This is a genomic window from Vibrio sp. QJM3NY_26, assembly GCF_057786005.1.
In genome coordinates this window covers 403701-519043 of the sequence record NZ_CM173515.1, presented here as the reverse complement: position 1 = coordinate 519043, position 115343 = coordinate 403701, and the positions used below count along the sequence as shown (strand labels likewise).

Genomic DNA, 115343 nt, shown 5'->3' with positions numbered 1-115343 from the left:
CTTGCCAATAAGTCGGTGATACCCATATCCCACCTATATAAACCACTAGTTTGTGGCTAAAAATAAACGGATATCACTAAGGATTGTTTTTCTCGCAATACTTTTCCTGCGAGATACGGAAAGGATTCAAACCGCCAGCATAGGCAGGTTTAGACCCATAAATATAAAAGGACAAGGCTAACTTAATACAAATAAGTTGCGCCTAGATTTAACTGGAAGGATGTATCTATGGTAGATCAAGAGCAGAACTCACAGGGTCTGTATACTCCTGAATTGGAGCATGACGCTTGTGGTATCGGTTTTGTTGCGCATCTAAAGAATCGCAAATCTCATGATGTAGTAACTCAAGCACTCGATATGCTTGCACGTATGGAACACCGTGGCGGCCAAGGCTGCGATCCGTGTTCTGGTGATGGTGCAGGTATCCTGCTACAGAAGCCGCACGAATTCTTACTAGAAGAAGCCGTAAAGCTTGGAATTAAACTGCCATCTTTTGAAAAATATGGTGTTGGTGTTGTACTTTTCCCTAAAGATGAATACAAACGTGCACAGTGTCGTGACATTCTAGAACGCAATGCACAACGCCTTGAGTTAGAAGTTATCGGCTACCGTGAACTTCCAACTGACAATTCAATGATTGGTGCTGACCCATTAAGCACTGAACCTCAATTTGAACACGTATTTATTTCTGGCGGCCCTGGTATCACACCAGAAGAGCTTGAGCGTAAACTGTATGTTCTACGTAACTACACGGTTCGTGTATGCCTAGAAAGCGTTTCAAATATCGGTGATGACTTCTACATCAACTCTATGTCTTACAAGACATTGGTGTACAAAGGTCAGCTAACAACTGAACAAGTTCCTCAGTACTTCCTAGACCTGCAAAACCCAACTATGGTGACAGCTCTAGCACTGGTACACTCTCGCTTCTCTACCAATACATTCCCACGTTGGCGTCTAGCTCAGCCTTTCCGTTACATCGCGCACAATGGCGAGATCAATACGGTTCGCGGCAACCTGAACTGGATGAAAGCACGTGAAGCAATCCTAGAATCGGATCTGTTTACACAAGCTGAAATCGACATGCTGCTTCCTATCTGTCAAGAAGGTAGCTCAGACTCATCAAACTTCGATATGGCGCTTGAGCTACTTGTTCTTTCAGGTCGTACTCTGCCACATGCGTTGATGATGATGATCCCGGAAGCATGGCAAGAAAACAAAAACATGGATCCAACTCGTCGTGCGTTCTACCAGTACCACGCGAACGTAATGGAACCATGGGATGGCCCAGCGTCAGTATGTTTCACCGATGGTGTTCAAGTTGGTGCAACTCTTGACCGTAACGGTCTGCGTCCTTCTCGCTACACAGTAACTAAAGACGACTTCCTAGTGATGGCGTCTGAGTCTGGTGTTGTTGAGATCGCACCTGAAAACGTTGAATATCGTGGTCGTTTGCAACCTGGCCGTATCTTCGTGGCTGACCTTGAGCAAGGTCGCATCATTTCTGATGAAGAAGTGAAAGACGGTATCGCTAAATCCCAACCCTACGAAAAATGGGTTGAAGAGAACCTTCTGAGCTTGAAAAAGCTACCCGATGCGAGCAACGAATTTAACCAACCTTCTCCAGAGAAACTGCTACACAAACAACAATCGTTTGGTGTGAGCTCTGAAGAAGTAAACGAAATCATTCTCCCTCTTGCAAAAACAGGCTACGAGCCACTTTCTGCAATGGGTGCTGACTGGCCGCTAGCGATTCTTTCTCATCAATCGCAGCACCTTTCAAACTACTTTAAGCAGTTGTTTGCACAAGTAACTAACCCGCCAATCGACCCGATTCGTGAGCGTATGGTTATGTCTCTGAACACTTACCTAGGTAAAGATCAGAACCTACTTGCTGAAACACCTGAACACTGTCAAAAAGTGGAACTTGAGTCTCCAGTTCTTTCTAACTCAGAGTTAGAGAAACTGCGTGCAATCGATAATGAGCACCTTCAATCGAAGACGCTGGATATCGTATTCCAAGCGAACGGAGACCAAGGTAAGTTAGAGCGCGCACTTAAGCGTATCTGCCAATATGCGGAAGATGCGGTTATTGATGGTTACTCTATCATTCTACTGACTGACCGTGCGGTTAACTCAAACCATGCCGCTATCCCAGCAATGCTGGCGGTTGGCGCGGTTCACCACCACCTAATCCGTAAAGGGCTACGTGCTAAGTGTGACATCGTGGTTGAAACGGGCGACGCTCGTGAGACACACCACTTTGCAACCTTAATTGGTTACGGTGCAAACGCAGTTAACCCATACCTAGTTATCGAAACGATTGTTGAACTGCAACGTACTAAGAAGCTAGATCCAAACGTTCATCCACGTGAGTTATTCGATAACTACCGTAAGGGTGTTAACGGCGGTCTACTGAAGATCTTCTCGAAGATGGGTATCTCTACGCTGCAGTCTTACCACGGCGCTCAAATCTTTGAAGCACTTGGTGTTAGCAAATCAGTGGTTGAAAAATACTTCACGGGTACTGTTTCTCGTATCCAAGGTCTAACGATCGACGATATCGCACGAGAAGTACTGGTTCGTCACCGTGTTGGTTACCCTGCTCGTGAAATCCCAGCTCAAGTTCTTGATGTTGGCGGTGTTTACCAGTGGAAACAACGTGGTGAGAAGCACTTATTCAACCCAGAAACAATTTCTCTACTTCAAGAATCGACGCGTAACAAAGATTACGGTCAATTCAAGAAGTACGCGAACGCCGTTGATGCTCAAGGCGACAACGCAGCAACACTACGTAGCCAACTTGATTTCATCAAGAACCCAGCAGGCTCTATTCCTCTAGCGGAAGTAGAACCTATTGAGAAAATCCTTAAGCGTTTCGCAACAGGCGCAATGAGCTTCGGTTCAATCTCGCATGAGGCTCACTCAACACTCGCTGTTGCAATGAACCGCATTGGCGCGAAGTCGAACTCAGGTGAAGGTGGTGAAGACCCAGCACGTTTCGAGCGTAAAGAAAATGGCGACTGGGAACGTTCAGCAATCAAACAGGTGGCTTCTGGTCGCTTTGGTGTAACGTCTTACTACCTATCTAACGCTGATGAGCTGCAAATCAAGATGGCTCAAGGTGCGAAACCTGGCGAAGGTGGTCAACTACCTGGTGATAAGGTTGATGACTGGATCGGCGCAACGCGTCACTCGACTCCGGGCGTAGGTCTTATCTCTCCACCGCCACACCACGATATCTACTCAATCGAAGATTTGGCTCAGCTGATCTACGATCTGAAAAACGCGAACCGTAACGGCCGTGTAAACGTGAAACTAGTATCGGAAGCTGGCGTAGGTACGATTGCATCGGGTGTAGCGAAAGCGAAAGCTGACGTGGTACTTATCGCAGGTTTTGATGGTGGTACGGGTGCATCTCCGATGTCTTCTATCCGTCACACCGGTCTGCCTTGGGAATTAGGTCTAGCGGAAACGCACCAAACACTACTGAAAAACGGCCTACGTAACCGTATCGTTGTTCAGTCTGATGGTCAGATGAAAACACCACGTGACCTTGCAGTCGCAACGTTACTTGGCGCTGAAGAATGGGGCGTAGCAACAGCTGCTCTAGTTGTTGAAGGCTGTATCATGATGCGTAAGTGTCACAAGAATACGTGTCCTGTTGGTATCGCAACACAAAACAAAACTCTTCGTGAGCGTTTCGACGGCCGCGTAGAAGACGTAGTAACGTTCTTCCAATACATGGCTGAAGGTCTACGTGAAGTAATGGCTGAACTTGGCTTCCGCTCTATTGATGAGATGGTAGGTCAATCGCACAAACTTAAAGTTCGTGATGACATCGGTCACTGGAAGTACAAGAACCTAGATCTAACACCGGTACTGCACATTGAGCAGGCTCGTGCAGAAGATGGTATCTACAACCAGACAACACAGAATCATAATCTTGAAGACGTTCTAGACCGTAAGTTGATTCAGGCTGCAATCCCAGCGCTTGAGAAAGGTGAAGCGGTTACCGCTCAGTTCCCTATCATCAACACGGACCGTTCAGCAGGCACGATGCTGTCGAACGAAATCTCGAAGGTTTACAAAGACCAAGGTTTACCACAGCCAATGAACGTTAAGTTCCACGGTAGTGCAGGTCAATCTTTCGGTGCGTTCCTTGCGAAAGGCGTTAAGTTCGAAGTAGAAGGCGATGCGAACGATTACTGGGGTAAAGGTCTGTCTGGCGGTACGTTGGTACTGTACCCAGATGCAAGATCTACTATCGTTGCTGAAGATAACATCGTGGTGGGTAACGTATGTTTCTACGGTGCAACCTCTGGTGAATCTTTCATTCGCGGTATGGCTGGCGAACGTTTCTGTGTTCGTAACTCTGGTGCGAAGGTTGTTGTTGAGGGTGTTGGTGACCACGGTTGTGAATACATGACTGGCGGCGCGGCAATTATCCTTGGTTCAACGGGTCGTAACTTTGCTGCAGGTATGAGTGGCGGTGTCGCTTATGTTTGGGATAAAGCAGGTGACTTCGAGACTAAGCTCAACGCAGAACTTGTAGACCTAGATCCAATTGAACAAGAAGATAAAGATCTTCTACTAGATATGCTAACTAAGCATGTTGAATTCACAGGAAGTGAAGTTGCTCAGTCTTTCCTAGACAACTTTGAAGCAAGTGTTGCATCGCTAGTTAAAGTAATGCCACGCGACTACAAAGCGGTTCTTCAAAAGCGTAAAGCTGAAGCACAACAGGCACAAACGGAAGAAGTGGAGGCAGTATAATGGGTAAGCCTACTGGATTTTTAGAACACGGTCGTGAGCTTCCAAAGAAGCTCGACCCGTCAGTTCGAATTGAAGACAACAAAGAGTTCGTACTTAACGAAGAGTTTGGTGAAAAGATCAATACTCAAGCATCTCGTTGTATGGACTGTGGCGTACCTTTCTGTCACAACGGCTGTCCGATTGGTAACATCATCCCAGAATTCAATGACGCTGTTTATCGCGACAGCTGGGAAGAGGCTTGGAACATTCTTAGCTCTACCAATAACTTCCCTGAGTTTACAGGTCGTGTTTGTCCTGCTCCTTGTGAAAGTGCCTGTGTTCTTGGCATCAACCAAGACCCAATCACTATCTGTAATATAGAGAAAACGATTGTAGAAACTGCGTACCGTGAAGGGTACGCAAAGCCTAAAACACCACGCTCTCGCACAGGGAAAACTGTCGCAGTTATCGGTTCAGGCCCAGCAGGCTTAGCCGCAGCTGAACAGCTAAACAGTGCAGGTCACTCGGTAACGGTATTTGAACGTGACGAGAAAGTGGGTGGTCTACTTCGCTTCGGTATCCCAGATTTCAAACTGGGCATGGACGTGATTGATCGTAAGATCAACCTAATGGCTGAAGCTGGCGTTGAGTTTAAAGTGAACCAACACATCGGTGTTGATGTTAATGCTCAACAGCTACGCCAAGAGTTTGATGTGGTATTGCTAACAGGTGGTTCTACGGTTCCACGTGACTTGCCAATCCCAGGTCGTGAGCTGAAAGGCGTTCACTTTGCCATGGAATTCCTTGGTCAAAACAACCGCCGTGCCAACGACTTAGACCTAAAAACAGAAGAGCTTCACGCTAAAGATAAGCACATTGTGGTTATCGGTGGTGGTGATACGGGCTCTGACTGTGTAGGCACATCAAACCGTCATAAAGCAGCAAGCATTACTCAGGTTGAGATCATGCCGATCCCACCAGAGAAACGCCCTGCAAATATGCCTTGGCCTCAATACCCAATGATCATGAAAACCACCACTTCTCACGAAGAAGGTTGTGAACGTCATTGGAACATCTTAACCAAAGAGTTCATTAGCGACGATCAAGGTCAAGTAACGGGTCTACGTATCGCTGACATCGTTTGGCAAGACGCAAAACCAGGCGAACGTCCAGGTTTTGATGAAGTAGCGAACTCTGAACGTGTTATTCCATGTGACATGGCATTCCTTGCAATGGGCTTCTTACACCCAGAGCCAACAGGCGTGCTTGCTCAACTAGACATTAAACTGGACGAGCGCGGTAACGTCGCTTCTGAAGGTTTTGCGACTAACCAGAAAGGCGTTTTCGCTGCTGGTGATATGCGTACTGGCCAATCTCTGGTTGTACGTTGTATTAATGAAGGTCGTGAATGTGCAATTGCCATTGATGACTTCTTAATGGGTAACTCAAACTTAGAAGCGAAAGCAGATTCACTCATGCTTTCCGCATAATATTTCTCGGGCTAGCGTCGATGACGTTAGCCTAGAGGAAAAGCAACACCCTTCCTAACTTTTATGTTTGGCTAGCACTCGATGCTAGCCTTTTTTCTATCTGCCTTACGGCTCCTGGGACATTCCCTTCGTTGCACATGTTAAATCCCATTAACATCTACCTTTTATATCCCTTTGATATCATTCTACTATTTTAGATTATTACGTGGTTAATCGCGTTTACGCATGATAATTAACCATGAACTTGACCTTAAACACAATTAGCTATACGTTGTAAAGCTGGTGAAAATAAAACCAATCGGTTTTGTTAACACAACCAATAACGTTTTAACTAGCTAAAGACAAACTATAAGCTTATAAAAAATAACAAGTATATGAATAGTTAGTCATTTACTGTCTGGATGACAGAGAAGCAAAAGGGAGAATTGCAATGGCTCTATATGATCCTAGTCTTGAAAAAGACAACTGTGGATTTGGTTTAATAGCGCAAATGGAAGGCCAACCGAGTCATAAGTTGGTACGAACTGCTATTTCAGCCCTCGATCGCATGACACACCGTGGTGGTATTGCTGCAGATGGTAAAACAGGAGATGGCTGTGGCTTATTGCTACAGAAGCCAGACTCTTATCTCAGAATTATTGCAGAAGAGAATAACTTCAAGCTCGGCAAGCAATACGCTGTCGGCATGATTTTCTTCAGCCAAGACCCAATCAAAGCGCAATCCGCGCAAGACATCGTCAATAAAGAACTCGCTCAAGAAACGTTAACCGTTGCAGGTTGGCGTGTCGTGCCGACCAACACCGACGTATTAGGTCCAATCGCAAAAGATTCCGTTCCTAATATTCAGCAAGTGTTTATCTCAGCACCTGCGGGGTGGCGTGAACGCGATATTGAACGACGCCTTTACATCGCTCGTCGTCGAATTGAAAAGCAGATCACCGAAGACAAAGATTTCTATATTTGTAGCCTTTCGACACAAGTCATGGTTTACAAAGGTCTGTGTATGCCGGCCGATCTTCCGCGATTTTACCTCGATCTTGCTGACTTACGTATGGAATCGGCGATATGCCTGTTCCACCAGCGCTTCTCTACCAATACTCAGCCGCGTTGGCCACTGGCTCAGCCATTCCGCTATTTGGCGCACAATGGTGAGATCAATACCATCGAAGGTAACCGTCAGTGGGCTAAAGCTCGTGCCTATAAATTCTCTTCACCACTGCTGCCCGATTTACAAACGGCCGCACCCTTTGTGAATGAGACAGGCTCAGATTCATCAAGCCTAGATAACATGCTCGACCTGTTCCTTGCCGGTGGTATGGATGTATTCCGAGCGATGCGTATGCTCGTGCCGCCCGCTTGGCAAAACCACCCAGACATGGATCCCGATCTGCGTGCATTCTACGACTTCAACTCCAAGCACATGGAACCGTGGGATGGCCCTGCAGGTATCGTCCTTTCTGACGGTCGTTACGCTGCGTGTAACCTAGATAGAAACGGCTTACGCCCTGCGCGTTATGTGATTACCAAAGACAATCTGATCACGCTGGCCTCTGAAGTGGGCATCTGGAATTACGCGCCAGACGAAGTGGCAGAGAAAGGGCGTGTCGGCCCGGGTGAACTACTCGTCATAGATACGCGCCGCGGTAAACTGTGGCAATCTAACGAGATCGACAATGACCTTAAAGGTCGCCATCCCTATAAAGAGTGGATGGAAAAGAACGTTCACAAACTCACACCGTTTTCCGATCTGCCCGATGAGCAAGTCGGTAAGCGCAGCTTTGACGATGACACGCTCAAGACCTACCAAAAACAGTTTGCGATGAGCAACGAAGAGTCGGACCAAATACTGCGTGTGCTTGGAGATATGGGACAAGAGGCCGTAGGCTCGATGGGCGATGATACGCCGATGGCTGTGCTCTCTTCGAAAGAACGTCTCGTCACTGACTATTTCCGTCAAATGTTTGCACAAGTCACCAACCCACCGATTGATCCATTGCGTGAAAAGCATGTTATGTCTTTAGCCACCAGTATCGGCCAAGAGATGAACGTGTTCTGCGAAACAGACGGTCACGCCTACCGTGTGACATTTAATTCGCCAGTTCTGGTCTACTCTGACATGCAGCAACTTCTGCAGTTAAATCAAAAACACTATGGCCACGCGATTCTTAGCATGCACTATGATCCTGCTGATAAAGATCTTGAACAAGCCATTAATGACTTGTGTGATCGTGCGGTGCAAGAGGTCCGTGATGGTGCTGTTTTGATTGTACTTTCAGACAAGCACTTAGAGAAAGGCAAGCTCCCGGTTCCAGCAGCTATGGCTGTCGGTGCCGTGCAAACTCGACTCGCAGACAACAACCTACGTTGTGATGCTAACATCGTGGTTGAGACAGCAACCGCACGTGACCCGCACCAATTTGCAGTTCTGCTTGGCTTCGGTGCAACCGCAGTTTATCCCTATCTCGCTTATGAAGCATTGGGCAAAATGTTGGACGATGGTTCTTTAAATAAAGACTATCGCACTGCATTGCAAAATTACCAAAACGGCATCAACAAAGGTCTGTATAAGATCATGTCGAAGATGGGTATCTCGACGATTGCTTCTTATCGCTGCTCGCAATTATTTGAGGCGGTCGGTTTGCATACCGATGTCGTTGACTTGTGTTTCCGAGGCGTAACGACTCGTATCCAAGGCGCTAGCTTTAGCGACTTCCAACAAGATATCTATAATCTATCTCGCAAAGCATGGACTAAGCGTAAACCACTGGAACATGGTGGCTTACTCAAATACGTACATGGCGGCGAATACCACGCCTATAACCCAGACGTAGTCAGCACCTTACAAACCGCCGTAAAGACAGGCGAAACCTCCGATTACCAATCTTTTGCGAAGCAAGTTAATGCCCGTCCTGCTGCTATGCTGCGCGACTTAATGAGCCTCAAAAAAGCCGATCAACCTCTGCCACTAGAACAAGTCGAGCCAAGTAGCGATCTCTTTAAACGCTTCGACTCTGCTGCTATGTCGATTGGTGCCTTAAGCCCTGAAGCTCATGAAGCATTGGCCATGGCGATGAACCGATTAGGAGGCTACTCCAACTCTGGTGAAGGTGGTGAAGATCCACGACGCTTTGGTACTGATCGTAATTCTCGTATCAAGCAGATAGCTTCCGGTCGCTTTGGTGTGACGCCACATTACTTAACCAATGCGGATGTTCTGCAAATCAAAGTCGCACAAGGTGCGAAGCCGGGCGAAGGTGGCCAACTGCCAGGACATAAAGTCACCGCAGAAATCGCCAAACTGAGATACTCAGTTCAAGGGGTAACACTGATCTCCCCTCCTCCGCACCACGATATTTATTCTATCGAGGATCTGGCGCAACTGATTTTCGATCTAAAACAAGTTAACCCGAAAGCCTTGGTTTCAGTGAAGTTAGTATCGGAACCGGGTGTGGGCACCATTGCTACTGGTGTGGCGAAGGCCTATGCCGACTTGATTACGATCTCCGGTTACGACGGTGGTACCGCGGCAAGCCCGCTGACCTCGGTAAAATACGCAGGTTGTCCTTGGGAGCTTGGCTTAGCGGAGACTCAACAAGCACTAGTCGCCAACGGCCTACGCCATAAGATCCGCTTGCAAGTCGATGGTGGTTTAAAAACCGGACTCGATGTTATCAAGGGCGCGATTCTCGGTGCTGAAAGCTTTGGTTTTGGTACTGCACCAATGGTCGCGATGGGTTGTAAGTTCTTACGAATTTGTCACCTAAACAACTGTGCAACGGGCGTTGCGACTCAAGATGAAACACTACGCAGTGAATACTTCAAAGGCCTGCCAGACATGGTAGTGAACTACTTTACCGGCCTAGCCGACGAAGTTCGCCAGTACCTTGCAGAACTTGGAGTCGAAAAGCTCACAGACCTGATTGGTCGCACGGATCTACTTGAAGCCGTTCAAGGCCTGACTGCGAAACAGAGTAAACTCGATCTTTCTTCAATACTCGAAGCTCCGGTATCTCCAGAAGGTCACCCACTGTTTTGGACCGAGCCAAACGCACCATTTGATAAAGCGCAACTCAACCAACAGATCCTTGATGATGCCATTGATGCGATTGAGAAACGTCAATCCACCAGCCTTTACTACAACGTAATCAACACCGATCGCTCGATTGGCGCTCGTATCTCTGGCGAAATAGCCAAACGTTACGGGAACCAAGGTATGGCGGGGTCACCAATTAAGTTGTATCTCGATGGCACAGCAGGCCAATCCTTTGCGGTTTGGAACGCTGGCGGCGTTGAGCTATATCTGACAGGCGATGCCAATGACTATGTCGGCAAAGGCATGGCAGGCGGTAAGGTGGTTATCAAACCTCACCAAGGCACTGCATTTGTTTGTAACGAAGCGACCATCATAGGTAACACTTGTTTGTATGGTGCGACCGGAGGCAAGCTATTTGCAGCTGGTACTGCAGGCGAACGATTTGGCGTGCGTAACTCAGGCACCGTTGCCGTGATTGAAGGTGCAGGCGACAATGCCTGTGAATACATGACCGGTGGTATTGTTGCCATTCTTGGCGCAACCGGAGTGAACTTCGGCGCCGGTATGACCGGTGGGTTTGCTTATGTGATGGACAAGAATGACGACTTCCAAGGCCGAGTGAACAACGAATCGGTCGAAGCACTTTCTCTGTCTGATCTATTTATCCACCAAGAACATCTACGCGGCCTGATTGCGGAGCACTTAGAAGAGACTGGCTCAGTACACGCTGAAGCTATTCTGGCGAACTTTGATGAATGGATTCCAAAGTTCTACCTAGTGAAGCCGAAGACGGCGGATCTCAACACCTTGCTCGGTCACCAAAGCCGCAGCTCTGCTGAACTTCGTGTTCAAGCGCAATAATTGGAAGGAGCCAATCATGAGCCAGAATGTATACCAATTTATTGATGTGAATCGCGTAGACCCAGCGAAGAAACCAATCAAGATACGTAAGATTGAGTTTGTAGAGATCTACGAACCTTTCACGAAGCAACAAGCTAAGGCACAGGCCGACCGCTGTTTAGACTGTGGTAACCCCTACTGTGAATGGAAGTGCCCAGTCCATAACTACATCCCTCAATGGCTCAAACTTGCCAATGAGGGGCGCATTATCGAAGCGGCTGAACTGTCCCACCAAACCAACAGCTTGCCTGAGGTTTGCGGACGAGTTTGTCCTCAAGATCGACTATGTGAAGGCTCTTGTACCCTCAACGACGATTTCGGCGCAGTAACCATCGGCAACATTGAAAAATACATCAATGACAAAGCGTTTGAGATGGGCTGGAAACCAGACATGTCTCACGTTGAATGGACCGACAAAAAGGTCGCGATCATTGGCGCAGGCCCCGCAGGTCTTGCTGCAGCTGATATCTTAGTTCGAAACGGTGTGAAGGCCGTGGTATTTGACCGCTACCCAGAGATCGGAGGCCTACTGACGTTTGGTATCCCATCGTTCAAACTCGAGAAAGGCATCATGGAAAACCGTCGCCGTATCTTTAGTGGGATGGGCGTTGAATTTAAGATGAATACCGAAGTCGGTAAAGACGTTCAACTACAACAACTTGTCGATGACTATGATGCTGTTTTCTTAGGGGTCGGTACTTATAAAAACATGCGCGCTGGGTTAGACAACGAAGAAGCACCGGGCGTTTATGATGCTCTACCCTTCCTTGTTTCCAATACCTACAAGGTCATGGAGCTGGATAATCCAACGCCATTCATCGACATGAAAGGCAAAAAAGTGGTCGTGCTTGGTGGTGGTGATACTGCGATGGACTGTGTTCGAACGTCTATTCGTCAGCACGCTGCGAATGTTGTTTGTGCTTATCGTCGAGATGAAGCGAATATGCCAGGCTCTCGCCGTGAGGTGAAAAATGCGAAAGAAGAAGGCGTGAAATTCATGTTCAATCTTCAACCATTAGCACTAGAAACCGATTCGTCAGGTCATGTGACTGGCGTCAAAGTGGTGAAGACGGCGCTAGGTGAACCCGATGAAGCAGGCCGACGTCGTCCGGAACCCGTTGAAGGCAGTGAACACGTTCTAGAAGCCGATGCTGTGATCATGGCATTTGGTTTCCAACCTCATGCAATGGAGTGGCTAGAACCATTCGGTGTAGAGCTCGACCAATGGGGTCGCATCAAGGCTCCCGGTAAACAAGAATTTCAATACCAAACCACCAACAGTAAGATCTTTGCAGGTGGTGATGCGGTTCGAGGATCTGACTTAGTCGTGACCGCTATCGACGAAGGCCGTAAAGCAGCGGAAGGAATATTGGATTACCTAGAAGTGTGACTAATCTAAGGTTTCCTTTATTACTCAGCTCGTTACTATAAAAAAGGATCCAATGATGGATCCTTTTTTGAATTAGATACGTTTATCACAAGCATATCGAAAATACGTAAACAATCGCAAACAAGCCAATACCTATAACTACAATTAAAACAACGCCATAGGAAACACTATGAAAAAAGCCGCTCTCCTTTCTCTATCTCTTTTGACTTTAACCGCTTGTAGCCAAGGAATCACGGACATGAAAGACAGAACTTCATCACCTTGTGGAGACAAACCAAACTGCGTATCAACTCAAGATGACCGTGAACAGCATACATTGGCCGCGTTTGAGTTATCAGATTCAGCAAACTTAGATGCCATTGAGCAGGTTGCGCTAACCTTACCGGGATCGAAAACCGCGAGTAAAACAGAAGATTACCTGCATGTTGAATGCACTTCTCGCATCATGCGCTTTGTCGATGACTTAGAACTTAAGATCACTGATGGCAAACTGATCGTGCGTTCAGAGTCTCGTACTGGTCACTCTGATTTTGGCGTAAACCGAAAGCGTGCTGAACAACTTCGCGCTAGCTTAAAAAGCGAAGGCCTGATCAAATAGATAAAAGAATACGCAGATAAATCGCTGCAATTCGGATGAGAAGTGCCTCTGGGCAGTCGCTCGACACTTCTTATCCATGCTACAATTTCGCTCTACTGTTTAAATATTATTTATTAAGAGACTACACATGAAAATCGGCATCATTGGCGCAATGGAGCAAGAAGTTGCGATCCTAAAGGCAGCAATTTCAGACATTACTGAAGTTAATAAAGGCGGTTGTACCTTTTTCTCTGGTCAGATAAATGGTGTTGACGTTGTTTTGCTTCAATCAGGCATTGGTAAAGTAGCCGCTGCAGTGGGTACTTCAATCCTACTAAGCGAATACCAGCCAGACGTAGTACTAAACACGGGCTCTGCTGGCGGTTTTGATTCAACACTGAACCTTGGCGATGTGGTTATCTCAACTGAAGTTCGTCACCACGATGCAGATGTTACAGCTTTCGGTTACGAAATCGGCCAAATGGCAGGTCAACCTGCAGCGTTCAAAGCGGACGACAAACTGATGGCTGTTGCTGAACAAGCACTAGCACAAATGGAAGATAAGCACGCCGTTCGCGGTCTTATCTGTACTGGCGACGCATTTGTTTGCACAGCAGAACGCCAAGAGTTCATCCGCAAGCACTTCCCATCGGTCGTTGCTGTAGAGATGGAAGCATCTGCTATCGCTCAAGCTTGTCACCAATTCCAAGTACCATTCGTGGTTGTTCGTGCAATCTCTGACGTTGCAGACAAAGAATCACCAATGAGCTTCGAAGAGTTCCTGCCACTAGCAGCACAAAGCTCTTCAGAAATGGTTATCAAGATGGTTGCCCTACTAAAGTAAGCGACTAGACATGCAAACACTGTTTGATCAGGTATTTGCAAATGGCGTGCTCCTTGTAATGTGGGGAGCACTGCTTTTTCATTTGATTTTACCTATCCCCCATGCCGCACACCCCACGACCTTATGGCATAAGTTTGCTGAGCTTTTAGCAAGCAAGGTTAATAACAACCAAAACTATTCCCAAAGCTTAATCTCGGGCACATTAGCCTGGGGCGTAATGGTACTGCCGACTCTGGTAATTCTATTGGCACTGCAACCATTGGTTTGGCAATCTCAACTGTTTGAATTAGCGCTGTTATTACTGGCGATTGATTGGCGCAATAATGAAAAGTTAGCAAATCAACTGATCAAAGCGCTTGGACGAGAAGATAAAGCTGCCGCTCGTCAGTTACTGGCTCCGGTTGTAAATCGTCAAACCGAATCACTGTCATCACTAGGGCTTGGCAAAGCCGCTGCTGAAACCATCATCATGGGTTACGCTCGCAATGTGGTATGTGTTTTATTCTGGTACGCCATTGGTGGTGGAATTGCGGCTTTAATGTATCGCCTTGTAGTCGAGTTAGCTCGAGCTTGGTCGCCAAGTCGCAAGCGATTTGCTCCGTTCGGCTCAACGGCTATCAAGATAGTCGCTATCCTCGAATTCATACCGATGCGTCTGTTTGCTTTGATGATCGTATGTGGTGACAAAGCGAGTCACACATTCAAGATGATGCTTACCCAGAGCCGTTCTTGGCCACTGCCTGGGCCAGCCTGGTTGATCACGGCCGTTGGCAACAAGCTAGAGTTATCATTGGGTGGCCCTGCTATTTACAACAACAACAAAACCATTCGCGCAAAATTAGGCGGAAGAATCGCCCCATCAGCTCTGCATTTATCTCAGGTTCAGAAGCTGCTGTTTGGTCGTATTGCTATCTGGATATTTTTACAAAGCCTAATCTTACTATTTGTTCACCAAGGGATTTAGAGTGAAACCTTCAGCACTTGTTACAAGCCTTACTCTTTTGTCTTCCAGCTTATGGCTACCTTTATCATTTGCAGAAGAAACATCACTGACTCCAGAAAAAGTACAACCTGCTCAACGGGTGGTCAGCCTTGCTCCTCATGCTACTGAACTCGCGTACAGTGCTGGCTTAGGTGACAGCCTTGTTGCGGTAAGTGAACGGAGTGATTACCCACCACAAGCAGACCAGCTTGAAAAAGTGGCAAACTATCAAGGTATCAAGGTTGAGAAGATCATCGCACTGCAACCTGATTTGATTCTTGCGTGGCCAGCGGGAAACCCGCCCAGAGAACTCGCGAAACTAGAGCAATTTGGGTTTAATATTTACTACTCGAAAACCAAAAGCCTAGACAGCATTGCGACCAATATTGAACAACTCAGCCAGTACTCCAGTGATCCGAGTATTGGGGAAAACAATGCCAAGCAATACAAAGAACAACTCAACGCATTGAGACTAAAATATAAAGATGCCGAACCAGTAAACTACTTTTATCAGCTAAGTGAAAAGCCGATCATCACCGTCGCTCAAGGGCACTGGCCAAGTGAGGTGTTTGAATTTTGTGGCGGCCAGAATATTTTCGAAGACAGCGCTTCCCCTTATCCGCAAGTTGGTATTGAACAAGTTGTATTAAGGAAACCGCAAGTGATCTTCACTTCTCAGCATGCAATTGAGAATGGAACCATGTGGCAAACTTGGGAAGATGAGATCCCGGCAGTCGCTCAAAATCAGATTTGGTCACTCAACTCTGACTGGATTAATCGCCCGACGACAAGAACTTTGAAAGCGATCCAACAAGTATGCGATTTCTTCGATAGAGCTAGGCAAAATCACTAACTATTTGCTGCGTTTTTTCGTACAATTCGCCACCGACCTGTCCCTACAATTTTAACTATAAGAGCACCAGTATCATGGACTCCATGCTGCTTTATATTATCGATTTATTTGGCACTGCCATTTTTGCTGTCTCAGGCGTATTTGTCGCGGGCCGTCTTAAGATGGATCCCTTTGGTGTCGCCGTTTTAGGTAGCGTAACCGCGATTGGCGGCGGTACGATTCGTGACATGGCACTGGGTGCAACTCCCGTGTTTTGGATCACCGATACCACCTACCTTTGGGTCATCATCACCACCTGTTTGCTGACCATGATTATAGTAAGACGTCCAAAGCGTCTGGCTTGGTGGATCCTGCCAGTATGTGATGCGATCGGCTTAGCGGTATTTGTTGGCATTGGTGTTGAAAAAGCGCTGAATTATCAAGACTCTGCATTGGTTGCTATTATCATGGGGGTTATCACAGGCTGCGGTGGCGGCATTATCCGTGACGTACTTGCTCGTGAAGTTCCAATGATCCTAAGAAGTGAAGTCTACGCCACGGCTTGTATCATTGGTGGTGCTTTCCATACCATGGCGATTCTCATGGGGCACGATTCAGAAACCGCATTTTTAGCCGGTGTGTTCACAACACTATTGATTAGGCTTGGCGCTATTCGCTGGCACTTGTCATTGCCAACCTTCGCTATCAAATAGATAGAACGATGACTAACAGGCTCCGCAAAGGGGCCTTTTTTAATTCGCTTTCAAATTACTTATCCCCCTCAATTTCCCCCTTCAAAGATCCCCCTTTTTTCCTGACACTCAATTTAGTTAGCTTGTTAGTTCATAGCTCTTAGCTTATGAATTAGTAATGCTTTTTATTTACTTACCTAGTTAACAGGCTATATTAGTAAACCAATATCTTTATAAATTATTTTATTTACTAATATAGTCTGCCAATAAGGAGTTAAAAATGAGTATCAATAAAGTGGGCATTGTTTTCTTCTCTAAGAATGGAGCGACTAAGCAAGTCGCTGAGACAATCGCAGAAGGCATTAACACTCAACAATCTAACTCAGCACTGCTCATCGAGGTGCTCTCTTCTGAAATAGTCGAAGGAAGATTTGACAATGACGATAAGCTCAGCGCATTAGACAATTGTGATGCGATTATTTTTGGCGCGCCAACCTACATGGGCTCACCAGCGGCTCAATTTAAGAGCTTTATGGATGCAAGCAGTGATACCTACTGTAAAAAAGCATGGCGAAATAAGCTCGCTGCAGGTTTCACCACTGGTGGTAGCCTTAACGGTGAACAACAGCAAACCCTACTGAGCTTTTTCACTCTGGCTTGTCAGCATGGCATGATTTGGGCAGGGCTTGATATCTCAAAGCATATTGATGATTTAGGTTTGAATCGCACAGGTTCAAGTATTGGTTTGGTCGCCAGTGATGATCAGACGGTTGAGAGCACCAATAATCACATCAATAGTAATGATCTTAAAACCGCTTTCTATTTTGGCCAACGCATCGCGAGTCTAGTTAAGGAAACCTAACTAGATAATTGACGAGCTAACGTCAAAACCCCTAGCTTGTCTGATATCTATGAGCTCAGACTAGAGAATGAATGGCGTTTGAGGTAACTTGGTTTAATCATTCCCAACTTTCATGAATATAACCCAATGCTCCTCGAAGGAATCGAAACTCTACTGGTTTTAAGTAAAGCAAAAACCATGAGCCGCACCGGCAGTTTGCTTTATATCAGCCAATCAGCGGTCAGCAAACGGATTGCTAATTTAGAAAAGAAGTTAGGCAAGAAACTCATAGAACCGAGTGGCCGACAGATCAAACTGACGCCAGATGCGATTGCATTAATCGAGAGTATCGGCCCTGCATTCAATGAGCTTCGTGGTCTTATTTATGAGCAGCAAGAGTTGGAAGATACCACCCTCATCACCTTAGATAGCTCTAAGTCGCTGATCGCAGGTTATCTAGGTGAAATGATGGGGAAATTTATCCAGCAAGATAAATACATCACCATTACCACGAACCATACCCCAAGAATCATAGAGCGAGTGCAATCTGGCAAAGCGACCTTAGGGTTGTGTGCTGGCTTACTGCCACCGCATCATGGCTTGATGACATTCCACCTGTTTGATGAGCCTTTTTACATCGTGAGTAAGTCGCCGTTAACGGAGCTTCCTCCAATGGTTATCACTAACGACATGACCAATCCGGCAAACTCGTATCAGTTATCTGTGCTCGAAAAGTTCGGCATCAAACCCTTGATGGAGATGGATGCCTACACCGCAGCAGCCCAGTTAGCACTCGGTGGGACAGGGCCAGCGTTGATCCCGCTATCTATCGTAAAAACACTCAATATTGAGCCTCAATACCTGTTTAGTTTTCCCGAATTGAAGGGATTGATTAGACCGATTCATATCTGTGTAAGGCCGAACAGCTATCAATCTCCACGAGTTAAAATACTGATAGAATCCATTGTTGATGCTGTTCCCAAAGCAGTTTAGATGCCATTAACATCGACATCACGATCACAAGGGGGCGAATCCACTTCTGCCCTTTTGTCACCACTACTTTAGCGCCAAGTTGAGCGCCCATAAAGCCACCAACTGCCATCACTAATCCCAACTCCCAAATTGGCAAGCCAGCCAAAATAAAGAAGATCAATGCGGCTATATTCGAGGTAAAGTTAAGAACCTTAGTACGTGCTGTTGCATCCACTAAAGAGAAATGGCCGATAGCAACAAAACAGACGGTGAAAATAGAACCCGTTCCTGGGCCAAAGAAGCCATCGTAGAAACCAACACCGCCGCCAATGCACAAAGCAAACACGGCTTCAGACATCTTTTGCTTACCTTCAGACGCTCTAGTTTGGGGTGCTAATAGGAAATAGAGAGAGATGGCGATAAGCAGTAAGGGGATCATGCTCGTCAATAAACTCGCATCAATATGCTGCACTAACTCAGCACCAATCGCAGAACCGATAAAGGTACAGAGAATGGCAAGACGCATCTCTTTTATGTTCACGATACCGTTGCGTACGAAATACCAACTGGCGGAGAAACTACCAAAAGAACTTTGAAGTTTGTTGGTGGCCAATGCCTGCGTTGGTGGTACTCCTGCCGCTAGCAATGCAGGTAGAGTCAATAATCCACCGCCGCCAGCCATTGCATCAATAAAGCCTGCCGCCGTTGCAACAACAAACAAGATAGCCAATATTTCTAGAGTGATTTCCATATACCCAACGCCTTAAATTCTCGTGTAGCGACAACTTACCACCGTGAGCAAACAATCAACAACGAAACACAAGATTGTAACCTATTCCAAATTTTCATCATTTAGCCATTACCAGATCTTCACCAGATGACAGGCATAAAAAAGCCCACTCCGAAGAGTGGGCTTTGAGCATTTATATCCGCTTAACAGCGATACACGTTAGTCAATTAAGCTAGAGAAGCTTTAACCTGTGCGTGCAGTTCTTGAACTGAAGTTACTGACGTTTTCGCGTCTGCAGTGTGCGCCATACAAGTCGCAAATGCAGCATTTAGCGTCGTCGTGTAGTTCACTTTCTCAGCCAGTGCGCCACGACGAAGAACTTTAGAATCTTCAATCGCTTGACGGCCAGCCGCAGTGTTCACGATGTACGTGTACTCATTGTTCTTGATACGGTCAAGAATATGAGGACGACCTTCGTGTACCTTGTTTACTAGACGTGGGTTGATACCCGCTTCGCCAAGGATAACTGCAGTACCATGTGTTGCGTCTAGCTGGTAGCCAAGCTTAGATAGCTTAGATGCTAGGTCAACAACACGCTCTTTGTCGCCTTCGCGAACAGAAAGAAGTGCACGGCCGCCTTCTGGGTAGATGTTGCCACAACCCAATTCAGCTTTAGAGTATGCTTCAGCAAACGTTGCACCAACACCCATAACTTCACCAGTAGAGCGCATTTCTGGGCCTAATAGTGGGTCAACACCCGGGAATTTGTTGAACGGAAGAACAACTTCTTTCACTGAGTAGTATGGTGGGATGATTTCTTTCGTAAAGCCTTGAGACTCTAGCGATTGACCCGCCATAACACGAGCTGCAATCTTAGCGACTGCTGCGCCTGTTGCTTTCGATACGAACGGTACTGTACGTGCTGCACGAGGGTTAACCTCGATTAGGTACACTTCATTGTTCTTAACAGCAAACTGCGTATTCATTAGACCACGAACACCCAACTCGAACGCTAGCTTTTCAACTTGCTCACGCATTACGTCTTGGATTTCTTGGCTTAGCGTGTAAGCAGGAAGAGAACATGCTGAGTCACCTGAGTGAACACCCGCTTGTTCGATATGCTCCATGATACCCGCAATAACAACGCGCTCACCGTCACAAATCGCATCAACGTCGACTTCAATTGCATCATCTAGGAAGCTATCAAGTAGTACTGGAGATTCGTTTGAAACACTTACAGCTTCGTTGAAGTAGCGACGTAAATCTTGCTCGTCGTATACGATTTCCATCGCACGACCACCAAGAACATAAGAAGGACGAACAACCAATGGGAAGCCGATTTCGCGAGATTTTTCTACCGCTTGCTCCATTGTTGTTACTGTCGCGTTTTCTGGTTGTAGAAGACCAAGACGGTCAACAGCAACTTGGAAACGCTCACGGTCTTCTGCACGGTCGATTGCGTCAGGGCTAGTACCAATGATTGGTACGCCAGCAGCTTCAAGCTCACGAGCCAGTTTCAGTGGTGTTTGGCCACCGTACTGAACGATAACGCCTTTTGGCTTCTCAACACGAACGATTGCTAGTACGTCTTCCAGAGTTACTGGTTCAAAATACAGACGGTCAGACGTATCGTAGTCAGTCGAAACTGTCTCAGGGTTACAGTTAACCATGATTGTTTCGTAGCCATCTTCACGTAGTGCTAAAGATGCATGTACACAACAGTAATCGAATTCAATACCTTGGCCGATACGGTTTGGACCGCCGCCTAAGATCATGATTTTCTCTTTGTCTGTTGGGTTCGATTCACATTCGTCATCGTAAGATGAGTACATGTAAGCCGTATCAGAAGAGAACTCAGCCGCACACGTATCTACGCGCTTGTAAACTGGGTGAATATCGTATTGGTCACGTAGACGACGAATTTCACTTTCAGCCACACCTAGAATCTTAGACAGGCGAGCATCAGCAAAACCTTTACGCTTAAGCTTCATTAGCTCGTCTTTATTCAGACCAGCAAAGCCTTTCGCTTTAAGTTCTTGCTCTAGTTTTACGATGTCTTCGATTTGAACTAGGAACCAGCGGTCAATTTGCGTTAGGTTGAATACACCATCAACTGACATACCAGCACGGAAAGCGTCTGCGATGTACCAAATACGGTCAGAACCGGCTTCTTTAAGCTCATGGCGAATCGTCGTTAGAGCATCAGGTGCATCTAGGTCGACCATTTCGTCGAAACCAGTTGCGCCAACTTCTAGACCGCGAAGTGCTTTCTGTAGAGATTCTTGTTGGTTACGGCCGATAGCCATAACTTCACCAACCGACTTCATTTGCGTCGTTAGACGGTCGTTAGCACCTGCAAACTTCTCGAAGTTAAAACGAGGAATCTTAGTTACTACGTAGTCGATTGTTGGTTCGAATGATGCTGGAGTTGCGCCGCCAGTGATGTCATTCATTAGCTCGTCTAGCGTAAAGCCAACAGCCAGTTTCGCTGCAATCTTAGCGATTGGGAAACCTGTTGCTTTAGAAGCAAGTGCAGAAGAACGAGATACACGTGGGTTCATCTCGATGATAACCATACGGCCATCTTTCGGATTGATACCAAACTGTACGTTTGAACCACCCGTTTCAACACCAATCTCACGCAGTACCGCTAGAGAAGCGTTACGCATTAGTTGGTATTCTTTGTCTGTTAGCGTTTGAGCCGGAGCCACTGTGATCGAGTCACCAGTGTGAATACCCATTGGGTCAAAGTTTTCAATCGCACATACGATGATGCAGTTGTCGTTCTTGTCGCGAACCACTTCCATCTCGTACTCTTTCCAACCGATAAGTGATTCATCGATAAGAAGTTCGTTGGTTGGAGATAGGTCCAAACCACGACGACAGATTTCTTCAAATTCTTCTTTGTTATAAGCGATACCACCGCCTGTACCACCCATCGTAAACGATGGACGAATGATACAAGGGAAACCAACCATTTCTTGAACTTTGTAAGCTTCTTCCATCGTTTTCGCTGTATCAGCCGTTGGACACTCAAGACCAATCGATTTCATTGCTTTATCAAAACGAGAGCGGTCTTCAGCTTTATCGATAGCGTCAGCAGTTGCGCCAATCATCTCTACGCCGAACTCTTCAAGTACGCCGTATTTTTCTAAATCTAACGCACAGTTAAGTGCAGTTTGGCCGCCCATTGTCGGTAGAACTGCATCTGGCTTCTCTTTAGCGATGATGTTACGAACCACTTCCCATTGGATAGGTTCGATGTAAGTCGCATCAGCCATGTCTGGGTCAGTCATGATTGTCGCTGGGTTCGAGTTTACAAGAATAACTCGGTAACCTTCTTCGCGAAGTGCTTTACAAGCTTGAGCACCAGAGTAATCAAACTCACATGCTTGACCGATAACAATCGGGCCAGCACCTAGAATTAGAACACTTTTAATGTCAGTACGTTTTGGCATTATCTACTACTCCGGATTACGCTTTGTCTTGTTTGTTTGCAACAGACTGGTTAATTAATTCAATGAAGTGGTCGAATAGCGGTGCCGCATCTTCTGGACCTGGGCTTGCTTCTGGGTGACCTTGGAAGCTAAATGCTGGCTTATCTGTACGGTGGATACCTTGTAGAGAACCATCAAATAGAGACTTATGAGTCGCTCGTAATGTCTCTGGAAGCGTATCTTCGTCAGCAGCAAAGCCGTGGTTTTGTGAAGTAATCATCACAACATCACGATCTAAATCTTTAACCGGGTGGTTTGCACCGTGGTGACCAAACTTCATCTTCACTGTCTTAGCGCCTGACGCAAGAGCAAGAATCTGGTGACCTAGACAGATACCAAAGATTGGCAAACCTTTTTCTAGAAACACTTTTGTTGCTTCAATTGCGTAAGTACATGGTTCTGGGTCACCAGGGCCATTTGAAAGGAAAACACCGTCTGGGTTCAGAGCGAGTACTTCTTCTGCTGAAGTTTCAGCAGGAACAACCGTTAGGCGGCAGCCGCGGTCAACAAGCATTCGTAAGATATTTCGTTTTGCACCGAAGTCATAAGCAACAACGTGGTATGGCAATTCAGAGTCTGCTTTCGCTTCAGGAAGTCCACCCGTAAGCGTCCACGAACCTTGTTTCCATTGATACGCTTCTTTTGTTGTAACTTCTTTCGCAAGGTCCATACCTTTCAGGCCAGGGAATTCTTTTGCTTTAGCAAGAGCTAGAGCCTCATCAAGGTTGTTACCCGCTACGATACAACCGTTTTGAGCACCTTTTTCACGAAGAATACGCGTCAGCTTACGAGTATCGATATCAGCGATACCAACAACGTTTTGCGACTTAAGGTAATCAGAAAGGGATTGTTCATTACGGAAGTTAGAAGCGATTAGAGGGAGATCGCGAATCACAAGGCCTTGAGCGTGGATTGAAGAAGATTCTTCATCTTCGGAATTGGTTCCGGTATTGCCAATGTGAGGGTAAGTAAGGGTAACGATTTGTTGAGAATAGGAAGGATCAGTGAGGATTTCTTGGTACCCCGTCATCGAGGTATTAAAAACGACTTCACCAACTGCAGAACCTACAGCGCCAATGGCTTCACCGTGAAATACTGTCCCATCTTCTAGGACGAGTAGTGCTGACTTCTTCAAGACAACCTCCAGAAATAAAAATGCATTAAAATTGATTTAATTTGCAAATCTACCTTCCTGTAACACCAAAAACTGCGTGTTTATGGAAATTAGACAAATTGGCGATATTCTAGTGATCTGCGTGATACGTGTCAACATTTAACGAGAAAGAAATTAAACATTTGTAAGAACTAATTCAATTTCCCCCATCAAAGCTTCAAAAGTTCAACTTTTATACTCTATTAATAGGAATATTACGATTTTCTAATTTTAACCCGTCATTTTAGCTAACCATAGAGTGCCAAAAATATCAGCAACAAAACGCAATCGATAAATACCAAGAGAAAACATGGTAATTTAAAGACCTAAAGCAAAAAACACACCAAAGACCGCATAAATAGCACAAAAATAGAGAAAAAATGGCAATAAAAAGAAAGTAGAAGGAAGATCGTAGAAGAGAGATTATTAAGGAAAAGCCACCAAATAAAGAAAGCGCCGGCAATTGCCAGCGCATAAATATCTATTTACAGGTCATTCAAACCAAGGACATCCGTCATGGTATAAAAGCCTGCTGGCTTGTCATTTAGCCAAACAGCCGCCTTGATCGCACCATTGGCAAAGGTCATTCTATCCGTTGCCTTATGGGTAATTTCAACGCGCTCGCCAATATCAGCAAACATAGCGGTATGCTCACCAATGATGTCACCGGCACGAATGGTCGCAAAACCGATCTCATCTTTTGTACGCTCGCCCGTAATGCCTTCGCGTGACCATACAGCGACATCGTTTAGCTCGTTGCCCATCGCTCCGGCTATCGCTTCGCCCATGCCAATCGCAGTACCAGAAGGTGCATCGACTTTATGACGGTGGTGAGCCTCTACGATTTCAACATCACAGTAATCGCCCATCACTTTAGCGGCCTTTTCTAGCAGCTTAAATACTAGGTTCACACCAACGCTGTAGTTTGGTGCCATTACAATAGACATCTCTTTTGATGCTGTATCGATGACCTGCTTTTCTTCTTCAGAGAAACCAGTAGTGCCGATGATCAGTTTTTTACCGTGACGCTTACAAAGTTCAATATTCGCTAATGTGCTCACAGGTGCGGTAAAGTCGACGATCACATCAAACTCTTCAATCGCTTTCGAAAGGTCATCAACTAAAGCTACATCAAAACGACCTTCACCGCATAACTCGCCAACATCAACACCGACCAAAGATGACTCTGGACGCTCTGAACCAGCGCCAACGCTTGCTTCTGAATTTTGGTGAGCGGCTTTCACCAAGTTACGACCCATACGGCCAGCTGCTCCTGCAATTGCAATTCTTACCACTGCGAATATCTCCATTGTTTTGGTTACCGTCACTGCTCATCTGTCGCAGCAACGTTCATTCGATTAATCTCTTTAAACTAACAACAATCTCAAACTCAGGCTAGCAATTACGAAAACTCTTTTATTACTCGCTCTAAAATGGGCACATTCGCTTCAGGGAATGCGTATTGGCTCAATGATTCAAGATCGACCCATTCACCTTGTTGCCCTTCTTTACCATAAGGCTGTTGCTCGAAATCAGTCACAAGAATGAAATCAAACTTAAGCGACTTGTCACTGTAATCAAATTCAAGGTGCTCAAACAGAGACTGCTCTGTCACCTTGATGCCAATCTCTTCATCAAGTTCACGAGCCATCGCTTGCTCAATGGTTTCGCCCGCTTCTACTTTACCACCAGGGAATTCCCAGAAACCGCCTTTGTGCTTGTCGTCTAGGCGTTTAGTGATAAAGACCTGTGACTTATCTTGGTTGAAGATAATGCCCGCGACAATATGGATTCTTTTCATATGATGATGTTCCTTAATAAACGCTTGGCCTACGTTGCCCCTAAATTCGTCACCCTCCAGAAGGAGTAACGACTGAGGTGGGAAGCTAATACAACAACCTTAAGCCAAACTATCAAACAAGATTCCCGACTGCGCTCGCTCCTCGCTATAGGGAATGACGACTTTCCTTTCGACAAAAAGATAAGTCATGAAATTTACATACAAAAAGAGCCGCCTAAGCGACTCTTTTTATCAAAATTATATTAAGGCAAAGCTGTATTGGTTGAGAACGAGGAGGCGACGCGGAGTTTACAAGTGTAAATGAGCATCGCCGACGAAGTTATCAGCCACTACAGCAAAGCATTAGTCAATTTTACCGTGACACTGTTTGTACTTCTTACCACTTCCACATGGGCATGGTTCGTTACGACCCACTTTACGCTCATCGCGTACTACTGTTTGTGGAGATGCCGCATCCGCTTCATCGTCAGCTAGCTGGTTTTCAGCTGTTGCGTGTTGTGCCTGTGCACGACGCGCCGCTTGTTCAGCTTGAGCTTGACGCTGAGCTTCCATCTTTTCAACTTCTTCTTGTTGCTGAACGCGAACTTTAGAAAGGATGGTCACAACGTCTGTTTTTAGTACATCTAGTAGGCCTTCAAACAGTTCAAACGACTCGCGCTTGTACTCTTGTTTCGGGTTCTTCTGAGCATAACCACGTAAGTGGATACCTTGACGAAGGTGATCCATCGCAGCCAAGTGCTCTTTCCAAAGACCGTCTAACGTTTGTAGCATCACAGACTTCTCGAAGTTACGCAGTACTTGAGCACCAACCACTTCTTCTTTCTGTTTGTACGAATCTACCGCCATACCAAGAATACGCTCACGCAATGCTTCTTCATAAAGCTTGTCGTCTTCGTCCAACCAACCTTGAATATCAAAGTCTAGGTCGAAGTCATTCTTCAGACGATCTTGCAGACCCGCGATATCCCACATGTCTTCAAGAGATTGAGGAGCGATGTATTCATCAATGACTGACGCAAGTACATCTTCACGGTTGTGTTCGATCATCTCGCTGATGTCATCAGAACTCATCAGTTCATCACGTAGCTCATAAACAACCTTACGTTGGTCATTGGCTACATCATCGTACTCAAGAAGCTGCTTACGGATGTCGAAGTTACGACCTTCCACTTTACGTTGAGCTTTTTCAATTGAGCGAGATAACATCTTAGATTCAATCGCTTCGCCTTCGTCCATACCACTTTGGATAAGACCAGCCATACGATCAGACGTAAAGATACGTAGCAGAGAATCTTCCATTGATAGGTAGAAACGAGAAGAACCTGCATCACCTTGACGACCAGAACGACCACGTAGTTGGTTATCGATACGGCGAGATTCATGACGCTCAGTACCAATGATGTGCAGACCACCTGACTCAAGAACTGTATCGTGGATAACTCTCCAGTCAGCTTTGATCTTGTCGATCTGCTCTTTCGTTGGATTATCTAGCTTCTCAATTTGTGCCTGCCAGCTACCACCTAACACGATATCGGTACCACGACCTGCCATGTTAGTTGCGATAGTTACCGCACTCGGCATACCAGCTTGCGCAACGATCTCAGCTTCCATCTCATGGAACTTAGCATTTAGTACGTTGTGCTTAATCTTTGCTTTTTTCAGTGCGTTAGACAGCAGTTCAGATTTCTCGATAGAAACCGTACCAACCAGTGATGGCTGACCAGCCGCAACACGGTCTTTGATGTCTTCAATGATCGCATTGAACTTGTCTTCTTCAGTACGATAAACCACATCTGGCATATCGTTACGAACCATAGGCTTGTTGGTTGGGATAACCACCGTTTCTAGGCCGTAGATAGACTGGAACTCGAAAGCTTCAGTATCAGCAGTACCTGTCATGCCTGACAGTTTTTCGTACAGTCGGAAGAAGTTCTGGAATGTAATCGATGCTAGCGTTTGGTTTTCATTCTGAATCTTCACACCTTCTTTAGCTTCAACAGCTTGGTGTAAACCTTCAGACCAACGACGACCTGGCATAGTACGACCAGTATGTTCATCAACGATAACCACTTCGCCTTCTTCAGTAACGATGTAGTCGACGTTTTTCTCAAACAATACGTGTGCACGAAGCGCAGCATTCACATGGTGCAATAGGCTGATATTGGTTGGAGAGTAAAGTGTGTCACCCTCTTCCATCAAGCCGTTTTTGACCATTAGTTCTTCTACAAATTCTTGACCGTTTTCAGTCAGGTGAACCTGTTTTGATTTTTCGTCCATGGTGTAGTGACCTTCACCACGGTACTCTTCTGAATCTTCTTTATCTTGACGCTCTAGAGAAGGAATTAGAGTGTTAATGCGCGTATAAAGGTCAGAACTATCTTCAGCTGGGCCAGAGATAATTAACGGAGTACGAGCTTCATCAATTAAGATTGAGTCAACCTCATCTACTACAGCAAAGAAGCGCTCACGTTGAACTCGGTCTTCAGCACGGAAAGCCATGTTGTCACGAAGGTAATCAAAACCAAACTCGTTGTTTGTTCCGTATAGGATATCCGCTTGGTACGCTTCTTTTTTCTCTGGCGGAGCCATGTTTGCCACATTCACGCCAACAGTCATGCCAAGGAATTCAAATAATGGACGGTTTGTTTCCGCATCACGCTTCGCTAGGTAATCGTTCACCGTTATTACGTGAACACCTTTGCTTGGTAGCGCGTTTAGATAAGCTGGTAGGGTTGCGGTAAGTGTCTTACCTTCACCAGTACGCATCTCTGCAATTTGGCCAGCATTAAGAACCATGCCACCAATCATTTGCACGTCAAAGTGACGCATGCCGTAAACACGCTTAGACGCTTCACGTACCGTAGCGAAAGCTTCAGGTAGAAGTTGATCTAACGATTCACCTTTATCTAAGCGCTCACGAAACTCAACCGTTTTTGCTTTTAGCTCTTCATCAGAAAGTGCTTCAAACGTTGGTTCGTAGTTATTAATTTCTTTTACAATTTTTCTAAGGCGGCGCAGTGTTCTGTCATTGCGACTGCCAATTACCTTTGTCAGCAGCTTAGTAATCATGTGCTTGGAATCTCTTCGTTCTCAGATCGTCCGCGATCTATTTTAAATGCCGTCAGTCTCTACTAGCTATGAACTAGTCTTCAGTTACTAACCAAGGATACTGAGATAAATCTAGTATCTTTGATATTGTACTTGAGAGTAGAGTTTTCAAGGCTTGAGTTAAAATTAATGCCCTTTAGTGTAAGTAATTTTCACACTAACGACCATTTAGAACACCATTTGTTTGATGTGCTTGGAACTTTTCTTTCTAATTGCTGATGGATTAAGCAGACAGCAGCCCATTAGCCAGCAATTTCCGGAGGTTAACGACACTGTATCTGGAAAATAGATACAAAAAAACCAGGCCGATGGCCTGGTTTTTGAAATCTTATATTGTTGTAAACAACAATTACGCTAGAACCATACCCGGTTCTGCGAAAGCAACTGGAGAACCAGCTTCTTCTTCGAATGTTGCCCATTCCCAAGCTTCGGCGTCAGCAAGAACTGCGCGTAAAAGTTGGTTATTTAGGCCGTGACCTGATTTGTATGCACGGAACTCACCAATAATAGCGTGTCCACACATGTAAAGGTCACCAATCGCATCCAATACTTTGTGAGTTACAAACTCATTGTCGAAACGAAGGCCTTCTTCATTAAGAATTCGGTATTCGTCCAGTACGATAGCATTATCAAAGCTACCGCCAAGTACTAGGTTTTGAGACTGAAGGTACTCAATATCGCGCATGAAACCGAAAGTACGAGCGCGAGAAATCTGCTTCACAAAACCTTGTGATGAGAAATCAAACAACAAACGTTGCTCATCCGATTCAATCGCAGGGTGGTTAAAGTCGATCTCAAAGTCCATACGGAAGCCGTTAAATGGAACAAACTCTGCCCACTTATCGCCATCTTCAAAACGGATAGGCTTTTTGATTCGAATAAAACGCTTCGCTGCATTCAGTGTTTCAACACCCGCTTGCTGTAGCAAGTATACAAATGGGCTTGCGCTACCATCCATAATTGGAATTTCTGGAGCATCGACTTCAACAATAATGTTGTCGATACCCATTCCAGCTAGAGCTGCGTTAAGGTGCTCCACTGTAGAGATACGTATGCCTTCGTCATTAACAAGAGCAGTACATAGCATAGTGTCACGAACTGATGCTGGATCAGCTGGGAAATCTACAGGTGGATTTACATCTGTACGACGATAAACAATACCTGTATTTGCAGCTGCCGGGCGAAGAGTAAGTGTGACTTTACGACCAGAGTGGAGACCCACACCAGTTGTTTTCACAATTTCTTTCAGAGTACGTTGTCTGATCATCTGCTTGCCTCGTTATCAGTGCTACAAATCACGGTCAGTATTTACCAACCGCGAATTTTACCATTAATTCGACGATAGTCAAATTTTGGGTATTTGTTAATCAGCCTGACGTCGTAAAAATGCTGGAATATCTAAATATCCGCTCTCTTTCTCAGCTTTAGGTGCTGCACTCTGGCTAGCGCCTGTACCCGAAGAAACAGGTGACGTTGTTGGCTGTGGTTTAACTTGAGGTTTTACCTCAGTTTTTTCCTGCAATGGTTGTGCCACTTTCTCTTCCACTTTTGCTGCCGTTTGAACAGCAACTTGAGGTTGAGGCGTTGGCGCTACTTTTGCCTTACCACCAGCAACTAGAGTAATGTCTGGTTTTTTCTCTGTGCCGATACCTGTTGCAACAACAGTTACACGGATTTCATCCGTCATATCAGGGTCTAGAGAGGTACCAATAACAACCGTTGCGTTATCAGAAGCGAATGCCTTAACTGTATTGCCCACAGTCTCGAATTCATCTAAACGCATATCTAGGCCTGCAGTGATGTTCACAAGAACGCCACGCGCGCCAGCTAGGTCGATGTCTTCTAGTAATGGGCTAGAAATTGCCGTTTCAGCAGCTTCTTCAGCACGGTCTTCACCTTTTGCGATACCGCTACCCATCATTGCATGACCCATTTCCGACATCACAGTGCGAACATCCGCGAAATCGACGTTAATCATACCAGGGCGAGTAATTAGCTCAGCGATGCCTTGTACAGCGTTTTTAAGTACATCATTTGCACTTGCGAAAGCTTCTAGCAGTGTTACGCCACGGCCAAGTACTTTAAGTAGCTTTTCATTTGGAATCGTAATTAAAGAATCCACATGTTTAGAAAGCTCTTCGATACCTTGCTCAGCAAACGCTAAACGCTTTTTGCCTTCAAAGCTAAATGGCTTAGTTACAACAGCAACCGTTAGCACACCCAACTCTTTCGCAACTTCAGCAATAACTGGAGCAGCACCTGTACCTGTACCACCGCCCATACCAGCTGCGATAAATACCATATCGGCGCCAGTTAGAACTTCTTTAATTCTTTCTCGATCTTCGAGAGCTGCATCACGGCCTACTTGTGGATTTGCACCAGCGCCCAAACCTTTAGTGATATCACCACCAATTTGGATCACGCTGCTCACGCTCGTTTTACGAAGGGCTTGAGCATCAGTATTAACACTGATGAACTCTACGCCTTCGATCGATTCACGTACCATGTGCTCAACAGCATTACCGCCACCGCCACCAACTCCAACGACTTTAATTACTGCATCGTCAGACATTTCCATCATCGGTTCAAACATGTGTTATCTCCGTTTTTTCCTGCAACTCAGGTTAAAACTCTTTTTGTATCCAATTACGCAATTTACCAAACAAGCCTGACATAGAAGGTGCTGAACGCTTAGGTTCGCTGTAATCACCCTCATCACTTATCTGACAATCTCTTGCGTAATGAAGTAAACCAACCGCCGTAGAATGATACGGCTCTTTAACATAGTCAGTTAAGCCACTAACTTCTAACGGCTTACCAACTCGAACTTGATTGCGGAAAACACGTTCCGCACACTCTACCAATCCGTCAATTTGTGCCGCTCCACCAGTGAGAACGACGCCAGCTGCAAGGTGGTGTTTAATACCTTCATCTCGTAGCTGTAATTGAACCGTATCAATAGTTTGGTTAACGAGACCCATAAGTTCAGTGTAACGTGGTTCAATCACTTCCGACAAAGTTTGTCTTTGCAAACTTCTCGATGGACGGCCACCTACACTAGGGACGTTAACAGAATCATCCTTGCTTACGAGTTCACTCAGAGCGCAACCGTGGTTTACTTTTATCTCTTCAGCATCGCTCACTGGCGTGCCGAAAGCGAAGGCAATATCACTGGTTACTGCATTTCCTGCGTAGGAAAAGACTTCTGTGTGTCGCAATGCGCCGCCAGTCCAAATGGAAATATCCATCGTACCAGCACCAATATCAACAACACATACTCCAAGCTCTCTCTCGTCGTCAGTAATTACCGCATTGCTTGAGGCAAGTCCTGAAAACACGATTTGTTCTACAGTGAGACCACATCGTTCAACAGCTTTAATAATGTTTCTCGCCATGTCGCTGTGGCAAGAAATTAGATGAACACTGACTTCCATTCGAACACCAGATAAACCAAGTGGATTCTTGATCCCTTCTTGATAATCGATGGTAAATTCTTGTGGAATCACGTGCAGAATTCTCTGCTCATCACCTATTTTAATCGATTTAGCGGTATGGATCGCTCGATCCATATCGTCTTGAGACACTTCTTCATCTGAAATAGTGCCCATACCTTTTTCAATTCGGCTTGCGATATGCTTACCGGACAGCGATATAAATACATTGCTGATTTGGCATTCCGCCATCAACTCTGCTTGATCAATGGCTCGCTGAACTGACTTCACTACCGACTCTAGGTCGTTTACACCACCTTTATCCATACCTCTGGATGGGCTTTGCCCTGAACCAATGATATTGATTTGACCATCAGGCAATATTTCACCAACTAGAGCTGATATGGTCGCAGTGCCTATATCAAGACCAACGATTATGTTGTCATCTGCGGTCTTAGTCATCTGTGCTCTCTTCTAACTCTTGCTCTGGAAACCAGCCTACAGCGGCTCCCGTATCATACCTGAGGTCGATGTAGCTCACTTGATTCGCTTTACTACCAAGTTCGTTGTAAAGCGAAATGAAGCGTTCAACACGCTCATCTAAAGAATCTTTACCTAGTTCTAAACGGATACCGTTATCTAGGATTATTTGCCAAGCGCGACGCTCATTGAGAACGAGCGAAGTAACGGTTAACCCTAGATTGTTAATCAAAGGAGTTATTTGTCGCCACTTTTCTATCACTTTTTGGCTGGTGCCGTCTGGGCCGTAAAGCTTGACTCTATCGCCCTTCAAAAGACCGATATCACCATTAAACACCTGACCATTATCATTCAACAGCATATTACCGTTCCAGATTGCTGCTGCATGATACTCAGTCAAAAATACTTTTATTGTGTCTGGCCACTGCTTACGAATGGACACCACTGAAACCCAAGGTAACGCTTCTAAACTGTCTTGCAACACACCAATGTCTTGCGACATGAACGTTCCAATATGCTCTAGCTCACCAAAGGCATGTTGAACATCACCAGCCGTTACGTAAGTTAAGTCGCCTTGAAGTACTATTTTGGAGAGAGGCAATCGCTGATCGTCCCACATCCAAGTCAGTGTGGTATAGAAAAGAAATCCAATGAATAGCAGTACCATGACAAAAAAAGACCCGCCTACAGCGTGTTTCTTTAGCGATGGTAAACTGAATAGGTGGCGGTTTTCGCTAAAAGTACTTTCTACCAAAGCCCGCATTCCCTGTCGTTGGTTCGCAATTCTATTCCCTATCTTCGTAATAGAGGTAAAAGCACTTACTTTAACCTATGAATTATACTGAGCAAAATCAAACTATCAAACGTTGATAATAAGATTTTTGGTCAATTTTAGGTCAATCGCAAGAAGTGAGCGATCAACCACAGTCTGTATACAGTATTCTGTTACGCGTTTTGCATCTTATTAATGTCTAATTGTAGCGATTCAAGTTGCTTCGCTACACGACCAACATCACCAGCACCCTGTGTTAAAACAAGGTCTCCGCCTTGAATAACGTTGGCTAAAACCGACGGCAGCGTGTTGATATCAGCAACAAAGATGGGATCAATCTTACCACGCCCACGAATAGTTCGACTTAACGAGCGTCCGTCAGCCCCTGCAATAGGTTTCTCACCTGCAGAATAAACATCTAACAGAATAAGCACATCAACCTGCTCAAGAACGTTCGCGAAGTCATCATACAGATCGCGAGTGCGGCTATAACGGTGCGGTTGGAAGATCATCACAAGACGTTTATCAGTCCAACCACTTCGTGCAGCTTGAATGGTGACGTCAACTTCGGTTGGGTGATGGCCGTAATCATCGACCAGCATTGCAACACCCTTACCCGTTTCATATTCACCAAGGTGATCGAAACGACGGCCAGTGCCTTCCGTTCCAGCCATCGCTTTTAGAATCGCTTCATCGCTGATGTCATCTTCCGTCGCAACCGCAATCGCCGCTGATGCGTTCAGTGCGTTATGACGACCGGGAATGTTCAACGTAATATCGAGATTGGCTTTACCTTTGCGAACAACCGTAAACTTGCCTTGCTGACCTTGTTGTACATAGTTTTCAATGCGGATATCAGCGTCTTCTGAGAAGCCGTAGGTAATCACTTGACGACTAACCTGAGGGATAAGCTCACGTACCACTGGATCATCCACACACATCACAGCCTGACCGTAGAATGGCAGATTGTGTAAGAAATCAATAAACGTCTGCTTTAGCGTTTCGAAATCGCCGCCATAGGTATCCATATGATCCGCTTCAATGTTAGTCACAATACTAACCATTGGTTGCAGATGTAAAAATGACGCATCACTTTCATCGGCTTCAGCAATAAGAATACGACTCGAACCTAGGCGAGCATTCGTGCCCACACTCTTGACCAAACCACCGTTTACGAAAGTTGGATCTAAGCCAGCTTCCGAGTAAATCTGTGTCACTAGCGCAGTTGTAGTGGTTTTACCGTGCGTACCTGCCACAGCAATGCCATGACGAAAACGCATCAACTCAGCCAGCATTTCAGCACGACGAACGATAGGTGTGCGCGCTTCACGAGCGGCAATAATCTCTGGATTTTCTTCGTTGATAGCGGTTGAAACCACTACCACACTAGCGTCGGCAACGTTGCTTGCTTGGTGGCCGATGTAAACGGTCGCACCCTTGCTAACTAAACGATCAGTCACTGGGTTTTGAGCAATGTCAGAACCAGTAATCTGGTAGCCTTCATTAAGCAAGACTTCAGCAATCCCGCTCATTCCTGCGCCACCAATACCAATGAAGTGGATAGATTTAACACGGCGCATCTCTGGCACCATTGCACGGATTTGCGCTAAGTCTTGGGTATGTTCAATCGTCATCAATTCAATCTCATTATTTTGCTAAAGCTTGAATCGCTTCAGCGACAGTCACATCAGCATCAAGCTTGGCGGCTTGACGAGCTTTTGTTGCCATCATTTTTAATTCATTTCTATCAAGCTGAGCAATAGTGTTCGCTAGCTTATCAGCCGTCAATTGAGGCTGTTCAATCATCAACGCTGCGCCACATTCAACTAGGTGATCGGCATTCAACGCTTGCTGTCTGTCTTTATGCATAAACGGAACGAAGATAGAACCCACACCGGCTGCAGACACTTCAGATACGGTTAATGCACCTGAGCGACACACTAATAGATCTGCCCACTCATAAGCTTGCGCCACATCATCAATAAATTCAGTCACTTGAACATTATCTACAGAATGTGATTTGTATTGTTCAATCACTTGCTGCTGATTGTTTTTACCAGCTTGGTGCATCACAGTAAAACCAGCACCTAACTGAGCCAATGTCACAGGCAGAGTATCGTTAAGAATTTTAGCTCCTTGGCTGCCACCCATAACTAGGATACGAATATCGCCGTCACGCTCTGCCATGCGTTGCTCGGGTTCAGCTAAGGCAACAACATCTTCTCGTACTGGGTTCCCCACAACTTCTGCGGCAGGGAAAGCACCAGGAAAGGCTTGGAATACCTTTTTCGCAATTTTTGAGAGCCATTGGTTAGTTAAACCCGCCACGGCATTTTGTTCATGAAGAACCACGGGAATACCGGATAGCCATGCCGCAATGCCACCGGGGCCACTCACGTAACCACCCATTCCAAGCACCACATCTGGCTGCCATGCTTTGATGTGCTGTCTTGCTTGAAGTATGGCATTAATAATCTGGAATGGCGCTTTAATCAACTTGCTAATGCCTTGACCACGCAGGCCTTTCACCTTAATGAAGTCGATCTCAATACCATGCTTTGGCACTAAATCCGCTTCCATTCTGTCTGCGGTTCCTAACCAGCGAATTTCCCAACCTTGTTGCTGAAGCTTTTTCGCCACCGCTAACCCTGGGAAAACGTGACCGCCAGTTCCACCAGCCATCACTAAAAGTTTTTTGTTTTGTTTCATAACGTTAGATTCTTATTCTACTAATTCGTTTTGATTGTCGGCTTGTTCTTTTTGTTGCATTCGGCATTCGTGATCGATACGCAGTAGCATAGAAACCGCTACTGACATCACGATAAGGCTTGAACCACCATAACTGATAAGCGGCAGGGTTAGACCTTTGGTCGGAACAATACCCGATGCAGCACCTACGTTAACAAGCGTCTGAAAAGCAAACCAAATACCAATACCAAAGGCAAGGTAACCACTGAATAACTGGTCGTTCTCGAAGGCTTTTTTGCCAATTAAAATCGCTTTAAGCACCAAACTAAAAATAAGGATCAGCACTAAGGTCACGCCAACAAAACCCAACTCTTCAGCCAATACCGCAAACACAAAATCGGTATGTGCTTCTGGTAAATATTCTAACTTCTGAACCGAGTTACCAAGGCCTTGCCCCATCCAATCACCACGACCAAATGCCATTAGTGATTGAGTTAACTGGTAGCCACTGCCAAACGGATCATTCCACGGTTCCCAAAATGAGGTAACACGTCGAACACGATAAGGTTCTATCACAATCAAGCCAACGACCGCAGCAATACCCGCCACCATCAAGGCAATAAACTGTGAAAGCTTGGCTCCTGCGATAAATAACATTCCAAACAAGGTAACCAGCATTACAACTACCGTACCTAAATCGGGCTGGCCAAGTAGTAACACAGCAAAAGCACCGAATACCATGATCGGTTTACCAAAGCCACCGAAGAAGGTTTTTCTCACTTCGTCTTGTTTACGAACTAAATAACCCGCCATAAAGATAAACAGCGACAACTTAGCGACTTCAGCGGGTTGTAAGTTAAATAATCCAAGAGGGATCCAGCGCGATGCACCGTTAACCGACTTACCGACAGCCAATACCACGACCAGCAAAAAGAAGGATAAACCCAATAAGTACATACTGTATTGAAACCAACGTTTCATTGGAATTTGCAATATGACGCTGGATACGATTAACGCCAACACAAGGAAAATGGCATGGCGGAACATAAAGTGAAACGGCTGATCAGTTAAACGAGCACTGATTGGGAACGAAGCAGACGTTACCATCACCAATCCGGTCAGCATCAGTCCAAGAGCAATCCATACCAATTGACGATCGTAGAGCGCCTCTGGTGTGGCACGGTTTAGCCATTGCCAAATGGATTGATTAATCTCTTTCACTCTTTGCACTGAATGTTAGTCCTTCAACACGTTAGGCATACTCATGGGCAAGGTCAGTGAACGCATCACCTCTTGCCATGAAGTTATTAAATTGATCGAAGCTCGCACACGCTGGAGACAACATCACCATATCACCGGCAACTAACAGCTTCGAGACACTCTCGATAATGTCACGCATGGTATCAAACGTCTTAGCCGATGGATGCAATGGCATAAATTGCGCGGCATCTTCACCGAAGCAACACAGTTGAACACGCTCTAGCTGTGACAACACAGGTTCAAGCTCACTAAAATCAGCGCCCTTACCTACACCACCAACCAGAAGATACAAGGTGCCTTGATATTCTAAGCCCGACAGAGCCGCTAATGTACTGGCTACGTTGGTTGCTTTCGAGTCGTTAACCCACTTAATAGAACGCTTATCAGCCACCACTTGGCAACGATGTGTTAAACCGTTGTAGGCCTTCAGAGCTTCAAGGCTTTTGCTGTAATCAATACCGACTTGTTTAAGCAGTGCTAGCGAGACTAGCGCATTTGCCACATTGTGACGTCCAACCAATGTTAAATCTTGAGTAGGAAGTACTGGCTTGTTGTTATCCACCACCCATTCAGTACCATCAATCATCGCCACACCAAACTCTTGGTCGTCGAGTCCGAATGTCACTAATGGCATACTGTGGTCAGGATAAGTCTCTTTGTCTTCGCGGTTTACAATCGCGTACTGAGCGTTGTTAAAAATTCTTAATTTGGCGTCACGGTAATCGGCCATGCCTTGATAGCGATCCATATGATCTTCTGACAAGTTCAAAAAGGCCGCCGCTGCAAGGTTTAGACTGGATGTTGTCTCTAGCTGAAAGCTTGAAAGCTCAAGGACATATAAATCAGCATCAAGCTCAAGAAGGTCTAAGGCAGGAATACCGATGTTGCCACCAACACCAACGTTAAGACCAGCAGCCTTTGCAAGTACACCCGTTAGATCGGTCACTGTGCTCTTGCCATTGGAACCTGTGATAGCCACAACAGGTTTGTCTACCGCCCAGCCAAACAGTTCAATATCGCCAACAACCGGAGTTCCCGCTTGAATAACATCTTGTATTTCAGGCGTCGCTAAGGCGATACCTGGGTTAGCAACGACTAAATCCGCTCCCGCTAACCATTGGCTATTCCAACTTCCAGAATGCAGGTCCACCGATTCAGGCAAAGATTCTCTGCCCGGTGGTAGCTCGCGAGTATCAATCACCTTCACATGTGTGTGAGGTTGATATTTTACGAGATGTTTAACGACAGAGAGCCCGGTAATACCGAGCCCCACAACCACTACATTTTGAATATTTTGCCAACGTTCCATTTAAACAAGATGCTCTTAATAGTTTTAAAGAGCCTCTAATCAGAGGCTCACATAAGATTAACGAACTTTCAGTGTCGCTAGGCCAACCAGCACTAATACCATTGAGATGATCCAAAAGCGCACGATTACGCGCGGCTCTGGCCAACCTTTCAGTTCATAGTGGTGGTGAATCGGAGCCATGCGGAAAATACGCTGACCACGCAATTTGTAAGAGCCCACCTGCAGAATAACTGACAAGGTCTCCATTACAAACACACCGCCCATGATAACCAGTACCAACTCTTGGCGAACTAACACCGCGATCACACCCAGTGCACCACCAAGCGCTAGTGAGCCAACATCGCCCATGAATACTTGCGCTGGGTAAGTGTTGAACCATAGGAAGCCAAGTCCGGCACCGACGATAGCAGTACATACAACCACAAGCTCAGAAGTGTATGGGATGTATGGAATGTGTAGATATGCTGCAAAGTTAACATTACCTGTTGCCCATGCAATTACAGCAAAACCAGCAGCAACCATCACCGTTGGCATAATTGCCAAACCATCTAGGCCGTCTGTTAGGTTTACCGCGTTACTGGTACCCACAATAACAAAATAAGTCAGTACGATGTACAATAAACCAAGCTGTGGCATCACATCTTTAAAGAAAGGAACCACTAATTGAGTTGCTGCAGTATCGTGCCCGTGAGCATACAGAGCAAATGCCACAACCAATGCAATCGCAGATTGCCAGAAGTACTTCCAGCGAGCAATCAAGCCATCGGTGTTTTTACGAACCACTTTACGGTAGTCATCAACAAAACCGACCGCGCCATAACCAGCAAGTACCACTAATACCGCCCAAACGTAAGGGTTAGAAAGATCAGACCACATTAATACTGTAATAATAATGGCAGCTAGGATCATCACGCCACCCATGGTTGGTGTACCACGTTTGCTAAAGTGAGATTCAGGGCCGTCATTACGAACAACTTGGCCAATTTGTAGCATTTGCAGACGCTCAATTAAACGAGGTCCCATCCACAGCGACAGACATAGCGCCGTCAAAATACTCGCGATTGCACGAAACGATAGGTATTCGAACAAACGGAAAAAAGAAAGGTGTGGCTGTAGTAGCTCTGCAAGCCAAATTATCATGAAAAGTTCTCCTTTAAAGCAGCGGCTATGTTACTCATTCCTGCACTATTCGCGCCTTTTACCAACAAGGTATGTGACGCGTTTTCTGGCAAGCGTAAGTGCTGCTCTATGTGCGCGATCATCGCTTGATGCGTTGCAAAGTGGGTACCGTTACAGACCTCACTAATCACCTTGGTATCATCACCGTAAGTGAGTACATGCTCAAAAGCGAATGGGGCAGCATATTCACCGACTTGACGGTGAAGTGCAAGACTTTCGTCGCCTAATTCAGCCATATTACCTAAAATCAACCAACGTTGACCTTTGAAGCTCGACAGCAGTTTGGCTGCCGCCTTCATCGCGGGTACGCTGGCATTATAACTGTCATCTATCAGCTTGATATTCTGACTTAATTGTTGAACCTCAACTCGCCCTTTAACCGAGATAAGATTCGCTAAACCACTTTTTATTTCATCAAGCGTTGCACCAAATTGAATGCTCAACGCTGCAGCTGCCAACGCGTTCGCCACGTTATGCTGACCAATAATACCAAGTTCAACAGCTGTAACACCTAGTGGCATTTGCATATCAAAGCAAGCTTCGCCTTGGTCGTTGATTTCGATATTTTCAGCAAAATAATCAGCTTCATGGTTACTTTCAGAAAATGTCAGCACCGCTTTATCCGCGAGTACTTCATTCCAAAAATCACCACCGTTGCTCTCTAAATTAACAATAGCAGTATCACCAGCAGCAAGCCCCTGAAAAATTTCACCTTTCGCTTGTTTCACACCATCAATCGAACCAAAGCCTTCTAAATGAGCCGCGGCTACATTATTGACTAAGGCAACTTGTGGTTTCACTAGCTGAGTGGTGTAGGCAATTTCACCAATATGGTTAGCGCCTAATTCGATCACTGCATAGTCATCATTGGGTTCACTGCGTAACAAGGTCAAAGGCACACCAATATCATTATTGAAGTTACCCGCCGTAAACAGCACCTTGCCACGCTGCTGTAAAATGCTCGCCACCATCTCTTTAACGGTCGTTTTGCCACAACTGCCTGTAATCGCCATCGTTGGCACGTCACATTGTTTGTGAATCCAAGCACTTAGTTCACCTAAAGCAAGTTTAGTGTCTTCGACAACAACTTGAGTAATATTTAGGTCAAGTTTTCGTTCGACTAACAACGCGCTCGCGTTTGCTTCAACGGCTTGATGGCAAAAGTCATGCGCGTCGAAACGATCTCCAACGATAGCGACAAACAAGGCGCCTTCTTCAACGGTACGAGTATCCGTTGAAACTGCATTGATTACGTTATTGTTCGAGTTGCCCGCTTCAATCAGCTCACCACTGACCACGGAGCAGATTTGCTCAAGTGATACATCAATCATTATGAAATACCTAAAAGTTGAAGCGCAGACTCTCGGTCTGAGTAATGTACCGTTTTATCTTTCAATACTTGGTAATCCTCATGGCCTTTACCAGCCAGAAGAATAATGTCATCGCTGCCTGCCTGCTCAAGCGCAAACTTAACCGCTTGGTAGCGATCGTGTTCGACAAACGCAGCTTCAGGTTTGCTTAAGCCAGCTAGCATGTCTTTGACAATCAGTGCCGGTTCTTCGCTACGAGGGTTATCATCTGAAATAATAATTTTATCGGCGAACTGCTCTGCGGTCGCAGCCATCATTGGGCGCTTACCAGTGTCTCGATCTCCACCACAACCAAAGATTGCCCACAGTTTTCCTGAGCAATGCACGCGCAGTGCTGCCAATGCTTTCTCTAGCGCATCGGGCGTATGAGCATAATCGACAACTACTTTTGCTTTGTTGGGAACTTGGAAAAGCTCCATTCGGCCAATCACAGGTTGAAGCTGAGGCGCAGTGTCGACCAAGGTTTGCTTTTCGATACCCAAAGAAAGCAAAGTAGCAAAAGCAACCAGTACGTTTGATGCGTTGAACTGACCAATCAGTGGAGCAGAAAGCTTCCCTTGTCCCCAACTACCATCGAAAGAGAGCTTAATACCGGTTTCTGCATAACCGACATCAGATGCCCACACCGACTGTTGATAGCCCGTTAGCGGTAACAGTGAGACTGCAATGGCATTGGATAAGTCCGGCATCCAAGCTTTACCCACTTCGTCATCCACATTGATCACTGCGTGCTTGCATTTGTGTTGAGTAAACAGGCTCTTCTTAGCCAATGCGTACTCTTCCATCGTGCCGTGGTAATCAAGATGATCACGACTCAAGTTAGTAAATACACCTACCTCAAAGTCCAAAGCCTTTACTCGACCTTGTACCAAACCGTGAGAAGAGATTTCCATTGCCGTGTAGATAGCTTTTTCTGCAGCTAACTCACTCAGTGTGCGCTGTATTTCGATGGCACTGCCTGTGGTGTTCGCTGCGGTTTTTAGATTGTCTAAGAAACCATTACCTGTCGTGCCCATTACCGCTGAGCGTTGGCCGACGAGATCAAGCCATTGAGCAATCAACTGGGTGATGGTGGTTTTGCCATTGGTGCCGGTAACACCAATCAACTTAGTCGCTTGACACGAGTAAACACGACCAGCTAACTCAGATAGCACCAAGTTAAGGTTGTTAATGTAAATAACAGGGACAGTATCCAACCATTCAATCAGACCATGAGGCTTTTCAGCATCGGCCTGTGCAATAACAGCATGAGTTCCCAGTGCGACCGCTTTGTCGATAAAACGACGGCCATCAACAGCATGTCCGACTACGGCAACAAAAATATCACCTTCCTTGATGGCTCGGCTATCTAGCTCCAATTGCTCAACAGCAATCGATTCCAGTTCAGGTGAACTAAAGTCTCCCCAAGGAGAAAGTAAAGATGACAGCGTGAGGCTATTACTCATATTGAATCCTGATTAACTCTATTCTTGAAACTTGTTTTCATCAGCAGGGACGTTCATTATTTGTAGTGCGCCCTTCATGATTTCAGAAAAGACGGGGGCTGCGACTGAACCACCATAGTAAAGGTCGCCTTGAGGCTCATTGACCACAACAACCAATGCCACTCTTGGATCACTAACTGGAGCAAAGCCTGCGGTAACCGCGATGTATTCATCACTGTAGCCGCCAGCTTCAGCCTTACGAGAGGTACCCGTTTTGGCTGCAACGCGGTAACCCGGAACGGCAGCTCTTGTCGCCGTACCACCTTTTTGAGTCACCCCTTCTAGCATATTCAAAACCAGTTCAGCGTTCTCGCGCTTGATGATTTGCTTAGAAAAATCTTGGTCGTTACTCTTAATAATATGAATCGGCTCATACAAACCTTTATTAGCTAACGTCGCATAGGCATGTGCCAACTGCATCGGCGTAACAGACAAGCCATAACCGAACGCTAAGGTCGCAATTTCAAACTTTGACCAACGACGGCGATTCGGGAAAATACCGCTCGTTTCACCAACCAAATTCAGCCCAGACATCTCGCCTAGACCAACTGAACTGTACATACCAAGCAAAGCTTCAAGTGGCATGTTAAGCGCCAATTTAGCAACACCGATGTTACTCGACTTCTTGAGGATCAGCGCTAAGTCAGCCTTACCAACTTTAGAAGAATCTCGTACGCGACTACCACCGATCTGCATAATGCCATTGCCAGTATCAATCACGATATCTGGGTCCGCAGTGCCGTTCTCCAGCGCCGCCAAAACCACAAAAGGTTTCACGGTCGAGCCAGGTTCCATTGCATCGGTGAGCACGCGGTTACGCATTTTGAAGCTTTGTAAGTCAGCGCGGTTATTCGGATTATAAGAAGGGGCATTAACCATGGCTAACACGGCACCCGTTTTCACATCGAGTAATACCGCAGAGCCTGAAGTCGCCTTGTGATCGGCCACGGCCTGCTTAATCGCTCGATAAGCAATGGCTTGTAATCGTTGATCGATCGTTAATTCGAGTGGTTTGCCTTCTTCACGCTCTTCTAAAGCAATGTTTTCAACAACGCGTCCATAGCGATCTTTACGAATCGTCCGCTTACCTGCTTCACCCGTGAGCCATTTGTCATAGCTGCGTTCAACACCTTCTAAACCGTGCCCGTCAATTCCGGTAACACCGATAAGGTGTGCACTGACTTCGCCTGCGGGGTAGTAACGTCGAGATTCCGCTTTCAGGCCAACACCCACCAGCTTTAGTTCACGAATATACTTAGCCATCGCTGGGCTAACTTGTCTTTGTAGGTAAACAAATCGGCGGGATTTGTTGCTAGAGATCTTGTCGATCATCGATTGTCGTTCTAAGCCAAGTACATCAGCTAACGCATACCAACGATCAATCTGGGCCATGCCATTTTTATCGAAAATCGTTTTCGGGTCGGCCCATACCGCCTCAACTGGAACACTCACAGCAAGCGGTTCGCCATTGCGGTCTGAGATAATGCCGCGGGCGGAAGGAATAGCCTTAACACGTACCGAGCGAAGATCGCCCTGACGGATTAAGTTATCTGGTTCAATAATTTGGATGTAAGCCACACGACCAACGAGTGCAGCAAAGGCAAGAAACACGAAAGCAATAACGACGTTGAAACGCCATTTAATAAGAATTGGATCCGAATCCTTTTCGCTCTTCACTCGCTCTTTCGTTGATTTCTTAACGGGTTTAGCGGGTGCTTTTTCCTTTTTACCGGTCATTTCAGTGTGATCACAACTTCTTTGTCAGAGTCTGGACGTTTCATGTCTAGCTCTCGTTTTGCCGATGCTTGAACGCGGCTATGTTCAGCCAAAGCCGTCTCTTCAAGCATTAAATTTCGCCACTCATCATCAAGCTGTTCTCGTTCCACTAATGCCATGTCTTTTTTCGTGATCGCCTGACGTGAATTATGTGTCGTAAGAACGACCCCCATCGCACTCGCAAAGATACAGATAAGAAGTACCAATGGAACCTTGCCCACGGAGATCAAATCAAAAAATATTATCTTGGCTAAGTTAGGCTTGGAGGTCTTCATTGACTATAGCTTTTCTGCGATTCGTAGTACTGAGCTACGCGAACGAGTATTCTCATCCACTTCATCTTTAGAAGGCTTGATCGCTTTACCAATTGGTTTTAGATCGGCACTGCCTAAAGCTTTAATTTGATCTTCTGTTAGCGGTAAACCGTGAGGAACTTGTGGCCCTTGGCTCTCTTTACGGATGAAGCGCTTAACCATACGGTCTTCAAGAGAGTGAAAACTGATAACAGAAATACGACCTTGAGGAGCAAGAATGCTTGCTGCACCTTTCAGTGCGGTATCGATCTCTTCAAGTTCGCTGTTGATGTAGATACGGAATGCTTGGAAAGCACGTGTCGCTGGGTGCTTTTTCTCTTTGAAGCTCTTTGGAGCGACGTCAGAGATAAGCTTAGCCAGTTGACCAGTACGCGTTAGCGGTTCGTTCTCTTCATTCTCTTGATAAGCGATGATGCCTTTCGCGATACGACGAGCGTGTTTGTCTTCACCGAACTCACGAATAACCCATGTAATGTCATCAAGATCCGCATCAACTAGCCACTGAGAAACCGGAATACCCGTTGTTGGATCCATACGCATGTCTAGCGGCCCATCTTTCATGAAGCTAAAGCCACGCTCAGCATCATCTAGCTGTGGTGAAGAAACACCTAAATCCAGTAAAACACCATCCACTTGACCGACTAAGTCATAACGCTCTGCATATTCAGCCATACCTGAGAATGGGCCGTGAATAATCGTAAAACGAGGGTCATCAATCTTCTGAGCTTCTGCAATCGCTTGTGGATCGCGGTCGATACTAAAGAGTCGTCCATTCTCGCCCAGTTTAGACAGGATTGTACGGCTGTGACCACCACGGCCAAAAGTACCATCGATGTAGGTACCGTCAGGTTTGATCGCAAGTCCGTCAATAGATTCGTTAAGCAATACTGAAATATGTTTGAATGCTTCTGTCATAGTCTTCTCAATGAGTGGATTGAGCCGTTAGTTAGGCAATAATTTGTTCTATTAACGTTTTAGTGTACTGATTTCACGCCGTATCTCCACCATATTGTGTATAGGCTTTGGGAATTTTTGACCCAAGCTTATATCAGGGTGAAGGATTCTAAGGAAATCTAAATAATTTACGTCAATATAAAGCAAAAAACCCATCACTACTGTTAAGTAATGATGGGTTCTTTATATAGGTGGAGTTGACACATACGCCGGGTTCTGTTCCGCTTGCGCGGCGGTAACCATTCGTCTAGGCCTGCAATCGCTCACAGGCTCAAGCAATCTACCCGCCCCCATACGCGAGCAGCGCAATGCGAGGGCCTATTTGATCTTGCTCCGGGTGGAGTTTACCTTGCTACGAACTGTTGCCAGCCGCACGGTGCGCTCTTACCGCACCCTTTCAGCCTTACCTGTGCCTCTTCCGAAGAAATGAGGCCATCGGCGGTCTTCTCTCTGCTGCACTTGTCGTGGGCTCGCGCCCCCCAGACGTTATCTGGCACCCTGCTCTATGGAGCCCGGACGTTCCTCCCCTCTACCAGTCTCCCGAAGGACTTCAACGTCAGTTTCCCGAAGGACCTCAACGTCAGTCTCCCGAAGGACATCAGCAAAGCAGCGATTACCCGTTCAACTCCGAGGGCGGATTGTATAGAGATTAGTGAGCAGTGTCTAGCGAGATCACAAATATGCTGCAAACCTCTAATCGAATGCATGATTTTTACACAATCTAGACAAAAAAAGAGGAATAACGGTAATACCATCATTCCTCAGAAGCTTTTTCAATAAAGGTTATCTACTCTATAAATAGGTATATCAACAAAGAGGTATCTAGTTGTCTAGATGCTCTAAGCCCCATTTGTATAAAGCGTTCTTTTTCAGATTGTAGATTTCTGCTGTCATCGCCGCCGCTTTTTTAAGGGGTAACTCTTTGGTTAGAATACCAAGGGTGCGAGTTGCTTCGTCTGGCAGATCGGTGCTCGCCTCTTCACGGTGACCATGGATCAGCAACACCATCTCACCACGTTTGCGGTTCGAGTCTTCTTCTATCCATTCAATCAACTCACCTAATGGTAAACCTTGAATGGTTTCAAATGTCTTGGTTAGCTCACGAGCCAACACGACCTCACGGTCTGGTCCTAAGATCTCTAGCATGTCCTGCAGAGAATCCGTAATACGGTGCGGTGATTCGTAGAAAATACATGTGCGCTCTGCTTTTGCAATCTCTAAGAACTTATCTTTGCGCCCCTTACTCTTTGGTGGCAAGAAGCCTTCAAAGCTGAAACGATCCGACGGTAAACCTGACGCACTTAGTGCGGTAATCACAGCACAAGCACCAGGAAGTGGCACAACTCTCACACCCGCTTGACGACATTGTGAGACAAGATGGTAACCTGGATCACTGATTAAAGGAGTACCCGCATCAGAGACTAATGCGATAGACTGACCTTCTAATAACCTTTCGACTAGAACTTGTGCTTTAGTTTGTTCATTATGATCATGTAAAGCGAACGTTCTGGTTGATATATTGAAGTGAGCAAGCAGCTTACCCGTGTGGCGTGTGTCTTCGGCTGCAATAACATCGACACTTGATAAAATTTCAATTGCTCTTTGAGTGATATCTCCCAAATTTCCGATTGGGGTTGGCACAATGTAGAGAGTTGGGCTCTCTGTGAGCAAGGTTTTGTTATCTGTCATTTGTTTACCATCACTTCAACGATTAATATAGATACAAATTTATACGGAATTTAAAGAACTCATGGCAACGATGAACCATAAGAGACTCAGTGTACCACGCTTACTAACTCCAATTGCATTAGCAATTACATTGGCGGCTTGTTCTTCAGGTCCTCAAGCACCAACGCGTGTTGATATTACACTAGATCCAGCGCAATCAACTGAAAGTTACATGATGCAGGCGGATAGTAGCAAAGGAAGTCTACAAAACGACTGGTTAATCATGGCACTTAAGGCTTCTGTGCAAGCTGGAAAAACCGATCAAGCGACTCTGCTTATCAAGCGCTTAGCCAAACAAGAGCTGAGTGAAATTCAACAAGCAGAATGGCAATTAGCTCGCGCTCAACTGCTGGTGAATAACTCGCAACCACAGCAAGCGTACAGCCAGCTGAACTTTCAGCCTTGGTGGAAGCTTCCGAACGAGCAGTGGAAAGATTATCACGAGCTACGCGCTAACATTTCTGAAATGCAAAACGAGTATTTCGAAGCAAGCCGTGAGTTAGTCCTTTATTCAGAATACGTAGACGCTGATGACGAAAGCCAACAGATAACTGCCGACCGTATTTGGCAGAACCTGAATAGCTACTCTCAATATGAGATTCTAGAACTTAAGACTTCTCCGACAGAAGACGTTCTAGCAGGTTGGTTACAACTGGCTATTTATATGAAGACGCTGAACTCTAACCTTCCAGACCTACAGAAAACCCTGTCTGATTGGCTGGCTGAGAACCCTCGTCATCCTGCAGCAACCTACACACCTCAGGCGATCACTGACATATTGGCGCTAGAGATCAGCAAACCAACCAGCACTGCGCTATTACTGCCGCTCACGGGTAAGTACGGCAAGCAAGCACAGCTTGTGCGTGATGGTTTCATCTTTGCGATGATGAATGACAAAGAGCGCGAAGAAAACGCAACGCTAACGGTTATGGACACCAACGTACAAAGTGCTGCTGAAATTAAAGCGACACTGGAAGAGAACAAGGTAGATTTCATCGTTGGCCCGCTGATTAAGAGCAATATTACCAAGCTTCAGCAAGCGCAGAAAAACCACGAAAATTCGATTCCAGCTTTAGCTCTAAATATTCCGACGCAGCTAGAACCTGATACCAATATTTGCTATCTCGCTCTATCGCCAGAGCAAGAAGTCGCTCAGGCAGCGAAACACCTTTTTGCTCAAGGCTACAAGTACCCGCTTATTCTTGCGCCAAAAGGGCGTTTAGGTGACCGCGTTAAGCAAGCGTTTGAGAAAGAGTGGAAAAAATACAGCAACAACGAAGTCGCGATTACCTTATTCTCTGACAAGCGCCAACTTCAGCGCAATGTGAATCAGGTATTCGGCTTACAAGAGAGCCAACAACGTATCGCTCAAATGGACGGGCTACTTAACCTAGACCTAGAAACTGAACCGCGCAGCCGTCGTGATATCGACTCTGTTTACATTGTGGCGAAGAACTCAGAGCTTACGTTGATTAAGCCTTTCATTGAAGTCGCGATTAATCCAGATGCTGACCAACCAGCCTTGTTCTCAAACTCACGCAGCAACAGCGGTGACAAGCAGTACGAAGATCTAACGGGTGTGTTCTACAGTGACATCCCACTATTAGTTGAGAGCAAGAACGAACTTAACAAAGAGCTAAACGACCTATGGCCTGCACATTCAAACGGCCAAAAACGTCTGCAAGCACTGGGGATGGATGCCTACTACCTTATGGATGCATTGCCACAGATGAAAGCCGTACAGGGTTACCGCATTCCAGGTGAAACCGGCGTGTTAACCATCGACAACAACTGTGTTGTTCAACGTGAAATCAGCTGGGCAGAGCATGGGGCTTTTTAGCCGAAAGTTCCTGTCCAAACCAACAATCACCCACAAACAAGTGGGTGATAAATACGAGACCGTGGCTAAAAATTTTTTAGTTGGCCACGGATTATCGTTAATTCAAGAAAACTTCATAGCTAAATGTGGCGAGATTGATCTTATAATGCGCCATAACAACACGGTTGTGTTTGCTGAGGTAAAATACCGCAAGCAAACCCGCTACGGACATGCCGCCGAAATGGTGACAGCAAAGAAGTCACAGAAGCTGCTCAAAACAGCCAATGTTTGGCTTATGCAGCAAGGCTTGTCGGTGCACTCTACAGATTTCAGGTTTGATATCGTTGCCATAGAAGGGCCGAATGACAATATCGACTGGATTCAAAACGCGATTACCCAAGGATAAACATGCTAGACAGCATTAAAGAAAGTTTTACAGAAAGTATTCAGATCCAAATTGCGGCTGCAGAAGCACTGCCAGACGCAATCACGCATGCCGCTCAAGCCATGGTTGCGACCTTGCTTAACGGAAACAAAATTCTTTGTTGTGGCAATGGTGGTTCGGCGTCGAATGCTCAGCAATTTGTATCGTGCCTACTTAATCGCTTTGAAACAGAGCGCCCTAGCCTCCCAGCAATGGCTCTCACAGCAGACAACACCACGCTAACGGCAGTAGCCAACGACTATCACTACGAAGAGATCTTCTCTAAGCAGGTACGTGCGTTTGGTCAAACTGGCGATATTTTACTGGCTATCTCTACTAGCGGTAACAGCAAAAACATCATCAAAGCGATGGAAGCAGCGGTAACACGTGACATGACGATCATCGCCTTTACGGGTAAAGATGGTGGTGAGATGGCAGGCTTACTTGGCGAACACGATGTAGAAATTCGTATCCCTTCACACCGTACAGCACGCATTCATGAAGTACACATGGTGACACTGCATTGCCTATGTGACCTAATCGATCAAGTACTCTTCCCTGCTCACGAAGAGTGATATACGGAGCATCACAATGAAATCATTAACCTCTATGAGGCTGTTTAAGCTGATTAGTGTTTCGCTACTTACACTGTCCCTGTCTGGTTGTGCTGGCATTTTCATTGCTGGTGCTGCAACCACAGCGAACTTAGTCACTGACACACGAACCACCAAACAAATCTGGAACGATAACAATATCGAATTTGAAGTCGCAGCCATCACCAACAAGCAGCCATATCGTGGCAACGTTCGTATCACAGCGAGCTCTTACCGAGGTTCGGTTGTATTGATGGGGCAAGCAACCACTGACTCAGAGCGTCGCGCGTTTGAAAACCAAGCCAAAGAAGTGGCAGGTGTAGAAAGCATCCATAATCAGGTGCGAGTAAAAGAGCCATTGACCATCAGTGCCATTAGTAATGACAGCTGGATTACTACCAAGGTGAAGTCAGCCCTTCTAGCAAACGCTGATCTCAACGGTATCAAGGTTAAAGTCATCACTGAAGATTCAGAGGTGTTTTTACTTGGGTTAGTCTCTCGAGAGCATGCTGATATCGCGACAGAAGTTGCGCGTAATGTTTCAGGCGTAAAGCAGGTGATTCGAGCGTTTGAATATGGCGAAGAAGAGACGGCCGTTAACTAGCCTTAAGCCAACCAATTAAATGCTATTTAGCAGAAAAGAAAAAGCAGCGACGAGTCGCTGCTTTTTTATTTGAGTCGTTATTTAGCTAACGTTATTTGATAACACGAAGGCTTGGGCGACCTTTTGCTGGACGAGGAGGCTCAGGATCTGAGTCAGGCTCTTCAGCATCTACGTCTGCCGTTGCTACGCTCAAAGATGGGCCTTTCTCTTGTTCTTCAAAAGGACTTTCTTCAATCCCTTCTTCAAAAGATTCCATGTAAGCCTCTTCAGGTTCAAACATGGTACCAGCACCATTCTCACGAGCATAAATCGCTTGTACTGCGTAAAGCGGCACGATCACAGAGTGTGGACGACCACTAAAGCGAGCACTAAACGTCACAGCTTCGTTACCCAGTTCAAGTTGTCCAACCGCACGAGGCGCGATGTTCAGAATGATCTGACCATCTTGAACAAACTCTTCTGGAACTCTTACACCCGGTAATGTTGCTTCAACAACAAGGTGTGGAGTTAATTCGTTATCAACCAGCCATTCATAAAATGCACGAAGCATATATGGTCGGCGTGGAGTCATATTTGAAATATCCATAAACGCTTAGCGAACGAGTCGCATCTCACGCTCAGCTTCAGTTAGAGAAGCTAGGAATGAATCACGTTCGAATACGCGGTTCATGTAAATCTTAAGCTCTTTAGAACCAGGGCCAATTAATTCGATACCAAGCTCAGGTAAACGCCATAGTAGCGGAGCTAGGTAACAATCAATTAGGCTAAATTCTTCGCTCATGAAGTATTCATACTCAGCGAAGATAGGAGCAAGAGTCAGTAGGTCGTTGCGCAGTTTAACGCGAGCTGCTTCAGATTCTTCAGCGTTGCCTTTAACGATCTTCTCTGCAACTGAATACCAGTTACGCTCAATGCGGTACATCATTAGACGACTATTACCACGAGCAACCGGGTATACAGGCATCAACGGTGGATGAGGGAAACGCTCATCTAAGTACTCCATAATGATCTTTGAGTCATATAAAGCAAGCTCACGATCAATAAGAGTAGGTACTGATTTGTACGGGTTCAGTTCAACAAGCTCTGCTGGTAGATTTTTTTCATCAACCAACTCAACTTCAACACTTACGCCTTTTTCAGCAAGAACAATGCGCACCTGATGGCTATACATATCAGAAGCACTTGAGAAAAGAGTCATTACAGAACGTTTATTGGCAGCTACAGCCATGGAGCCCTCCAGTACACTTTAAATAAAAACAATGGAGGCCTAAAGCCTCCATTGAACATTAACATAATTTGGGAATTAGCACGGTATTATAGCATAATTAGTGCACATCACGCCAATACTCTTTCTTCAGCAAAATCACGATGATAGTGAAGATTACTAAGAAGGCCATTACCCACCAACCCATTGCATGACGCTCAAGTTGAACTGGGTCGCCCGAGTAAACCAAAAAGTTAACAAGGTCACGAACTGCTTCGTCGTATTCACCAGCACTTAATTCACCAGAACCGTCAGTTTCAGTGCCAACAACAGTTGTCACTTCCTCGCCATCTACCATATGAGTATCGTAGATTGGTGTTGGAATACCTTGCAGCTCTTCAAGAACGTGCGGCATACCAACACTTGGGAAAACAATGTTGTTCACGCCAAACGGACGAGATGGGTCTTCATAGAAGGTACGAAGGTACGTGTATAGCCAATCTGCGCCACGAACACGAGCAACCAAAGTTAGATCTGGAGGCGGAGCACCAAACCAACTTGCCGCTTGATCAGAGGGCATAGCATTAACCATCAAGCTACCGATTTTCGCTTCAGGGTCGAAAATCAGGTTTTCCTTCATTAGATCTACAGGGATCTCTAAATCATTCGCAACACGTTCATAACGCTGGTACTGCGTTGAGTGACAAGCAAAACAGTAGTTCATGAACATCTTAGCGCCATTTTGCAATGAGGCTTTATCTGTTAAATCATTGTTTGCTTTATCTAATGGTACGCTTGCACCCGCTGCCATCGCCAGTGACGGCAACATAGCAAATAAAATTACAATCCACTTTTTCATTTGAATGTCACCCTTTCTGGTAATGGTTTCGTCGCTTCATTTTTACTGTAGAACCACAGTAGAACGAAGAACATGAAATAACCTAAGCTAAAGATCTGAGCCAGTAGCGTATACGTTGGCGTTGCTGGAAGCGCACCAAGTACACCAAGCGCAATAAAGCTTATTGTGAATTGGATGATGTTAATCAAATGCAGTTTGCTACGGTAACGGTAAGAACGCACTTTACAACGGTCGAACCATGGCAGTAGGAATAGCACAACAATAGATGCACCCATTGCAACTACACCTATCAGCTTATCAGGAACAGCACGAAGTACAGCGTAGAACGGCGTGAAGTACCAAACTGGAGCAATATGCTCAGGTGTTTTCAGTGGGTTAGCAGCTTCGAAGTTAGGCGGCTCAAGGAAGTATCCACCCATCTCTGGGTTAAAGAACAGCACGTAACAGAACAAGAATAGGAAACCAGCAACACCGACCATATCTTTCACCGTCCCGTATGGGTGGAAAGGAACAGAGTCAATGATGTCGTATTTCTTAGTGTAATCCTTGTGGAATGGGAACTGAGTTTTGTAGTCGTCGCCCATTGTGCCTTTAGGAAGCTTAGTCTCGATACCGTCTGGGTTATTCGAACCCACTTCGTGCAGTGCTAGTACGTGAAGTACGATAAGCAGCAGAAGTACAATTGGTAGAGCGATAACGTGCAGTGCGAAGAAACGGTTCAGCGTTGCACCTGAGATGATGTAATCACCACGGATCCAAAGTGTTAGGTCATCACCAATAACAGGAATCGCCCCAAACAGAGAAATGATTACCTGAGCACCCCAGTAAGACATTTGACCCCATGGTAGTAAGTAACCCATGAAAGCCTCAGCCATAAGCACTAAGAAGATCAACATACCGAAGAGCCAAAGTAGCTCACGAGGCTTTTGGTAAGAACCGTAGATTAGACCACGGAACATATGCAGGTAGATAACCACGAAGAATGCCGAAGCACCTGTCGAGTGCATGTAACGCAGTAACCAGCCGTATTCCACATCACGCATGATGTATTCAACAGATGCAAATGCGCCATCACCAGACGGAACGTAGTTCATTGTTAGCCAAATACCTGTAAGGATTTGGTTAACCAGTACCAACATTGCCAAAGAACCGAAAAGGTACCAAAAGTTAAAGTTCTTAGGCATTGGGTATTCAGATAAATGCTTTTTATAAGCATTCATTGCGGGTAGACGTTTTTCTACCCAATCAAGCAATCCTTGCATTATGCGTCTCCCTCGTCCACACCGATCATGATCTTAGTGTCACTCAAATACATATGCTTTGGCACTACAAGGTTCAATGGGGCTGGTACGCCTTGGAATACTCGACCTGCCATATCAAACTTTGAACCATGACAAGGACAGAAGAAACCAGACTTAACGCCCTGAACTTGTTCTGCAAAAGAATCTGGCAGGTAAGTTGGAGAACAACCTAAGTGCGTACAGAAACCAACAGCAATGAAGAACTCCGGCTTAATAGAACGAAACTCGTTCTGTGCGTAGTCTGGTTGTTGTTCAGTTTCAGATTGAGGGTCACGAAGTTGACCACCGATCGCTTTTAGGTTCTCTAGTACCGACTCAGCACGGCGTACAACCCATACAGGTTTACCTTGCCACTCGACACGAACCATTTGTCCCGGTTCTAACTTACTGACTTCCACTTCCACCGGCGCGCCCGCAGCTTTCGCTTTGGCACTCGGGTTCCATGATTTAATAAAAGGCACGGCTACAGCAGCTGCTCCCAAACCACCAACAACGGCTGTTGTTGCGGTTAAGAAACGCCTGCGACCGTTATTTAAAGGCGCGTTGCTCATCCAAACATTCTCCCATTTGCTCCTTATGGATTGAAATAATTCCGATTAAAGAGCATGGCTAACAAAATATGTATTTAGTTCTATTTATTGACGGCAAATGATAAATAAAACCCTACTTTTTGACAAGATAAAGCTACCTTTTTGTAACAATCATGAGGCAAAGCGCACATTGGGTTACAAAAGCTTTCAAAATATAAGAATTTAGGAATAAAACGAGGAGGGGGAAGCGTTTAGCGGGAGCCAGAAAGACAAAAAGCCCGGCATATAGCCGAGCTTTGAACCACAATTCCAGTAATAAAACTGGTCGCGTGTATTTTTCGGTAAGGAAAAATTAACGCTTAGAGAATTGAGGTTTACGACGTGCTTTACGTAGACCAACTTTCTTACGTTCAACGCAACGAGCGTCACGCGTAACATAGCCAGCTGCACGTAGAGCAGGACGTAGAGTTTCATCGTATTCCATAAGAGCACGAGTGATACCGTGGCGGATTGCGCCAGCTTGACCTGAAATACCACCACCAGAAACAGTGATGTAAAGGTCAAGTTTCTCAGTTAGTTCAACTAGCTCAAGAGGTTGTTTAACAACCATACGAGAAGTTGGACGACCGAAGTAAACATCAAGGCTACGCTTGTTGATTACGATCTCACCAGAGCCTGGTTTGATGAAAACACGAGCTGCTGAGCTTTTGCGACGACCAGTGCCGTAGTATTGATTCTCTGCCATTGTCTTAATCCCCAATTAGATGTCTAGTACTTGTGGTTGTTGAGCAACATGGTTGTGCTCAGTACCAGCGTATACTTTAAGCTTACGGTACATCGCGCGGCCTAGAGGACCACGTGGAAGCATACCTTTAACTGCTAGTTCAAGAACCATTTCTGGTTTCTTAGCAATTAGCTTTTCAAAAGTGATAGTCTTAAGACCACCTGGGAACTCAGAGTGACGGTAGTAAACCTTACCCTTAGCTTTGTTACCAGTCACAGCTACTTTCTCAGCGTTAACAACGATGATGTAATCACCAGTGTCTACGTGAGGAGTGTATTCTGCTTTGTGCTTGCCGCGTAGGCGAGAAGCGATTTCACTTGCTAGACGGCCAAGAGTTTTGCCTTCAGCGTCTACAACATACCAGTCGCGTTTTACAGTTTCTGGTTTAGCAACGAAAGTTTTCATGCTAATAATTACCTATTTAAAAAATTTACACTTAAGGAATACTCGCGTATTCCCACTGTCTAAGAGTTACCATCATCACCCCTTCGAGTGTTGGAAAACTCTTGGCATAACGTGATTTTACTCATCGCTAGAGGCCCGCAGTAACGGTAGGTCGCAGGATTATAGAGAAGAGCGAAGAAAAAATCACCTCTTTTTGAACAAAATCACGATTTTTTTAATTCTCTTTCTTATTCGACATAATCAAAGCTAACTTAAGTGTTCTTTTGCCAAATATTCATGGCTCTGCATTTCGATTAAACGCGACTGACAACGTTTAAACTCAAATTCTAACTGACCATGGGTATATAGCTTTTCTAGCTCCACTTCCGCTGAAATAATCAATTTCACGTTACGCTCATAGAACTCATCAACTAACGCAATAAAGCGTCTTGCTGCGTCATCTGAAGTCGCGCCCATTTGCAACACATCAGCCAGCAGAACCGTGTGATAAACCCTAGACAGTTCAATATAGTCATTCTGGCTGCGAGCCGACTGACAAAGCTGAGCAAACGTACCATGTAGCACACCATCGCTCGCTTCGACTACATCCAGTTGACGGTAATTGACCTCAATCTGTTTGAGTTTCTCTTTATCTTCACCAACGAGCTGCGCGTAATATGTTTCGAGGTTGATGTTCGCTTGGCTATCTAGCGGGTAATGATAGATCTCAGCCTGTTCTAACGTACGAAGACGATAATCGATTCCGCTATCGACATTAAGAATATGGCAATTGCCTTGAATAAGCTTAATAGCGGGTAAGAAGCGAGCTCGCTGCAACCCGTTACGATACAAATCCGCAGGTGGAATATTAGAGGTCGCGACTAAGATAACCTTGCGAGCGAATAACTCTTGGAACAAAGTGCCTAAGATCATGGCATCCGTGATGTCTGAAACAAAGAATTCATCAAAACAGATAATATCCGCTTCTTCTTTCAACTTATCTGCGACTAAAGGCAACGGGTCGCTAACATTACCTAGCGCCCTTAGCTCATCATGGACTCGATACATAAAGCGGTGAAAGTGAACACGCATTTTTTTTGTGGTCGGTAAGGCATCGTAGAACGTATCCATTAAGTACGTTTTACCGCGCCCGACACCACCCCAAAAATAGAGGCCTTTTGGTGGCTCTGGCAGCTCTGGCTTTTTGCCCATTAATTTCTGGAATCGAGTCAGTTGAGGAATAGGCGTATTCATGTAATCTTGGAATTGATGAAAGAGTTCATCTAAAGATTTAACGGCTTGCTCTTGCGCTGGATCTCTTTGAAATCCATGTTCTTTTATATCTTGTTCGTATTTTTTAATGGGATTCATGACGACATTTCCACAATGAAAGCAATATCAGACAGCAAATAAAAATGAGCCCAAACAGTACGAGATATGTCGCTATGCGGTGAATAATGCAGCATCAAACTGCTAACTAGCGCACACGCATTTCTCTTTATACTGCGGCTTTCTCATAGTACCATGGAGCCGTATCACGTGTAACTAAGCAGTAACAAACATGTTAAAAAACAATAATAAGGAGCTGTTATGCCTTGGATGTATGCCGTTGCCGGTTTACTAGTCGGAGTTATTTTAGGGGTCGCTATTTCTCGTCTCATGACACCTGAATACAAAAAACAAAAGAACGTACAGAAAGAATTAGATAGCGCGAAGTTTGCCCTTGAACAGCAGCGACAAGAGCTAGCTGACCACTTTGCGAAATCAGCAGAAATGTTGGACACCTTAGGTAAGGACTACACAAAACTGTACCAACACATGGAAAAAACAAGCTCAGAGCTGATCCCTAACCTGCCAGAGCAAGATAATCCATTTGTGAAAACAGCCGCAGCCCATTCGGACAAATCACAAGACAAGCCTTCAGTTAAAGAGGCGACACTTGAAGAACAACCGAAAGATTACGCTAATGGCGCAACGGGTTTATTTACAGAGCAGAAGAAAGAAATCATGGATGCTCCCGATGTTGTAACAGCAAAAGCATCGTAAACATTTAACACTTCTGTGAACTTTACAAAGGTTTTTGAGTCATAACTTTCACTCAGGTCATTTGAAACTTCTCATACTTATTAAACGTATAAGAGGGTTAAGACCTAAACTAGAGAGGAGTTTATGATGAAAAAACCTTTGCTTGCTTTATCGGTACTGACTTTAAGCTTAAGTTCAATCATCACCCCCATTCAAGCAACGGCCGCACTGCCATTAAGTGTGGGTAATGAACAATTACCAAGCCTTGCACCTATGCTTGAACAAGTGACCCCCGCTGTGGTTAGTATTGCCGTAGAAGGCAAACAGGTACAACGTCAGCAAATCCCTGAACAATTTCAATTCTTTTTTGGTCCAGAACAAACACGAGAACGCCCATTCCGCGGGCTAGGTTCTGGTGTGATCATTGATGCCAAGAAAGGCCATATTGTTACCAATTACCATGTCATCAATGGTGCCGACGATATCAAAGTAAAACTTCATGATGGTCGAGAGTACGATGCCGAGCTCATCGGCGGCGACCAGATGTCGGATATCGCGCTATTAAAACTTGAAACAGCCAAGAACCTTACCCAGATAAAAGTCGCAGACTCCGACCAATTACGAGTTGGTGACTTTAGTGTGGCTATCGGCAACCCATTTGGACTCGGTCAAACCGTGACATCCGGTATCGTTTCGGCATTGGGTCGTAGCGGCCTAAACCTAGAAAATTTTGAAAACTTCATTCAAACCGATGCAGCCATAAATAGTGGCAACTCTGGCGGTGCGTTAGTGAATCTCAACGGTGAGCTGATTGGTATCAACACGGCTATCCTTGGCCCTAACGGAGGCAATGTCGGTATCGGCTTTGCAATCCCATCCAATATGATGAAAAACCTGACAGAACAAATTCTCGATTTCGGTGAAGTAAAACGCGGTATGCTAGGTGTTCAAGGTGGAGAGGTCACCTCTGAATTGGCCGAAGCGCTTGGTTATGAGTCCAGCAAAGGTGCCTTTGTCAGCCAAATTGTACCCGACAGTGCTGCAGACAAAGCCGGACTGAAAGCGGGCGATGTCATTGTCTCTATTAATGGTAAGCGCATTGATACTTTTAGCGAGTTAAGAGCCAAAGTCGCAACTCTCGGCGCAGGTAAACAGATCGAACTTGGTGTCGTTCGTGACGGAAAGAATAAGACCTTTGATGTGACTCTGGGTGAATCAACCAATAGTAAGACACAAGCTGAAAAGCTCCATGAAGGACTTGCCGGTGCAGAGCTCACCAACACAACCGACAGCGACTCAACGACAGGCGTCAAGGTATCAAGTGTCGCTCAAGGTTCGCCAGCAGAAGCCTATCAACTCCTTAAAGATGACATCATCATCGGGGTAAACCGCCAATCCGTTAAGAACCTTGCTGAATTTAGAAAGATTCTTGAAAAACAACCTGGCGTGTTGGCACTTAATATCCAAAGAGGCGACAGGACTATCTATTTAGTTATTCGATAGTCATACGTCAGCGCAATTACAGGGAGGCTCAGTAAGTTTGCTTTAAACTTACTCAGTCTCCCTTTTCTTTAGATCAATCAAAATGCTATGCTTCACTCGTAATCAAGTCAGTCATCCATTGACGGATGCTTCATACCTAACTTGTTGAAGAGGGAAACATGCTGTCCTTTCTATTTCGTTCTATTTCCCTTGGACTCGTTTCAGCGGCACTTATTCTTCTCGCATTTCCGAGCTTAAGGCCAGCTATAGTTTCAGATGTCACTAGTCCTCAAGTCGATAATATTGGCTCTCTTCAGATCTCATTTAACCAAGCGGTGCGACGTGCTGCACCCGCTGTGGTCAATATTTATAGCCGTAAATACGCAGAAAGCGATCGCAATAAGCTACTGACTCAAGGTTTGGGTTCAGGGGTCATTGTTAGCGAAAAAGGCTACATCATTACCAACTTTCACGTTGTTGCTCAAGCCGACCAAATAGTTGTGGCACTTCAAGACGGACGAGTAGCCGCCGCACAGCTTGTCGGTTCAGACAAGCGCACCGACATCGCGATACTCAGAGTCAGCGGTGACAACTTACCAGTGATTCCACTGAACCAAGATTACACTGCAAATGTCGGAGATGTGGTTCTCGCTATCGGTAACCCGTATAACCTAGGCCAAACCACAACCTTTGGTATTATCTCGGCAACCGGTCGCTCTTCAATCAGTGCCGATGGTCATCAAGCCTTTATCCAGACCGATGCGGCAATCAATGAAGGTAACTCCGGTGGTGCACTTGTCAATTCACAAGGTGAGTTAGTCGGTATCAATACCGCGTCTTTCCAACAAGCAACCGACATGGAAACTTACGGGATTTCATTTGCTATCCCCTACCCACTTGCGAATAAAATCATGCAAAAAATCATCGCTGATGGTCGTGTGATTCGTGGTTATATTGGCATAGACGGACAAGACATCAACTCGGTGACGTCACGCTTACTCGGCAATAAGAATATCGGCGGTATTGTGGTACTAGGGATAGACCCGAATGGTCCTGCGGCTGATGCAGGCTTTGAAGCACAAGATATTATTATCAGCATAAATAACACCCAGATTAGTGGACGACAGAGCGTAATGGACATTGTTACTGATCTGCGCCCAGGAACTGTCATTGATGTTGGTGTATTGCGCAAAGGTGAAAACAAGACCCTCAAGGTGACTATCGCTGAAGATACACGCCTGTAGCCTATATACGTATGTTGATTGCTAACATGAAGTTAGCGACCCCACACTGTTAAACTTCCAGACACAAAAAACCCAGCTCTTAAGCTGGGTTTTCTTTTATCAATCAAGCCAATTATAAACTCAATGAAAACTAGTTATATAACTAAGCGTCATAGCTAAGTGTCATAACTAAGCGTCGCTAGGTTCATCGATATCAATGCGCGTCACTCGTTGTAGTCCTCTTGGTAGTAAACCACCACGACGACCACGTTCACCACGGAAGTTTTCAAGATCCGCAGGTTTCAAGCCAAGCTTGCGTTTACCCGCGTAGATAGTCAGCGTTGCATTCTCAGGGATAGCCATTAGATGCGAGACAAACTCTTCACGCTCTTTTGCTTTCGCAGAAGGGATATTAATGATCTTGTTACCCTTACCTTTGCTCAATTGAGGTAGGTCTTTAATCGGGAACAACAACATACGACCTTGGTTAGTAATCGCCAGAATCTGGTTAGTGTCCAAGTCAGCAATCGGGCTTGGCAACATCACTTCTGAAGCTTGAGGCAAGTTAACCAGCGCTTTACCGCTCTTGTTCTTAGACAACAGATCGCTACCTTTACAAACAAAACCATAACCCGCATCAGAACCGACTAACCACAGCTGTTCATTCTCTCCCATCACCACTTGGCGAATAGAAGTACCAGGGCTGACATTCAAGCGGCCTGTAATTGGCTCACCTTGGCTTCGTGCCGATGGCAGTGAGTGAGATTCAAGGGAGTAGCTTCGGCCATCACTGCCGAGGAACACCGCTTGTTGGTTACTCTTACCCTTAGTGCTTGCTAAGAATTTATCACCTGATTTGTAGTTCAAGCCTTCAGCGTCAACTTCATGCCCTTTAGCATGACGAATCCAACCTTTTTCAGACAACACAACCGTAATTGGTTCGCTTGGTACTAAATCACGTTCTGTTAGCGCTTTCGCTTCAGCACGCTCAATCAACGGTGAGCGACGATCATCGCCGTATTTATCTGCATCTGCTTGGATTTCTTTTTTGATCAGCGTATTCAAGCGACGCTCTGAACCTAATAGCTTTTCAAGCTTTTCACGTTCAGCTTCAAGCTCTTCTTGCTCAGCTCGAATTTTAAATTCTTCTAACTTAGCTAAGTTACGAAGTTTAATATCGAGAATTGCATTGGCTTGAACTTCAGAAATGTTGAAACGGTTCATCAAAACAGGACATGGTTCGTCTTCTGTTCTAATGATTTCAATCACTTCATCAATATTTAGATAAGCGGCAAGTAAGCCTTCTAAGATGTGCAAACGTGCCAGTACTTTATCTAAACGGTACTGCAAACGACGGCGAACCGTTGTACGACGGAACTCAATCCACTCTTTCAGGATTTGAACTAAGCCTTTAACTTGAGGACGGTTATCTAAACCAATCATATTCAAGTTAACGCGGAAATTTTTCTCTAAATCCGTCGACGCGAATAAGTGACTCATCAGCTGGTCACAGTCGATACGGTTTGAACGAGGAACCACGACGATACGCGTTGGATTCTCGTGATCTGATTCATCACGCAAGTCGTCAACCATAGGCAGCTTCTTAGCTCGCATCTGGTTCGCAATTTGCTCAAGTAACTTCGCACCTGACACTTGATGAGGTAAAGACGTGATAACAATATCAGAGCCTTCCTTGTGCCATACCGCGCGCATCTTGATGCTGCCACGGCCTGTACGGTAGATCTTTTCGATGTCCGACTTCGGCGAAATAATTTCAGCTTCTGTCGGGTAATCTGGGCCTTGAATGAAACCCATCACATCTGGAAGTTCAGCTTTCGGCGTATCAATCAAATGAATCGCCGCGTTCGCCACTTCACGTACATTGTGAGGCGGGATGTCGGTCGCCATACCAACCGCAATACCTGTGATGCCGTTAAGCAAGATATGAGGAAGACGTGCTGGCAACATCTGAGGCTCTTTCATCGTGCCATCAAAGTTGGGTTGCCAATCAACGGTGCCCTGACCTAATTCACCAAGCAGAACTTCAGCAAACTTCGACAGTTTTGCCTCGGTATAACGCATAGCAGCGAACGATTTCGGGTCATCCGGTGCACCCCAGTTACCTTGACCATCCACCAATGGGTAGCGGTAAGAGAAGGGTTGCGCCATCAGTACCATCGCTTCGTAACAAGCAGAGTCACCGTGTGGGTGGTACTTACCTAGAACGTCACCAACGGTACGAGCTGATTTTTTATATTTCGATGCAGCGGATAGGCCTAGCTCAGACATCGCATAGATAATACGACGCTGTACTGGCTTCAAGCCATCACCGATATAAGGCAATGCACGATCCATGATCACGTACATTGAGTAATTTAAATAGGCATCTTCGGTGAACTTGCGCATTGGCAACTGTTCAACGCCATCATATGTAATTTCGTTAGACATCCATTATACCTCGGCCATATCACCGTTAGTCTGTAGCCATGTACGGCGATCATCTGCACGTTTCTTACCAAGCAGCATGTCCATCATCTCGTTGGTCGCGTCGTTGTCATCAATCGTTAATTGGACAAGACGACGAGTATTTGGATCCATAGTGGTTTCACGTAACTGAAGTGGGTTCATTTCACCCAGACCTTTAAATCGTTGCACGTTGATTTTGGCTTTCTTCTGCGATAGTCGCTCAAGCACACCATCTTTCTCTGAGTCATCGAGTGCGTAGAACACTTCTTTACCGCAATCGATACGATACAGAGGAGGCATTGCCACATAGATATGACCCGCTTCAACCAAAGCATGGAAATGACGAGTAAATAGTGCACATAGCAGTGTCGCGATATGAAGACCATCCGAGTCCGCATCGGCAAGGATACAGATCTTACCGTAACGCAGGCCTGACAAATCATCGTTATCCGGGTCGATACCCAGAGCAACTGAAATATCATGTACTTCTTGTGAAGCCAATACTTGGTCTGCTGACACTTCCCACGTATTTAGGATCTTACCGCGAAGTGGCATAACCGCTTGGAACTCACGATCACGTGCTTGTTTAGCAGAACCACCCGCCGAGTCCCCTTCCACGAAGAAGATTTCGGTACGGCTTAAATCTTGAACCGAACAGTCGGTTAGCTTACCCGGCAGTGCTGGACCAGAAGCAATCTTTTTACGTACAACCTTTTTGCTTGCGCGCATACGACGATGTGCGTTAGCAATACAAGCTTCTGCAAGTAATTCTGCTAGTTGAGGCTTTTCATTCAGCCACAAGCTGAAAGCATCCTTCACCACACCAGAAACAAACGCAGCAGTTTGACGAGAAGATAAGCGCTCTTTTGTTTGACCTGCAAATTGTGGATCTTGCATCTTCACCGATAGAACGTAAGAACAACGGTCAAAGATGTCATCACCCGTCAACTTAACGCCACGAGGGAGAAGATTACGGAATTCACAGAACTCACGCATTGCATCAAGCAGACCTTGTCGAAGACCGTTTACGTGTGTACCACCTTGCTTAGTTGGTACTAAGTTCACGTAACTTTCGGTGATCATATCACCGCCTTCTGGCTGCCAAATGATCGCCCAGTTCGCCATTTCAGTTTCAGCAACGAATTCGCCAACATAAGGTTCTTCAGGCAATAAGGTATAACCTTTCACACCTTCAGCAAGGTAGTCTTTTAGACCGTCTTCATAGAACCATTTATGTTCTTCACCGCCAACCTTGTCGATAAAGGTGATTTCTAAACCTGGGCAAAGTACGGCTTTAGCTCGCAGGTTATTAATAAGGCGTAAAACAGAGAACTTAGAGCTATCGAAGTATTTTGGATCTGGCCAGAAATGCACGGTAGTACCGGTATTGCGGTGACCACAAGTGCCCGTAACCGTAAGGTCAGTTACGGCATGACCACCCTCAAGGGCGATTTCATGTACCTGACCGTCACGGCGAACCGTTACTTCAACACGTTTTGACAGCGCGTTTACCACCGAGATACCTACCCCGTGCAAACCACCTGAAAACTTATAGTTGTTGTTTGAGAATTTACCGCCTGAGTGGAGCTTAGTTAAAATCAGCTCAACACCCGAGATGCCTTTTTCAGGGTGGATATCAACCGGCATACCACGGCCATCATCGGTAACTTCTAACGATTGGTCAGCATGAAGCACAACTTTAATTTTCTTAGCATGTCCCGCTAGTGCTTCATCGACCGAGTTATCAATGACTTCTTGGGCAAGGTGGTTTGGTCTTTCTGTCTCTGTATACATTCCCGGGCGGTGTCGCACGGGATCGAGACCTTCAAGTACCTCGAGGTCTTTTGCATTATATTGTTCAGTCATAATACGGAGTTTACTCAAAAAGTTTGCGTCTGTTCGCTGGCTCTAGTTTCACTAAAGCAGAATCATTACTATGAACCTTCATAGTAGAGCGAACGAGCGAAGTATTGGGGAATATAGTCTGGAAGCTGAGTAATGATGTCAAGCTAGTTCAAAAACTAAGACATCAAACTATGATATTTCACCATTGATAGATGAAATAACAGGCAAACAAGAGAAAATCACTCTGTTGATGAAACAGATTAGAGGTTTAGAAAAGTGACGATTTGTTGTGGATAACGTTCAAAATCAACAAAGCTATGATCCCCGCCCTCTTCTACTGTCTGTGTCGCACCTTGGTACTTCTCTACCGCTTGTCGGTAATCCAGAACTTCGTCTTCCGTTTGCTGAAGTAACCAGAAGTCACTCGGCTTAGCGATAGCCGGAACCTCTAACGCCTTCAGTTCATCTATATGCTTTGTTTCCAGCACATATCGTTCATCTGTGTATGGGTTTACTTGCTCACCTAAATAATCAGCAAGAAGCTCATACGGCTTCACGGCTGGATTTACAACCACCGCCTTGAAACCATAATGACTATTTAGCCATGTTGAAAGATAGCCACCCAACGAGCTACCGACTAACGCGATTTGATATTGATCTTTATACTGCTCCACCAGCTGCTGTAAATGCAGAGCTGCTTGCTGAGGGAAGCTCGGTAGTTGAGGCGTCACAACTTTAATATCAGCGCGATGCTTCGCACAGTAACCAGCCATTACGTTCGCTTTGTGAGAACGTGATGAACTGTTAAAACCGTGAATATAGAGAAGCAACGATGGCTTAGCGGCTTGCTGATTAAAGTCCGGCATATTAGTAACCACCGGCATCAAAGTCTGGCGAGAACTGCCCATTAGGCAAGCGGCGAACCTGCGTAGTTACCGTTCCATCTTGGTGTAATTCAATCTCTCGCCAGCCGGGAGATAAAGTATCAACCGCAAAGTCGTTCGAGTTTGGTTTGAATTGAACACAAGTCGATGGGGTTGCCATGACTTGTACACCATGATGATTGCGATTCATGTCTTGATGAACGTGACCACAAAGTACCGCTTTCACATTGGAGTGCTGTTGAACCACATCCCAAAACTGCTCAGCATCTTTCAGGTTATGTTGATCAAGCCACGCACTACCGACCAGTAAAGGGTGGTGGTGCAGCAAAACCAAGGTGTTACGCTCAGGGAATTCAGTCAGCTTTTGTTCTAGTAGATCAAGCTGTTGATCACTAAGGCGCCCGTGAGGTACACCCACCACTTGCGAGTCCAGCATAACCATCTGCCAGTTATCGCCTAGCAAGACATGCTCAACACACTGTATTTGTGGTGATGGTAAAACACTGCCCATATTAGGCTTGAAGTCATGGTTCCCGGGTAGCCAGTAACATGGCTTTTCCAAAGGCTTTATCCCTGACTCAAATTTCTGGTACGACTCAGCACTGTGATCTTGAGAGATATCACCAGTTGCTAGAACCGCTTGATAGTCAAAGCCCTGACTAACAATGCCATCGACTACAGCACGAAAGCTATCTTGAGTGTTGATGCTTAATAAGCTGCCATTGCTCGGCGCAAATAAATGCGTGTCCGTTAGCTGCACAAGCTTAATAGTGCTCTCATCAAATTTTGAAGTGTGTGATAATTCCAAAATAACAAATCCAGATACGTTACTGTTTAGACTTTAAAAGTGTTGTTTAAGTAGGTTCAATTAAAAGGCAATTGGGGTTCGGCTGATACCCGTTTTTAAACAAAACGTTAACCATTCCCCAAGAAATTTATTCAATTGAAATTTCTCGTCCTTTTGCAAAAGCTTAGTGTTGGGGTAGTCATATTTCGCTTTGACTCGCGAAAAATCCCCGCTAGCGCACACTTCTGCAACTCGAGCGTCGTGATATAGCCTGACAGACATTTTTGGCAAAGGAAACACTGGCATCGCGTCACTCTGACATATATCTATTAAAGTGGTGTATTTTGTGACCTCATTCACTGTCAATTGATACACCATATTAACGGCTTGGTAACAGCGAACGTCACCAACCTCATGCCCAACCGGTAACAGAGCGTTAAGTTTGGCATAGTTAGTCTCGTAAACTCGCATCAATTCAGCAAGATCAACATGATACGGTTTTTTGACTGCTATATTTGGCATGACGTTAATCTATCCACTCTGACTGTAATTCTTGGTAGTTCAATTGTAGCCACTGTAGTGCAATGATCGTGGCGCCATTTTCAAACACACCGTCTTTTACCAACTGATAAGCCGCTTCGCGACTCATCACTTGCACACGAATGTCCTCACCTTCGTAGTCCAATCCGTGTACCCCTTTGGCTGTCGTTGCATCAACACAGCCAACAAATACGTCGAGCTTTTCTGAACAACCGCCAGATGAAGGGTAATACGAAGTGATAGGCAATACAGATCCGACTTCAACGCCCGCTTCTTCCATCGCTTCACGTCGGGCGACATCTTGTGGTGATTCATCGGTATCAATAATCCCAGCAACAATTTCGTATTGCCATGGGTTCTCATGCTCTAGAGCACCAACACGGATCTGTTCAACGATCACCACTTCATCACGAATAGGATCATAAGGTAACAAAGCGGCAGCATGTCCACGTTCAAACATCTCGCGCTCTATTGGTTGGCTCCAGCCCCCCTCAAACAGCTTATGTTTAAATGTGTATTTAACCATTTTGAAAAAACCACGAAACAGCGTCTCTTTTGAGACTATTTCCACATCTTGAGGAGTAAACTCATGTCGTTGATTGTCATACTGTTGCATTTGGTACCTCACTAAGTGATCTTTATAGTTTACTCATTGTCCGAGTTAACTACCAAGGATAAGGTTCAACTTTTTATATAAAATTTATAATTAAAGTTAAGTTTTAAAAAATAAATATTGCACAAGTGGATAGTTAAATGTAAAAAAGTGCAAAGTTTCGAGTAAATTACCACCAAACTGGGTTAAACTCTTTTGAAGAAAATTCCATTAAAGGCAGGAATAGGAAAATGAAAAAACTGCTTCCACTATTTATCAGTGCAGCAATCGGCAGCCTGAGTTCATCAGCTTTTGCTGATACGCTAGCTGAAGTTTACGACCAAGCAAAACAGAACGATCCACAACTTCTTCGTTCCGCAGCGCAGCGCGATGCCGCTTTTGAAGCAGTAACGTCAAGCCGTAGTGATTTGCTACCACAAATTGATTTAAGAGCTAACTACGATATCAACCGTGGTGATTTAAGCGATAAAAACAATGACAATAACCAATGGGGAGCTGGGATTTACTTTTCTCAAGAGCTCTACCAACGCTCTTCATGGATCACGCTAGATACGGCAGAGAAAACTGCTCGCCAATCTGATTCAGCGTACGCGGCAGAGCAACAAGCTTTGATCCTACGTGTAGCAACGGCATACTTTGAAGTACTTCGAGCTCAAGATAACCTAGAATTTGTTCGTGCAGAGAAAGCCGCTGTTGCTCGTCAGCTAGAACAAACAAAGCAGCGCTTTGAAGTAGGTCTTTCAGCAATCACCGATGTACATGATGCACAAGCTCAGTACGATGGCGTTTTAGCTGATGAAGTTTTAGCAGAGAACACTCTGATTAATAACTACGAAGGTCTACGTGAGATTACAGGTCAGGAACACTCTAACCTAAGCATCCTAGACACTGATCGTTTCTCAGCAAGCAAATCTTCTGAATCTGCAGCAGCACTTGTTGAACAAGCAGAGCAAAAGAACCTGAGCCTTTTAGCATCTCGTATTTCTCAAGATGTAGCGAAAGATAACATCACACTAGCAAGTTCTGGTCACCTACCAAGCTTGACGTTAGATGGTAGTTACTCTCTTGCGGATCAATCAAATAGCTCAAATAATTACGACCAAGATAACCTAAACCTAGGTTTGAACTTAGTTGTACCTCTATATACAGGTGGTAATACAACTTCTTTGACTAAACAGGCTGAATACAACTACGTTGCAGCAAGTGAAGATCTAGAAGCCACTTATCGTAGCGTTGTAAAAGACGTTCGTGCATTCAATAACAACATAACAGCTTCGATCGGCGCTCTACGCGCTTACGAACAGTCTGTTGTCTCTGCTCAGTCTGCTCTAGAAGCAACAGAAGCAGGTTTTGATGTAGGTACTCGTACTATCGTTGACGTACTAGATTCGACTCGTCGTCTATACGATGCCAACAAAAACCTTTCAGATGCTCGTTACAACTACATCCTAAGTGTGCTTCAGCTTCGTCAAGCCGTCGGTACGCTAAGCGAACAAGACATTGTTGATGTAAACGCAGGTCTAAAAGTAGCAAGTAAGTAATTCTTAATTACTCAGTTACCGTTACAAAAATGCCGCTCATTGAGCGGCATTTTTATTATCTATTGAAAGCTAGATTTACTACCTAACTAAAGACTTAAGGCTAGCAAACCAGAAGGCTAAGAACTAACCTCGACCGCCTTTAATCGCTTTAATGATTTCAGTCGTAGAGCAACCATCTTCAAAGTTAAGTACTTTCACTTCACCACCAGCCGCAATCACTTCTTCACCACCAGCAATCTCTTCAGGTTTGTAATCACCACCTTTCACTAGAATGCTTGGTAGAACCTCAGAGATCAAACGTTGAGGTGTATCTTCGGAAAACGGAACCACCCAATCAACAGCGCCTAAGCCAGCCAATACCGCCATACGACGATCAGTTGGGTTCACAGGGCGACCTGGACCTTTCAAACGTTTGACTGATTCATCGGTATTCACTGCAACGATCAAACGATCACCCAGCTCAGCCGCGTGGTTCATGTAAGAAACATGGCCGGCATGCAGAATATCAAAGCAGCCATTGGTCATAACCACTGTCTCGCCTTTCGCACGAGCACGCTTCACCGCTTCAACTAGTGCGGCTTCAGAGATCACGCCGTAGTCAGTGTCTTGGCTACCATGAATCGCTTCTGCTAATTCAATCGTAGACAACGTCGATGTACCAAGTTTGCCAACTACCACACCAGCCGCAGCGTTCGCTAATGCACACGCTTCATCCAATGGCTTACCAGCAGCCACAGAAGCCGCGAGTACCGAGATCACCGTATCACCCGCACCTGTCACGTCATACACTTCTTTCGCTTGAGTCGGCAAGTGGAATGGCTCTAAACCTTTGCGAAGCAAAGTCATACCATGTTCGCTGCGCGTTACCAACAAAGCCTCGAAATCAAACTCTTCGATTAACGCGAGTCCTTTTTCGATCATTTCATCTTCAGATTTTACTTTGCCCGCAACCAACTCGAACTCAGCCATATTTGGCGTAAGCAAAGTCGCACCACGGTAACGTTCAAAGTCTGCGCCTTTCGGGTCAATGAATACCGGAACCTTTGCCGCACGTGCTTTTTGAATGAAGCTCTGCACATGCTCCAAGGCACCTTTTGCGTAATCAGATAGGATTACCGAACGTACATTAGGAAGCGCTTGCTCCATGCGAGACAAAACAAGCTCGGGATCCGTGTTCTCAAATTTGTCTTCAAAATCAAGGCGGATTAGCTGTTGTCCTCGGCTCATCACTCGCAATTTAGTGATGGTTGGATAATCCTCTAACTCAACGAAATCACATTTAACTTTTAGTGCACCTAGGGTGTTTTTTAACACCTCAGCAGGCTCATCTTTTCCAGTCAAACCAACGATATGAGCATGCCCACCAAGAGAGGCAATATTCATTGCTACGTTGGCAGCACCACCAGGACGCTCTTCGTTATTTTCTACTTTCACAACGGGTACAGGTGCTTCTGGTGAAATACGGCCAGTTGGGCCATACCAGTAACGGTCAAGCATTACGTCACCGACAACAAGAACGCCTGATTGGCTGTAGTCAGGTAGAATTGGTTTCATTATGGATCTCCAAAAATCGAATCTGGCTAGAGTCTAGCACACTGATTACAGTGGCTAAACCATATAAAAATGAGTAAAAGCCTATCAAGATAGACACATCAGTCACTACGCTATGACTTGGTTATGCTTCCATCCATTGCTTCCATGCTTGAACAACATGTTCCCTTTCCATCTCAAACTTCTCAATCGCCACATCCGCATCAAGGTTGAGTAGATTGCGGTGATGGATTTCATCTCTTAACGTCGTATAGACGTTGGTTAATGCGATGCCTTGCTGCTCGTCCATAATCCCCTGTGACAACAGGCTTTCAAAGATTCGTACATTGTCACACCAACGGGTGAGCTTAGGTTTTTCGTTGCTGTATCTCAGCACTAAGTATTGCGCCAAGAACTCAATATCAGTAATACCGCCCGCATCTTGTTTCAACATGAATCGATCGGCTTTTTTACCGCCTAAATGACCGCGCATTTTTTCACGCATATCCACAACGGACTTTTTGAGCGTTGCCTCATCACGAGCCAAGCACAGAACCTCATGCCGAGTTTTGTTAAATGCAGAAGCCAATAAGTCATCACCGTAGATCATGCGAGCGCGAGTTAGAGCTTGGTGCTCCCAAGTCCACGCATCATTGTGCTGATACTCGTCAAAGGCATCCGTTGGACTAACCAATAGACCAGAGGCACCAGAAGGGCGTAGACGAGTATCGACCTCATACAAAATACCGGAAGCGGTTCTCGTTGAGAAAATATGAATAATTCGCTGTGCCAATCTTAAATAGAACTGGCGTCCATCAATCTCTTTCTTACCGTCAGTATAGATGTGTACCGGGCAATCGTGCATGAACACGATATCGAGATCTGAGTTGTAGCCCAGCTCCCAGCCGCCAACTTTGCCATAACCAACAACCGCGAAGCCGCGGCCTTCACGATCTTTTACATGAGTCGGTTCACCAAACTTGGCCGATACTTGTAACCAAGCTTGGTTAATACCCGCCTCAACAATCGCTTCGGCTAAATAGGTCAGGTGATCACTCACCTTCATGACTGGCAGAGCACCTGCAATATCCGCGGCTGCAATCCTCAAGATACAAGTCTGCTTAAACTGACGCAGACCTTCCATCTGTTGCTCCATATCATCTTCAGGAATTCGAGCTAGGTAATCTCTCAGTTCAGTCTTGTAAGACTCTAAAGGTACTGGATTATAGAGTTGTTGAGGGTCAATAAGTTCATCTAATAGAATTGGATAACGGCCAAGCTGCTCCGAAATCATCGGGCTCGCAGTACATAAACGAACTAACTGAGTTAACGCGGCTGGGTGTTCATCCAATAGCTCAAGGTAAGTGGTACGCGTGACTATTTTATGGAGAAGGTGCAACACTCGAGACAAGCCAAACTCTGCATCCTTGGCGGTGTACAACGCTTGGAACACTTTAGGCATCAAGCGATTTAAAACCTCCCGCCCACGTGGGCCAAGGGTTTTCTTCGCTAAATCCGCTTTAAATTGGATAATGGTTTTCGCCGCTTCCAGCGGGTTAGCAATCGCGATGTCATGCTCAAGAACCTGCTCAATCACGTCTTGCTTATGGGCCATATCCCACAGTTCACTAAAGTGACTCGCGATTGGATTGGCGTCATCTTCATCGACACCAATCAGATTTTCGAACACAGTATGTACATTCGCCATATGAACACGAATTGCCGTAATCAAACTATCCCAATCAGAAAATTGCATTGCGACAGCGAGCTGAAGTTGCTCGATCTCACCATCTGGTAAGGTTTGAGTTTGCTTGTCAGACATCGCTTGCAATAAGTTTTCAAGGCGACGTAAAAACAGGTAGGCCTCACGTAAATGACCGACTTCTTTGGTCTCTAATAAATTGAGAGACTCAATAGCACTTAACGTCTCTAGTAACCCTCGACCACGAAGGCTAGGCTCACGCCCGCCACGAATCAATTGGAAAACTTGCGCAATAAATTCAACTTCACGAATACCACCAGAACCAAGCTTGATGTTATTGGAGAGGCCACGACGGCGAACTTCACTGCTGATCATCGACTTCATTCGACGCAGAGATTGGATCGCACTGAAATCGATATAACGACGAAACACAAACGGGCGCAACATCTGGCGAAGCTCTTGATATTCAGGGTACATTTCACTACCCATCACTCGCGCCTTAACCATCGCGTAGCGTTCCCAATCTCGGCCTTGTTCTTGATAGTAATCTTCTAGCGCAGCGTAACTCATGACCAGTGGACCACTCTCACCGAATGGACGCAGACGCATGTCTACTCGATAACAGAATCCATCAAAGGTTTGCTGATCAAGCGCCTTGATAATCCGTTGCCCTAAACGCGTGAAAAATTGGGCGTTGGCGATACTTCGTCGTGCCCCTTGGGTTTCACCATTTTCAGGGTAAGTAAAAATCAGATCGATATCAGAAGAGAAATTAAGCTCACCGCCACCGAGCTTGCCCATACCGATGATCAACATCGGCTGCGCTTCACCCTGATCATTACAAGGTGTGCCCCACTCTTTACAGCAAATATCGTACTGCCACTGATAGGTCTCGAAGATCATCGCCTCTGCCAACATCGATAGATGGCTCAAGCTCTGCTCTAGCTCCCACTCGCCCAAAAAATCACGCCAAGCAATGTAGGTCATTTCTCGATTACGGAATTGACGCAGCACACGCTGGCCACTCATTTCATCGGCACAACCTGAAAGTAACTCGGCTAATCGCTGACGATACCCTTCAGCACGCTCTTCACATGCCAGCATATCAGGTAGAGAGTTGGATAAAACCGTATCACGCTGTAAGCAATCAGCAACAAAACAACTTAAACCGAGTACACGTTTAAGATCTTCAATCATTGGCTCTGGCCAAGCATTGATGGCTTCACTTTGATGCTCTAATAATTGCTCAAAAGCAGACTGGGAATGCGTGGTGAGTTGAGAAGGCAATGGCATGTTTCTTCCTTGTGTAAGCTGCGCGCCGAACAATTGGTTCTGTTCTTTAGTAAATAGTTTTAACAGGCAAGTTTAACAACGAGCTTTGAGAACCTGTTTTAATATCTAAGGATAAGTTATACCAAAGTTACGCCAATAAAAAACGCCCACATTAGCAATGTGGGCGTTTTATCGGTTAACTTATCGAATCGGGTCTTTCCTAGCTATCGAATACTAGAAGTACCTCTGAGGAATAAAAGCCAAGATCCCATGATTAAACCTTAAATTGTTTAATCTTACCGTCCAGTTCTTGCGCGTTGGTTTCCATGAGCTGAGAAGTCTCTAACAGTTCACCAACGACCACTACAGAGGCTTCAACAAGCTCACGAACATTCGTTAGGTTTACACTCATCTCTTCAGCAACACTGCTCTGTTGGCCTGCAGCGGTCGCGATCTGGAAGTTCATATCATTGATTTGGTTGACTTGGCTTACGATGCCATCAAGCTCAGAACCAGCATTGGTTACCAGGTCAACGCCTTCAGCCGCTTCTACAACACTCTTCTCCATCAGCTCTACGGCAGAGTTAGCGCTGCTTTGTAGGTGACTGATCATATCTTGAATTTCTACTGTCGCTTGTTGAGTACGCTGCGCAAGGTTACGAACCTCATCGGCAACAACCGCAAAACCGCGACCAGCTTCACCTGCACGCGCTGCTTCAATTGCTGCGTTCAGTGCCAATAGGTTAGTTTGTTCAGAGATACCTTGGATAGTGCCAACAACACTACCAATCGAATCAACACGCTCTTCAACTTGGTTTACCGCCGCTGCAGAGGCTGCGATATCTGAAGACAGTTCGCTCATCTTAGAAACAGAGCCTTGTACGAACTTCTGACCCGTAAGAGCTTGCCCTGAAGCTTGCTCAGTTAGTGAAGAGGCGCTTTGCGCGTGCTCAGCTACGGTTTGCACCGTAGAAGTCATCTCACTCATTGCTGTCGCAAGTTGATCGATCTCATTGAATTCTTCTTGAGCCGAATCTTTAGTTTCAGACATGCTGATGGTCATCACTTCGGTCAAAGCGAATAACTCGTCTGAAGAGGACACCTGAGTTTTGATCATGTCGTTCAATTGGACACGCGTTTTTTCTAGTTCACGAGCCACATCGCCGTATTCATCTTTACAATCCATTTGAATAGGCACCGATAAGTTTTTATCGGCCATGGTTTTAATCGCATCGTTAAGATATTGAGTTTGACGCAACATCACACGAGCTGCTGCCAATAAGAGAACCACAAACACAACGATCATTAAGGCTGTTTGCCAGGCCACTTGAACTAGGTAAGTCTCGTAATGCTGCTGTGCAACTTGAGCATTGTTCGTTACTGCAAGTAATGAATCGTAAAACGTGCTCGCGTCCCATAGTTGCTTCGAAATGATCAGAATCGTGCTGAATATCATCAACATGATCATTTTTGGAACGAGACGAACGTCAGAGATTACCCTTTCCCACGGCTTGAATGACAGTTTAGTCATTGTCAGTTCTCCATTAACTCTTATATATTGATGGCTTCTATATCCGCGAGATGGCTATGTCAGTCAAAGTTCGCGATTTATTTTGAGCCTCGTATGAATGTTAAATAGTATCAAAGACACAACCAAGCCGATGAGCTTATTATCACTGATTCTCTCTTTCTTAGCGCTATTTGTGATCTCAGGCTTATTGTTTGCACCGATTGATAAAGAATCGAAACAAGTCCTTATCGGCCTCGATTTTATAATCTGTAGTGTTTTTCTTTTTCAGCTCACGATTGATCTATTCAGATCACAAAACAAGAAAGAATACCTAAAAGTACACTGGATCGATTTCTTAGCAAGCATCCCGATGGTCGAGCCGCTCCGTTTCGCTCGCATTTTTCAGATCCTGCGCGTGATTCTGGTTTTGCGCTCGGGTAAACGTGTTTTCAGAGAGCTATTTCGCAATCGAAAAGAGACCACTCTCGCCTCGATCATTCTGCTTCTGGTCATTCTCTTAACCATAGGGGCAGGAACAATACTTCTGTTAGAGCACAAAGACCCTAATGCCAACATTACCACTGGCCAAGATGCTTTATGGTGGGCTTTCGTTACCATCAGTACTGTGGGCTATGGCGACCACTACCCAGTGACAAGCTCAGGGAAACTGGTGGCGTCTTTGGTTATTATTTGCGGCGTGGGTGTGTTTGGTATGATTTCAGGCTTGATTACTTCTTTGATCACCTCTCCCACTCATCATGAGAATCAACGGGCTGAAAACAAAGAGAAACATCTTGAAAAAATCATAGAGCAGCAACAGAAAATCCTCGAACGATTAGAGAAGCTCGAGCAACAAACAAAAAAATAGGGCCGAGGCCCTATTTAGAAATTCATACTTATATTGATACAGGCAGTGAGCTTAATCTTGCCAGTATGGCTCAACTTCGACACTGATTTGACGCGTCTGCTCCATCGCATGCAGGATAGACACCTCTTGACGAGCCAACCAACGCTCTAGCTGAACCTTCTCATCGCCTTCTAACTTTTCAGTCAAAGGCTCTAATGTTTTCAGTGCTAGTAGGTCATCAATGCCTTGCACCATATCGGCCCATGGCAAGCGGAAGCTGTTTCGCTCAACATCATCATACAAACTCGCGAAACCAACGCCAGAATACAGATTACGCATCAAACGGTATTGCTGTTCAATATACGCTTGGCTGGTCATCACTCGCTCTGGCGGGAAAGCTTCCATCAAGTCTGCCCATGTGCGATCGAGTTGCTGCACAGAAAACCATTCGATACCACGCCCCATTTGCTCACGCGCTTTCTCATCTAAGAAAGGTTGCCAACCACGAGACAAGATCCAGCGGCTCAGATCTAACAATAAACCGGTATAACGAGCAGAGCTAAGCAAAGTCAGCAATTCTTCGCGATCTGGCAGTTGCTCTTGCATCTCTTTGAGTTCAGCGACTAAGAACTTACGAGCATCGAGCTTACGCAGCACGTGGCCTTTATCTTCGAGCAAATCTTCAAAGTGGTCATAGCTTTTCAGCCAATCGAGCTCTTGCTCAAGCCACTTCAACTCTTGACGTAAAATAGCACTCGCGCGCCTTGGCACGATGCCACCATAAATAGTGAAGGTTTGACGGATAAAACTCAGCGAGTGACTGATCTCATGCAGCGCTTCAATTGATTGGCGCTCGGTGAAAATCTGTTCGTGATAATGCCAATGAGCGAGAGCATGCTCTAAAGATTGAATGAAACACGATTCAACCGTATCACTTTTGTCAGTATCAACTAATGTCAAAGGAGTGACTTCATCTCCTTGATAACCTTGAGCAAGACGATAACCCTTAGCCGCTTTGCTAAGATTGCCTAAACGCATGCCGCCTTGCTCGCAGAATTGACGAGACAATGTAAACAGAGCATCGGTTTGACCTGATTTAAGTTCTAATTCAACTTCGCAAATGGGTTCTTGTAAGCCACCAGACTCAACAAAACCTTGGTCAAATGCCACTTCAACTTGACTACCATCAGGCATACCCACTAGCCATTGCTCACGAGTAAAGTTGGTAGAGAACAAAGGCGTCAGCTCTGCTTGCAAGGTTTCAATATCCTTACCTGCTGGCCAAATATCCTCAGGATGTAAGGATAACTTAGGCTCGTTGCTGTCGTGTTCTGCGTTGTATTCTGGTCTTTGATGCAGGCCAGCAACCACACGACCTGCGGTCTTAACGGTTTGTACAAACACGTCATCAAAACGTCGAATGCGCAAGCCTGTATCGTGCTTGCGTAGCCAGTTGTCAGGGGTGTCAAAGTAGATGTTACCTAGCTCGCGACAACTGTGCTGAAGTACTTTAGTTTCAGCAATTTTATTGCGTAAAGTCTCTGAAAAATCAGGAGAAACAAAAAACTTCAGTTCTATCTCGGTTTCCATAGTTATACCTTTCTGTGAAGATAGGGACAGGATATTGCCAATTTGAAAACTCAGCAAGTCAGAAATATCGCCCTTATGATGATCTAAAACAGTTTTAATGAGACATTGATTAGGTTAACATGCGCGACTTTGTAGCCATCGCTTAACATTTCACCATGAATATGGTGTATGTTGTTTTAAGGTTATTATTTATTAGGTTGGATGACCATGCCAGTAAATACAATTATGGGGTTATTTGCAAAGTCCCCAATTAAACCTTTGCAGCGTCACGTAGTATGCGTGAACGAATGTTGTTCTCACCTAGTTAATTTCTTTGAAGTTTCTTCAAAGGGTGACTGGGAGAAAGCATCGGAAATTCGAGCTCAAATTTCTCACCTTGAGAAAGAAGCTGACGTACTAAAACGTGAAATTCGCCTTAAACTTCCTCGTGGTTTGTTTATGCCAGTTGATCGCACCGATATGTTGGAGCTATTAACTCAACAAGACAAACTCGCAAACCTAGCGAAAGACATTGCTGGCCGTGTATATGGTCGTCAACTTGTCATTCCTGCTCCAATGCAAGAAAACTTCATCGCTTACGTTAAACGTTGTCTAGATGCAGCGAACCAAGCACAAAACGTAATCAATGAATTAGACGAATTACTTGAGACTGGCTTTAAGGGCCGTGAAGTAACACTCGTTGCTGAAATGATTCATCAGTTAGATGTAATTGAAGATGACACGGACGCGATGCAGATCGAATTACGCCAACAATTAATGGCGATTGAAGACGATATGAATCCAGTTGACATCATGTTCTTATACAAAATTCTTGAATGGGTTGGTGGTATTGCAGATCAAGCACAGCGTGTAGGCGCTCGTCTTGAAGTAATGCTTTCTCGATCTTAAATCATACGCTAACTATATAACGAAGAGCATTTTTTAACCAAACCACTTATGCGCTGAGTATTCCTCTCGCTGAGCGGTTTTTTGCGTCTAAATTTGTTCCGCTTGTTATCAAACAACTAGGTATTACGATGGATATCCTTGCTAACTACGGCACTGTCCTGATTATTGTTGCAGCAGCTTTCGGTTTCTTGATGGCTATTGGTATTGGTGCAAATGACGTTGCGAATGCAATGGGCACTTCAGTAGGCTCTAAAGCTCTAACCGTAAAACAAGCGATCATTATCGCAATGATCTTTGAATTCGCAGGTGCTTATCTTGCGGGCGGCGAAGTAACAGACACGATCCGTAAAGGTGTTATCGAAACGTCTCTATTCGCTCATCAACCTGACGTACTTGTGTACGGCATGATGTCGGCGCTACTAGCTGCTGGTACATGGTTGCTTCTAGCATCATACATGGGCTGGCCAGTATCAACGACTCACTCAATCATCGGTGCAATCATCGGTTTCGCTTGTGTGTCTGTAGGTACAGAAGCTGTAGACTGGAACAGCGTTCAAGGTATTGTGGGTAGTTGGATTGTCACACCGTTGATTTCCGGCATCTTCGCCTATCTTATTTTTGTCAGTGCCCAACGACTGATATTCGATACAGAAAATCCGTTGTTTAACGCTAAGCGTTTTGTGCCTGTGTACATGTTCATTACTACCATGGTCATTGCACTTGTAACAATCAAGAAAGGTCTTAAGCACGTTGGCCTTCACCTAACCGGTACTGAAGCCTGGTTATGGGCAGCTGGTGTTTCTGCTCTAGTCATGGTTGGCGGTTACTTATACATTCAAAAGAAATTTGCTAATCGCGAAGAAGACCATGGCTTTGCTGGCGTTGAAGGTATCTTCAGCGTACTAATGGTTATCACAGCTTGTGCGATGGCATTCGCACACGGTTCAAATGACGTTGCGAATGCGATTGGTCCACTGTCTGCTGTTGTTTCAACGGTTGAGCACATGGGTGAAATCTCAGGTAAGAGCACTATCGCATGGTGGATTCTTCCACTAGGTGGTATTGGTATCGTTGTTGGTCTTGCTACCATGGGTCATAAAGTAATGGCAACCGTGGGTACTGGTATTACAGAACTAACACCTAGCCGTGGCTTTGCCGCTCAACTAGCAACGGCATGTACGGTTGTACTGGCTTCAGGTACTGGCCTTCCGATTTCAACCACGCAAACATTGGTTGGTGCGGTTTTAGGTGTCGGTTTTGCTCGTGGTATCGCAGCACTCAACCTAGGCGTTGTGCGTAACATCGTTGCTTCGTGGATTGTAACGCTACCTGCAGGTGCTCTACTTGCTGTTGTGTTCTTCTACGCAATTCAGGCTATGTTTACTATGTAATAGCCCTGGCGTTAGTAAATATTAGCGTCAGAAAACGGTGAGCTTCGGTAATGATATGTAAATACCATGTCATTATTGACTCAAACGCACAGAAAGGGAGGCTTTGCCTCCCTTCTTTGTTGCACCGCATAAAGAAACTAAATATTATTTGCTCATTGAGGCTGACTCATACGCCTACCCAATTTGAATCGTTAAGGGATTTACTGTGAAAAAACTGATTAGCTTAGTTTTGCTCGCAATGCTTGCGGCTCCAGCTGCCTTTGCACAAGACCGTTATATTGCTGACAAACTATTTACTTATATGCATTCTGGCCCAAACAACACATTCCGTATCATCGGTAGTGTTGATGCTGGTGAAAAGATTACTTACCTACAAACTAACAAGAGCACGGGTTACACCCAGGTTCAAGACAGCCGCGGCCGTAAAGGCTGGGTAGAAAGTAAGTTTGTAAGCACTCAAGAAAGCATGGCTCTGCGTATGCCTAAGCTAGAGAAAGAGCTGACTGAAGTTAAAGGCAAGCTAGCGAATGCACGTCAAAGTGCTGACAGCGAAAAAGCTGGCCTAGCGAGCTCTCTAGACTCTCGTAACAAGCAAATTTCTGAACTTGAGCAAAACTACAGCGAGATTAGCCAACAACTTACGAGCTCTCAAACAGAGAACCGTGAGCTACGCGCTAAGCTAGACACTCAAAAAGATGATCTACTACTGAAATACTTTATGTATGGTGGTGGTGTTGCTGGTATTGGTCTACTTCTTGGCCTTGTCCTGCCACACATTATACCTCGTCGCAGAAAGTCACCAAACGGCTGGTCGTAAGCTGATCACTTTACCTGTTTGGCTTATCTTGCGCTAAACAGAGTAAATTCAGTATCGAATATCAAAAAGGAGCACCTCGGTGCTCCTTTTTATTTGTCTGTTCTCTAGGCCTTTGGGGCTATCTAACTTTTAGCCTTTCCACTCGTACAGAGCGGGGATTTCTATTTTCTGTTGATTGAACTCGATAATCACTGATTGTGGCTTAATCTCCAGTAATTGAATGTCTTGTCCAATCCAATCTCCTTGCGCCACTTCTTGGCCATTCACTTTTACCCAACGCTTGGTTTCACTACTCGAATACATGTGAGTTTGCAGGTCTAGCTTAGGTAATACCCCAGATAAACTATTGCTGTGAGACTCTAACTCTATGACCTGAGACCCTACCTGCCCTGCTGGACGTGAGTCCATTGGCTCAGGTGCGCTTTGTTGCTCACCCATCATTGATTCAAGCTTTAAGGCCAAATCAGGTGGTAACTCACTGAGATCTAGCCCTTGCAGTAAATCACTGTCCGATTGCAGAGCCGTATTCTCATTGCTTACACCTGGCTGAATCTCTTGCTGAGCTAGTGATAACTCTGACTCTTCTGATGTTCGCGCACTACTCTCTGAACTAGCCACAGGCACAATAGCTCCACCAGCGACATTCGTACTTTCAGAGCCAATCTGCGCATACACCTCTTGGCGTGGCAGTGCTTTCAAAGGTTGGCTTACTGGTGCTGGGCGAACTGCGAATAATACTTCATCTTCTGCATCCACTGACACAGCATCCACATTGGCTATATCAGCATCAGCGATTTGAGGCTCAAGGTCTGATTGAGATTTTGATTCAGGCAGAGCGACATAGGTAGCTTGGCTAGCCGAATTTTTTTGTTGGTTATACGATTGATAAGCCAGAACACCACCCACCAACAAAGAAGGCACCAAGATAAGGAGTAGCCCCATGGCTAACGATGAGCCTCGTTTATTGCTAATCCCTTTAACAGAACTTGGCACATGATGATTTTGGTAGCCTTTGAAGCTGGGGCTATTAAAAGATGATTGTTTAAGAGACGCTTGGTTAAGAGGCGGCTGCTTAGCAGACGACTGATTAAGCTCATGCATAATGCGTGACATTAACTTGCGCCTCCATCGAGTGACATCAACTTAGGCGAGTCGAGTTGAGCCAATCTTTGTAATCTTGCCAGCGTGCGTTTTCCTGCAATGCCATCGACTGACATGCCTTGCCACATTTGAAACGCTTCAATTTTCATTTTTAACTCATAGTCAAATACATCACTGCCCGATACGTCTTCACCCAAAACTTCAGACAATAGCAGATCAAGTAGTGCAATCGCCTCACCTTGATAACCCTCTTTGAGCGTCTCTCTGAGTGGCTGTTTCCAAATCGCGACATAATCACCTTGCCAGATTTTCTTTAAGGTACGCTTAGGCATCACCAAAAGCTTTTCGTTAACGAGGAGCTCGACAGACTCCTCAGACGCACCATAAAGCACAGCAAACACTGGCTCTTGAACGATATCCAGATTAAGGACCACGGGTACGCCAAGATCTAACAATGTATCCAAATTTGACTGTTGTTGCTCGCACACAAATACACTTTGCGGCTCACTTAAGCACAAGCCATCACGCAGTGAAGACTGATATCCCCAGAGCGTATACAAGTCCTTAATAGCGAGAGAACGATTGGTTCCCTGCATCAAGTGCTGTTGAATATCTTGTGGTAAAGCAAACTTGGAAGGTTTTGGCTCAGCAACCAACTGAGGTTCATTCGCCACCAAAGAGCGCTGAGTCTGTGCAGACACTTCTGTTTTCATTTCACTTGAAGTCTCAGCCGACTGCCATGAATTGATATAGCTTGGAGCAAAATTAAAGGTCGCCATTGCGAGGCCGACACTTAATGTAGCAATCCCAGCGTATTGGAATAACTTGGGTACTACGTGAGAAGCTCGAGGCTTTTCGACATGATACACATCGGCCTGAAACGACATAACTTGCTGACACGCTCGGTTAACCGTTTCATTGTTCGGTAATGGCTCACCATCATGAAAAGCCAATTGCAGGGCTTTGTCACACACCAAGTTAATGAGCCTTGGAATACCATGAGTATATTGGGCGATCAACTTGATTGAACGATTCGAAAACAGCATCTGCTCGCCACCCGCCGTTTCTAAACGAAACGCGATGTACTTGCCTGTCTCTTCAGTATTAAGAGGCAGTAAGTGATAGCGACCTGTAATACGCTGTGCTAGCTGACGTAATTGAGTGGTTTGTAAGTGCTGTTGTAATTCCGGCTGGCCGACCAACAGTACTTTTAACAGCTTGCGACTGTCGGTTTCTAAATTGGTCAGAAGGCGCAGCTGCTCCAGCACATCAGCTGCGAGATGTTGGGCTTCATCAATCACCAATAAGGTTTGAATGCCTTCAGCATGACTATCGAGCAGGAAGTGATGAATGGCCTGACTCAGCTGTTTCAACGATGCTTGTTCAGGGTACTCAACCTCAAACTCATCACAGATAGCTTCCAGTAAATCCGTATTCGAAAACGTAGGGTTAAGTATAAGGCCAGCTTGAGTCTGATTATCGAGTGATGACAACATCGCTTTGGCGACCGTTGTTTTTCCTGTACCGACTTCACCAGTAAGCATCGCAAAGCCCCCACCTTCGCCTAAACCGGCTTGTAGGTTCTGCATAGCTTCTTGATGGCGCTGACTTAAAAACAAGTAGCGAGAATTTGGTACAATCGAAAATGGCATCTCAACGAAGCCAAAATATTCCTTATACATGTGCTGCCCTATAATTACGATTAATGGAAAGTACCATTGCTTGCAGTAAAGTCCAGCAGTGATAAAACATTTCGAGGTGATAAGTTGCAAATATACGATAGCCTACCAAAAGAGAATGGGCTACAACGCTACCTAGTCGGTGGAGCAGTGCGCGATAAGCTGCTCAACATTGATAGCTATGATAGAGATTGGGTCGTGGTAGGGAGTACCCCTCAAGAGATGGAAAACCTTGGCTTTACTGCAGTGGGCAAAGACTTCCCCGTATTTTTACACCCAAAAACCAAAGAAGAGCACGCACTGGCTCGCACCGAAAGAAAGTCAGGTTCGGGTTACACAGGTTTCGAATGTTACTTTGCTCCAGACGTGAGTTTGGAAGAAGATCTCATGCGTCGAGATTTGACCATCAACGCCATTGCTCAAGACGATAAAGGCCAGCTTTACGATCCTTACCATGGCCAGAAAGATCTCTCTGATCGTGTTCTAAGACACGTCTCGGATGCTTTTGTTGAAGATCCTCTGCGTGTGCTGCGTGTGGCTCGCTTCGCCGCCAAACTCCATCATCTCAACTTTACGGTTGCACCAGAAACCATGGTGATGATGAGTGAGATAGTTCAATCCGGTGAACTGGCACATCTTACGGCAGAGCGAGTTTGGCAAGAGTGGCATAAATCCCTTAGCACTCCGCATCCTGAAGTGTTCCTTTCTGTACTGAAAGAGTGTGGCGCATTGGCTGTTGTGTTGCCTGAAATTGACGCGCTGTTTGGTGTGCCTCAACCTGAAAAATGGCACCCTGAGATCGACACGGGCATCCACACTCTGATGGTTGCTCAACAAGCTGCGCGATTAAGCTCATCATTACCCGTGCGTTTTGCCGCTCAAGTACATGATTTAGGTAAAGGCGTCACGCCAGAAAGTGAGTGGCCAAGCCACAAAATGCATTGCCATACAGGCTTAAAAATCATTAAGAAGCTGTGTGAAAGAGTCAGAGTGCCCAATGAATTCAGAGATCTCGCACTGTTAGTTTGCGAGCAACATTCTAATATCCACCGTGCAGGCGAGCTCAAGCCAACCACCTTTCTCAAGGTTCTGAACAAGTTTGATGTTTGGCGTAAACCAGACAGGCTCAACGACATACTGCTTTGCTGCCAAGCCGATCATGCTGGTCGTAAAGGGTTAGAAGATCAGCCTTACCCTCAGAAAGCGCGTTTTGAAGTGGCTTACCAAGCAGCGCTTCAAGTCGAAGTCAAAGTGATCATTGCCGATGGTTTTAAAGGTAAAGATATTCGAGAAGAACAAGAGAAACGTAGAGCCATCGCAATTGAAAATGCCCTATCAGAAATCGCTGATAATTAATCGCCATAGCGCTGCTTACCATGCATTAAAAAACCCGCGACTAAGCGGGTTTTTCGTTTCAATCTGTAGAGCGGAACATTTGTCTACGTAAGGCGAATGCTACTGCATCATCAAGAAAGCAAATAGACCAAACCCTAGAATCAGGCGGTAGATAACAAACGGTGTCATACCCATACGTGAGATAAGCTTCAAGAAGAAGTGAATACAGATATAAGCACTGATGAAAGAAACCACGATACCCGTTAGCAAGGTGCCAACATGGATAGGGTCACCACTGGTCACTAACTTCAGACCTAAATAACCACCCGCCAGAGTGATGATTGGGATAGACATTAGGAAAGAGAATCGAGCCGCGGCTTCACGTGTGAAACCAAGGTAAAGTGCTGCGGTAATCGTTGCGCCAGAGCGAGACGTACCTGGGATGATCGCCATTGCTTGAGCAAGACCAATAAACAGCGCCTTTTTCCAACCCGCTTGGTATTCGTCATCACGCAGGCTTGAGTTCTTATCCACCCACCATAGCAACAGACCAAAAATAATCGTGGTCGTCGCAATCACCCACGCACTGCGCAAATAAAGCTCAACAATATCTTTCATCAACAAACCAAAGATACACGCGGGAATCGTCGCGAGAATGATCATCCACGCGAGCTTCGCTTCTTTACTACGATCACCTTTAAACACGGAACCAAAGAATGCGCTCAAAAGAGAGACCACTTCTTTGCGGAAATAGATAACTACTGCGGCCAAAGTACCAACGTGGACAGCCACATCGAAAGCCAAGCCTTGATCTTCCCAACCTAATACAGCAGAAGGAAGGATTAAGTGTGCAGAACTGGAAATAGGTAAAAACTCAGTAAAGCCTTGCACCAACGCCAACATAAACGCTTCAAAATAACTCATTACTTACCTTAAAAATTATAGTTTTATATCTACGACAGAGAGCGAATCTAATTGCTGCATCTTCTGCCATATTTCACTGACGGTTCTTCCATCTTGCGGGATCACTCTCGCAGGACAGAGATCATAAAGTGGTTGTGTTACAAAAGGATATTTATAGATATCACTACGTGGTAATTCTGGTTCGCTTTCAGAAACCACGTCTCCAAACAGCACAATATCAAGATCGAGCTTTCGATCTTGAAGTTTATGAGCATCTTGAGAGCGACCCCATTTAAACTCAATTTTACGTAGCTGCTGTGAAAATTCAGTCAATGAGAGTGACGTGTCGAGCTCTATCACAAAGTTATAAAACGAATGGCTTTCAAACCCTACAGGCTCACAATGATAGATCTTAGAGCATTTAAGGTTAGTCCCTAACGATTGAAGCTCTGTCCATGCCACCCTTGCATGCTTGTCGCGGTCTATGTTCGTGCCAACACCAACATAGGCTATTGTCATGCTTGACCTCGTTCGATGATCACACCGACTGCTTTTGCTTGTGGCACTGCGCCAGGCTTCGCTAAACGGATTTTAATCCAAGGCACTGAGAACTGAGTCATGATTAATTCAGCGACTTCTTCTGCCACACGCTCAACCAATAGGAATCGGCCATTCGCAATATGGTCAAGTACGGCAGTGCTGACTGTCGAGTAATCCAAAGCATCGACAACATCATCACTCTTACCTGCAGGGCGGTTGTCATGAGCCATTTCAATATCAAGCACAAGTTTTTGTTTGATCTCTTGTTCCCAATCGTAAACACCGATCGTTGTAATTACTTCTAGCTGTTCAATGAAAACTTTATCCAGTGCCATGACTTGTCCTTTTAGAGGTCGGATACCCATATGGGGGAAAAAAACGTATTATTCGTGTAATTCCAGATATGATATCAATTACTCTTGGATTGAGCATTATTTTCCCATCGTTAGACTTATAACCGTTTAAGGAAAAACATGACCCCTTTGGCACTTATCATGATCATTGCAGCCTATTTGCTAGGTTCAATTTCGAGTGCGGTCTTGATATGCCGAGTCTTAAGACTTCCTGATCCAAGAACGGTAGGCTCCAACAATCCAGGGGCCACCAATGTACTGCGTGTGGGCGGCAAAGGCGCCGCTGCAGCCGTGCTACTTTGTGACATGCTTAAAGGCACCATTCCAGTCTGGCTTGGCTACTACCTCAACATCGACTCGATCATTTTAGGCGTCGTGGCGATTGCTGCATGCCTTGGTCATATGTACCCTATATTCTTCCACTTTAAAGGTGGTAAAGGCGTCGCAACAGCACTCGGAGCCATCGCCCCAATTGGATTCGATCTAACGGGCATGATCATGGCGACTTGGTTGGTTGTGGCATTTTTGTTTCGTTATTCTTCTTTAGCAGCACTGGTTACTGTGTTGCTCGCTCCTTTCTACGCTTGGTTAGTCAAACCTCAATACACACTGCCTGTGGCCATGTTGTGTTGTTTGATCGTCCTACGTCATCATCAGAATATTCGTCGCCTACTCGATGGCAGTGAACCCAAACTCGGGCAAAAAAAATCGGCTTAAACTGTTATGTCTAAGCCGAATCATTTTTAAACTGGGATAAATTTAAACCGACACAAGTCTCTGTCGATCAAGACTATTCAGCCTTAAAGAGCTTACAGCAGATGTTTATCTAAAAACGTCTTCAGCATTGTGTTCACAAACTCGGGTTGCTCTAGCGAGCTAATATGACCAGCACCAGGAATCACCACTAACTCACTGCCCGTAATGCAATCGTGCATTAGGTATGACTCAAGTGCCGGACGTGGCTTATCTTCTTGTCCAACGGCAATCAAAACTGGCAGTGCAAAGTTCTCTACCGCTTCAATCATATCGCGACGCCCAAACACCATTCGACCGATTCGTGCGACTTCTTCAGCTTGCTCACCCTTAAGTACCGAGAGCTGCTTAGTAAAGCCTTCCACTAAAGCTGGTGAGTTAGTTTGAGCATCATTGGCGAAGAACAGTGGAACAACCGCTTCTACAATCGGCTGAGGAACCATTTTGGTTTGAGTAATGGTGTCTAACATGCTGAAGTATTTAGCATGAGCAACTTCTGGCTCTAAACCAACAAAGGTATCCATAAGTACCAGAGACTTGATTCGTGCGGGAGCTAACTCCGCCAACTCTGTTCCCCACATACCGCCAACCGATAAGCCAACCACAGAGAATTCTTCGATCTCTAAATGATCAAGCAGAGCCAAAACGTGCTGAGCGTAATCTTTCAAGTTACGCATCGAAACTGGTGCAGCTTGTGACTCACCATGAGACCAAAGCTCTGGAACAATACAGCGATACTGAGTTTTTAATGCATCGATCTGCGGCTTCCACATTGCACTATCCCAAAGGTAGCTGTGACCTAACACAACAACAGGGCCTTGACCTTCATCCAGGTACGCCATCGACTGATTGTCTACTGTAAACTTGTTCATTGTTCTTCCCTAATCTCTATTAGCAATTATTTATCGACATATAGCCGGTAAGCTAGGATATAAAAACGGCCGCACAAGGCGACCGTTTATCGAAACACACTGGTTTATTCTGCGCTTAGCTTTTGTTGATCGACGGTTTCTCGTTGAACGATTGCTACTGGTTAAGCAATTGGCTCTAGTTGGTCAATTGGCCAACGCGGCGTGGCATGAACAGACAAATCAGCCGTTTCACCATTTTTAAGGCGTTGCATACCCGCGTAAGCAATCATCGCACCATTATCAGTACAGAACTCAGTGCGTGGGTAGTAAACCTCACCACCGATTTTCTTGGCCAGCGCTTCAAGCTCAATACGTAGCTGTTTGTTGGCACTAACACCGCCAGCAATCACGATACGTTTCATGCCCGTCTCTACCAAGGCACGCTTACATTTTATTACCAAGGTCGCACAAACGGCTTCTTGGAACGCGTAAGCAATATCAGCACGCGTTTGGTCATCATTGTCATTAGCGCGAATGGTATTTGCCGCGAACGTTTTCAAACCAGAAAAGCTCATATCTAGCCCTGGGCGATCGGTCATTGGACGTGGGAACTTAAAACGCCCCGGAGTCCCTTTTTCTGCTAGTCGAGATAACAACGGGCCACCCGGGTAATCTAAGCCCATCAGCTTCGCGGTTTTATCAAACGCTTCACCCGCCGCATCATCAATCGATTCACCAAGGATTCGGTATTCACCAATGCCTTTTACTTCGACCATCATGGTATGACCGCCAGAAACCAGCAGAGCAACAAATGGGAATGGTGGAGGATTGTCTTCTAGCATTGGCGCAAGAAGGTGACCTTCCATATGGTGCACTGGCACAGCAGGCACGCCCCACGCATAAGCAATACTGCGACCAATCGTTGCACCCACAAGCAATGCACCAACCAAACCGGGACCAGCTGTGTAAGCCACGCCATCAATGTCTTTCGACGTTAGGTTCGCTTCTGCCAATGCCGCTTTAATCAGTGGAATGGTTTTTTTTACGTGGTCACGCGACGCTAGCTCAGGTACCACACCACCGTAATCGGCGTGCAGTTTTACTTGGCTGTATAACTGATGAGAAAGCAGCCCTTGCTCATCATCATAAATTGCGATTCCTGTTTCATCACAAGAGGTTTCAATACCAATAATGCGCATAATTTTCTCGGCACGCTTTCGTCTAAAATGGGAAATTAGCGCAATATTACCCTGCCTAAGCTCTTCAAACAAATATTGTACAGACTATAATCGACAAAGTGCTTTACAAAGCCACTGTGATCGGATTAAAATTCCGCACCATTTTTGATCAAGCTGGTTAATGGCCAAACGCGAATAGAGAGTTAGCTCGATGGGTAACTTCTCTGATTTGGTACTGAGTAACCAGCGATAATGAATAACCCCTGAGGTGAAAGGCATATGCCAATAGTTAAAGTACGTGAAAACGAACCGTTCGACGTTGCACTACGTCGTTTCAAGCGCTCTTGTGAAAAAGCAGGTATCCTTTCTGAAGTGCGTCGTCGTGAGCATTACGAAAAGCCAACTACAGTTCGCAAACGCGCTAAAGCAGCAGCTCAAAAGCGTCACGCTAAAAAGCTAGCTCGCGAAAACGCACGTCGCGTTCGTCTGTACTAATAACTTAATCCATAAGGACTGAGTTATGGCTCTTATTGAACAACTCAAAGAAGAGCAAAAATTAGCGATGAAAGCCAAGGACAAACCGCGCCTTGGCACTATCCGCTTAGCTCTTTCAGCAATTAAGCAACGTGAAGTTGACGAACGGATCACTCTGAACGACGACGACATTATTGCTATATTAGTTAAAATGGTTAAGCAACGTCGCGATTCTGTTGCTCAATATGAATCGGCAAATCGTCAAGATCTTGCTGACGTGGAAAAAGCAGAAATTACGGTACTTGAAGGCTTTATGCCTCAACCGCTAACTGAAGAAGAAGTTATTGCACTACTTGATAGCGCAATTGCAGAAGCTCAACCTGCGGGCATGCAAGACATGGGTAAAGTAATGGCTATCTTGAAACCACAAATTCAAGGGCGTGCAGATATGGGTAAAGTTAGTGGTTTAGTTCGTTCTAAACTCGCTTAATCCCAAATCAAATTGCAACAAGCCGTGCAATCCTTCGGAACGCACGGCTTGTTTGTATCTGTAACCTATTCAAACTATTATTATCCACACTCTCAGTTAGTGCATTTTTCTAAGGTTTTATGGCAGGACACATCCCGCGTAGTTTCATCGATGATCTCCTAGCGCGTCTCGACATTGTCGATATTGTGGACGCACGCGTGAAACTTAAGAAAAAAGGCAAAAACTATGGTGCTTGTTGCCCATTTCACAACGAAAAGACCCCTTCTTTCAGCGTAAGCCAAGAAAAACAGTTTTATCACTGCTTTGGTTGTGGCGTACATGGCAATGCTATCGACTTCATTATGGAGTTCGAACGTCTCGATTTTGTTGAAGCGATTGAAGAGCTGGCCTCATTTTTAGGACTTGATGTTCCTAGAGAACAGCGCAGCGGTGAAATATCCACGGCGCCAAGAGCCAACAGCGAACAAAAACGTAACCTCTACGATTTGATGGGCGGCATCAGTAATTTTTACCGCTCTCAGCTGAAAATTTCAGCGAACAAACCTGCGATTGATTACCTAAAAAATCGCGGCCTTTCTGGTGAAATCGTACAGAAGTTTGGCATTGGCTACGTCGCTGATGAATGGGACTTGGTTCGTAAGAACTTTGGCCAACAAAAAGAAGCCCAAGACATGCTCGTTACTGGCGGCATGTTGATAGAAAACGATAAAGGCAACCGATACGATCGATTCCGTGGACGCGTGATGTTCCCGATTCGTGACCGTCGAGGCCGAGTGATCGGGTTTGGTGGCCGTGTCTTAGAAGACGGCACACCAAAGTATCTAAATTCGCCAGAAACGCCGATCTTCCATAAAGGTAAAGAGCTTTACGGCCTTTATGAAGTGTTACAAGCATACCGTGAACCGCCTCAAGTACTTGTGGTTGAAGGTTATATGGATGTTGTCGCACTAGCGCAATACGGTGTCGATTACTCAGTGGCATCACTGGGTACCTCAACAACCGGTGACCACGTTCAGATGTTGTTCCGCCAGACCAATACTGTGGTTTGTTGTTACGATGGTGATAGAGCAGGTAAAGAGGCCGCGTGGCGCGCACTAGAAAATGCGCTTGAATACCTGAAAACAGGTAACACACTCAAGTTTCTGTTCTTGCCAGACGGTGAAGACCCAGACAGCTATATTAGAGAACACGGTCAGGCTGCTTTCGAACAGCTCGTCCACAATGCGACGCCGCTTTCGACCTATTTGTTCGATAACCTGATTGAAATACACAAGCTGAATTTAGGAACAACAGAAGGAAAATCGGCACTGCGTGCACACGCCAGCGCCTTGATTAGTAAAATTCCTGACAGTTACTTCCAAGAACTGCTCGAAAAATTGCTCGATGAGCGAACTGGATTTGATAACCAATTGAGGCGTGCTCGCGTTCACACAAAGAACCCGACACCTCAACCGCATAAAGAGCTCAAGCGCACTCCAATGCGTGAAGTTATCGCTTTGCTTATCCAAAATCCGAGCTATGCTGATATGGTACCGGATTTATCAAGTGTCAAAGGCTTACAGCTGCCTGGACTAAGTTTATTCGTCGAAGTACTTGATATCTGCCGAGTGAACCCCCATATCAGCACAGGCCAATTATTAGAACATTGGCGAGAGAACAAACATGAGGCACTTCTGTCTCGTCTCGCGAGCTGGGAAATCCCCCTCGACGAAGACAATCAAGAAGACATATTTTTAGACTCATTGGACAATATCCTTGCCCAGTGCGTTGAAAAACAAATTGAAAACCTGCAGGCCAAAGCAAGAAGTGTCGGTTTATCAGCCGAAGAAAAAAGGGAGCTACTAGCTTTAATGCTAGATCTAAAAGCGTAACCCTGTTTGATTAGTCAGCATTTAATAAATTTGTTAACATAATTGGTTTGCATTTGAGAATGCAACGTCCTTCACCAGACCTGAAGTTGGATATCATCTATGGATCAAAATCCGCAGTCACAGCTAAAATTACTTGTTATTAAAGGCAAGGAACAAGGCTATCTGACCTACGCCGAAGTAAACGACCACCTACCTGCAGAAATCGTGGATTCTGAACAGGTAGAAGACATCATTCAAATGATCAATGACATGGGTATCAAGGTAGTAGAAACTGCACCTGACGCTGATGATCTAGCTCTTAATGATGACGATGCCAATATAGATGAAGATGCAGCTGAAGCTGCTGCTGCTGCGCTTTCAAGCGTAGAAAGCGAGATTGGCCGTACAACTGACCCAGTTCGTATGTACATGCGTGAAATGGGTACAGTTGAACTACTGACTCGTGAAGGCGAAATCGACATTGCGAAGCGTATTGAAGATGGTATCAATACCGTTCAATTATCTGTTGCTGAGTACCCAGGCACGATTCCATACATCTTGGAACAGTTTGACCGCGTACTCGCTGAAGAGATTCGCTTAACAGATCTAATCAACGGCTTTGTTGACCCAGACGACGATGGCACAGCTGCGCCAACGGCGACTCACATCGGTTCAGAGCTCGCTAAAACTGATCTAGAAGACGAAGACAAAGAAGAAGCAGAAGACGACGAGGAAGAAGAAGAGGAAGATACAGGTATTGATCCTGAGCTTGCTCTTGAGAAATTCACAGCGCTTCGCACTAGCTACCAAAACCGTCAACTAGCAATCAATGAATACGGCCACGAAAGCCCGAAAGCAACGCTTGCAACAACAATGATGCAAGACGTATTCAAAGAATTCCGTCTGACGCCAAAACAGTTTGATTACCTAGTAAACGAACTGCGTACTTCGATGGATCGCGTACGTACTCAAGAACGCCTAATCATGCGTCAAACGGTTGAGTACGGCAAAATGCCGAAGAAATCTTTCATTGCTCTATTTACTGGCAATGAATCTAGCGAAGCATGGTTGGACGAAGTTCTTGCTTCAGACAAGCCATACGCAGAAAAGATCAAACGTAACGAACACGACATCCGTCGCTCTATCCAAAAGCTGGATATCATCGAACGTGAAACGTCTCTTACTGTTCAAAGCATCAAAGATATCAGCCGTCGTATGTCTATCGGTGAAGCGAAAGCTCGTCGTGCGAAGAAAGAGATGGTTGAAGCGAACTTACGTCTAGTAATCTCGATTGCTAAGAAGTACACAAACCGTGGTCTACAATTCCTGGATCTGATCCAAGAAGGTAACATCGGTCTGATGAAAGCGGTAGATAAGTTTGAATACCGTCGTGGTTACAAGTTCTCTACTTATGCTACGTGGTGGATCCGTCAAGCAATCACTCGTTCGATTGCCGACCAAGCTCGTACTATCCGTATTCCGGTTCACATGATCGAAACGATCAACAAACTAAACCGTATCTCTCGTCAAATGCTACAAGAGATGGGTCGTGAACCGCTTCCGGAAGAGTTGGCTGAGCGTATGCAAATGCCTGAAGACAAGATCCGTAAAGTACTGAAAATCGCTAAAGAGCCTATCTCAATGGAGACACCAATCGGTGACGACGAAGATTCGCATCTAGGTGATTTCATCGAGGATACAACGCTAGAACTGCCTTTAGACTCTGCAACGGCAACAAGCCTGCGCGGTGCAACTAAAGACGTTCTTGCAGGCCTAACGCCTCGTGAAGCGAAAGTACTGCGTATGCGTTTCGGTATCGACATGAACACTGACCACACTCTTGAAGAGGTTGGTAAGCAGTTCGACGTAACTCGTGAACGTATCCGTCAGATCGAAGCAAAAGCACTGCGTAAACTTCGTCACCCAAGCCGCTCAGAAACTCTGCGTAGCTTCCTAGACGAGTAATTACACGCTTTAGTGTGGTTAGCTTTTAAGCATAAAATAAAAAAGGTGAGCGTTGGCTCACCTTTTTTGTGCCTACGTGATTTAAGTGGCTAAGATGTAAGCGGAATTGCCCCTCATAGTGTCTAGACACCATTGATTGGTTCCCCTATAATCTATGCCCTACGGCCCCTTAGCTCAGTGGTTAGAGCGCACGACTCATAATCGTTCGGTCCCCAGTTCAAATCTGGGAGGGGCCACCAAATTAGAAAAGCCAGAACAGTTCACGCTGCTCTGGCTTTTTGCTTTTCTAGTCCTTTATCTTCTAGCTCAACGCTCTGTCCCATTCGTCCAATTTCTTCTATGTGACTAAACATACTTTTCTTTTATAAAAAAATCGGCAATATGAGAGTACACAAATCATTCAATAGTTCAGGGAAGACTCATGAAAGACGAAACGCTCTCGATTCACTTCGGCTACGACACTGATCCAACAACCAAATCGGTTGCGACTCCTATTTACCAAACCGTTGCTTACGAATTCGATGACGCACAACACGGCGCCGACCTGTTTAACCTTGCGGTACCAGGTAATATCTACACTCGTATAATGAACCCAACCAATGATGTACTAGAAAAGCGCATGGCAGCCTTAGAAGGTGGTATTGCAGGCTTAGTGGTGAGTGCAGGCAGCGCGGCGATCAACTACGCGATTCAAACGTTGGCACAAATCGGTGACAACATCGTTTCAACACCTCAGCTTTACGGCGGTACTTACACCCTATTTGCTCATATGCTACCAAACCAAGGGATCGAAGTTCGCTTTGCTAAAGACGATAAACCAGAAAGCTTAGCGGCACTGATCGATGAAAAAACCAAGGCGGTTTATTGTGAAAGTATCGGTAACCCGGCAGGGAATATTATCGACTTAGAACGTGTTGCTGAGCTTGCTCACGCACAAGGTGTACCTGTGATTGTTGATAACACGGTGGCGACGCCTGTGCTATGCAAACCTATCGATTTTGGCGCTGATATCGTGGTTCACTCGCTAACCAAATACGTTGGTGGTCACGGAACAACGCTGGGGGGCGTTATTGTCGACTCAGGCAAATTCCCATGGGCAGAGCACAAAGATCGCTTCCCCGTGTTTAACCAACCAGAGCCTTCATATCATGGTGTTGTTTATACTGAAGCTTTTGGTGATGCTGCATTCATTGGTCGCGCTCGAACCGTTCCACTTCGTAATACAGGGGCGGCACTATCGCCAATGAATGCCTTCATGTTAATGCAAGGCTTAGAGACGTTGTCGCTACGTATGGAGCGACACACAGAGAACGCATTAAAAGTAGCTGAGTACCTTCAGCAACATGAAAAAGTGAGTTGGGTGAGCTACGCGGGTCTACCAACGTCTGAGTTCTATCCGTTGGCTGAGAAATACATGCAAGGTAAGCCGTCTGCCATTTTATCTTTTGGCTTGAAAGATGGTTATGAAGCCGGTGTTCGTTTCTATGATGCGCTGCAAATCTTCAAACGCTTGGTGAACATTGGCGATGCAAAATCTCTCGCTTGTCATCCTGCTTCTACAACACACCGTCAATTAAGCGAAGCGGAACAAAAGCAAGCAGGTGTATCACCAGAGATGATTCGCCTCTCAGTAGGTATTGAGCACATTGACGATATCTTAGCTGACCTAGAGCAAGCACTTAGTGCTTAATGACGCTACCGCTAGCTCTAGCACTGCTCATTAACTAACAGACACAAAAAAGCCCATCACAGGATGGGCTTCTTATTATCTAATTTTCTTAGACAAGCTAACGATTATTCAACCGTAACCGCTTTCGCTAGGTTACGAGGTTGGTCAACATCGGTACCTTTGATTAGTGCTACGTGGTAAGACAACAGCTGCATCGGTACTGTGTAGTAGATAGGTGCTGTTACTTCACTTACGTGAGGCATCTTGATGATCTTCATGTTCTCATCGCTTTCAAAGCCCGCATCTTCATCAGCGAATACGTACAGTAGACCGCCACGAGCACGTACTTCTTCAACGTTTGATTTTAGCTTCTCTAGTAAGTCGTTGCTTGGTGCAATAACGACTACTGGCATATCTGCATCAATAAGCGCTAGAGGACCGTGCTTAAGCTCACCAGCCGCGTATGCTTCTGCGTGGATGTAAGAGATCTCTTTCAGTTTAAGAGACGCTTCCATTGCGATTGGGTAGAACTCACCACGACCCAAGAACAGTGTGTGGTGCTTATCTGCAAAATCAGGTGCTAGCGCTTCGATCTCTTTATCAAACGCTAATGCTTTCTCGATATCAGCAGGCAGTTGATGCAGTGCTTGAACGATCTCTGCTTCTTTCTCTTCATTGATACGACCTTGTAGACGACCAATTGACGTTACCATCATCAGCATTGCCGCTAGCTGTGTTGTGAAGGCTTTAGTTGAAGCTACGCCGATCTCTGTTCCTGCGCGAGTCATAAAGGCAAAATCAGATTCACGAACTAGCGAAGAACCTGCAACGTTACAGATAGTCATTGCTGACATGTAACCCTTCTCTTTTGCAAGACGAAGTGCAGCAAGCGTATCCGCCGTTTCACCAGACTGAGACAGAGTCACCAATAAGCTGTTCGGACGAACAACGAAATCACGGTAACGGAATTCAGAAGCAATCTCTACGTCACAGCTTACGCCTGCTAGAGACTCAAACCAGTAACGAGCTGCCATACCTGAGTTGTAAGATGTACCACATGCGATGATCTGCACGTGCTCTACCTTGCTTAGGATCTCTTCAGCCTTAACACCAATTGCGTTAGTGATAACAGCCGTTTCAGAAATACGACCTTCCATTGTATTGATTAACGCAGATGGCTGCTCAAAGATCTCTTTTTGCATGAAGTGACGGTATTGACCTTTGTCACCTGCATCGTGCTCTGCGTTTGATTCAACGATTTCACGCTCAACACGCTCGCCCGCCACATCAAATACTGTTACATCACGGCGAGTCACCTCAGCAACATCACCTTCTTCTAAGTACATGAAACGACGAGTTACGCTTAACAGTGCAAGTTGGTCAGAAGCTAGGAAATTCTCGCCCACACCAAAACCGATAACGATAGGGCTACCAGAACGAGCAACAACGATACGGCTAGGATCTTTACGATCAACGGCAACAGTACCGTAAGCACCATCCAGTTGTTTCGCTGTCTTTTGAAGCGCTTCAACCAATGAGTTAGAAGTACGAAGTTCCCATTCAACTAGGTGAGCGATAACTTCAGTATCCGTTTGTGAAGTAAACACATAACCACGCTCTTGAAGAAGAGCACGCAGTGTTTCGTGGTTTTCGATAATGCCATTGTGTACAACGGCAATATCGCCCGACATGTGTGGGTGCGCGTTTGCTTCAGAAGGCTCACCGTGTGTCGCCCAACGTGTATGAGCGATACCAGTACCGCCAATAACATGTTGCTGATCGACGGCGTCTGCTAGCTCTTGTACTTTACCAAGGCGGCGTACACGAGTTAGGTTAGATTCGCTATCAACTACAGCGACACCCGCTGAATCGTAGCCTCGGTATTCTAGGCGGCGAAGGCCTTCTACTAAAATTTCGGCTACATCACGCTGTGCTACTGCACCAACAATTCCACACATAGTTTCACTCCATCAATTTCGTTTTATTCCTATTGGCAGCAAGCAAAGGCCAGATCTTTATCAAGATCAATTATAGGAAGGTAAATGCATAATACTTAAATTTGTTTTTACGCTGGATCGGTCAGGATCACTCGAACATCATGTGATTCGATACTTACTTTGGATTCTTCGCCTAAATCTGTATCGGTAATTAAGATGTCAATGTGTTCCCATGCCAGCTCTAAGTTCGGGATCTTTCGTCCCACCTTTTCCGACTCAACCATCACGATCACTTCTCGTGACACTTCAGCCATTACTTTACTTAGGCCAACCAATTCATTGAACGTAGTTGTGCCTCTATCAAGGTCGATACCATCAGCCCCGATAAATAGTTGATCAAAATCGTAAGCTCGAAGTACTGATTCTGCGACTTTGCCTTGAAAAGAATCCGAATGGGTATCCCAAGTGCCGCCGGTCATTAGCAGTGTTGGTTCGCTTTCCAACTCATTAAGTGCATTAGCAACATGCAACGAGTTGGTCATTACAACCAAACCACGTTTGCTATTGAGCTGCTGAATTAGCGCTCCTGTCGTGCTACCGCTATCGATCACAATGCGATTATGGTCGCGAATTAGATCTGCAGCGGCTTTCGCTAATGAAATCTTTCGAGTCGAAACTTGTGGACCCAGTTCTTCGTTCACAACCTCTTTCGGTAATGAAATCGCACCACCATAACGGCGCAAAAGCTGACCGTTTTTCTCTAAAGACGCTAAGTCCTTTCTAATCGTGACCTCTGAGGTTTCGAATTTAGCGGATAGTTCATCAACACTAACCTCCCCCTTTTCATTAACGAGGTTAGAAATAGCATGTCTTCTGAGCTGGGTGTTTCGTTTCGACATTTAAAAAAGGCCATTAAGTTTCGATTTGAAACATATTATAGTTACAACGAAACTATTTAGTCCATTTATTTTGATCCAAAAAATTAATAAATAGCGATAAAACCTTGTCCTAAGACAATTGTTAAGCAGTGATATTGAACTGATTAGGTGGTAGAATCCGCACCCGAAAAGAAAAAAAATTACAAAACTGACTGTTATTTTTTTGCAACTTACCTCTTATATAGTGGGGTAAGTCACATAAAACCGATATTGAATCAAAATCTTTTGGTCATAAAATGACTAAAATTGATGAAAGACTTACAACTCTGAAGGACATATTGGAAGTACCGCGCTTTTACACAACAGGCACAAAATGTTGATGTAGCGGACCAATCTTCAGACCTTAAATAAATTTCAAATTGTAACAATACTTACCGGAGAGTACCTTCCATGAAAAAGACCAAAATCGTATGTACGATTGGCCCTAAAACTGAATCTGTAGAGAAGCTAACTGAACTAGTAGATGCTGGCATGAACGTTATGCGCCTTAACTTCTCTCACGGTGACTTCGCAGAACACGGCACTCGTATCGCGAACTTCCGTACAGTAATGGAAAAAAAAGGTGAGCAACTTGCTATCCTTCTAGATACTAAAGGTCCAGAAATCCGTACTATCAAACTTGAAGATGGTAACGACGTAGATCTAGTAGCTGGTCAAGAGTTCACTTTCACAACTGACGCAACAGTTGTTGGTAACAAAGACGTAGTAGCAGTAACTTACCTAGGTTTCGCTAAAGACCTAACTGCTGGTAACACTATCCTTGTTGATGACGGCCTAATCGAAATGGAAGTTATCGCAACAACAGAAACTGAAGTTAAGTGTAAAGTTCTTAACAACGGTGCTCTAGGCGAAAACAAAGGTGTTAACCTTCCTGGCGTTTCTGTTCAACTTCCAGCTCTTTCTGAGAAAGACAAAGCTGACCTTAAGTTTGGTTGTGAGCAAGGCGTTGATTTCGTAGCTGCTTCTTTCATCCGTAAAGAAGACGACGTTAAAGAAATCCGTGAGCTTCTAAACGCTAACGGCGGCGAGAACATCCACATCATTTCTAAGATTGAAAACCAAGAAGGTGTAGATAACTTCGATTCAATCCTTGAAGCTTCTGACGGCATCATGGTTGCTCGTGGTGACCTAGGTGTTGAAATCCCAGCTGAAGAAGTAATCTTCGCTCAGAAGATGATGATCGAGAAGTGTAACCGCGCACGTAAGATGGTTATCACTGCAACTCAAATGCTTGACTCTATGATCAGCAACCCACGTCCAACTCGTGCTGAAGCGGGTGACGTTGCGAACGCAATCATGGATGGTACTGATGCAGTAATGCTTTCTGGTGAAACTGCTAAAGGTAAGTACCCAGTTGAAGCTGTAACTATCATGGCTCAAATCGCGAACCGCACTGATTCAGCTCTTAAAGCTGAGCTAGGTTCTCGTCTAGACAGCCCACGTCTACGCATTACTGAAGCAGTATGTAAAGGTGCGGTAGACACAGCAGAGAAGCTAGCGGCTCCTCTAATCGTTGTTGCAACTGAAGGCGGTAAGTCTGCACGTTCAGTACGTAAGTACTTCCCAACTGCAAACATCCTTGCTCTAACAACTAACGAAAAGACAGCTGCACAGCTAGTTCTTACTAAAGGTGTTAAACCAGTTCTTGTTGACTCTATCGAGAACACAGACACGTTCTACATCAACGGTAAAGAAATCGCTCTACAATCTGGCCTAGGTAACAAAGGCGATATCGTAGTAATGGTTTCTGGCGCTCTAGTAGCTTCTGGTACTACAAACACGGCATCTGTTCACGTTCTATAAGAATGAACCGATTCGCATAAAAATATAAAAGAGGGCTTCGGCCCTCTTTTTTTTATGAAACAAATCTTGCCTAACTTTTCAGTACGCTGTATTATCAATCACAGTAGAATCACGTACTGTTAACTTCCATGGGCTCTTTCTAAGAGACGGATTAGCAGACTAGAATCAAATATGCATGAGGTTTGTAATGTCTAGTCCTACGCTCACAGACAAAGTATCAAAGATGATTCGCCAAGATATTCTCAATGGTGAGTTAACCCCTGGCCAAAAACTCGTTGTTGCTGATCTAAAAGCACGATACAACGTAGGCGCATCTCCAATTCGTGAAGCCTTAGTGCAGTTATCTTGGAGTAAATACGTAAAGCTAGAGCCACAGAAAGGCTGCTGGGTATCTCCGGTATCAAAGAAAGAACTCAATGACCTATACGAAAGCCTTCGACTGGTCTCTTCCGTTCTGCTTAAAAAAGCGATCTCAGCTGGTGATGAAAGCTGGGAATTAGAAGTGTTGACCTCTTACCACAAACTATCACGCCTTCAGAACGTAGAAGAAGAATTTGATTCTGTTGAATGGGAAGAACGCCACCAACAATTCCATGTCGCGTTGCTTGAAGGTGCTGATTCAGAGAACATGTTTAAGTTCTTTGATGAACTTATTAACCAAGTTAAACGTTACCGCTTCTTAGCAATGTCAGCTGAAACAGCATCTGATGATCTGTTCAATATTGATGAGCACGAAATGATCATGAAGCTAGTACTCTCTAAGAATGCAGAACAAGCAACAGAGTTACTTGATCAACATTTACTAGGTTCAATGAAACGAATTGAAGAAGTTATCGAAGCGGCATAACGCTCAAGTAATTTCTTACCAAATAAAAACGGAGCCCAACGGCTCCGTTTTTTGTTTCCAGTATCACGACTGAACTACCACCCAAAAAACTCTTTGTGATGAGTATTGAGCAGTACAACCATAGGTAAAAAATACAGTGCACTCAGTTGAAAGCCAAGAATGACCAATGTGCCTATGGTTAACCTCACTAAAAAATCGACAAACATACCACGCCTCTTTTAACCAGACAGTATGATCCCCAAACTCTTGCTACAGCTAACCTAATTCTACTGCTATCTCTCAAGCCATTGATAAGGCGAGCTAACCAGCTGAATTAAGTTAACGGTGTCATCCCTTTTATATCGGGTAAACACTCTGTTTATTGGTTCGCTTAACACGACGCAACCTGAAGCAAGGTAGTTTACTTATTGTTTATTTTAGCTCAAATTTTCATCAGCATTAGACTTTAGTCTAACTACATAAGACTTGTGACATAGGTCGCCTCAAAAGTGAGATTCCTATTATAGATGTTGAAAGGAACTGCTGAAGGCTAGCTTTAAAAGATACGAAGCGAGAAAGATGGCTTGATAGGAAAGTGGTTAGTCACTTAAAACGTAAATCTTTTTAAGGGCTAAGTCTATTGAAAGCCAAGTGAAACAGTGAAAGCCAAGTGAAATATTAAAAACTAATCGAGTAATGAAAGATTAAGCGACATCAGCATGACTAGGGCACATAGAGACGGTATTGCGCCCAGACGATTTAGATTCGTAGAGCCCAACATCGGCACATTTGTATGAGCGAGTGCTGTTGCTTGTCAAATCAGTGAAACCGACACTCACCGTCACTTTAGTCCCTGAGGATAGCTCTATTTCTATTCGTAATCGATCCAACACACGTTTCGCTTCCGGCAGTGAGGTGTGTGGCATCAGTAATGCAAACTCCTCTCCCCCAACGCGAGCAACAAAATCAGTACTGCGTAGACTGTCTTGTAGAAGCCTTGCAACACTTGCAATCACTCGGTCGCCTTCATCGTGGCCCAGTTCGTCATTGATTCGTTTGAAGTTATCAATATCGACTAAAGCTAAGCAAGTGGTCGCTTCATTAGGGTAACGCTCGACCAAGCGAGAATAATACGCGAGCTGTTCTTCGAACTTGCGGCGGTTCCAAAGGTTACTCAAAGAATCTCGTTCACTTAAGATCCTCAAACGCACCTCAAGCTCCTTCCTAACAGAAATATCGACTAAGGAAGTAATATAATAGCTGACCTTTCCAGAGTTATTTTTAACCGCCTGGACTCTCATGATCGCGGTGAAAGGAATACGCAGTTTGTTCTTACACTCTACTTCACCTTCCCAGACTTCTTCTTGCTCTAAATGACTCCAGATATCAGAACTTGAGAGCTCTTGGTCGGTATTCTCAAGCAATAGCTGCAATGCGTTCTTTCCGATAACTTGAGTTTTGCTGTACCCCGTCATGTTCTCAAACTCGTTGTTGATCATCATAGTACGATGCTGCTTATCAGAGATCATGACGGCCGACATGCCGCTCAATGCGGCGCGTGCCAACTTACTTTCTAGACTTCGACGTCGGTAATGAGTCACTAAATAAGCAAACGGAAACGCAAAGACCAGTACCGTTAGCAATACGAAAACTTCTTCTTGAGAGAGATCATTTAGACTCTGTTCAGCCCTATCCATCAACTGCTTCTGATTGAGTTGAATCAGCAAGTGAGCTTTTTGATTATTCGCGAGCATAACGGTGTTAAACGCAAACAAGTTACCATCTTCAAAAACGTGTCCAACCTGATCGTTGTTAATCGCTTCCCACGTTTTTGGTGCGATGTTTTTCAGGTTATACCCTTTTCTTTCAGGGATAGAATCACCAAACAGCTTACTGCTGTTATTACTCGCAATGTAATAACCGGATTCATTAATGATTTCCGCTCTTAGGTCATTATCAGGTGAAAAGCTAAGACGTGACGATAAGCCCCACACATCCAAATTGATAACAAGGTAACCAACGCGTTTTTCTGGTGTTTCAACAGGAGTAAATACACGGATTACAGGTACATAAGGGAAGGTTAGCTCACCATGCTCCGTTTCAAGTTCAATCCCCCAGCCACCAATTTGCTCGGCTTCAAGATTTTGTGCATGTTGAAAATAGCTAGAATCAGACTTGTCTTGTAGCTCTTGAGGGACCGCCACACTCCCGGTATCAGCCGAGTAATTAACGCGCACCAGCTCTTTGCCCGTAATGTCCAACAGATGAATCTTCGTGTACCACTTCTGGTTCACTAAGACAGACTGCCAAACCTCTTCAAGTAGATCTTTGGTTTGGTCAGAGGGAGAAGAGGCAAAGTTAACCAAGCTTTGGCTGTGGCTCAACAGGCCCATTACGGAAACTAATTGAGTCTTAAGAAGATCGTAGTCTCTCTTGGCGTACACCAATTGATGGACGGCTTGCTTGGCCGAGTAGTCAAAACTCTGCTGCTTCACTTCTTTATATCGCTGCAAGTAATATAGAGCGACAGCTGAACAGAGTGTGATTGAGATGATTAGTAATGTAATTATTGATTTTTTATTTCGCATTACTAGCTCAGGAAGAAAAAGAGAGCGCAAGATTATAGCACTCTAGGAAATTAACAAAATAAAAGCCGCTTAAAAAAGCGGCTTTTAAACTATTTTTTAAATACTTCTTGTTTAGGCTTTCAACGCTCGTTCACCACGTGCGATGCCAACAACCCCACTTCGAGCCACTTCAAGTACTTCCGTTACTTCAGACAATGCCTGAATGAAAGCATCCAGCTTCTCGCTAGTGCCAGCCATTTGAACCGTATATTGCGAAGCCGTCACATCAACGATTTGGCCACGAAAGATATCCGCTGTGCGTTTCACTTCAGCACGAGCAAAGCCGCTAGCGCGTACTTTTACCATCAAAAGTTCACGCTCGATATGCTCAAGCTCAGACACTTCTTGTACCTTAAGTACGTCGATTAACTTGTGTAGCTGTTTTTGGATCTGCTCAAGCTGCATTTCGCTCGAGTTAGTGGTGACGTTCAGACGAGAAAGCGTTGGATCATCCGTAGGAGATACATTCAAAGACTCGATGTTGTAGCCACGCTGAGAAAACAAGCCAACCACTCGAGAAAGTGCACCTGGTTGGTTTTCCATTAATAGTGAAAGGATGTGTCTCATATTATGTTCTCTCCGTTTTGCTTAGCCACATGTTATCCATACCCTCGCCTTTGATCTGCATTGGGTATACGTGCTCGGTGTCATCCACACTGATATCGACAAATACCAAACGGTCTTTCATCGCCAGTGCTTTTTCCAAACCTGATTCCAGTTCATCCGGAGATGAAATACGCATGCCAACGTGGCCATAAGCCTCGGCAATCGCAGCAAAATCAGGAACAGAGTCCATATATGAATTAGAGTAACGACCTTGATAAACAATGTCTTGCCACTGTTTTACCATGCCTAAGAAACGGTTGTTAAGGTTAATAATCTTAACGGGAATATTGTATTGCAGCGCAGTCGACAGCTCTTGGATATTCATTTGAATACTGCCGTCACCAGTAACAATCACAACTTCTTCATCAGGTTTCGCAAACTTAACGCCCATACCAGCAGGTAGGCCAAAGCCCATCGTGCCTAGACCACCAGAGTTAATCCAACGGCGTGGCTTGTCAAACGGGTAGTACAAAGCAGCAAACATTTGGTGTTGACCTACATCAGAAGCAACATAGGCATCGCCATTGGTTACTTTATGAAGTGTTTCAATAACTTGTTGCGGTTTAATACGACCAGACGTTTTGTCATACGCTAAGCAGTCACGCTCTTGCCACTGTTTAATTTCACTCCACCAGCTTTCCATCGCTTCTGCATCGTTAGTTCCACCTTGCTCAATAAGCAGGTTAACCATGCTCTCTAGTACTTTTTCCGCGGAACCTACAATCGGTAGATCCACTTTAACGTTCTTAGAGATAGAAGATGGATCGATATCAATGTGCATGATCTTCGCATCAGGGCAGTACTTATCTAGGTTATTGGTGGTTCGATCATCGAAACGTACGCCAATACCAAAGATCAAGTCCGCATTGTGCATCGCCATATTGGCTTCATACAAACCATGCATGCCCAACATACCCAAAGAGTTTTTATGGGTACCAGGGAAAGCGCCAAGCCCCATTAGGGTGCTTACCACGGGTAAATTCAGTGCCTCTGCTAATTTTAACAGCGGCTTATCTGCCTCAGAAATAACCGCACCACCACCGACATAAAGTACCGGCTTCTTCGCTTCAAGAAGGGCTTTTAGCGCCTTTTTGATCTGACCTTTATGACCCGTAACCGTTGGGTTATATGAACGCATTTTGATCGTTTCTGGGTATTCATAAGGAAGCTTGATTTGTGGGTTTAAGATGTCTTTTGGCAGATCAATAACGACAGGACCAGGACGTCCTGTCGTTGAAATATAGAATGCTTTTTTAACGACTTCAGGGATATCTTCCGCTTTCTTAACGAGGAAGCTGTGTTTAACGATCGGACGGGATACACCCACGATGTCACACTCTTGGAAGGCGTCATTACCAATTAAGCTATTTGGTACGTTACCAGAAATAACTATCATTGGGATTGAGTCCATGTAGGCTGTGGCAATACCAGTAACGGTATTGGTCGCACCTGGACCAGAACACACAAGTACTACGCCCGGCTTACCGGTAGAACGAGTATAGCCATCTGCCATATGGGTAGCGGCTTGTTCGTGTCGTACTAATACGTGTTTAATTTCAGCAGTTTTAGCATGCAGCGCATCATAGATATCAAGTACAGAACCACCTGGGTAACCAAAGATTTGTTCTACACCCTCTTCAATTAGAGACTGCACCACCATCTCAGCGCCGGATAACATTTCAGCGCCGGATGACATGGCTGTTTCAGGTTTTGTTGTCATATTGCTCTCCTCACCAGTTTCCAACCATATTTGGTGAACATGTTGGGCTGGTTTTTCATAGTCTAGGGCTTATTCGTAGCCTAATTCGAAATACTTCCACTTTTTCGGCTATGGCTGTCTGTCGTGATAACAACAAACAGTAATACGAAACAACTTTAACGCTTTATTATCATCTGGTCTAACACCTGTTATCCGATAATTACGTCAAAAAACCAACTATTAGCTGAAAGCATTAAATAAAACCCAAACCAAACCCAATAGTTAGATTTAAAAACCAATTAACACCTAAAAAAAAGAGCTTAATATTCAAATGAATCACGGTTTATCGATTAATGATGCCCTTATTGGTGTGCGCTTTCGCACATTGTGCTGTGTCAGCAGGCATAAAAAATCCCCCTAAAAATGCAATCACATTCGTAGGGGGATTTTTAAACAACTGAAAATTTATCTAAGCAGAAAACTACTTATCTTTAGGCTTTTCATTGTACATTTCTTCGATTTCGTCTTGATACTTATCGTTGATAACTTTACGACGCAATTTTTGAGTAGGTGTCAGTTCGCCATCATCCATAGAAAATGCTTTTGGCAGCAACTTGAATTTCTTCACTTGCTCAAACTTAGCCAACTCTTTCTGTAAGTCATTCACGCGCTTCTCTAGCATCTCAACAATCTGGTGATGTTTAACAAGCTCAACACGGTCGTGATACTTGATATTCAGCTCTTTGGCATACTCTTCTAGCGAGTCATAACAAGGAACGATCAGCGCAGAAACGAATTTGCGCGTATCAGCGATAACGGCAATCTGTTCGATAAAGTGATCTTTACCAATCGCGCCTTCAACCACTTGCGGTGCAATGTACTTACCGCCAGAGGTCTTCATCAATTCTTTAATACGATCAGTAATGAACAGGTTACCATTTTCATCAAAATGTCCCGCATCACCAGTCTTTAGGAAACCGTGCTCGTCAAATGTCTTAGCGGTCTCTTCGGGCATCTTGTAGTAGCCACGCATCACCATTGGACCACGAACAAGAATCTCGTCCTTCGCACCAATTTTTACTTCAGCGCCCGGCATCGACATACCAATCGAATCAGGGTTAAAACAGCGGTCATCCCAGCACGATACTGTTGCCGTGGTTTCTGTCATGCCGTAGCCAAGTTTTACGTTGATACCAATCGCGTGGAAGAAGCGACCAATGGTTTCATCAAGCTTCGCACCACCACATGGCATAAAGTTAATGTTTCCGCCTAACAGAGCTCGCAGTTTAGATAACACAAGCTTATCGGCAAGCGCATGGCTCTTCTTCAGCATGAATGATGGAGTACGACCTTCTTGGTGACAAACAGAAAGCTTCGCTCCCATATTTACCGCCCAAGTAAACAGCACTTTACGGATAAACGGTGCTTTAGATACCTTCTCGTGAATCGCTGAGAAAATCTTCTCGTAGAAACGGGGAACTGCACACATTACTGTCGGTTTCACCTCGCTTAGAGCATCACGTACTTGCATCGTGTCTTGCAGGTAACAGTTGGTTGCACCTTTATAAAGGGCATAGAAAGTCCAAGCGCGCTCAAATACGTGTGACAAAGGTAAGAAACACAGTGATACGTCATCTTTAGTTAAGCTAAGACGTTCATCGTGACCTTTCAATTGATAGCCAATATTAGTGTAATCAAGCATCACACCTTTTGGTTGGCCTGTGGTACCAGAGGTATAGATAAGGGTCAGTAAGTCATCCATGTTTGCATCAGCTAAGCGAACGTCAAGTTCCGCTTGTTGAGCTTCAACACCACGAGTCATGAAGTCCTGCCATGAAACAGCAAAACTATGTTCTTGAGTGTCGATATCAGCAGACATCGCCACAACAACTTCTAGCTGTTCACACTCTTCAAAAAGGCTAACCGCCGCATCAAATTGAGCTTGCTCGCCAACGAATAAGATCTTCACATCTGCATTTTGGATAATGTAAGAAGACTGCGCCGCTGTGTTGGTTGGGTAGATTGGTACCGTTACAAGACGCGCTTGTAAAGATGCAAAATCTGCCACAGTCCACTGAGGCATATTGTTCGAAAAGATGCCTATCTTATCCTGAACTCTCAGTCCGTGAGCCAACAGTGCTAACGAAAGCGTATCGATCTGTTGTCCAAACTGTTCCCAGCTAATACCTTGCCATACATTGTCGACTTTATGCTTCAAAGCTGTACGGTTGCCACCTTGGGCAGTTTGGTCACGAAGTCTTTTTACGATATGAAAATCTAAATTGGCCATCTCTTTACCTTTGGCTTACACCTGTAAGCTTTTTTGAGCGCACAAGTGTACCTCTGATCATGGAAAAGGCAACTGATGAAGCTCAAAGTTATAAGTAATAGTACGTCTCACGCTAAGTTTTCTATCAACAAAAATAGCAGGTACAAAAAAGCCCTAAGCCAGACTCCCAGCTTAGGGCTTATAAATCATAGGGATTAGTGCTTAGTTAAGCGCCACTACTTCGCCACAGATCATCATTAACTGATCTCGTAACCAAATGTGTCCTTTGTCCTTTTCACTTGATTCGTGCCAGCTTAGGAAGCCAGAAATTGCCGCATTATCGAATGGGAAATCTAGAATCTGAAGCTGATCTTTGTTCGCGGCATGCTCAACCATCCAACGAGGTGCAATAGTCACAAGCTCAGATTGACCAACAACGTAAAGTACGTTGCTTAAGCTCGTACCTTCGTAGAAAGGCGTGCAATCTAGGTCACGGTAAGCTTGCTCTGAGAAGCTGCGTTGACCATGGATGCGAGACAGTTTTGCGTGCTTTTCGTTAAGCAGCTCTGCCGCTGAAACTTCACCGTTGATACGTGGGTGAGAAGCAGAAGCAACAACAACTAATTCGTCTTGGAAGATCTCTGTGCTTGAAAAGCCCTGCTCATCAAAACGAGCGTAATCAATAACGAAGTCGATTTCTTGGTAGCGCATACGCTCAGAAAGTTGACGATCGAATTCTGCATCCATGTGCAGTTTAACGCTAGGTGCTTGGTCGTTGATTGTCGACATAATCTTAGGTGCAAAACGCATGTCACAAGGGCTACAAATCGCAAGTTTGAACAGACGAGAAGACGACTCTGGAGAGAACACAGAACTTGGCAGTTCATTGCGTACTAACTGTAGTGCTTGGCGGATTGGACCAAACAACTGACGAGCACGTTGAGTCGGCTGAATACCACGACCTTGACGCATGAATAGTTCGTCGTTAAACATCACTTTTAGACGAGCAACAGCGTTACTTACAGCAGGCTGAGACATACCCAGATTATGAGCTGCACGTGTAATGTTTTGCTCTTGCATAACTGCATCAAATACAGTCAAAAGATTTAAGTCGACTCCACGAAGTGTGCTTTCCATTCTGTAGCTTGCAATAGCACTCATTGCGTCTTTTTTCTCTAACATTCAAGTTGCCTCTTGTCGGTTCGACAGCGTTAAATTGGTAATGGTATAGGAATAGATAACCACTAATTCTTATATTTATCAGACCGATGTTTTTCGGATTACCATTACTATTAACCAATAAATCTCGAGCTACCAACAAGATTGATAAAGAATAATTTTATTTTACCTTAATGATTAAATAACATCTAAAAATCAATTATTTATAGAGTTATAAAAAAACATAAAATGCACCACTTATGAGTTTCATTTCGACTTATTTAGCTGTTCTATCGTTTGGTTACATTTGTTACAATTTATTGAACTCATGAATTGTTTGACTGGTTAATTCAGAAATAACACTTATGAGTTAAGTGAGCGATGCATAACTAGGAAAATCTACCTTGTCCCAAAGTTGCTTTCTTAAGTCATCTTGGTTGGACCAATTGCCCGCTAACACCCACTCAACAAGTGCACTTGCCACGTCGGGATAAGTAACCACTTCGGCCTGCTTTTCACCGAGCCAACCACGCAAGGTAGCCGCGTCTAAAAAGCTCATGGTTTGAGCCAACCCGAGCGCTTCAAGCGTCGCAACATTACTCTGTTGTTCGAACTGCCCCTCAAGTGGTTTGAGAAGCAATTTCTTACCCAAGGTTAGGGCTTCCGATGGCAATTCAAAACCGCCATTAGCCACTACACCAGAGCATTGATTGAGGTCGAATTGGAAGCCGGTATGACTCAGTGATTTGAACTCAATATTTTCGACTCGACGGTGCTCAATGACATTCGGGTGATAACAGACAAAGTTGTGCGAAATAAACTTCATCAACAGATCCGAGATCGACTCAAGATCCTCAAACGGCAAATAGACCAACGTAAAGTCTTGTGCTGTTTTGGTTTGTTGATCACCAGCCAGCGTGTGAACGATAGGCGGCAGTATTGGTTGTTCAAAGTGATACCAATGCAAACCAATAGAATGCTCAGTTGGGGCGAAATGTTGAATCACCGAATGTTCAATCCAGTTGCCCCCTTCTTTGGGTACATCGTAGCGGAACGCATTCTGGTGGCTTATGCCAATGCATGGCACACCTTGCCTCTTAGCTGCCCATGCAGTCACAGGTTCAAAGTCATTCAACACTAAGTCATAAGGCGTCAAATCGATCTGATTAATCTCACTGAGAAATCGCCAGATGTTGTTCTTGATGAATGTCTTGCCGTATTTAACCTGTCCCTGCTCACTGTAAAAGGTTAAGCCGCTGCGGGTCTGATAATTACCAAACGCTTCCATCGAGAAGTACTTGCTCTCGTCTCGCCCAGAGAACAGAAAGTCGACATCGATATTTTGCTGACGAAAAGCCACCGCCATTGCTCTCGCGCGCGCAATATGACCATTTCCTGTGCCTTGGACGCCATATAAGATTTTCATGCATGTTCCTTTATGTTTGCCACTTAAGCTCGGCAGTGGTTGTTGCCAAAAAAATGATTACAGGATGAAACTGATAGCAAGGCTAGTACAAGCGATGCCCAAGGCTGCGCCAATCAGTACGTCCGTTAAAAAGTGCACACCAAGTAGGATTCGAGAGCCAGCAATCGCTGCCGCCCAAATCAGGCTAAAGAGATATAAGCTCGGATAGAAATGTCCGATTAGAGTCGCCATAACAAAAGCCGCAGCGGAATGCCCAGAAGGGAGGCTGTATTTATCAGATGGCACAATATGGGAATAAAGCAATGAAGAGAACTCAGCGGGTCTGCGACGCTTGAGGGTATTTTTGGCAAACCAGTAAATAGGTAACTCGATTGCAAAGGCAGTTAAGCCCACCAAGAGAAAGTCTCGGCCAGTGTTACTGTCAGCCAGTAGTGCAACCAAAGCAATCAAAACGTAAAGGTGTCCATCTCCAGTATGAGACACCGCCTTACTGAGTGTCGCCTGTTGTCCGCTATAACGGTTCTTTAAACAAAAAACAGAAAATGCCACATCCCAGCGGACAATAGGTTCGATAGTACGCATACAATCTCCTTAACAATCCTTATTCAGTTAAGGCTCAAGTTATGCCCCTGAAATGACAGTTAAGTGACGTTTTGAATGAACTAAAATGAATTTTGAGGCGAATTGACCGCTTTCGCTAAGCAAGCTGATGAGGCCTAGAAACTGCCGATAAAAATAAAGCGACCCAAGGCCGCTTTATTCTTCTATATTTTTACTTCTGTATATAAGCAAGCAAACGCTACTTCTATCATGTTAATGGTTATAGCGTTCGCTAATGATAATAGTGCTCGCTAATGATAATAGTGCTCGCTAATGATAATAGCGCTAAAGGTTATAGCGCTAATGGCTCATGCTTTTTCACCAAACCAAAGTCCGCCAGTATCGCGTAGGCCGCAGGGATCATAAACAACACCAGTAAGGTCGAGGCAAATATGCCAAACACAATCGAAATGACCAATGGCTGGATAACCTGAGCCTGCAAGCTGGTTTCCGTCAACAGCGGGAGCAAACCAGCTGCGGTCGTCATTGAGGTCAAAAATACCGCTCGGAAACGCTCGCGACTGGCTTTCACCACCGAGTCATGCACGCTATCTCCCTCATCGACATGGTGACGAATGTACTGGACTAACAAGATGGAATCATTAACCACAATCCCGGCAAGCGACACAAAGCCCATCATGCTTGGCATACTCAAAGAGTGCCCAAGTATCCAGTGCCCAACGACCACCCCAATAAAGGCGAGTGGAATGGCTAACATCACGACCACAGGCTCTAAATAGCTTCGGAACTGATAGCTAAGAATCGCAAACACGCCGAATAAGCCGAGCAAGAAGCCTTTGCCCATCGAGGCTCCAGTCTTAGCCGCATCTTTAGCTTCCCCTTCGAAATCAAAGCGCAAGCCTGGGTACTTCTGAATAAGCTTGGCTGCTTCATCTTTTTGGAACTGAGCCAAAATCGCCGACGAGCTCGCCTTCTTATTATCAATATCACCAAAGATGCTGATGGTTCTCAGCCCATCAATACGCTGAATTCGCACGTAGTTACGTTGGAAATCTAATGTCGCCAACGTTGCTAACGGGATCTGACTGCCGTCGGCGGTAATGATCGGGAAGTTAGCCAGCTGCTGTATGTCGCCCGCTTGTTCCTTATCAAGACGCACCTCAATCGAGATGTTCTCAACACCGATTTGAATCTCATCCGCCGTTTGCCCGAAGAATGCAGCACGCAACTGAGAAGCAATCATCTGCCCATTCACATTGTAGGTTTCGGCTCCAGGGCGCAGCTTGACTAAGATCTCTTCTTTACCCATGCGCATGTCATCAAGCACACCATGCACCCCGTCAAACTGATTGAGGTATTCCTGAATCTCCAGAGAAGCAGACTTCAATTCAGCCAGATCATCATGCTTGGCACGGATCTCGATAGCACGACCACCCGGCCCCATGGTTGGCTGCTTGAACACTAATGAAATAGGATCCGCCAGCTCACCGATATCTTCGCGCCATGCATTGATGAAATCATCGATAACCGTGTTACGGCTCTCTGCACCGCGTAAGTCTAAACGCACAGTGGCTAAATGTGGGCCTGACTCACTGGCATCAGCATTAGCATTGAATTGGCTCGTGATGTGTTCCACCAACTCATTGCCCTCTTCGACCTCTTCACTCCACTGCACGTTCAAACGTTCAGCAGACGCGACTATTTTATCGACGACTCTCTCGGTTTGAGACAATGACGCACCCGGCGGAAGAATGATACGCGCTTCAGCGATGTCTCCATCCAATTCGGGGAAGGGTTGGAACTTAACAGCACCACCCGCAATCAAGGCAATAGAAAGTAACAACAGTGTCAGCACTCCGCCCATAAAGGCATAGCGGAACGTCACGACCTTCTCGACCATGTTCATCAAAGTTGTATTGCGGAAGTTCTCAAATTTTTCAAGCAACACCACTTTGAAGCGCAGCGCTGGCTTGTCATTCTTTTCTTTGTGTAATGAATGAGACAAGTGATTAGGTAGAATCAGGAAGGCTTCAATCAAGCTCAACGAGAGCACTAATATCAATACTTGAGGAACAGCCTTAAGCACCGCGCCCATCTCTCCATCGAGGAACAACAAGCTACCGAAAATACAGACCGTGGTTAAGAATGAAGACAACACCCCGGGGAGTACTTTCTTAACGCCGTTGTACACGGCATCATCAACACTCTGCCCCCTGTCTAAATGTGAGGCTATCGATTCGGCAATCACGATGGCATCATCCATCATAATACCTATCGCCATTAGTAAGCCTACAAGCGACATAATGTTGATCGATAAGCCAAGGTTGGCCATTAAGAATAAGCCACCAAGGAAGGCAACGGGTAAACCTGCAGCGACCCAAAATGAGTAACGTAAACTAAAGAACAACCACATGGTGGCAAAAACCAACACAATACCTTGCCAACCATTACGCACCATCATGGTTAGACGATCCCAAAGCACAGAAGAGAGATCGTTGGTCATTTGTAGCGTCACACCATCAGGGGCAATCGCACTCTGATCTTCAACAAATCGTGTCACGTTTTCTTTAATTCGAAGCGCATCGTCTTCTTTGTTTTTGCTGATCTTCAACAAAGCAGAAGGCTTGCCATCGAACAGGACTTTCTGTTCATCAAGTTCAAAACGATCGGTGATCTTCGCGATATCTCTTAAACGGATCACAGAACCATTTGGTGCCGATCCAACAACAATACTCTCAAGCTCAACAGGCGTGACCCGTCTCTCGTCAAAACGAATCAGGAAATTTTTATCTGGTGTTTCAATGTTACCACTCGGCAATTTTACATTCTGACGACCAATTTGATCGGCAATATCACCAACACTCAAACCCAACTGACGAATGGCTTGGGTATCCAACTCAACACGATATTGATGATCGGAAAAACCGCTCACCTCAACCAAAGAAACATCATAATCGAGCTTCATGGTCCGTTTAAGATCTTCAGCGTATGCCTTGAGTTCCGGCCATGAGGTTTCTGCTGTAATCGCGATATCAACAACCGGTTCATTCCAATCCAGCTCTTGAACAACAGGAGATTCAATCTCGGATGGGAAATCGTTGATCGAGTTAATTTGAGTTTGAACATCCACCAGCATTCGGCCAATATCTGCTTTTTCATTTAACTTGAGAATGAGCCTAGCACTACCTTCAACGGCTTCACATTGAGTTTCTTCAATGTTAGCTAGGCCATCGACGGCATCTTCCATTCGCACACAAAGGCTCTCTTCCACTTCTTGCGGAGAAGCGCCCGGGTAAACAATCGCCGCCATAATATACAGAGGATCATAAGCCGGGAAGGTTTCACGTTTAATGGTTGATAATGAGCTTAAACCCATTATCAACAGCCCAAGCATCAACAAGTTTGCTGCTGTTGGGTGCCTAGAGAAGAACTTGATCATGACGCACTCTCCTCGACACCGGGTACAAGCTCAACCTTTTGAGAATTTGACTCTTTAAGTAACATACCTTCAATTGCTGGCAGCAAATCATTAAGAATCAGTTTATCGCCCGTTTG

At 45.2% G+C, this 115343-nt stretch carries 89 protein-coding genes, 1 tRNA gene and 1 other RNA gene (1 of these 91 only partly in view); 33 read left to right on the top strand and 58 right to left on the bottom strand.

Translation table 11 applies throughout. The annotated features are described in order from the left end of the window. Positions 1–228: 228 nt before the first annotated feature. The 11 genes from gltB (AC3CH4_RS02265) to AC3CH4_RS02215 all read left to right on the top strand — a co-directional run bounded on the left by gltB (AC3CH4_RS02265) (position 229) and on the right by AC3CH4_RS02215 (position 18329). Entirely contained in the window at positions 229–4776 is a 4548-nt protein-coding gene (gene gltB, locus AC3CH4_RS02265) for a glutamate synthase large subunit (protein WP_004734986.1), read from the top strand. Further along, positions 4776–6245: a glutamate synthase subunit beta gene (locus AC3CH4_RS02260; protein WP_004734985.1), complete on the top strand. Its 1470-nt coding sequence runs from the start codon at positions 4776–4778 to the stop codon at positions 6243–6245. Before gltB (AC3CH4_RS02265) ends, AC3CH4_RS02260 begins: the two co-directional genes overlap by 1 nt. 430 nt (positions 6246–6675) lie before the next feature. Continuing rightward, the gene (gltB, locus tag AC3CH4_RS02255; protein WP_488543240.1) at positions 6676–11139 is read left to right on the top strand and encodes a glutamate synthase large subunit; all 4464 of its coding nucleotides are present in this window, start codon (positions 6676–6678) and stop codon (positions 11137–11139) included. 16 nt (positions 11140–11155) lie between these two features. Continuing rightward, a complete protein-coding gene (locus AC3CH4_RS02250) occupies positions 11156–12568 on the top strand; it encodes an FAD-dependent oxidoreductase (RefSeq protein WP_009848402.1) in 1413 nt (470 codons plus the stop codon). A gap of 169 nt (positions 12569–12737) precedes the next feature. Further along, positions 12738–13166: a DUF1499 domain-containing protein gene (locus AC3CH4_RS02245; protein ID WP_488543239.1), complete on the top strand. Its 429-nt coding sequence runs from the start codon at positions 12738–12740 to the stop codon at positions 13164–13166. Between the two features lie 127 nt (positions 13167–13293). Continuing rightward, a complete protein-coding gene (gene mtnN, locus AC3CH4_RS02240; protein ID WP_017090520.1) occupies positions 13294–13989 on the top strand; it encodes a 5'-methylthioadenosine/S-adenosylhomocysteine nucleosidase in 696 nt (231 codons plus the stop codon). Positions 13990–13999: 10 nt separating this feature from the next. Next, complete coding sequence (locus AC3CH4_RS02235; protein WP_488543238.1) at positions 14000–14953, top strand: cobalamin biosynthesis family protein; 954 nt, start codon at positions 14000–14002, stop codon at positions 14951–14953. Position 14954: 1 nt separating this feature from the next. Beyond that, positions 14955–15824: a vitamin B12 ABC transporter substrate-binding protein BtuF gene (gene btuF / locus AC3CH4_RS02230; protein WP_488543237.1), complete on the top strand. Its 870-nt coding sequence runs from the start codon at positions 14955–14957 to the stop codon at positions 15822–15824. A 74-nt stretch (positions 15825–15898) separates the two neighbouring features. Further along, positions 15899–16516 carry a TRIC cation channel family protein gene (locus AC3CH4_RS02225; RefSeq protein ID WP_004734978.1) on the top strand — a complete coding sequence of 206 codons (618 nt, stop codon included), beginning with the start codon at positions 15899–15901 and terminating at the stop codon, positions 16514–16516. 259 nt (positions 16517–16775) lie between these two features. Next, entirely contained in the window at positions 16776–17357 is a 582-nt protein-coding gene (locus tag AC3CH4_RS02220; RefSeq protein WP_488543236.1) for a flavodoxin family protein, read from the top strand. Between the two features lie 126 nt (positions 17358–17483). Then, on the top strand, positions 17484–18329 hold the full coding sequence (locus AC3CH4_RS02215; protein ID WP_488543235.1) for a LysR family transcriptional regulator: 846 nt from the start codon (positions 17484–17486) through the stop codon (positions 18327–18329). On the opposite strand, the gene AC3CH4_RS02210 is transcribed toward AC3CH4_RS02215, so the two are convergent. From AC3CH4_RS02210 to rsmI, 22 genes are all read right to left on the bottom strand, one after another. Next, positions 18280–19059, bottom strand: a complete 780-nt coding sequence (locus AC3CH4_RS02210; RefSeq protein WP_017080245.1) for a TSUP family transporter — start codon at positions 19057–19059, stop codon at positions 18280–18282. The two genes, AC3CH4_RS02215 and AC3CH4_RS02210, sit on opposite strands and share 50 nt — an antisense overlap. A gap of 206 nt (positions 19060–19265) precedes the next feature. Beyond that, on the bottom strand, positions 19266–22496 hold the full coding sequence (gene carB, locus AC3CH4_RS02205) for a carbamoyl-phosphate synthase large subunit (protein ID WP_017077692.1): 3231 nt from the start codon (positions 22494–22496) through the stop codon (positions 19266–19268). A gap of 16 nt (positions 22497–22512) precedes the next feature. Continuing rightward, the gene (gene carA / locus AC3CH4_RS02200; protein ID WP_017072829.1) at positions 22513–23670 is read right to left on the bottom strand and encodes a glutamine-hydrolyzing carbamoyl-phosphate synthase small subunit; all 1158 of its coding nucleotides are present in this window, start codon (positions 23668–23670) and stop codon (positions 22513–22515) included. A gap of 503 nt (positions 23671–24173) precedes the next feature. Beyond that, positions 24174–24998, bottom strand: a complete 825-nt coding sequence (gene dapB, locus AC3CH4_RS02195) for a 4-hydroxy-tetrahydrodipicolinate reductase (RefSeq protein WP_488543610.1) — start codon at positions 24996–24998, stop codon at positions 24174–24176. Positions 24999–25090: 92 nt separating this feature from the next. Continuing rightward, positions 25091–25489: an 8-oxo-dGTP diphosphatase MutT gene (mutT, locus tag AC3CH4_RS02190; protein ID WP_488543234.1), complete on the bottom strand. Its 399-nt coding sequence runs from the start codon at positions 25487–25489 to the stop codon at positions 25091–25093. Between the two features lie 342 nt (positions 25490–25831). After that, positions 25832–28558, bottom strand: a complete 2727-nt coding sequence (secA, locus tag AC3CH4_RS02185) for a preprotein translocase subunit SecA (protein ID WP_479272846.1) — start codon at positions 28556–28558, stop codon at positions 25832–25834. 388 nt (positions 28559–28946) lie between these two features. Beyond that, positions 28947–29864, bottom strand: a complete 918-nt coding sequence (gene lpxC, locus AC3CH4_RS02180) for a UDP-3-O-acyl-N-acetylglucosamine deacetylase (RefSeq protein ID WP_017080243.1) — start codon at positions 29862–29864, stop codon at positions 28947–28949. A 96-nt stretch (positions 29865–29960) separates the two neighbouring features. Then, a complete protein-coding gene (ftsZ, locus tag AC3CH4_RS02175) occupies positions 29961–31190 on the bottom strand; it encodes a cell division protein FtsZ (RefSeq protein ID WP_017084771.1) in 1230 nt (409 codons plus the stop codon). 31 nt (positions 31191–31221) lie between these two features. Further along, the gene (gene ftsA, locus AC3CH4_RS02170) at positions 31222–32490 is read right to left on the bottom strand and encodes a cell division protein FtsA (protein ID WP_004729844.1); all 1269 of its coding nucleotides are present in this window, start codon (positions 32488–32490) and stop codon (positions 31222–31224) included. Further along, positions 32483–33175: a cell division protein FtsQ/DivIB gene (locus AC3CH4_RS02165; RefSeq protein ID WP_004729846.1), complete on the bottom strand. Its 693-nt coding sequence runs from the start codon at positions 33173–33175 to the stop codon at positions 32483–32485. Before AC3CH4_RS02165 ends, ftsA begins: the two co-directional genes overlap by 8 nt. A gap of 278 nt (positions 33176–33453) precedes the next feature. After that, on the bottom strand, positions 33454–34914 hold the full coding sequence (gene murC, locus AC3CH4_RS02160; RefSeq protein WP_017084769.1) for a UDP-N-acetylmuramate--L-alanine ligase: 1461 nt from the start codon (positions 34912–34914) through the stop codon (positions 33454–33456). 13 nt (positions 34915–34927) lie between these two features. Next, positions 34928–35989, bottom strand: coding sequence for an undecaprenyldiphospho-muramoylpentapeptide beta-N-acetylglucosaminyltransferase (murG, locus tag AC3CH4_RS02155; RefSeq protein WP_488543233.1), 1062 nt, complete (start codon positions 35987–35989; stop codon positions 34928–34930). Positions 35990–36001: 12 nt separating this feature from the next. Continuing rightward, on the bottom strand, positions 36002–37198 hold the full coding sequence (gene ftsW / locus AC3CH4_RS02150; protein ID WP_017087507.1) for a cell division protein FtsW: 1197 nt from the start codon (positions 37196–37198) through the stop codon (positions 36002–36004). 22 nt (positions 37199–37220) lie between these two features. Next, positions 37221–38537, bottom strand: a complete 1317-nt coding sequence (gene murD, locus AC3CH4_RS02145) for a UDP-N-acetylmuramoyl-L-alanine--D-glutamate ligase (RefSeq protein ID WP_488543232.1) — start codon at positions 38535–38537, stop codon at positions 37221–37223. 57 nt (positions 38538–38594) lie between these two features. Further along, positions 38595–39677, bottom strand: a complete 1083-nt coding sequence (mraY, locus tag AC3CH4_RS02140; protein WP_054547819.1) for a phospho-N-acetylmuramoyl-pentapeptide-transferase — start codon at positions 39675–39677, stop codon at positions 38595–38597. Then, entirely contained in the window at positions 39674–41047 is a 1374-nt protein-coding gene (locus tag AC3CH4_RS02135) for a UDP-N-acetylmuramoyl-tripeptide--D-alanyl-D-alanine ligase (protein WP_488543231.1), read from the bottom strand. The genes mraY and AC3CH4_RS02135 overlap by 4 nt, the downstream gene beginning before the upstream one ends. After that, positions 41047–42531, bottom strand: a complete 1485-nt coding sequence (gene murE / locus AC3CH4_RS02130) for a UDP-N-acetylmuramoyl-L-alanyl-D-glutamate--2,6-diaminopimelate ligase (protein WP_488543230.1) — start codon at positions 42529–42531, stop codon at positions 41047–41049. The genes AC3CH4_RS02135 and murE overlap by 1 nt, the downstream gene beginning before the upstream one ends. Before the next feature lie 18 nt (positions 42532–42549). Continuing rightward, positions 42550–44307, bottom strand: a complete 1758-nt coding sequence (locus AC3CH4_RS02125) for a peptidoglycan glycosyltransferase FtsI (protein WP_017077679.1) — start codon at positions 44305–44307, stop codon at positions 42550–42552. Then, entirely contained in the window at positions 44304–44621 is a 318-nt protein-coding gene (ftsL, locus tag AC3CH4_RS02120) for a cell division protein FtsL (RefSeq protein WP_004735995.1), read from the bottom strand. The genes AC3CH4_RS02125 and ftsL overlap by 4 nt, the downstream gene beginning before the upstream one ends. 3 nt (positions 44622–44624) lie before the next feature. Further along, positions 44625–45575: a 16S rRNA (cytosine(1402)-N(4))-methyltransferase RsmH gene (rsmH, locus tag AC3CH4_RS02115; protein ID WP_054547822.1), complete on the bottom strand. Its 951-nt coding sequence runs from the start codon at positions 45573–45575 to the stop codon at positions 44625–44627. Positions 45576–45803: 228 nt separating this feature from the next. Further along, positions 45804–46243, bottom strand: an RNA gene (gene rnpB / locus AC3CH4_RS02110) — RNase P RNA component class A. Between the two features lie 193 nt (positions 46244–46436). Beyond that, on the bottom strand, positions 46437–47303 hold the full coding sequence (gene rsmI / locus AC3CH4_RS02105; protein ID WP_004735998.1) for a 16S rRNA (cytidine(1402)-2'-O)-methyltransferase: 867 nt from the start codon (positions 47301–47303) through the stop codon (positions 46437–46439). Positions 47304–47364: 61 nt separating this feature from the next. Between rsmI and AC3CH4_RS02100 the strand changes: the two genes are divergently transcribed. Genes AC3CH4_RS02100 through AC3CH4_RS02085 form a run of 4 tightly spaced genes read left to right on the top strand, consistent with a single transcriptional unit; the run spans position 47365 to position 50782 of the window. Continuing rightward, positions 47365–49182, top strand: coding sequence for a penicillin-binding protein activator (locus AC3CH4_RS02100; RefSeq protein ID WP_488543229.1), 1818 nt, complete (start codon positions 47365–47367; stop codon positions 49180–49182). Next, entirely contained in the window at positions 49169–49567 is a 399-nt protein-coding gene (locus AC3CH4_RS02095; RefSeq protein WP_065207225.1) for a YraN family protein, read from the top strand. The genes AC3CH4_RS02100 and AC3CH4_RS02095 overlap by 14 nt, the downstream gene beginning before the upstream one ends. 2 nt (positions 49568–49569) lie before the next feature. Then, positions 49570–50160: a phosphoheptose isomerase gene (locus tag AC3CH4_RS02090; RefSeq protein WP_004729817.1), complete on the top strand. Its 591-nt coding sequence runs from the start codon at positions 49570–49572 to the stop codon at positions 50158–50160. A gap of 16 nt (positions 50161–50176) precedes the next feature. Continuing rightward, entirely contained in the window at positions 50177–50782 is a 606-nt protein-coding gene (locus tag AC3CH4_RS02085) for a BON domain-containing protein (protein WP_004729818.1), read from the top strand. Between the two features lie 91 nt (positions 50783–50873). On the opposite strand, the gene sspB is transcribed toward AC3CH4_RS02085, so the two are convergent. The 8 genes from sspB to zapE form a co-directional block, all read right to left on the bottom strand. Beyond that, positions 50874–51353, bottom strand: coding sequence for a ClpXP protease specificity-enhancing factor (gene sspB / locus AC3CH4_RS02080; RefSeq protein WP_004729819.1), 480 nt, complete (start codon positions 51351–51353; stop codon positions 50874–50876). 21 nt (positions 51354–51374) lie between these two features. Beyond that, a complete protein-coding gene (gene sspA / locus AC3CH4_RS02075; protein WP_010434700.1) occupies positions 51375–52010 on the bottom strand; it encodes a stringent starvation protein SspA in 636 nt (211 codons plus the stop codon). Between the two features lie 97 nt (positions 52011–52107). After that, positions 52108–52845 (bottom strand): cytochrome c1, encoded by a 738-nt coding sequence (locus tag AC3CH4_RS02070; RefSeq protein ID WP_054547824.1) that lies wholly within the window; start codon positions 52843–52845, stop codon positions 52108–52110. Further along, entirely contained in the window at positions 52842–54107 is a 1266-nt protein-coding gene (locus tag AC3CH4_RS02065; protein WP_004729830.1) for a cytochrome b, read from the bottom strand. Before AC3CH4_RS02065 ends, AC3CH4_RS02070 begins: the two co-directional genes overlap by 4 nt. Further along, complete coding sequence (gene petA / locus AC3CH4_RS02060) at positions 54107–54697, bottom strand: ubiquinol-cytochrome c reductase iron-sulfur subunit (RefSeq protein ID WP_017072804.1); 591 nt, start codon at positions 54695–54697, stop codon at positions 54107–54109. The genes AC3CH4_RS02065 and petA overlap by 1 nt, the downstream gene beginning before the upstream one ends. A gap of 331 nt (positions 54698–55028) precedes the next feature. Continuing rightward, complete coding sequence (gene rpsI, locus AC3CH4_RS02055; RefSeq protein ID WP_004740758.1) at positions 55029–55421, bottom strand: 30S ribosomal protein S9; 393 nt, start codon at positions 55419–55421, stop codon at positions 55029–55031. A gap of 15 nt (positions 55422–55436) precedes the next feature. Next, positions 55437–55865, bottom strand: coding sequence for a 50S ribosomal protein L13 (rplM, locus tag AC3CH4_RS02050; protein ID WP_010434689.1), 429 nt, complete (start codon positions 55863–55865; stop codon positions 55437–55439). A 246-nt stretch (positions 55866–56111) separates the two neighbouring features. Continuing rightward, positions 56112–57215 (bottom strand): cell division protein ZapE, encoded by a 1104-nt coding sequence (zapE, locus tag AC3CH4_RS02045; protein ID WP_488543228.1) that lies wholly within the window; start codon positions 57213–57215, stop codon positions 56112–56114. A gap of 219 nt (positions 57216–57434) precedes the next feature. Here zapE and zapG point away from each other — a divergent pair, with 219 nt between their 5' ends. The 3 genes from zapG (at position 57435) to degS (ending at position 60595) form a co-directional block, all read left to right on the top strand. Continuing rightward, positions 57435–57890: a Z-ring associated protein ZapG gene (zapG, locus tag AC3CH4_RS02040; protein WP_017077673.1), complete on the top strand. Its 456-nt coding sequence runs from the start codon at positions 57435–57437 to the stop codon at positions 57888–57890. Between the two features lie 126 nt (positions 57891–58016). After that, positions 58017–59372, top strand: coding sequence for a Do family serine endopeptidase (locus tag AC3CH4_RS02035; protein ID WP_488543609.1), 1356 nt, complete (start codon positions 58017–58019; stop codon positions 59370–59372). A gap of 158 nt (positions 59373–59530) precedes the next feature. After that, positions 59531–60595, top strand: a complete 1065-nt coding sequence (degS, locus tag AC3CH4_RS02030; RefSeq protein WP_065681782.1) for an outer membrane-stress sensor serine endopeptidase DegS — start codon at positions 59531–59533, stop codon at positions 60593–60595. A gap of 168 nt (positions 60596–60763) precedes the next feature. On the opposite strand, the gene parC is transcribed toward degS, so the two are convergent. The 6 genes from parC to nudF form a co-directional block, all read right to left on the bottom strand. Continuing rightward, positions 60764–63022 (bottom strand): DNA topoisomerase IV subunit A, encoded by a 2259-nt coding sequence (gene parC / locus AC3CH4_RS02025; protein ID WP_488543227.1) that lies wholly within the window; start codon positions 63020–63022, stop codon positions 60764–60766. A gap of 3 nt (positions 63023–63025) precedes the next feature. After that, on the bottom strand, positions 63026–64906 hold the full coding sequence (gene parE / locus AC3CH4_RS02020) for a DNA topoisomerase IV subunit B (RefSeq protein WP_017077669.1): 1881 nt from the start codon (positions 64904–64906) through the stop codon (positions 63026–63028). A gap of 239 nt (positions 64907–65145) precedes the next feature. Beyond that, complete coding sequence (yqiA, locus tag AC3CH4_RS02015; RefSeq protein ID WP_488543226.1) at positions 65146–65751, bottom strand: esterase YqiA; 606 nt, start codon at positions 65749–65751, stop codon at positions 65146–65148. A gap of 1 nt (position 65752) precedes the next feature. Beyond that, complete coding sequence (gene cpdA, locus AC3CH4_RS02010) at positions 65753–66577, bottom strand: 3',5'-cyclic-AMP phosphodiesterase (protein ID WP_488543225.1); 825 nt, start codon at positions 66575–66577, stop codon at positions 65753–65755. A gap of 60 nt (positions 66578–66637) precedes the next feature. Beyond that, entirely contained in the window at positions 66638–67078 is a 441-nt protein-coding gene (locus AC3CH4_RS02005; RefSeq protein WP_008222561.1) for a DUF1249 family protein, read from the bottom strand. A gap of 4 nt (positions 67079–67082) precedes the next feature. Then, complete coding sequence (gene nudF / locus AC3CH4_RS02000; protein ID WP_065207220.1) at positions 67083–67712, bottom strand: ADP-ribose diphosphatase; 630 nt, start codon at positions 67710–67712, stop codon at positions 67083–67085. 227 nt (positions 67713–67939) lie between these two features. On the opposite strand from nudF, the gene tolC reads away from it, so the two are divergent. Beyond that, the gene (tolC, locus tag AC3CH4_RS01995; protein WP_065207219.1) at positions 67940–69250 is read left to right on the top strand and encodes an outer membrane channel protein TolC; all 1311 of its coding nucleotides are present in this window, start codon (positions 67940–67942) and stop codon (positions 69248–69250) included. 123 nt (positions 69251–69373) lie between these two features. Here the strand turns inward: tolC and hldE are convergent, their stop codons facing one another. The 3 genes from hldE to AC3CH4_RS01980 form a co-directional block, all read right to left on the bottom strand. Continuing rightward, positions 69374–70804, bottom strand: a complete 1431-nt coding sequence (hldE, locus tag AC3CH4_RS01990) for a bifunctional D-glycero-beta-D-manno-heptose-7-phosphate kinase/D-glycero-beta-D-manno-heptose 1-phosphate adenylyltransferase HldE (protein ID WP_114632966.1) — start codon at positions 70802–70804, stop codon at positions 69374–69376. Between the two features lie 121 nt (positions 70805–70925). Next, positions 70926–73775 (bottom strand): bifunctional [glutamate--ammonia ligase]-adenylyl-L-tyrosine phosphorylase/[glutamate--ammonia-ligase] adenylyltransferase, encoded by a 2850-nt coding sequence (glnE, locus tag AC3CH4_RS01985; RefSeq protein WP_488543224.1) that lies wholly within the window; start codon positions 73773–73775, stop codon positions 70926–70928. A gap of 253 nt (positions 73776–74028) precedes the next feature. Further along, positions 74029–75285, bottom strand: coding sequence for a methyl-accepting chemotaxis protein (locus tag AC3CH4_RS01980; protein ID WP_488543223.1), 1257 nt, complete (start codon positions 75283–75285; stop codon positions 74029–74031). 97 nt (positions 75286–75382) lie between these two features. Here AC3CH4_RS01980 and AC3CH4_RS01975 point away from each other — a divergent pair, with 97 nt between their 5' ends. Then, positions 75383–76132, top strand: a complete 750-nt coding sequence (locus AC3CH4_RS01975; RefSeq protein ID WP_017106843.1) for a potassium channel family protein — start codon at positions 75383–75385, stop codon at positions 76130–76132. A 51-nt stretch (positions 76133–76183) separates the two neighbouring features. On the opposite strand, the gene AC3CH4_RS01970 is transcribed toward AC3CH4_RS01975, so the two are convergent. Beyond that, positions 76184–77701: a CYTH and CHAD domain-containing protein gene (locus AC3CH4_RS01970; protein ID WP_017106844.1), complete on the bottom strand. Its 1518-nt coding sequence runs from the start codon at positions 77699–77701 to the stop codon at positions 76184–76186. Between the two features lie 207 nt (positions 77702–77908). On the opposite strand from AC3CH4_RS01970, the gene AC3CH4_RS01965 reads away from it, so the two are divergent. The 3 genes from AC3CH4_RS01965 to AC3CH4_RS01955 all read left to right on the top strand — a co-directional run bounded on the left by AC3CH4_RS01965 (position 77909) and on the right by AC3CH4_RS01955 (position 80797). Further along, complete coding sequence (locus AC3CH4_RS01965; protein ID WP_004735960.1) at positions 77909–78589, top strand: TIGR00153 family protein; 681 nt, start codon at positions 77909–77911, stop codon at positions 78587–78589. A gap of 128 nt (positions 78590–78717) precedes the next feature. After that, the gene (locus AC3CH4_RS01960) at positions 78718–79980 is read left to right on the top strand and encodes an inorganic phosphate transporter (protein ID WP_054547834.1); all 1263 of its coding nucleotides are present in this window, start codon (positions 78718–78720) and stop codon (positions 79978–79980) included. 205 nt (positions 79981–80185) lie between these two features. Further along, the gene (locus AC3CH4_RS01955; RefSeq protein ID WP_054547835.1) at positions 80186–80797 is read left to right on the top strand and encodes a TIGR04211 family SH3 domain-containing protein; all 612 of its coding nucleotides are present in this window, start codon (positions 80186–80188) and stop codon (positions 80795–80797) included. 129 nt (positions 80798–80926) lie between these two features. On the opposite strand, the gene AC3CH4_RS01950 is transcribed toward AC3CH4_RS01955, so the two are convergent. Continuing rightward, positions 80927–81910 (bottom strand): general secretion pathway protein GspB, encoded by a 984-nt coding sequence (locus AC3CH4_RS01950; protein WP_146457943.1) that lies wholly within the window; start codon positions 81908–81910, stop codon positions 80927–80929. Continuing rightward, positions 81910–83580, bottom strand: a complete 1671-nt coding sequence (locus AC3CH4_RS01945; RefSeq protein WP_488543222.1) for an ExeA family protein — start codon at positions 83578–83580, stop codon at positions 81910–81912. Before AC3CH4_RS01945 ends, AC3CH4_RS01950 begins: the two co-directional genes overlap by 1 nt. A 36-nt stretch (positions 83581–83616) precedes the next feature. Between AC3CH4_RS01945 and AC3CH4_RS01940 the strand changes: the two genes are divergently transcribed. Then, a complete protein-coding gene (locus AC3CH4_RS01940; protein WP_488543221.1) occupies positions 83617–84933 on the top strand; it encodes a multifunctional CCA addition/repair protein in 1317 nt (438 codons plus the stop codon). A gap of 99 nt (positions 84934–85032) precedes the next feature. Here the strand turns inward: AC3CH4_RS01940 and AC3CH4_RS01935 are convergent, their stop codons facing one another. From AC3CH4_RS01935 to folB, 3 genes are read right to left on the bottom strand one after another with little or no spacing between them, the layout of a single operon-like run. Then, positions 85033–85836, bottom strand: a complete 804-nt coding sequence (locus tag AC3CH4_RS01935; RefSeq protein WP_004735967.1) for an undecaprenyl-diphosphate phosphatase — start codon at positions 85834–85836, stop codon at positions 85033–85035. 15 nt (positions 85837–85851) lie between these two features. Beyond that, a complete protein-coding gene (folK, locus tag AC3CH4_RS01930; protein WP_054547839.1) occupies positions 85852–86334 on the bottom strand; it encodes a 2-amino-4-hydroxy-6-hydroxymethyldihydropteridine diphosphokinase in 483 nt (160 codons plus the stop codon). Further along, entirely contained in the window at positions 86331–86690 is a 360-nt protein-coding gene (folB, locus tag AC3CH4_RS01925) for a dihydroneopterin aldolase (protein ID WP_004735969.1), read from the bottom strand. The genes folK and folB overlap by 4 nt, the downstream gene beginning before the upstream one ends. 138 nt (positions 86691–86828) lie before the next feature. On the opposite strand from folB, the gene plsY reads away from it, so the two are divergent. Beyond that, complete coding sequence (gene plsY, locus AC3CH4_RS01920) at positions 86829–87425, top strand: glycerol-3-phosphate 1-O-acyltransferase PlsY (RefSeq protein WP_004735970.1); 597 nt, start codon at positions 86829–86831, stop codon at positions 87423–87425. Positions 87426–87517: 92 nt separating this feature from the next. Here plsY and AC3CH4_RS01915 read toward each other — a convergent pair whose 3' ends face one another. Together AC3CH4_RS01915 and tsaD are read right to left on the bottom strand one after the other, a co-directional pair. Further along, positions 87518–88333 (bottom strand): alpha/beta fold hydrolase, encoded by an 816-nt coding sequence (locus tag AC3CH4_RS01915; protein ID WP_488543220.1) that lies wholly within the window; start codon positions 88331–88333, stop codon positions 87518–87520. Between the two features lie 161 nt (positions 88334–88494). Next, positions 88495–89511: a tRNA (adenosine(37)-N6)-threonylcarbamoyltransferase complex transferase subunit TsaD gene (gene tsaD / locus AC3CH4_RS01910; RefSeq protein ID WP_004735972.1), complete on the bottom strand. Its 1017-nt coding sequence runs from the start codon at positions 89509–89511 to the stop codon at positions 88495–88497. A 258-nt stretch (positions 89512–89769) separates the two neighbouring features. On the opposite strand from tsaD, the gene rpsU reads away from it, so the two are divergent. From rpsU to AC3CH4_RS01880, 6 genes are all read left to right on the top strand, one after another. Continuing rightward, positions 89770–89985, top strand: coding sequence for a 30S ribosomal protein S21 (gene rpsU / locus AC3CH4_RS01905; protein WP_004396009.1), 216 nt, complete (start codon positions 89770–89772; stop codon positions 89983–89985). A gap of 25 nt (positions 89986–90010) precedes the next feature. Continuing rightward, entirely contained in the window at positions 90011–90454 is a 444-nt protein-coding gene (locus AC3CH4_RS01900) for a GatB/YqeY domain-containing protein (protein WP_009847797.1), read from the top strand. A gap of 119 nt (positions 90455–90573) precedes the next feature. Further along, positions 90574–92325, top strand: coding sequence for a DNA primase (dnaG, locus tag AC3CH4_RS01895; protein ID WP_017080230.1), 1752 nt, complete (start codon positions 90574–90576; stop codon positions 92323–92325). Between the two features lie 99 nt (positions 92326–92424). Continuing rightward, positions 92425–94269, top strand: a complete 1845-nt coding sequence (gene rpoD, locus AC3CH4_RS01890; protein WP_009847799.1) for an RNA polymerase sigma factor RpoD — start codon at positions 92425–92427, stop codon at positions 94267–94269. A 163-nt stretch (positions 94270–94432) separates the two neighbouring features. Beyond that, a tRNA-Ile gene (locus tag AC3CH4_RS01885) sits at positions 94433–94508 on the top strand. Positions 94509–94690: 182 nt separating this feature from the next. Continuing rightward, positions 94691–95959: an O-acetylhomoserine aminocarboxypropyltransferase/cysteine synthase family protein gene (locus AC3CH4_RS01880; protein ID WP_102465821.1), complete on the top strand. Its 1269-nt coding sequence runs from the start codon at positions 94691–94693 to the stop codon at positions 95957–95959. Between the two features lie 104 nt (positions 95960–96063). On the opposite strand, the gene glmS is transcribed toward AC3CH4_RS01880, so the two are convergent. After that, positions 96064–97896, bottom strand: coding sequence for a glutamine--fructose-6-phosphate transaminase (isomerizing) (glmS, locus tag AC3CH4_RS01875; RefSeq protein ID WP_488543219.1), 1833 nt, complete (start codon positions 97894–97896; stop codon positions 96064–96066). Between the two features lie 107 nt (positions 97897–98003). Next, positions 98004–98774 carry a DeoR/GlpR family DNA-binding transcription regulator gene (locus tag AC3CH4_RS01870; protein WP_017080207.1) on the bottom strand — a complete coding sequence of 257 codons (771 nt, stop codon included), beginning with the start codon at positions 98772–98774 and terminating at the stop codon, positions 98004–98006. A 429-nt stretch (positions 98775–99203) separates the two neighbouring features. On the opposite strand from AC3CH4_RS01870, the gene pykF reads away from it, so the two are divergent. Together pykF and AC3CH4_RS01860 are read left to right on the top strand one after the other, a co-directional pair. Continuing rightward, a complete protein-coding gene (gene pykF / locus AC3CH4_RS01865; protein WP_054547842.1) occupies positions 99204–100616 on the top strand; it encodes a pyruvate kinase PykF in 1413 nt (470 codons plus the stop codon). A 223-nt stretch (positions 100617–100839) separates the two neighbouring features. Beyond that, on the top strand, positions 100840–101463 hold the full coding sequence (locus AC3CH4_RS01860) for a GntR family transcriptional regulator (protein WP_004735872.1): 624 nt from the start codon (positions 100840–100842) through the stop codon (positions 101461–101463). 683 nt (positions 101464–102146) lie between these two features. Here the strand turns inward: AC3CH4_RS01860 and AC3CH4_RS01855 are convergent. The 9 genes from AC3CH4_RS01855 to AC3CH4_RS01815 all read right to left on the bottom strand — a co-directional run. Further along, positions 102147–104030 (bottom strand): sensor domain-containing diguanylate cyclase, encoded by a 1884-nt coding sequence (locus AC3CH4_RS01855; RefSeq protein WP_488543218.1) that lies wholly within the window; start codon positions 104028–104030, stop codon positions 102147–102149. A gap of 111 nt (positions 104031–104141) precedes the next feature. Further along, on the bottom strand, positions 104142–104636 hold the full coding sequence (gene ilvN, locus AC3CH4_RS01850) for an acetolactate synthase small subunit (RefSeq protein ID WP_004735875.1): 495 nt from the start codon (positions 104634–104636) through the stop codon (positions 104142–104144). A 1-nt stretch (position 104637) separates the two neighbouring features. Then, positions 104638–106395, bottom strand: coding sequence for an acetolactate synthase 3 large subunit (locus AC3CH4_RS01845; protein WP_054541385.1), 1758 nt, complete (start codon positions 106393–106395; stop codon positions 104638–104640). 460 nt (positions 106396–106855) lie between these two features. Beyond that, the gene (locus AC3CH4_RS01840; protein WP_146457955.1) at positions 106856–108664 is read right to left on the bottom strand and encodes an AMP-dependent synthetase/ligase; all 1809 of its coding nucleotides are present in this window, start codon (positions 108662–108664) and stop codon (positions 106856–106858) included. Positions 108665–108865: 201 nt separating this feature from the next. Then, a complete protein-coding gene (gene leuO, locus AC3CH4_RS01835; RefSeq protein ID WP_004735878.1) occupies positions 108866–109825 on the bottom strand; it encodes a transcriptional regulator LeuO in 960 nt (319 codons plus the stop codon). A gap of 346 nt (positions 109826–110171) precedes the next feature. Next, positions 110172–111227 carry an MJ1255/VC2487 family glycosyltransferase gene (locus AC3CH4_RS01830; protein WP_488543217.1) on the bottom strand — a complete coding sequence of 352 codons (1056 nt, stop codon included), beginning with the start codon at positions 111225–111227 and terminating at the stop codon, positions 110172–110174. A gap of 57 nt (positions 111228–111284) precedes the next feature. Continuing rightward, on the bottom strand, positions 111285–111809 hold the full coding sequence (locus tag AC3CH4_RS01825; RefSeq protein WP_065207195.1) for a phosphatase PAP2 family protein: 525 nt from the start codon (positions 111807–111809) through the stop codon (positions 111285–111287). Between the two features lie 310 nt (positions 111810–112119). Next, positions 112120–115227 carry an efflux RND transporter permease subunit gene (locus AC3CH4_RS01820; RefSeq protein WP_488543216.1) on the bottom strand — a complete coding sequence of 1036 codons (3108 nt, stop codon included), beginning with the start codon at positions 115225–115227 and terminating at the stop codon, positions 112120–112122. Beyond that, positions 115224–115343: the 3' portion of an efflux RND transporter periplasmic adaptor subunit gene (locus AC3CH4_RS01815; RefSeq protein WP_488543215.1), read on the bottom strand. The gene runs 1218 nt beyond the window's last position; 120 of the gene's 1338 nt are visible here — the last part of the coding sequence; the start codon falls outside the window, past its right edge — the gene reads right to left on this strand; it ends in the stop codon at positions 115224–115226. The genes AC3CH4_RS01820 and AC3CH4_RS01815 overlap by 4 nt, the downstream gene beginning before the upstream one ends.

Bases quoted from the DNA above. Each gene is read 5' to 3' on its own strand.
- AC3CH4_RS01935 (WP_004735967.1), bottom strand. From the start codon at position 85,836: ATGAGTTATTTTGAAGCGTTTATGTTGGCGTTGGTGCAAGGCTTTACT.
- dnaG (WP_017080230.1), top strand. From the start codon at position 90,574: ATGGCAGGACACATCCCGCGTAGTTTCATCGATGATCTCCTAGCGCGT.
- rsmI (WP_004735998.1), bottom strand. From the start codon at position 47,303: ATGACAGATAACAAAACCTTGCTCACAGAGAGCCCAACTCTCTACATT.
- AC3CH4_RS02135 (WP_488543231.1), bottom strand. From the start codon at position 41,047: ATGATTGATGTATCACTTGAGCAAATCTGCTCCGTGGTCAGTGGTGAG.
- AC3CH4_RS01870 (WP_017080207.1), bottom strand. From the start codon at position 98,774: ATGTCGAAACGAAACACCCAGCTCAGAAGACATGCTATTTCTAACCTC.
- AC3CH4_RS01945 (WP_488543222.1), bottom strand. From the start codon at position 83,580: ATGTATAAGGAATATTTTGGCTTCGTTGAGATGCCATTTTCGATTGTA.
- AC3CH4_RS02100 (WP_488543229.1), top strand. From the start codon at position 47,365: ATGGCAACGATGAACCATAAGAGACTCAGTGTACCACGCTTACTAACT.
- AC3CH4_RS02125 (WP_017077679.1), bottom strand. From the start codon at position 44,307: ATGACCGGTAAAAAGGAAAAAGCACCCGCTAAACCCGTTAAGAAATCA.
- AC3CH4_RS01965 (WP_004735960.1), top strand. From the start codon at position 77,909: ATGCCAGTAAATACAATTATGGGGTTATTTGCAAAGTCCCCAATTAAA.
- murE (WP_488543230.1), bottom strand. From the start codon at position 42,531: ATGAGTAATAGCCTCACGCTGTCATCTTTACTTTCTCCTTGGGGAGAC.
- glnE (WP_488543224.1), bottom strand. From the start codon at position 73,775: ATGCCATTGCCTTCTCAACTCACCACGCATTCCCAGTCTGCTTTTGAG.
- dapB (WP_488543610.1), bottom strand. From the start codon at position 24,998: ATGGAGATATTCGCAGTGGTAAGAATTGCAATTGCAGGAGCAGCTGGC.
- rpsU (WP_004396009.1), top strand. From the start codon at position 89,770: ATGCCAATAGTTAAAGTACGTGAAAACGAACCGTTCGACGTTGCACTA.
- AC3CH4_RS01880 (WP_102465821.1), top strand. From the start codon at position 94,691: ATGAAAGACGAAACGCTCTCGATTCACTTCGGCTACGACACTGATCCA.
- AC3CH4_RS02165 (WP_004729846.1), bottom strand. From the start codon at position 33,175: ATGGTACTGCTATTCATTGGATTTCTTTTCTATACCACACTGACTTGG.
- AC3CH4_RS01980 (WP_488543223.1), bottom strand. From the start codon at position 75,285: ATGACTAAACTGTCATTCAAGCCGTGGGAAAGGGTAATCTCTGACGTT.
- rpoD (WP_009847799.1), top strand. From the start codon at position 92,425: ATGGATCAAAATCCGCAGTCACAGCTAAAATTACTTGTTATTAAAGGC.
- AC3CH4_RS02260 (WP_004734985.1), top strand. From the start codon at position 4,776: ATGGGTAAGCCTACTGGATTTTTAGAACACGGTCGTGAGCTTCCAAAG.
- ftsL (WP_004735995.1), bottom strand. From the start codon at position 44,621: ATGAAGACCTCCAAGCCTAACTTAGCCAAGATAATATTTTTTGATTTG.
- ftsZ (WP_017084771.1), bottom strand. From the start codon at position 31,190: ATGTTTGAACCGATGATGGAAATGTCTGACGATGCAGTAATTAAAGTC.
- AC3CH4_RS01830 (WP_488543217.1), bottom strand. From the start codon at position 111,227: ATGAAAATCTTATATGGCGTCCAAGGCACAGGAAATGGTCATATTGCG.
- AC3CH4_RS02225 (WP_004734978.1), top strand. From the start codon at position 15,899: ATGGACTCCATGCTGCTTTATATTATCGATTTATTTGGCACTGCCATT.
- zapE (WP_488543228.1), bottom strand. From the start codon at position 57,215: ATGAATCCCATTAAAAAATACGAACAAGATATAAAAGAACATGGATTT.
- AC3CH4_RS02035 (WP_488543609.1), top strand. From the start codon at position 58,017: ATGAAAAAACCTTTGCTTGCTTTATCGGTACTGACTTTAAGCTTAAGT.
- rsmH (WP_054547822.1), bottom strand. From the start codon at position 45,575: ATGACAGAAGCATTCAAACATATTTCAGTATTGCTTAACGAATCTATT.
- parE (WP_017077669.1), bottom strand. From the start codon at position 64,906: ATGACTGAACAATATAATGCAAAAGACCTCGAGGTACTTGAAGGTCTC.
- murC (WP_017084769.1), bottom strand. From the start codon at position 34,914: ATGACGATTGAACATACCCAAGACTTAGCGCAAATCCGTGCAATGGTG.
- carB (WP_017077692.1), bottom strand. From the start codon at position 22,496: ATGCCAAAACGTACTGACATTAAAAGTGTTCTAATTCTAGGTGCTGGC.
- AC3CH4_RS01860 (WP_004735872.1), top strand. From the start codon at position 100,840: ATGATTCGCCAAGATATTCTCAATGGTGAGTTAACCCCTGGCCAAAAA.
- AC3CH4_RS01820 (WP_488543216.1), bottom strand. From the start codon at position 115,227: ATGATCAAGTTCTTCTCTAGGCACCCAACAGCAGCAAACTTGTTGATG.
- rpsI (WP_004740758.1), bottom strand. From the start codon at position 55,421: ATGGCAGAGAATCAATACTACGGCACTGGTCGTCGCAAAAGCTCAGCA.
- AC3CH4_RS02005 (WP_008222561.1), bottom strand. From the start codon at position 67,078: ATGCCAAATATAGCAGTCAAAAAACCGTATCATGTTGATCTTGCTGAA.
- murG (WP_488543233.1), bottom strand. From the start codon at position 35,989: ATGAAACAAAACAAAAAACTTTTAGTGATGGCTGGTGGAACTGGCGGT.
- sspB (WP_004729819.1), bottom strand. From the start codon at position 51,353: ATGACTCCACGCCGACCATATATGCTTCGTGCATTTTATGAATGGCTG.
- AC3CH4_RS02210 (WP_017080245.1), bottom strand. From the start codon at position 19,059: ATGGAAATCACTCTAGAAATATTGGCTATCTTGTTTGTTGTTGCAACG.
- degS (WP_065681782.1), top strand. From the start codon at position 59,531: ATGCTGTCCTTTCTATTTCGTTCTATTTCCCTTGGACTCGTTTCAGCG.
- parC (WP_488543227.1), bottom strand. From the start codon at position 63,022: ATGTCTAACGAAATTACATATGATGGCGTTGAACAGTTGCCAATGCGC.
- AC3CH4_RS01845 (WP_054541385.1), bottom strand. From the start codon at position 106,395: ATGACAACAAAACCTGAAACAGCCATGTCATCCGGCGCTGAAATGTTA.
- ftsA (WP_004729844.1), bottom strand. From the start codon at position 32,490: ATGACTAAGACCGCAGATGACAACATAATCGTTGGTCTTGATATAGGC.
- AC3CH4_RS02085 (WP_004729818.1), top strand. From the start codon at position 50,177: ATGAAATCATTAACCTCTATGAGGCTGTTTAAGCTGATTAGTGTTTCG.
- AC3CH4_RS02220 (WP_488543236.1), top strand. From the start codon at position 16,776: ATGAGTATCAATAAAGTGGGCATTGTTTTCTTCTCTAAGAATGGAGCG.
- AC3CH4_RS01840 (WP_146457955.1), bottom strand. From the start codon at position 108,664: ATGGCCAATTTAGATTTTCATATCGTAAAAAGACTTCGTGACCAAACT.
- leuO (WP_004735878.1), bottom strand. From the start codon at position 109,825: ATGTTAGAGAAAAAAGACGCAATGAGTGCTATTGCAAGCTACAGAATG.
- gltB (WP_488543240.1), top strand. From the start codon at position 6,676: ATGGCTCTATATGATCCTAGTCTTGAAAAAGACAACTGTGGATTTGGT.
- ilvN (WP_004735875.1), bottom strand. From the start codon at position 104,636: ATGAGACACATCCTTTCACTATTAATGGAAAACCAACCAGGTGCACTT.
- AC3CH4_RS01825 (WP_065207195.1), bottom strand. From the start codon at position 111,809: ATGCGTACTATCGAACCTATTGTCCGCTGGGATGTGGCATTTTCTGTT.
- petA (WP_017072804.1), bottom strand. From the start codon at position 54,697: ATGAGCAACGCGCCTTTAAATAACGGTCGCAGGCGTTTCTTAACCGCA.
- AC3CH4_RS02215 (WP_488543235.1), top strand. From the start codon at position 17,484: ATGCTCCTCGAAGGAATCGAAACTCTACTGGTTTTAAGTAAAGCAAAA.
- AC3CH4_RS02065 (WP_004729830.1), bottom strand. From the start codon at position 54,107: ATGCAAGGATTGCTTGATTGGGTAGAAAAACGTCTACCCGCAATGAAT.
- sspA (WP_010434700.1), bottom strand. From the start codon at position 52,010: ATGGCTGTAGCTGCCAATAAACGTTCTGTAATGACTCTTTTCTCAAGT.
- AC3CH4_RS02250 (WP_009848402.1), top strand. From the start codon at position 11,156: ATGAGCCAGAATGTATACCAATTTATTGATGTGAATCGCGTAGACCCA.
- lpxC (WP_017080243.1), bottom strand. From the start codon at position 29,864: ATGATCAGACAACGTACTCTGAAAGAAATTGTGAAAACAACTGGTGTG.
- AC3CH4_RS01900 (WP_009847797.1), top strand. From the start codon at position 90,011: ATGGCTCTTATTGAACAACTCAAAGAAGAGCAAAAATTAGCGATGAAA.
- AC3CH4_RS01960 (WP_054547834.1), top strand. From the start codon at position 78,718: ATGGATATCCTTGCTAACTACGGCACTGTCCTGATTATTGTTGCAGCA.
- glmS (WP_488543219.1), bottom strand. From the start codon at position 97,896: ATGTGTGGAATTGTTGGTGCAGTAGCACAGCGTGATGTAGCCGAAATT.
- AC3CH4_RS01975 (WP_017106843.1), top strand. From the start codon at position 75,383: ATGTTAAATAGTATCAAAGACACAACCAAGCCGATGAGCTTATTATCA.
- AC3CH4_RS01970 (WP_017106844.1), bottom strand. From the start codon at position 77,701: ATGGAAACCGAGATAGAACTGAAGTTTTTTGTTTCTCCTGATTTTTCA.
- pykF (WP_054547842.1), top strand. From the start codon at position 99,204: ATGAAAAAGACCAAAATCGTATGTACGATTGGCCCTAAAACTGAATCT.
- plsY (WP_004735970.1), top strand. From the start codon at position 86,829: ATGACCCCTTTGGCACTTATCATGATCATTGCAGCCTATTTGCTAGGT.
- AC3CH4_RS02095 (WP_065207225.1), top strand. From the start codon at position 49,169: ATGGGGCTTTTTAGCCGAAAGTTCCTGTCCAAACCAACAATCACCCAC.
- tsaD (WP_004735972.1), bottom strand. From the start codon at position 89,511: ATGCGCATTATTGGTATTGAAACCTCTTGTGATGAAACAGGAATCGCA.
- AC3CH4_RS01855 (WP_488543218.1), bottom strand. From the start codon at position 104,030: ATGCGAAATAAAAAATCAATAATTACATTACTAATCATCTCAATCACA.
- AC3CH4_RS02070 (WP_054547824.1), bottom strand. From the start codon at position 52,845: ATGAAAAAGTGGATTGTAATTTTATTTGCTATGTTGCCGTCACTGGCG.
- folK (WP_054547839.1), bottom strand. From the start codon at position 86,334: ATGACAATAGCCTATGTTGGTGTTGGCACGAACATAGACCGCGACAAG.
- gltB (WP_004734986.1), top strand. From the start codon at position 229: ATGGTAGATCAAGAGCAGAACTCACAGGGTCTGTATACTCCTGAATTG.
- tolC (WP_065207219.1), top strand. From the start codon at position 67,940: ATGAAAAAACTGCTTCCACTATTTATCAGTGCAGCAATCGGCAGCCTG.
- AC3CH4_RS02245 (WP_488543239.1), top strand. From the start codon at position 12,738: ATGAAAAAAGCCGCTCTCCTTTCTCTATCTCTTTTGACTTTAACCGCT.
- folB (WP_004735969.1), bottom strand. From the start codon at position 86,690: ATGGCACTGGATAAAGTTTTCATTGAACAGCTAGAAGTAATTACAACG.
- mutT (WP_488543234.1), bottom strand. From the start codon at position 25,489: ATGAAAAGAATCCATATTGTCGCGGGCATTATCTTCAACCAAGATAAG.
- rplM (WP_010434689.1), bottom strand. From the start codon at position 55,865: ATGAAAACTTTCGTTGCTAAACCAGAAACTGTAAAACGCGACTGGTAT.
- AC3CH4_RS02235 (WP_488543238.1), top strand. From the start codon at position 14,000: ATGCAAACACTGTTTGATCAGGTATTTGCAAATGGCGTGCTCCTTGTA.
- murD (WP_488543232.1), bottom strand. From the start codon at position 38,537: ATGGAACGTTGGCAAAATATTCAAAATGTAGTGGTTGTGGGGCTCGGT.
- secA (WP_479272846.1), bottom strand. From the start codon at position 28,558: ATGATTACTAAGCTGCTGACAAAGGTAATTGGCAGTCGCAATGACAGA.
- zapG (WP_017077673.1), top strand. From the start codon at position 57,435: ATGCCTTGGATGTATGCCGTTGCCGGTTTACTAGTCGGAGTTATTTTA.
- yqiA (WP_488543226.1), bottom strand. From the start codon at position 65,751: ATGCCGGACTTTAATCAGCAAGCCGCTAAGCCATCGTTGCTTCTCTAT.
- AC3CH4_RS01915 (WP_488543220.1), bottom strand. From the start codon at position 88,333: ATGAACAAGTTTACAGTAGACAATCAGTCGATGGCGTACCTGGATGAA.
- nudF (WP_065207220.1), bottom strand. From the start codon at position 67,712: ATGCAACAGTATGACAATCAACGACATGAGTTTACTCCTCAAGATGTG.
- mtnN (WP_017090520.1), top strand. From the start codon at position 13,294: ATGAAAATCGGCATCATTGGCGCAATGGAGCAAGAAGTTGCGATCCTA.
- hldE (WP_114632966.1), bottom strand. From the start codon at position 70,804: ATGAAACCAATTCTACCTGACTACAGCCAATCAGGCGTTCTTGTTGTC.
- AC3CH4_RS01950 (WP_146457943.1), bottom strand. From the start codon at position 81,910: ATGTCACGCATTATGCATGAGCTTAATCAGTCGTCTGCTAAGCAGCCG.
- AC3CH4_RS02090 (WP_004729817.1), top strand. From the start codon at position 49,570: ATGCTAGACAGCATTAAAGAAAGTTTTACAGAAAGTATTCAGATCCAA.
- mraY (WP_054547819.1), bottom strand. From the start codon at position 39,677: ATGATAATTTGGCTTGCAGAGCTACTACAGCCACACCTTTCTTTTTTC.